Here is a 114645-nt window from a genome sequence, read left to right on the forward strand (position 1 = left end):
ATCGCGGCCGACAGCCCGGCCGGGCCGCCGCCGACGATCACGACGTCGTATTCCATCGATTCGCGCGGGCCGTATTGCGCGAGCAAGTCCTGTGTGGTCAAAATCCTGTCTCCTCCTGCGCCCCGACCGTTACGGTCAGAACTGGTCTTCCGTCAACGCGAGCACGCTCTCGTTGCCCTTCGCGCCGACGATCGACGCTTCGAGCCCGCCTGCCTGCACGAGGACGTGTTCCGCATAGCATTGTGCGATCGCGATCTTCGCGTCGAAGAACGCCGTGTCGCTCGCACGGTTCGCGTGCGCCGCCAGCAGCGCACGCGCCATCTGCCATCCGCACAGCACGACGCCCGCCAGCTTCAGGTACGGCACGCTGCCCGCGAACACCGCGTTCGGGTCCTGCTTCACGTTCGCGACCACGTAGTCCACCACCGTCGACAGCGCGCGCGCACCCTTCTCCAGCTGCGCCTTCATCGACGCGGCCGCCGCGCCGTCGACCTTGCCGAGCGCCGCGACGGTGTCGCCGATCTCCGCGATCAGCGCCTTCGCCACCGCGCCGCCGTCGCGCATCGTCTTGCGGCCGACCAGGTCGTTCGCCTGGATCGCGGTCGTGCCTTCGTAGATCGCCAGGATCCGCGCGTCGCGGTAGTACTGCGCGGCGCCGGTTTCCTCGATGAAGCCCATCCCGCCGTGCACCTGCACGCCGAGGCTCGCCACGTCGTTCACCATCTCCGTGCTCCAGCCCTTCACGACCGGCACCAGATATTCGTAGATTGCCTGATGACGCGTGCGCGTCGCCTCGTCCGAATGGCGGTGGGCAATGTCGCTGTGCGCGGCCGCGACATACGCGAGCGCCCGCGCGCCCTCGGTCAGCGCGCGCATCGTGCCGAGCATGCGGCGCACGTCCGGGTGATGGATGATCGTCACCGACTGCTTGGCCGACCCGTCGACCGGGCGGCTCTGCACGCGCTCCTTCGCGAATTCCGCGGCCTTCCGGTAGGCACGGTCGGCCACGCCGATCCCCTGCATCCCGACGCCGAAGCGCGCCGCGTTCATCATGATGAACATGTATTCGAGGCCGCGATTCTCTTCGCCGACCAGGTAGCCGATCGCGCCACCGTTATCGCCGTACTGCAGCACCGCGGTCGGGCTCGCCTTGATCCCGAGCTTGTGCTCGATCGACACGCAGTGCACGTCGTTGCGCGCGCCGAGCGAGCCGTCTTCGTTCACCAGGAACTTCGGCACGATGAACAGCGAAATGCCCTTCACGCCTTCCGGCGCGTTCGGCGTGCGCGCGAGCACCAGGTGGACGATGTTGTCCGCCATGTCGTGCTCGCCCCACGTGATGAAGATCTTCGTGCCGAACACCTTGTACGTGCCGTCGCCCTGCGGCTCGGCGCGCGAGCGCACCAGCGCCAGGTCCGAACCGGCCTGCGGCTCGGTCAGGTTCATCGTGCCGGTCCATTCGCCCGAGATCAGCTTCGGCACGTAGCGCTGCTTCTGTTCGTCGGTGCCGGCCGTCAGCAGCGCCTCGATCGCGCCGTCGGTGAGCAGCGGGCACAGCGCGAACGACAGGTTCGCCGCGTTCAGCATCTCGATGCACGGCGTCGCGATCAGCTTCGGCAGCCCCTGGCCGTCGTATTCGGCCGGATGCTGCAGACCTTGCCAGCCGCCTTCGACGAACTGGCGGAATGCGGCGCCGAAACCCGGCGTCGCGGTCACGACGCCATCCTTCCAGCTGCTCGGGTTGCGGTCGCCCTCGACGTTCAGCGGCGCCAGCACCTCGTCGCAGAATTTCGCGGATTCGTCGAGCACGGCCTGCGCCGTGTCATAGCCGGCGTCCTCGAAACCCGGCAACTGCGCAACGGTGTCGATGCCCGCGAGTTCCTTCAGCACGAACAGCATGTCCTTGACAGGGGCGTTATAGCTCATGGTCGATGTTCCAAATCAGGCGGTGAATGAGGCGCGCGGCCCGGGCGGCTGCGGCAAAACCGGCCAGCGCCAGGCGACGTCGTGGCCCATCGTAATGCCGCGCCGGCGGTTTTCCATTGTCATATCCGGCCCACATGGTGACAAAACCGGCCACGCGATGCGCAGGGCGATGGCGGAAACGGGCGTCCGGGCGGGGCGGTTCGGGTGCCGTTTCCAGCATAAACGATGCGCAATCGGCGTGCCGGCCGGACGGGCCGGGCGGCGGCTCGAACGGCCGGCGAAGCCGAAAACCGGGAGACGATCATGAACATCGCCGAAGGACGCCGGCCTGAGCGCGTGCGACGGCAACCGCGCCGAGCACATGGCGGCCGGCGCCAAATCGGCCGCCCTTTTTCGCTGCCCGGGCCGGCACGTTTCTGCATAGACTTTCGTCTCATCAAGCCAGCGAGCACCGGAGCACAGACCAGCATGAGTGAACGCCCGAAGCACATCGCGGATTTCGTCCGGATCGCCGGCGAACTGTTCCAGTCGGACCGGCTTCCCCCCGCCGCGCGCGCATTCGCGCCGAAAGTATTCGCGCGGCTGCAAACGCCGTCGGACAACGGAACGCGGCTCGCGGAGCGCTACCCCGCCTGCGCATGGCTCGCCCCGGCGCTCGAGTCGGTCGCGCACGTCAGCCCGACGTTCGCCACGGTTGCACGGCTGATCGGGTCGCTCGAACCCGTGGTCGGATGGTCGCGTCGCACGTCGGGCAAGGACGGCAGCCCCAACTACATCGACGGGCACGCGAACGCGATGATCTGCGGGCCCGGCGGCGCGGAGAGCCGCGACGACATTCAGCTCGGCTTCTCGCTGATGATGCCCGGCGTCAGATATCCGGATCATGGTCACGCGCCGGAGGAAGCGTACGTGCTGTTGACCGCCGGTGAATTCCGGCAGCAGAACGGCGAATGGTTCGATCCCGGTATCGGTGGCGGCATCCACAACCCGCCCGGCGCGCTGCATGCGATGCGCGCCGGCGATACGCCGTTCCTCGCGATATGGTGCCTGCTGAATTGATCCGACGATCGTCGCGATGCGCTGACGGGTCCGCCTGCGGTGAGCGCCCGGTCATTGACCTACCGGTCGGTCCGGATTGCTTCAAACCGCTGTTGAACGGTACCCAGGCGTTTCGCGATCGGCCCGATCATGCCGGCATGCGTGTAAGCGAAACGATTCGACGCCTGCCCGAATCTCCAGCTTCCGTGTACGCCGACGAAATCATCCGAAGGAAGGCGAGCCGACCGGGCAACGAGCGGCGAGGCCATCGACCGGAAGCCGGCCATGGGAACCGGCGAAGGACGCCGGTCATGGGAGGCCCGTGCAGCCCACAGCGCGGCGGTCGGCTCACGCAGCCGCGCCGCACGGCGGAAGCAGCGGTCCGACCGCATCGTCAACCTCCATTCGGTCGACGCGATATCGCCCGCGCGTGGATAAAACGCAACAGCACGGCAGCAGACGCGTTCGACGATTTTGTGTCCTCGATGGCGCCTTTGTTATCGGGCATACTCTATTCGCGCCCAGCGAACGGTCGTTCCATTTTTAATGCGAACCCTCGCGCGAGCCACTAAATACGCACATGATTCTGTTACCTTGACGCACCGGCCCGAGCGCTTCGCGATGGCCATCACCCATCTTTCACACTATGACATTACAGATTGGGGTTCCTCTGGAGACAGCCACCGGCGAACGGCGCGTTGCGACCGTTCCCGAGGTGGTCGAGAAACTGATCAAGCTGGGGTTTTCGGTGGCCGTCCAAAGCGGCGCCGGTGCCGGCGCGAACTTTGACGACGACACGTACCGCGCGGCCGGCGCGAGCATCGCCGCCACGGCGGCCGAGCTCTGGTCCGGCAGCGACATCGTGCTCAAGGTGCGCCCGCCGAGCGCCGACGAAGTCGCGCTGATGCGCGAAGGCGGCACGCTGATCGGCTTCGTGTGGCCCGCGCAGAACCCCGAGCTGATGCAGCAGCTGGCCGCGAAGCGCGCCACCGTGCTGGCGATCGACTCGCTGCCGCGCACGCTGTCGCGCGCGCAGAAGATGGACGCGCTCACGTCGATGGCCGGCATCAGCGGCTATCGCGCGGTGATCGAGGCCGCGCATGCGTTCGGCCGCTTCCTGAACGGCCAGGTCACGGCGGCCGGCAAGATCCCGCCGGCGAAGGTGTTCATCGCCGGCGCCGGGGTGGCCGGTCTGGCCGCGATCGGCACGGCCGCGAGCCTCGGTGCGATCGTGCGCGCGAACGACACGCGCGCCGAGGTGGCCGATCAGGTCAAGTCGCTGGGCGGCGAGTTCGTCAAGGTCGACTACGAAGAGGAAGGCTCGGGCGGCGGCGGCTACGCGAAGGTGATGAGCGAAGGCTTCCAGCAGGCGCAGCGCGCGATGTATGCGCAGCAGGCCAAGGACGCCGACATCATCATCACGACCGCGCTGATCCCCGGCAAGCCGGCGCCGAAGCTCATCACCGCCGAAATGGTGCAGTCGATGAAGCCCGGCAGCGTGATCGTCGACATGGCCGCCGAACAGGGCGGCAACTGCGAACTCACGGTGCCCGGCGAAGCCGTGGTGCGCCACGGCGTGACCATCGTCGGCTATACCGATCTCGCGTCGCGCCTGTCGCGGCAGTCGTCGACGCTCTATGCGACCAACCTGCTGCGCGTGATCGAAGAGCTGTGCAAGGCCAAGGACGGCACGATCAACGTCGACTTCGACGACGACGCGATCCGCGGCCTCACCGTCATCAAGGAAGGCAACGTCACGTGGCCGCCGCCGCCGATCAAGCAGGCGGCCGTCGCGCCCAAGCCACCGGCTGCCGCACCCGCGGCAGCCGCCGCGCCGGCGAAGTCCAAGGGCCACGGCCACAGCGGCGAGCCGATGTCGGCCAAGGCGCTCGCGATCGTGTTCGCGATCGGCGCGCTGGCGTTCCTGCTGGTCGGCCAGTTCGCGCCGGCGAGCTTCCTGTCGCACTTCACGGTGTTCGTGCTCGCGTGCTTCGTCGGCTACATGGTGATCTGGAACGTCACGCCGTCGCTGCACACGCCGCTGATGAGCGTGACCAACGCGATCTCGTCGATCATCGCGATCGGCGCGCTCGTGCAGGTCGCACCGCCCCTCGGTGAGCTGGCCAACGCCGGCGATCGCCCGTCCGGGCTGATCCTCGGTCTCGCGGTCGGCGCGCTCACGCTCACGGCCGTCAACATGTTCGGCGGCTTCGCGGTCACGCGCCGCATGCTGGCGATGTTCCGCAAATAAGGGGACGACAACAATGACTTCCAACCTGACCACCGTCTCCTATATCGGCGCCGCGATCCTGTTCATCCTGAGCCTCGGCGGCCTCGCGAACCCCGAAACCGCGCGCCGCGGCAACCTGCTCGGCATGATCGGCATGCTGATCGCCGTGCTGGCCACCGTGGCCGGGCCGCGCGTGTCGGCCGCGGGCATTCCGTACGTGATCGCCGCGCTCGTCGTCGGCGGCGCGGTCGGCCTGTACGCGGCGAAGAAGGTGCAGATGACGCAGATGCCGGAACTGGTCGCGCTGATGCACAGCCTGGTCGGTCTCGCGGCCTGCCTCGTCGGCTTCGCGAGCTACATCGACACGTCGCTGCAGTTCACCGGCGCCGAGAAGGCGATCCACGAAGTGGAAATTTATGTCGGCATCCTGATCGGTGCCGTCACCTTCGCGGGCTCGATCATCGCGTTCGGCAAGCTGTCGGGCAAGATCGGCGGCAAGCCGCTGCTGCTGCCGGCACGGCACTGGCTGAACCTGGCCGCGCTCCTGATCGTGATCTACTACGGCCGCGCGTTCCTGCATGCGGAAAGCATCCAGGACGGCATGCTGCCGCTCGTCGTGATGACCGTGATCTCGCTGCTGTTCGGCGTGCACATGGTGATGGCGATCGGCGGCGCGGACATGCCGGTCGTGGTGTCGATGCTCAACAGCTACTCGGGGTGGGCGGCAGCCGCCACCGGCTTCATGCTCGGCAACGACCTGCTGATCGTGATCGGCGCGCTGGTGGGCTCGTCGGGTGCGATCCTGTCGTACATCATGTGCCGCGCGATGAACCGCAACTTCATCAGCGTGATCGCGGGCGGCTTCGGCAGCGGCGCGGGCGCACCGGCGGCAGCCGGCGGCGGCGCCGCGCTGCCGGCCGGCGAAGCGGTCGCGGTGAGCGCGGCGGAGACGGCCGAACTCCTGCGCGAAGCGAAGCGCGTGATCATCGTGCCCGGCTACGGGATGGCCGTGGCGCAAGCCCAGCACACGGTGTTCGAGCTGACGAAGCTGCTGCGCGAGAAGGGCGTCGACGTGCGTTTCGCGATCCACCCGGTCGCGGGCCGCATGCCGGGGCACATGAACGTGCTGCTGGCCGAAGCGAAGGTGCCGTACGACATCGTGCTGGAGATGGACGAGATCAACGGCGACTTCCCCGAGGCCGACGTGTCGATGGTGATCGGCGCGAACGACATCGTGAACCCGGCCGCGCAGGACGACCCGTCGAGCCCGATCGCCGGCATGCCGGTGCTGGAAGTGTGGAAGGCGAAGACGTCGATCGTGATGAAGCGCAGCATGGCGTCCGGCTATGCGGGCGTCGACAATCCGCTGTTCTACAAGGACAACAACCGCATGTTGTTCGGCGATGCGAAGTCGATGCTCAATGAAATCTTCGGTGCACTGAAAGCCTGAGTACGGCCACGCGCGCGGAGCGGCAGCAAGCCGCTCCAGCGCCACGTGGCTTCGATACGCCGTCGCGGACGCCGAACCGGACGACGCGCAGCCTCCCCCGCCTGCCCTTTTCCCGTTGCGCCGGTTTGGTCAGCGCTTGTGGACGACGGAGTCGAGCACGAAACTGGTCGTCATGTTTTGCACGCCGTCCAGCGCGCTGATCGTTGCCCAGATGTCGCTGATGCGCTCGTGTGTGGCCGCCTCGATCTGCACCAGCAAATCGACCTCGCCGCTGAGGACCGCGCAATCGCGCACCTCGGCGATCCGCTCGAGTGCGGCGAGCACGTCCGCGCCGCGCATCCGGTCCCGGCGATACACGAGCATCACGGCACGCACCGGCACGACATCGTCGGGCAATGCGAGCCGCACCGTATAGCCCGCAATGATGTTCAGCGCTTCGAGCCGGTCGATCCGGTTGCGGACCGCCTGCCTGGACAGACCGATCCGGTCGGCCAATACCGCGAGCGGTATCCGCGCATCGGCACACAATGCGTCGATGATCTTCTGGTCCAGGCCGTCGATCTTCATTGGCCGAACCCGGTGTGCGCGGCGCCGCGTGCATCGACCGCGTCGCGCAATGCCGCGATGTGGCCGGGGCCGATTCCGCAACACCCGCCGACGATCCGCGCACCCAGGCCAAGCCACTGCTCCGCCCATCTTGCATAGCCGGGCGGATCGACGTCGCCGCGCAGGCCGTCGAGTTCCTCGTTCGCGCGCGCATCGGCGCGCTGAGGCGGAAACGCGTTCGCATAGGCGCCGATCGCGAGCGACGTTCCGGTGTTCGCGAGCGTGCGCTGCACCGTCTCGATCGCCACACCCATCACCTCCGGCTGGCTGCAGTTGAACAGCAGCGCGGTCGCGCGCGCGGACACGGCGGCGTCGATCGCTTCGTCGAGCGTCTGTCCCGATCGCAGTACCGGCGTGGTGCCTGCGTCGACGTCGACGTCGACGTCGTCACGCAGCGTGAACGAGACCCAGAGCGGCTTCGGATTCGCACCGAGCGCACGCCGGACCGCGCCGATCTCGTCGGTCAGGCTCTGCGTCTCGGCCAGCCACAGGTCGACGTAGGGATCGAGCCCGTCGACGAGCGTCGCCAGGATCGCATCCGCGCGCGCCGCGTCGAACAGGTCGGGTCGGTAGGAACCGCCGGTCGGCGGAAGCGATCCCGCGACGCGCACGGGCCGCGCTGCGCGGTCCGCCGCTTGCCGCGCGAGTTGTCCGGCAAGGGCCGCGAGCGCGACACCGTCGCGACGGAACCGCGCTTCGCCGATATGGAACGGCACGACCGCATAGCTGTTCGCGGTGATCACGTCGGCACCCGCCGCGATGAACGCGTCGTGCGCAAGGCTGACGTAATGCGGCGCTTCCATCAGCGCGAGTGCCGACCATTCCGGCTGCCTGAACGGCGCCCCCATCCGCGCCAGTTCGCGCCCCATGCCGCCGTCGAGTACCGTGATGTCTTGCATAGTCCGTGCTCCGTCGTTGCAATCCGCGCAGCTCGTGCCCGCATCGATTCAAAGGTCGGCGCGACGCGCGTGGGGCGTCGACCGAGCGTGCGCGCGGGTCCGTTTCAGATCTGCGCCAATGCTTGCGCGATATCGCTTTTCAGGTCGTCGATGTGCTCGATGCCGACCGAATAGCGGATGAAATTGAGCGGGATGTCGGCAGCGCGCATTTGCTCCGCCGACATCGTGCCCGCCCACATGGATGCCGTATGGATCGCGAGCGAATCGACGCCGCCGAGATTGCCTGCATTCAGCGGCAGGCGCAGCGCCTCGACGAAGCGCTGCGCTTCGCCGTAGCTTCCCCGCACGCCGAACGCGACCACGCCGCCGAAACCGCGCATCTGCCGGCACGCGAGCCCATGCTGCGGATGGCTGCGCAGGCCCGGATAGAACACGCGCTCGATCTTCGCGTGCGCTTCGAGGAATTCGGCGAGCGCCTGGGCGTTCGCATTGATCCGCTCGACGCGCATCGGCAGCGTGCGCAGCCCGCGCAGCAAGAGCCACGCGTCCATCGGCGACAGCACCGACCCGAGCGTGATGTGCGTATGCCAGATCTGCTCGGCGAGCACGCGGCTCGTGCAGATCACGCCGCCCGTCAGGTCGTGATGGCCGCCCAGATACTTGGTCGCGCTGTGCACGACGATGTCGACACCGAGCCGGTGCGGCTGCTGGTTGATCGGCGACGCGAACGTGTTGTCCGCGAGCGTGAGGATGCCACGGGCTCTGGCGATCTCGGTCACCGCGGCGATGTCGGTCACGAGCAGCAGCGGATTGACCGGCGACTCGAGCACGATCAGCCGTGTGTTCGGCCGGATCGCGCGATCGAACGCGACCACGTCGGTCTGGTCGACGAACGTCGCCTCGACGCCGAACCGGCGCAGCATGTCGTCGAGCAGCTTGGTGGTGCTCATGTAATGACGCGTCTGGCCGACGACGTGATCGCCGGCCTTCACGACACTGAGGATCGCGGTCGCGATCGCGCCCATGCCGGATGCCGTGACGAGCGCGGTCTCGGTGCCCTCGAGCTCCGCCATGACCGCCTTCACGCGCTCGTGAACCGGATTGCCGTAGCGCGTGTAGTTGCGCGGATGCTGCGGCACGCTCGACATCTCCGCGAATTCCTCGCTGCCGGCTGCCTTGAACACCGCCGAATAGTGGATCGCCGGCGCGACCGACTTCTCGTCGGTCACGTCGCGGTCCGCGGCGAGCGCCAGCGTTTCAAGCTTGTATCCCATGTCGTCCTCGGATCGTTCGTTGTGTCGCGTTCATGCGGCGCCCGTCAGGCACGCACGCCGCCCAGATGGCGATTCAGCAGACCTTCGACGCGCTTGAGCACGGTCGAAAGCACCGCCGTGATACCGACGTAGACGATGCCGGCCAGCATCAGTGCGTCGGTCGTATAGGTTTCGATGGAGATGCGTCGCGCGACACCGGTCAGGTCGAGCACGGTGATCGTGCTGGCAAGCGCGGTCGATTTCAGCTGCAGCACGATCTCGTTGCCGAGCGTCGGCGCGACGATGCCGATCGCGCGCGGCACGATCACGAACCAGGTGAGCATGAAGCGGCTCATCCCGAATGCCAGTGCGGCCTCCTTCTCGCCGGCGGGGACGCCTGCGATCCCGCCGCGGATGTCTTCGGCCATGTAGGCCGCGAGATTGAGCGTCAGCGCGCACAACGCACACGAGAACGATCCGCCGACCAGCAGCCACAGAGGCGATGCACGCACGAGCGAGAACTGCGCGAGCCCGTAATACAGCACGAAAATCTGCACCAGCAGCGGCGTGCCGCGAAACACCGACATGAACAGCCGGCTCGGCGTCGACAGCCAGCGGCACGCCGACGTGCGCGCGACCGCCAGCGGCACCGCGAGCGCGAACGCCAGGGTGCACGACAGCACCAGCAGCTCGAGCGTAATCCAGATGCCGCGCGCGACGTCCGGGCCGGACTGCGCGATGAGGGAAACAAAGTCGTTCATCAGATGGCCCTCCTCAGGTGCGTGCTGCGTAACCGCGGCCCGCGCTGCGCTCGAGCCACGCGAACACGGGGTTTGATGCGGCGAGAAAGCCGAAATAGACGACTCCGACCGCCACGTAGAAGACGAATGGCTGCTTGGTGAACTGCGCGGCGATGTTGGCCTTGCGCAACATGTCCTCGAGCCCGACGATCGACACCAGCGACGTGTCCTTCAGCAGGTTCTGCCACATGTTGTTCAGGCTCGGCAGGCAGATGCGCCACGCCTGCGGCAGCCGCACGTACCACAGTGTCTGCAGGCGTGTCATCCCGTACGCGCGCGCGGCCTCGATCTGGCCGGCCGGCACCGCGCTGAACGCGCCGCGGAACATCTCCGACGAGTACGCGCCGAACACCACGGCGAGCGCGATCACGCCGGCGGAGAACGGGCTGATGACAACGGCGCCATCGAATTGCGCGTTGAGAAAATGCGACAGCCCGAAGTAGCAGATCAACAGGATCAGGAACTCGGGAATGCCGCGCAGGAAATTGGTCAGCGCATAGGTCGCATGCCTGAGCCACCCCAGGCTCGACAGTTTTGCCGACGCACCGGCGATGCCGAGCAGCATGCCGACGCACAGCGCGGCGACCGCCAGCTCCAGCGTGACGAGCGCGCCAGCCGCGATCTGCGCGCCGTAGTTCACCAGGATATCCATCGTAATGTCGCTCCGTGTAAGACCGGAATCGCGCGGGCCGCCGTCCGGCGCCCGCGCGGTCCCGCTGCGCGGTTATTGCGGCGCGATGCTGAACGGGAAATAGCGCTTGTTGGCCGCGGCGAACGTGCCGTCCGCCTGCACCTGCGCGATGCCCTTGTCGAACAGCGCCTTCAGCGGCGCGTCGCCCTTGCGCACCGCGATCGCCGTACCGTCGCCGAAAATCTCCGCATCGGCGATCGGCTTGCCGACGAAGTCGAAGCCTGCCTTCCTGCCGGCCTTCGTCAGCCAGTCGTACGCGACCGTGTTGTCGGCGAATACCGCATCGACGCGCCCGGCCTCGAGATCGAGCCAGGCCTCGTCGAGCGTCTGATAGACCTTCACGTCGATCCCCGACTTGCTCGCCGGCAGGCGGCGGCGCAGATAGGATTCGTGCGTCGAGGCCGTCTGAACGCCGATCGTCTTGCCGCGCAGCGTGGCGGCGTTGTCCGTGATGCCGGAGCCCTGCTTCGCGACGAGCTGCACGGGCGCCGTCGTGACGATGCGCGTGAAGTCCACCGACTGCTCGCGCTCCGGCGTCTTCGACATTTGCGCGAGCACCGCATCGATCTGCTTCGCCTTGAGTGCCGGAATCAGCGCGTCGAAATCCATCGTCACCCACTGGCACTTGACCTTCATCGTGTCGCACATCTTCTTGCCGATGTCGATCTCCATGCCCTGCAGCTTGCCGGAGGCATCCTTGTATTCGAACGGCGCGTAATCGGCGAGCGTGCCGACCCGCACGACCTGCTCGGCCTGCGCGACCGATCCGAGCAATGCCGCGCCCACGCACAGCGACTGAAGCAGCTTTTTCATGGTTTCCTCTCCGGTTGGCATTGAATCCGCATCAAATGATGCTGGACAGAAACTTCTGGAACCGCGGCGATTTCTGGCTCGCGAACACTTCGTCAGGACTGCCGTCTTCCTCGATTCGTCCCTGGTGGACGAACACGACGCGGTTCGCGACCTCGCGCGCGAACCCCATCTCGTGCGTGACGACGAGCATCGTGCGTCCCTCGTCGGCCAGCGAGCGCATCACTTTCAACACTTCGCCGACGAGTTCCGGATCGAGCGCCGACGTCGGCTCGTCGAACAGCATCACGTCGGGGTCGGTCGCGAGCGCACGCGCAATCGCGACGCGCTGCTGCTGGCCGCCCGACAGCTGGTTCGGATAGTGTTCGCACTTGCCGGCGAGCCCGACCCGTTCGAGCATCGCGATCGCCTTGTCGCGGGCGTCGCGCTTCGGCACGCCGAGCACGCGCACCGGCACGAACATCACGTTCTGCAGCACGGTCATGTGCGCCCACAGATTGAACTGCTGGAACACCATCGCGAGCCTGCGGCGCACGCGCATCACCTGCCGCGCGTCGGCCGCGACGAGCGCGCCGTCGCGGCCCGCCTGTTTCAGCGCGAGCGTTTCGCCGTTCACGCAAATCCGGCCGCGGTCGGGCATTTCCAGCAGGTTGATGCACCTGAGGAACGTACTCTTGCCCGACCCGCTGCTGCCGAGGATCGACACGACCTCGTGATTCTTCGCGGTCAACGAGATGCCCTTGAGCACCTCGACACCGCCGAACGACTTGTGAATATCCTCGACCACCAGCGCGTCCGCCGCCGGTTTGCATGCAGGAATTGCTGCTGGCATCCTCGACTCCTTCCTCGATACGTTGCTCACACCGCTGCGGTTCGCGCCGCGCCGGCCAGTCAGGCGCCGGCGCTTGCGCATCAGCCCGACAGCCGCCGGTTGCGCCTGAAGCAGACCACCTTCGGCTGCGTCATGTCCGTCATCGCGAACCGAACGCCTTCGCGGCCCAGCGACCCATGCTTGAATCCGCCGAACGGCATGCCGTCGAAGCGGTAATCGGACGAGTCGTTGATCATCACGCCACCCGCCTGCAGACGCTCGGCCGCACCGAGCGCCACCTCCAGGCGGTTGGTGAACACGCCTGCGTGCAGGCAGCTCTCCGACGCGTTGGCCGCGTCGAGCGCCTGCTGCAGGTCGGTGAATTTCTCGATCGTCACGACCGGCGCGAATACCTCGTCGGTCCAGACACGCGCGTCGTGCGGCACATCCGCGAGCACCGTCGGTTCATACAGCGCCCCGCGTCGCCGATGGCCGGTCAGCACCGTCGCACCGCCCGACACGGCTTCGTCGACCCACTGCTCGATGCGGATCGCCTGTTCCTCGCCGATCATCGGCCCCATGTCGGTCGCATCGTCCAGCGGATCGCCGACGACCATCCTGCCGGTCAGTTCGACGAAATACCGCACGAACGGCTCGTACGCGGCCTCGGCGACGAAGATCCGCTGCGTGCCGATGCAGTTCTGTCCCGCCGCCCAGAACGCGCCCGACACGCACGATTCGGCGGCATCCTTCAGGTCGCAGTCGGCCATGACGATCACCGGCGCATTGCCGCCCAGGTCCATCGCGATCTTCTTGAGTCCCGCATCGCGCGTGATGGCCTCGCCGGTCTGCGGGCCACCGGTAAAGGTCACCATCCGGATCCGCCGGTCGCGCACCAGCGCGGACGCGAGATCCGCGCCGCCGTGCACGATCTGCAGCGCGGCGCGCGGCGCACCGGCTTCCCACAGGACCTCGACGAGCGCCTGTGCGGACAGCGGCGCGAGCAACGAGGGCTTCAGGATGACCGCATTGCCGGTCGCGAGCGCCGGCCCGAGCTTGTGTGCGACGAGGTTCAGCGGGTCGTTGAAGGGCGTGATCGCGAGAATCACGCCCAGCGGCTCCAGCGTGTAGTAGCCGCTGCGATCCTCCGAGCCGGGATACCCGTCGAACGGGATCGTCTCGCCGTTGAGGCGTTTTGCTTCCTCGCCCGACAGGCGCAGCGTGTTCACGCAGCGCGCGACTTCCTTGCGGGCCTGCCGCAGCGGCTTGCCGGCCTCGAGCGCGATCGTGCGTGCGAATGTCTCCGCTTGTGCCTCCACGCTCGAGGCTGCGCGAAACAGGAGGTCGGCCCGCTGGCTGCGCGACATGCTTGCGGCCGCGCGCGCGCCGTCGAGCGCGCGCTCGACGAGGAGCGGCGCCGCATCGGCTCGCGACAGACGAACCTGGCCGACGATCGAGCCGTCATACGGCGATCGCACATCGGCCACGCCGGCTCCCGTGCAGTCGCTCATCACCGCATCGCGCGCGCTCATGCGGCCACCTCGTGCGAGGCCGCGCCAATCCGGTCCGCCAGTTCGATCAGGTCGGAGAGGATCGCGAACGCCGTTTCCTCGCGCCCGGCCCCCGGCCCGCTGATCGTCACGTCACCGAGCACGTCGGTGTCGAACGTGATCGCGTTCGTCACGCCGCTCGCGGCCAGCAGCGGATGGCCGGCCGGCAGCTTGCGCGGTTCGACGCTCGCGGTAACGGTGCCGTCCGGATGGCGAGTGGCGGATCCGATCAACCGCCAGGACATGCGCTCCGCCGCCGCCGCGCGCACGTCGTGCTCGGTCAATTCCACGATGCCGCGGCACGTCACATCGGCGCGCTCGAGGCCGGCATTCCACAGTGCGTTCGCCAGAATGACGACCTTCAGCTGTACGTCCGAGCCGTTGACGTCGGCCGCCGGGTTCGCCTCCGCATAGCCGCGCTGCTGCGCATCCCGGATCGCCGCCTCGAAGCTCGCGCCGGCCTCGACCTCGCCGAGCACGTAGTTCGACGTGCCGTTCAGGATGCCGGCGAAGCCGCGGATGTCGCAGCCGCGCAGCGAGGTCGCGAGCTGCCGCAGCACCGGCGTGCCGCTCATCACCGTGCCCTCGTACATCACGCACGCACCCGATTGCGCGGCGATCCGCGCCAGTGCCGGCTGCGCGAGCGCGATCGGCCCCTTGTTGGTCGTGATCACGTGCTTGCCGCATTCGAGCGCGGTGCGGCAATGCGACAGCGCGGGCTCGCCGGTGGTCGGATCGGTGAAGGTCGCCTCGATGACGACGTCCACGTGCTCCGACGCGATGGCCTTCAGCACCGCACCGAGGCCGACGTCCGGCGACACCAGCGTGCCGGGATCGCGACGCAGCGCTTCGGCATCGACGCCCCGCCGGGCGGTTTCGTCGAGGACGTCCAGCGCGATACCGCGAGGATTCGTCGCGATCCCGAGCCGCAGGTCGGCGACCATCGTCACCGATACGTCGAGTCCCGCCGCGCCCAGCATCGCGCGCTTCTTCTTGAGCAGTTCGACCAGTCCCTGATTGACTCCGCCGAAACCGACCAGTGCCAGTTTGAGTTCCATCTCGATCATCTCCTGTTCATTGACCACACGACACAGGTTAGTTATGCGAATCGATTTTCAAATTATGCGTTTCGCCCGATTCAAGCCGTCACCCGTTGCGATTCGTCATGCGGGACGGACGGATCGCCCGTCCCGCGCGAAACCAGTCCGTCAGGCGGCCGGCGGTTCGTCGTCGCCGTCCTTGTCGACCGGCACGAACAGCCCGACCTTGACCGCGCTCAGCACGACATTCGTGTTGATCCGGCGGATCATCGGATTGCTCTGCATGATCCGTGCGGACAGCCGGTCGTACGCCTCGACGTCGCGTGCGGTGATGATCGCGATCAGGTCGGCGGAGCCGGTCACGTAGTAGATCTGCTGGATCTCGTCGTGCGCCTTCGACCACTCGCGGAACCTGGCGACCGTCTCGTAGTTTTCGCGTTCGATCTCGATTGCCGCGATGAACGTCATCGGCCGGCCGACCGCCGCACGATCGACCACCGCGATTTCCGCCGAAATGATCTTCTCGGTGCGCATGCGCTTCAGCCGCTTTTGCACGGCCGACGTGGACAGGCCGATCCGTTCGGCGATGGCGTCCGCGGTCGCGCTGCAATCGCGCTGGACGATATTCAGGATCTTGCGGTCGAAGGAGTCGAGTGCGTCGGTCATCGCGTGGTCTGCCGGAGAACGGGTGCTTGCGTCAAAGATAGAAAGGGCGGGCCGATCTGAGCCCGACCAGATGCCGGACACGGTCGAACGCGGTGACGAGCGTTTCGCGCCACTGCGCCGCCGGCCCGCAGATACATACGGGCGCGAAGTGGATCGTATCCACACCCGCGGGAATTCGGAACGGACGCTCGATGCCATCGTCCGATTCGGTCACGAGCGCGGTGCCGTCGACTTCGGTCAGGCTCATCAGCAGATGGGCGGGTGCAGTCGCACCCAGCAGGTCGCGCAGAGGCGACTCGTTCGCGGACAACTGTTCGAGCAGCGGCAACTCGTACGCGCCGGGCCACCAGGTGTCGTGCTCGTCGAGCCACGGGCCGACGCCCGGCATGCCGACCATCTCGAGGATCCGGTTCGCACCGAGATGCGCATACGCGCGACACCGGCCGGCTCCGTCGGTCGACGAGCGCGCCAGCCAGCCGCCGGCGCTCGGGACAGGGTCCGTCAACGCGACGTTCGCGGGCTTCAGTCGGCCGAGCGTTTCAGCCGTGCCTGCGGCGGATCGGTGCCCTTCGCAGGACCTCGGTGCATGATCCGGGACGATCCTGCACACCCATTTGGGACCACCCTGCAAGGCGGCGGGGACGTCGCCGGCCCGGACTTGAGCGGCTCGCCTGCGGGCGTGTTCGACGATGACGATTGGCGTGTCCGGCATACGACTCTCTTGTGCTTGCTGGGCCGCGTCGCAGCGATGCTGGCGCGCTTCATGGATCGGCCGACGGTGTTGGGGCTGGAGAAATCATATCGCCTCGATGCGACTGAAAAAATCTCAACCGCGCCGAACCTCGACGTAAAACGTCGAAAAACACTCCTTGCCGGACGTTTCGCATCCAATCGAGCGCCAGCCGGTCCGCCGGCCATCACGACCGCCGAACCCGCAAGTCAATGCGATGCACCGAACAGTTGAATCACGACGCCGCGCAGCCAGCGGTTGCCGGCCTCATGGTGATATCGCGCATGCCAATGCTGCCGTACCGCAAACCCGTCGACCGGGATCGGACATGCATGAACCGCCAGATCGCTCGCCTGGGCCAGTGTCTGGCCGATATGACGCGGTAGCGTCGTGATCAGGTCGGTCGTCTGGACGATCGCCCCCAAGCCCAGGAAACCCGGCAACTCCAGCACGACGTCCCGCTCGATGCGCGCCTGCCGCAGCGCCTGTTCGAGGAGTTGCGCCCCGGTTCCCGCGGTAATGGCGACATGTCCTTCGGAACGATACTGCTTCGCCCCGAGGCGGCCGCGAATCCGCGGATGATGCCGGTTGGCCAGGCATACCCAGTCCTGGTCGTACAGCTTCTGCTGATAAATGCCGCCACCCAGCCACGGTACATAGCCGATCACGAGATCGGCTTCGCCGGATTCGAGCGCGCGTTCCGTATTGCCGTCGATCCGCGCGGCTTCCAGCCGGACGCCGGGCGCCTGCGCCCGGACATGGGCCAGCAGCCTCGGAAGCAGCGTGATGTGGCTCGCGTCGGTCATGCAGATGCGAAAGCGTCGCTGGGCCGTCGCCGGATCGAACGCGATCTCCCAAGCGGTGAAGCGCCGCAGGGATTCGAGAATTTCCCGGCATGGCCCGATCAGCGCGTCGGCTTGCGGCGTCGGCGCCATGCCGCCGGGCGTCCGGATGAAGAGCGGATCGTGCAGGTGTTCCCTCAAGTGCCCGAGCCAGATGCTGACGGTCGGCTGGCTCTGGCCCAGTTGCTCGGCGACGCGCGTGACGCTGCGCACGTCGTACAGGAGATCGAAAAGCTGAAGCAGCTTCAGGTCGGGCAGGTCGGCAGGCATCGTGGCGTTATTGTCCATGGCAATGACGACATTGTATCCATTGCATTGTCGGCATGAGCGGCGACTCCTATCGTGATGCCATACGTCAGTTTTGCATGGGACCAGAGTAAGGCGCCAAAGCGCCAACTCTGGTCGACAAAGGAGAAGCCATTGAAAATAGCAATTCTGGGCGCCGGCGCACTGGGCTGCGCGATCGGCGCCACCCTCACCCAAGGCGGCCACGAGACCTGGCTGATCGACCGCTCGCCGGCACACGTCGATGCGATGCGCCGTGACGGCCTGCGCGTCGACGACGCGGCCGGTACCCGCCACGTACGCGTCCACGCGACGACCCAGGCTGCCGATGTCGGCGTGGCCGACCTGGTGGTGGTGCTGGTCAAGTCGTTCCACACCGACGCGGCCATCCGCGGCGCCCAATCGCTGGTGGGGCCGGATACCGCCGTGCTGTCGCTGCAGAACGGCCTCGGACACGAGGACATCCTGATCGACGTCGTCGGCCGCGAGCGCGTCCTCGCGGGCAAGACCTACGTCGGTGGCGTGCTGCGCGGCGCGGGCCACATCGAATCCGGCGTGATCGGCAAATACACCTATATCGGCGAACTCGACGGCCGCATCACGCCGCGCGTGCAGGCGATCGCCGCCGCGTTCGATGCCGCCGGCCTCGCCACGACGATCAGCGACAACATCGTCGGCACGATGTGGGACAAGCTGCTGGTGAACGTCGCGACGGGTGCGCTGACCGGCCTGACCGGCCTCACCTACGGGCAGCTTTACGACGAACCGCTGCTGAAGGCGACGTCGCTCGCGGCCGTGGCCGAGGCGATCGCGGCGGCGCAGGCGGCCGGCGTCAAGCTGTCGATGACCGATCCCGAGCAGGCCTGGACGCTCGCCGCGGAGGGGCTGCCCGCGTCCTTCAAGACGTCGATGCTGCAAAGCCTGGAGAAGGGCTCGATCACCGAAATCGACTTCATCAACGGTTCGGTCGTGCGCTGGGGGCAACGCTACGGCGTGCCGACCCCGGTCAACGCAACGCTCGTCGCCTGCATCAAGGGGCTGGAACGCGCGATGGCCGACCGCCAACGGCAGGAGGCCGCCGCATGAATGCCACGAAAGCCTATCTCGAACACGTCGCGATCTGGGTCAAGGACATCCGCTGGCACATCCGCTTCTTCGAGGACGTGCTCGGCATGACCCTGCGCGAAGTGGACGGCACGCTCGACGCGCCGCGGCAGTACTGGACGCTCGGCGGCCTGCAGTTCATCCACGCGCCGGAACACGATGGCCCGGAAGGCCGGCTCGCGCATCTTGGCGTGATGTGCGAAGACCTGGAGGCCGCGCTGGCCGCGGCGCAACGCTTCGGCGCGACGGAGATGCCGCAAGGGCGCAACTGGCTTCGCCTGCCCGACGGGCTCGCCGTCGAACTGATCCAGGCCAGGCCGGCTTCCTGCGTTGCGCAGGCGCTGGCGATCAACCCGCGCGCGGAGGCATGACCATGACGATCGTCGAAAAATACTGGGACGACGCCCGCGAGGGCGACACGTGCACGAGCCCGAGCTACACCGTGACCAAGGAGCGCATTCTCGCGTACGCCGACCTCACCGGCGACCATACGCCCGTCCACGTGGACGAGGAATACGCGAACGCGAGCCATTTCGGCTGCCTCGTCGCGCACGGGCTGTTCGGCCTGTCCATCGCCGACGGCCTGAAGACGCAGAGCGACTATCGCTTTCTGCCGGGCATGTCGCTCGGCTGGAGCTGGGATTTCCTGCTGCCGATCAAGGTCGGCGACGTGCTGCACGTGACGTTCCGCGTCGGCTCGATGCGGGCGAGCAAGAGTCGCCCGGACTGGGGCATCGTCGTGCTGCCGTCGGAGCTGATCAATCAGGACGGTCAGGTCGTTCAACGCGGCGAGCATCGCCTGATGGTGCCGCGCCGCCCGGAGGCACTGTGATGCAGGCTCGCCCACTCGAAGGCATTCGCGTCGTCGACTACAGCCACTTCCTTGCCGGGCCGTATGTCGGGCGCTGTCTCGCGGCGCTCGGCGCCGAAGTCATCAAGGTCGAGCGCCCCGGCTCGGGCGACGCGGGACGCCAGCACGCGACCGTGCTCGACGACCAGCAAAGCGGCTACTTCCTGCAGCTCAACATGGGCAAGCGCGGCGTGAGCGTCAACATGAAGGACGCGCGCGGCAAGGCGTTCATGCAGCGGCTGTGCGACTCGGCCGACGTGTTCATCGAGAACTATCGGCCGGGCGCGCTGGACAAGCTCGGGCTCGGCTATGCCGAACTGTCCGCGCGCAATCCGGGCCTCGTCTACTGTTCGATTTCGGCGTACGGGCACACCGGTCCCGATGCGCATCGCGCAGGCTTCGGGCTGATCGCGGAAGCCAAGAGCGGCATCATGCAGATGGTCGGCACGCCCGGCGAACGGCCGCCGCTGCTGCGCATCTCGCTCGGCGACATGTATACCGGCATTCATGCGGTCGCGGCCATCAACGCCGCGCTGCTGGGGCGCGTGAAGAGCGGCCGCGGGCAGCACATCGACATGGCGCTGTACGACACGCTGGTATCGATGCACGAATACGCGGTGCAGTGCTACACGCTGCAGGGCGTGCTGCCCGAGCAGACCGGGCATGACATGCCGACCTCGACGCTCTATGGCGTATTCCGCGCCGCGGACGGCGATCTCGTGATCGCCGCGCAAGTCGACGACGCGTGGAAACGCTTCGCCGAGCTGATCGCGACGCACGGCGGCCCGGCGGAATTCGGCGCCGACACGCGGTTTCACGACAGCACCGGGCGCAACGCGCACCGCGCGGAGATTCTGTCGGTGGTCGAGCCGTGGGTGGCCGCGCGTTCCGTCGCGTCGGTACTGGAACTGCTCGACGGCATCGACGTTCCGTGCGCGAAGGTGCAGCGCATCGACGAGGTATTGAACGATCCGCAGATCCAGGCGCGAGGCATGGTCGTCGAGCAACAGCATCCGCGCTACGGGACGCTGCGCCTGCCCAACCTGCCGTTCCGGTTTTCCGATTGCGATACGACGATACGCGACGTCGCGCCCGATCTCGGGCAGCACAACGCGGAAGTCGCGCGCGCCCTCGGGTTCGATGCGGCCGAAATCGACGCGATGCAGGCCGACGGCGTCCTCTATTCAAAAGCGAGCCAATGATGACCGACCAGTACGCGGTGATCGGCAATCCGATCGGGCACACGAAATCCCCGTTGATCCACGGCCTCTTCGCGCAGGAAACGCGGCAGGACCTCAGCTATACGGCGATCGAGGGGCCCGTCGAGCCGGCAGGCGCTTTCGCTGCCACGGTTCGCGCGTTTTTCGACGGCGGCGGCAAGGGCATCAACGTCACTGCGCCGTTCAAGCTCGACGCGTTCGCGATGTCGGACGAACGCAGCGAGCGGGCGCAGCTCGCGGGCGCGGCCAACGCGCTCAAGTTCGACGGCGGCCGCATCCTGGCCGACAACTTCGACGGCATCGGCCTGGTTCGCGATATCGAGGCGAACCTCAGGCTGCCGATGGCCGGCAAGCGTGTCCTGGTGCTCGGTGCGGGCGGCGCGGCACGCGGCGCGCTGTTGCCGTTCCTCGAAGCCGGACCGGCTGAACTGGTCATCGCGAATCGCGACGTCGACAAGGCGCGCGCATTGGTCGCGCAGGTTGCCGGACGCGGTCCGCTCGTTGCCGGCGGCTACGCGGACCTCGCACGCATGGGGCGTTTCGACCTGGTCGTCAATGCGACGTCGGCGAGCCTGACCGGCGACCTGCCGCCGGTCCCGCCGAGCGTGTTCAGTCCGGCCGGCACGGCCTACGAACTTGCCTACGGCAAGCGTCTGACGCCGTTTCTCCGGCTCGCGAAAAACGCCGGCGTACACGGCATTGCGGACGGCGTCGGCATGCTGGTCGAGCAGGCAGCCGAAGCATTTGCATGGTGGCGCGGCGTACGCCCCGAGACCAGCTCGGTGATCGATCGGCTGGCCGTGCCCTTTGATTGAACAGGCGATGGAGATTCGCATGAAGAAGATCCTGATGCTGCATGGCATCAATCACAACATGTTCGGCAAGCGCGACCCGGCACAGTACGGGACGATCACGCTCGCGCAGATCGATGCGCGGCTGCAAGGGCTGGCGACCGAACTGGGTGTACAGGTGGAATCGTTCCAGACGAACAGCGAAGGCGCGATGTGCGAGCGCATTCATCGCGCTTTCGAGGAACGCCAGGATGCGGTGCTGATCAACGCCGGGGCATGGACGCATTACAGCTACGGCATTCGCGATGCCCTCGCCATCCTCACGTGCCCGATCGTCGAACTGCACATGTCCAACATTCATGCGCGCGAGCCGTTCCGGCATCACTCCGTGCTGGCTGAAATCGTCAGCGGGCAGATTTGCGGTTTCGGAGTCCAGAGCTATCTGCTGGCGCTGCGGGCCGCGGTCTCGGCGCTCGGCGACGCATAGGCCGATTCCCGCATCGGCCGCCGATGCGGGACCGACGCCCATGCGCAACCGTTCCCGGGTACACGGCGTGGCGCACCGCGCTGGTTCGCCGTGCGTCGGATCGACGGGCCCCGGTCAGGTCACACACCGGAGTCGCCACATCGGGCAGTGACGACTCCCCGCATCACCCGCGTTGCCCGGCACACATATCAATATCTGGAGACGACGATGACCACGACCTTGCGAGACGAGCCTCGCGGCAGGCACCAATCGAGAAAAGCCGCCATCAGCGGCTGGATCGGCTCGGTGCTCGAATACTACGATTTCTTCATCTACGCCACGGCATCGGCGCTGATCTTCCCGCAGATCTTCTTTCCGCACGGCAGCCCCACGACCGCCATCATCGCGTCGCTGGCCACTTACGGTGTCGGCTACGTGTCGCGCCCGATCGGCGCGTTCGTGCTCGGCCATCTCGGCGACACGCGCGGACGCAAAACCGTCCTGCTGTTCTGCATGTTCCTGATGGGCATCTCGACCGTCGGCGTCGGCCTGCTGCCGACCTATCAGCAAGCCGGGCTGATCGCGCCGGCCTTGCTGGTGACGCTTCGCCTGCTGCAAGGTTTCGCCGTGGCCGGCGAGATCACCGGCGCGAGCTCGATGATCCTGGAACACGCGCCGTTCGGTCGGCGCGGATACTTCGTCAGCTTCACGCTGCAGGGCGTGCAGGCGGGCCAGGTGCTGGCCGCCGCCGTGTTCCTGCCGCTCGCCTACTACATGCCGTCCGCGCAATTCGACAGCTGGGGCTGGCGCATTCCGTTCCTGCTGAGCGCGCTGGTCATCGTTGCGGGTTTGATCATTCGGCGCCAGGTCGACGAGTCGCCGGCCTTCGATGAAGCGGTACGCAACCAGGCGCAAGCCGGCTCGCCCGTCGCCGACGCTTTCCGGCATCACTTTCCCGACATGGTGCGCGTGGCCTGCATGTCGATGATGAACGTGATTCCGGTCGTCGCCACGATCTTCGGCGCAGCCTATGCGGTCCAGCCCGCGTATGGCATCGGCTTCCAGAAAGACATCTATCTCTGGATCACGGTGATGGGCAATATCGTTGCGATGATCGTGATTCCGTTCGTCGGCAACCTGTCCGACAAGGTCGGACGCCGGCCGCCGATCATCGTCGGCGCGCTGGCGGCCGGCCTGCTCGCGTTCGCCTACCTGTATGCGATCAGCATCCGCAACGTGCCGCTCGCGTTCGCGATGTCGATGCTCATGTGGGGGGTCGTGTACCAGGGCTACAACGCGGTATTTCCGTGCTTTTACCCGGAACTCTTCCCCACCCGCACGCGCGTCTCCGCGATGGCGATCGCGCAGAACCTCGGCACCGCGGCCACGGCGATGCTGCCCGCGCTGTTCACGGCGGTCGCGCCGCCCGGCGCACACCACGTGTGGCTGATCGTCGGCGGGATCGCGTTCGGCATCACCGTGATTGCGTCGCTCGCGGCCGCGAGCGCACGCGAGACCCATCGTGTCCATATGAACGACCTGGGGCAAGCGAACGCTCGACCGGTCGACAAGGCAGAATACGACCGGCTGCGCGTCGCCGCGATGGCGCGCCATCGCGTCGTGCACGAACACGTGCCGGGATCGCTGGGCAGCTAGCCGGCGCTCGACGGGGCGTCGTGTCCGGCGCCCCGTCCGCCGGGCAGTTCCGGCTTGCTGCTGCACCCTCGCCGGCAGAGCGCACTTGCGTTGCCGCTGTCTTCACCCGATGCCTGATACCGTGCCGAAAACCGTCATGCCGGACACCACGCGCCCTGCCCGCCTGAACTTCGCGCTCATGTTGCCGCTTCTGCTGGCGGCCCAGCCGGTGGCGACCGACAGTTACCTGCCGGCGCTGCCTGAAATCGCCGCCACGCTGGGGTCCGCCAGTGTCAGCCTGACGGTTTTCGCATTGATATTCGGTATCGGGCAATTGCCGATGGGCAGTCTTGCCGACCGGTACGGCCGCCGCCCCGTGCTGCTGAGCGGCCTTGCGCTCTATACGCTGGCAGCGCTCGCGGCTGCGCTCGCGTCGAGCGCGGCGATGCTGGTCGCCGCTCGCGCGATGCAGGGCTTTGCGATGGCCGCGATCCTCGTATGCGCGCGCGCGACCGTGCGCGACCGGTATTCGGCAGCCGACGGCCCGTACGTGATGGCACGTGGTTTCATGGGAATGGGGATGATGGCGTTCCTCGCGCCGATTCTCGGCGCGTATGTCACGCAGCAGGCCGGATGGCGATGGGTGCTCGCGGGGATGAGCCTGTATGCGTGCGGGCTGCTCGTCATGTGCTGGTACGGCTTCGAGGAAAGCTTCACCCGAGTCGCTTCGGGCCGGGGCTCGATAGGCGGCTCGATCCGCGACGTGCGCGAGATATTCGGCAATGCCACGTTCAGGGTATGGGCGCTGCTGGCCGCCTCGACGTACACCGGCATGTTCTGCTTTCTCTTGCTCTCGCCCGCGATCTACATCCGGCATCTCGGCCTGTCGCCCCAGCGATATGGCTGGATACCGGCGAGCGGTACGTTCGTCTATGTGCTGAGTACGTATGGCTGCCGCCTGTTGCTGCGACGGCAGAGCATGCTGCGAACGGTGCGACAAGGCGCAACGTTGAGCCTCACCGGCGCGGTGATTCAGGCATTGGGGTGTGCGCTGCTTCCCGGAAGCATCTGGCCGCTGCTCCTCGGGCATGGCGTGTATTGCCTCGGCCACGGCATCCATCAGCCCTGCGGGCAGGCAGGGGCGGTCAGCAGCCTGCCTCATCTGGCGGGCCGCGCGGTATCGTGGTCCGGCTTCATCATGATGTTCTTCGCTTTCAGCGTGGGACAGACGGCAGCGGTCTTCACCGATCCGCGCTATCAACTGGGCGCGTGGCCGATGGTGGTGCCGATGCTCGTCGTCGGCGTGACGCTGGTCACGATCGCGTTTGCGTGGCTGCCGAGAATCATCCACACGATTTCGGTCGGCAGGCAATCCGGCGTATCGGCGAGTTCGAGCCGCTGACCGGGCCGCCGTGCTTGCGTGTGAAGCGCGCGGCCGATTCGCTCGACCTGTCCGTCGAATGCGTCGCGCGCGATGTGACGCCGCCAGCTCGTGACCTCGAACGACGCGATGTGGAGAATCTTCGCGATGCGCTATTGCCGATACGAAAAGCAAAACGACACACCGCACGCATGCTGAAGCCTGGCGACGGGGAGCCGTCCATGGGAGCGCGCGAAGGATGCCGGTTATGGGAGCGGGATCGAAACCGGGTTTAAACGACCCGCGCTACGCGCGCCGCCGGTAAGTCCCCGGCGTACTCCCCGTCCAGTGGCGGAACGCGCGATGGAACGCGCTCGGATCGTCGAAACCGATATCGGCGCCGATCGCCGCGATCGTGTCGAGCGTGTCGGTGAGCCGCTGGATCGCGATGTCGCGCCGCAGTTCGTCCTTGAGCGCCTGGAACGTCGTGCCTTCCGAGGCCAGATGGCGGCTCAGCGTGCGCACCGAACAATGCAGATCCTCGGCCGCCTGCTCGATCACCGGCAGGTCGGGCAGCGCCGCCGACAGGTATTGCCGCACGCGATGGCACACGAGCTGTTCGCTGAACGATTCGAAGATCCAGTCGCCGGGCGCGCGCGCGAGGAACTTGCGCAGGTTGCGCTTGCTCTGCCGGATCGGCGCGTCGAGGTAGTCGGCGCTGAAGCGCATCAGCGTGCGTTCGCAGTCGAACTGCACGGAGCCGGTGAAGAAGTACAGGTGCTCGACCGCATGGCGCGGCCGCGGGCACGCGAACTCGATCCGCAGCAGCGGGATCTTCTGCCCGATCAGCCAGGAACACACGCCGTGCACGAGCTTGAGCATCAGTTCCTGGCCGAGCGCGCCGATCGGGCCGACGGCCGGGTTCGGCCGCAGCAGCACCTGCGCGACGAGGCCATCGCGCTTCGATTCGACGAAGAAGTCGTCGAGCAGGATATGGAAGAACTGGCCGAAACGGTGCAGCGCCGTTTCGAGGTTGCGCGCATCGAGCAGGCTCAGGCACAGGTACTTCAGCGTGCCGCCGCGCAGCGGGCGCGAGAAGATGCCGGGCATCTCGTCGTCGAGGTCGATCGCGAGCGTGCGGTACAGCGTCGAGAACTGCTCTTCCGTCACGCGCGCGTGCGGCTCGCCGAGCAGCTCGAGCGGGATGCCGGCCCCGCGCAGGTAACGCTCGACCACGTCGCGCTGCGCGCCCGCGCTCGCCAGAAAGCCGTTGACGAGCGAAATCGGCACCGTCGCGCTCGGCGACGGCAGCGCCTGCCCGGGCCGGGCGGAAGGTGAGTCTGAACCGGTCATCGCGTCCCCGTCGGTCGAACCGCTCGCATTGTACTTGAGCGGCCCGGGCCGGGCTTTTGGGGCTTTTGGGGCTTTTGGGGCTTTTGGGGCTTTTGGGGCTTTCGGGGCTTTCTCGGCTTTCTCGGCTTTCTCGGCTTTCGGCGCGCCGGCCCGCGCGCCGCCGGGCGCGCGACGCGTCGGCGCCATCAGTCGGCGCGGCTGAGTTCCCGGCGCAGGATCTTGCCGACCGTCGACTTCGGCAGCCGCTCGACCAGGCGGATCAGCTTCGGCACCTTGTAGGCCGCGAGGTTCGCGCGGCAATGCGCGACGAGTTCCGCTTCGGTCACGGCCGCGTCCGGCGCGAGCACCACGAACAGCTTCACGGCCTCGCCGGTGCGCGCGTCCGGCACGCCGATGCACGCGCATTCGGCCACGCCCGGCAGCGCGGTGGCAACCGCTTCCACCTCGTTCGGGTACACGTTGAAGCCCGACACGATGATCATGTCCTTCTTGCGGTCGACGATCTTCAGGAAGCCGGCCGCGTCGAACACGCCGATGTCGCCGGTGCGGAAGTAGCCGTCCGCGGTGAACGCCGCCGCATTCGCGTCCGGCTTCTGCCAGTAGCCGCCCATCACCTGCGGCCCCTGCACGCAGATCTCGCCCGCTTCGCCGATCGCGACCTCGCGATCCTGGTCGTCGAGCAGCTTCACATCGGTCGACGGCAACGGCAGGCCGGTCGTGCCGGTGAACGCGTCGATCGACTGCGGGTTGAAGGTGACCACCGGCGACGTTTCCGACAGCCCGTACCCTTCGCGGATGAAGTTGCCCGTCACGGCCTTCCAGCGCGCGGAGATCACGTCGATCACCGCCGCGCCGCCGCCGGCCGACAGCTTCAGCCGCGACCAGTCGACCTCCTTCAGCCGCGGATGGCCGGCGAGCCCCGCGTACAGCGTGTTGACGCCGACGAACACCGTCGGCCGCGCGGCCTTCAGCACGTCGATGAAGCCGTCCATGTCGCGCGGATTCGCGACGAGCCAGTTCTCCGCGCCGATCGCGAAGTAGGACAGGAAGTTCACCGTCAGCGCGAAGATGTGATACAGCGGGATCGCCGTGACGACGACCTCCTCGCCCGGCTGCCGTGCGCCCGACACGATCGCCGCGAACTGCTCGATGTTCGCGACCAGGTTGCGGTGCGACAGCGCGGCGCCCTTCGACAGCCCGGTCGTGCCGCCCGTGTATTGCAGCAGCAGCAGATCGGCGCCGCCGAGCGCGACCGGCTCGAATGCGAGCGATGCGCCGGCGGCCAGTGCATCCGCGAGCGGGATCGAGCCCGGCGGCAACGCGTCGCACGCGCCGGCCGGCGCATCGACGACACCGAGATCGCCGCGGCCCACGCCCAGCACGGTCCGGATGCGCGTCTTGCCGACCACGTCGGCGAACGTGCCCATCGAGCCGCCGCACACCACGGCCACTTCGACGCCCGCGTCGTTGAGCTGGTGCTCGAGTTCGTGCGCGGTATAGAACGGGTTCACGTTGACCTGGATCGCGCCGAGCCGCGCGAGCGCGACGGTCGCCACCGGAAACGCGAGCACGTTCGGCAGCATCACGGCCACGCGGTCGCCCTTGCGCACGCCGACGACCTGCTGCAGGTACGCGGCGAGCGCGGCCGACAGGCGGTCGACGTCGGCGTAGGTCAGCGTGCGGCCGAGCGCGCGGAACGCGGGACGCTCGGCGAAGCGGCGCATCGCGTCGTCCAGCAGCGCGGTTATGGAAGGAAAGCGATCGGGGTCGATCTCGGTGGGGATCGAGCCGTACGAGCCGATCCAGTGTCTCTTCGTCATTGTCCTGCTCCTCGGGGGACGGCACCGGGCAGCGCCGTTCGCACGGCGGCCCGCGCACCGGATGCGCATGGGCCGTCGCCTGACCGGGAACTATCGCGCGCCAACAGCGCTTTGAAAATGATCGGGGCGGTCGAAAAGATGATCGAAACGGACACGTGGACGCGCGGCGAGCGACCGGCCGCGGCGTGCGCTCGCGCGACGGCTTGCCGTTGCCGGACCGTGCAAGCCCGTGCGCATCAGGGTCAACCCTATGGCGCGCCCGCGCGTTCCGGCGCAGAATCGCGAACCCGGAACGGTATCGAATCGGACGCAGAACCAGCCATGCCGCGCAGTGCGCTCTTGACCCCGACGGCCGCCGGCGCCGCCCCGCCGCCGGACGCGCCGCTCGCCCCCGCGTCGCGCGAGAAACGCTTCTCGCCGGCCAAGCTGGCCGTGCTCGTCGGCGTCGCGCAGGAACTCGGCCTCGACCCGGCCGCGGTGCTCGACGGCACCGGCCTGGCGCCGGACGCCGTCGCCGACCCGTTCACGCTCACGTCGCCGCTGCAGTTCCTGACCGCCGCGCGCAACGCGATCGGCCGCTATGACGGCACCGATCTCGGCGTGCAGGTCGGCCGCCGGCTGCATGCGTCGAGCTACGGGATGTACGGCTACGCGATGCTGTGCTCGGAATCGCTCGCGCATGTGTTCGATTCCGCCGTCAAATATCACCAGCTGGCCAACGGAATGCTCGCGATCCGCTGGGTCGAACAGGGCGACACCGCGTCGTGGCTGTTCCCGGATCCGCACGAAGCCGCGCTGCCCGGGCCGGACCTGCCGCTGTACCGCTTCCTGATCGACATGCAGTTCGCGCTGCACGTGACGATCATCAAGGACGTGATGGGCGCGTGGTGCGTGCCGGCCCGCGCGCAGTTCGCGCAGCCGGAGCCGGCGCACGCGGCGCAGCTCGCCGATGCGCTCGAATGCCCGATCGCGTTCGACCAGCCGCACCATGCGTTGAGCTACCCGGCCGCGTGGCTCGCGCGCGCGCCGCAGCTCGCGAACCCGATCACCGCCGCGCAGGTGTCGTCGCACTGCGCGCGCCTGCTCGACGAGTTGCGCAGCCAGGCCGGCGTCACGCGGCGCGTCTACCAGGAACTCACGCGCACGCCCGGGCAGTTTCCGGACATCGACGCGATCGCCGATACCCTGTGCATGACGTCGCGCACGCTGCGCCGCAAGCTCGACGCCGAAGGCTCGTCGTACAGCGAACTGCTGACCAGTGTGCGCAAGGCGCTCGCGATCGATTACCTGAGCACCACCACGCTCAGCACCGAGGACATCGCGCTGACGCTCGGCTTCAGCGACGCGGTGGGGTTCCGCCACGCGTTCAAGCGCTGGACCGGCACGACGCCGAGCGAGGTGCGGCGCAAGCGTGGCGGGTGACGGCGAGCACCGCCGGTGGCGTGGACCAGGATCGGTGAAGTCGTCACCGAGGCAGCGCAAACCGACCGTGTTCCTTTTTTCAGCCGAAAGAAGGCGCGCTTTCGCCAGCCGCCGTGCCGATCTTGCGCGTTGAACAGGGCGAATCATGAAACCGTTGCATAGCCGTTGCCTGGCACTTCTCGGTGGCGTCAAGTCTGTTGCCTGGCTGCTCGTCTGCGCATCCGCGCATGCGCAGACTTCCGGGCCGTTCGAACTGAAGTGGACCCATCCAGGCGAGAAGCTCGTCTACCAGTCGCGCGGCTGTGCCGATGAATGCTGGGAGGCTGCGGTGGTGAACAAGCGTACCGGCGTCTTGCTTGCACGCCTGCGCTGCGACGGCACCGACTTGCCGTTGACCCTGCGCGGCTACCGCCCCGCCGCGACGCCATCCCAAGTGGATCTCGGCGATTGCAGCCCCGATTCGTGGCCGCCAGACGGCGTGAACAAGTTTGAGGCCATACCGGCGGAATTCGAGCGATTGCTCAGGATGCCTTGACGCTGGCGACTCGCACGGCAGCGCTCGGCACCGAGCGCTTTCAGCGTGACATCCTGATGCTGAAATCGCGACATCGTCCGACCGAAACGCGTTGATCGCCCCATCGTCCGAAGCCACGGACGACCGACGAGCCGGGGGCAGCCCGCCGCGATTTCCGCGCATGCATTCGGGCGGAAATCGCACCAACGGCGCGGGTCGGCTTCAGTCGGTTTCAGTCGGCTTCAGCGCGCGTCACCCGCCGCCGGATTCGCCACCGCCAGCGCAAACTCGAACACCGCGCCGCGCCCGTCCCGATCGACGAGCCGGATGCCGCTGCCGTTGAGCGCCAGCATCCGGTGCACGATCAGCAGCCCGAGCCCGCCGCTCGTCGCCGCGCCGCCGCTGATCGGCCGCTGCGGCCGCCGGAACAGCCCTTCGCGCCGCGCCGGCGGAATCCCTTCGCCGGTATCCGACACGGTCACCACCACGCGATCGTCGAGCGGCGTCAGCGCGACCTCGACCTCGCCGTGCTGCGGCGTGTGCCGCAATGCGTTGTCGAGCAGGTTGGTCAGCACGCGCTCGATCATCCCGAGATCGGCCGACACGACCGGCACGCGCGGCGGGATCCGCGCATGCAGCGCGATGCCGCGCGACTGCGCGGCGAGTTCGAACTTCTGGAATACGTCCTGCACGAGATCGACGAGCGAGAACGGCTCGCGCTCGGCCTGCACGCCGCCCGACTCGAGCCGCGCGAGCTCGAACAGCGCCTGCGCGAGCCGGCCGACCTTCGAACTCTGCGCGAGCGCGATCGACAGGTAGCGGCGGCGCTCGGGTTCGGCGAGCGTGTCGGACTTCAGCGACAGCGTCTCCAGATAGCCGTGCAGCGACGTCAGCGGCGTGCGCAGGTCGTGCGAGATGTTCGTGATCAGTTCGCGCCGCTGCTGGTCCTGGCGCGTCAGCGCGCGCCACTGGTCGCCGATCCGGTCGGCCATCTGCGCGAACGCGGATTCGAGCACCGCGATGTCGTCGCCGCGTCGCCCCGGCGGCGAGCGCGGCACCGGCGGCTGCGCATCGGGCGCGGCGTTCGCGTCGAAGCGGCGCATCGCGTCGGTCAGCCGGCGCAGCGGGCGCGTGATGAAGCTGAACGCGATCAGGCCCGCGAGCAGGCCGAGCAACGCGACGACCGCCATCGACCACAGCGTCGTGCGCAGCACGTTGCCGGCGTCGACGCGCGCGGCCAGCCGGTCGTGCGCTTCGCCGAGCAGCACCACGTAGATATAGCCGGACGGCGGCTGCCCTGCGCGCTGCAGCGGCGCGGCGCTGAACACCTTGCGCGCGTCGGGGCTGCGCGGATCGTCGCCGAGGATCGGCAGCGGCTCGCCCGCGATGAAGCGCTGCACCGGCGCGAGATCGACGCGCTCGCGCTTCACGTGGCCGGGCGGCGCGTCGTCGCCCTTGATGCGCCCCGCGTTGTCGAGCAGGTACACCTCGACGCTCGGGTTCACGCCCATCAACTGGCCGAACAGCGTGCGCACGGCGTCCGGGCGCAGCCCATTCGCGTCCATCAGCGGCGTGCTGCCGGCGATGTGCGCGGCGAGATCGCGCGACAGGCCCTGCACGACTTCCTTCTCGCGCATGTCGTTCGCGCGGATCTGCAGCCACGCCGACGCACCCGAGCACGCGAGCAGCAGGATCGAGAACACGAGCGACAGCCGCTGGGTGAGGGTCAGCTTCATCACGTGTCCCGCTGGTCCGGCGCGGCGAGCTTGTAGCCGCGCCCCCACACGGTGAGGATCCGCACGGGCTCGGCCGGATCGGCCTCGATCTTCGCGCGCAGCCGGTTGATGTGGGTGTTCACCGTGTGTTCGTAGCCTTCGTGCCGATAGCCCCACACGGCATTGAGCAGGTCCATCCGCGAAAACACCTTGCCCGGATGCCGCGCGAAGAAATACAGCAGGTCGAACTCGCGCGGCGTGAGGTCGATGCGCGTGCCGTCGACGGCGGCCTCCCGCGCGATCGGGTCGATCGACAGCCCGGCGACGTCGAGCGTGCCGGCGTCGATCCGCGAATCGCGCGCGAGCGCGTCGACGCGCCGCAGCAGCGCCTTGACCCGCGCGACGAGTTCGAGCACCGAGAACGGCTTCGCCAGGTAATCGTCGGCGCCGAGTTCGAGGCCGAGGATCCGGTGCACCTCGCTCGAACGCGCGCTGGTGATGATGATCGGCGTGTAGCGCGTCATCGCGCGCGCGCGCCGGCAGATTTCCAGGCCGTCGACGCCGGGCAGCATCAGGTCGAGGATCAGCGCGTCCCAGTTGCCCTGTTCGAGCAGGCGCAGCCCTTCCGTGCCGTCCGCGCTGTGCACGACTTCGTAGCGCTCGTCGCGCAGGTGCAGGCTCAGCACGTCGGCGATGTCGGCGTCGTCTTCGACGATCAGGATGCGTTTGGGGTGGTCCATGGCGGTCGGCGGCGGCACGGCGGCGGCGGTCTTCGGTCTCGAACGGCGGTTCCGGCCGGCCAGGTCCGGCAAGCCGGCCCGCCCGGGGCGAATCGCGGCGCAATGCCGCGCTGCCGCCATTGTGCAAAATTTTGCGGCGGAAAGGGGTCACAAATCGTTTAAGTTTGGATCGTGCCCGTCCCGTGAGCCAATGCCCGCAAGGCTTGCCGCCCCGTCCTCCAACCCAGGATCTGCGGTGTCCCCCCCGAACACCCAATGGACGTTAAAAATCGGGCCAGATTTCTTGCTTCATGCTGAAGGCAAATCAGACAGCAGGAATGGCCCGCAGACGCATCGCCGCTCCCGCGCGTCAACCCTGCGTATGCCGCAATTCGCCGTCGATCTCCTGCGGCAGCCTCAGCAGGTTGAAGATCGGGCAGACCGCTTCGACCGCCTGATGCAACGCGCGGATGGCCTCGGACGGCTCGGGCGACACGATGTCGAGCGTATAGCGGATGTTGTGCGGGAATACCGGGACATGCTCGAACCCCGGCTGCTGTGCGAGCGGATGCTGGTCGCCGGTGACCTCGACCGCGATCGAATCGATCTTCAGGCCGCGCTCGGCCGCCTGGATCAACGTGATATGCGTGAGGCAACTGCCGAGCACGCCAAGCTGCAGCTCCGGCGACGCCGGCCCGAGGTTGTAGCCCGCGAAGTCGGACGGACTGTCGCTGATCACCTGGAAGTCGCGAATCCGGATCTCGCGCACGCCGCTGCGACCGAGCGCGCGCACGGTCGCCTTCAGCGGCGTCGCCTTGAAATCGGGATCGTTGCGGGCTGCCTGCTGCTTCGCGTGCCACGCATCGCGTTTTTGTGCGAGATAGTCGTTGAGTGTCGTCATGGTCGAGTCAGGGGTAGGCTGCACGCGGGCGACGGATCGATTCGCCGCGTGCCGAGGCCATCAGTCGGCCGCCGGAATCCATGCGGCGGTCGCCGCGTCGCTTGCGCGGAACGCAGGAAACTTCGCGCCGAGTTCGGCCACGGTGCGAATGTCGTTTTTCACGAGATCGTCGCGCGTGATCAGCGTCGGCTTGACCGCGATGCGCGCGCCCGGGTCCTGGCCGGCCACCAGCAGTGCCGCCGCGCGCACCGACACGGCGCCGACGACCGCGGGATTGGTCGCGGCCGTCGCGACCCACGCGCTGTTCGGCGCGCGGATCGCCTCGATGTCGGCCGTCGAGATGTCGGCACTGTAGATGCGGATCTTCGACGCCAGCTTCGCTTCGTCCGCGGCGAGCTTCGCGCCGCGCGCGAACTCGTCGTAAGGCGCAAAGACGACACGGATATCCGGATTCGCGCGATACGCGGCGGCCGCCTGATTCGCGACGGACTGCGCGATCGGATTGTCGACTGTGCCCCAGCGCGCCTTCTCCCGCACCTTCGGGTGCGCGCGCTTGAAGTCGCGCCACGCGGCATCGCGCCGGTCGAGCGGCGCAAAACCGGCGACGTAGACGTACCCGGCCGAGAACGCGTCGCCGTTGTCCTTGACGGCCTGCCCGAGCAGCAGGTTCGCGAGGTCGCGATCGTTCTGCTCGATCTGCGGCACCTTCGGGTTGCCGAGGTCGACGTCGAACGCGACGACCTTGATGCCTTTGTCCAGCGCACGCTGCACGACGTCCTTCAGCGATTCCGGCAGGCCGTGATTGACGATGATCGCGGACACGCCGACGCTGATCGCCTGCTGGATCTGCTCGCGCTGCTCGGCCGCATCCTGCCGGCCCTCGTAGATGCGCAGATCGACGCCGAGCGCACGCGCCTGCTTCTGCGCACCGGCCTCGTAGGCCTGGAAGAAGTCGCCGGTCGACAGATAGTTGACCAGCGCGATCTTCACGCCGCCCTTGTCGAACGGCGCGGGCGCGCCCTTGAGCGGACCGGCCTGCGCGGCGGGCACGCCCAGCGCGGTCGCGAACCACAGCATGCATGCACCGATCTTCAGATCGACGCGCGATTTCCGGCGAAGCAACGAGCGCATGGCGGGCCTGTCTCCAGATAGGACGATATCGGCCCAATCTATCAGCGCCGCACGCAAACTCAAACCGAGCGATTCGGAAATAGATATGACTTAGGACGACAAACCGTTCCGGCTCCGTGAGCCGGCCGATCAAAGCGAGCCGCTGCGGCGCATCGCGGCATGCGCATCACGCTCGCGCATCCGTGCGGCGCCCGATGCCGAACGTGAACGCCAGCGCGAGCACGAGCAGCGCGCCCTTGATGAAATCCTGCATGTAGTACGGCGCGTTCAGCATCGTCAGCCCGTTGAGCAGCACGCCGACGAATACCGCGCCGACGACCGTACCGAACACGTTGGGCCGCTTCGCGCCCCATACCGCATGACCGATCAGCGCGGCGGCCACCGCGTCGAGCAGCAGCGAGTGGCCCGCGCTCACGTCGCCGCGACCGACCCGCGCGGCGATCAATACGCCGCCCAGCGACGCGATCGCCCCCGATACGACGTACGCGGCGACCCGGTAGCGCGCGGCGGGCGCGCCGGCGAGCCGCGCGGCCGTTTCGTTGCCGCCGATCGCGTAGATCACGCGGCCCCATCGGGTGGCCTCCATCGCGACACAGGCCAGTGCCGTGACCGCTGCGAGCAGCAGCACCGGCAGCGGCACCACGTCGAACACGCGCAGCCGGCCGAGCGCGAGAAAGGCGTCGGGGAACACGCCGGTCGCGTCCGTGCCGTCGGGCAGCACCGAGCCGGTCGCGAGCGAACGGCCGCCGGTCGGAATCAATTGCAGGCCGGCCATCAGGAACAAGGCGCCGAGCGTCGCGAGCTGGTCGGGCACGCGCAGGCGCGTAATCAGCACGCCGTTGAACCACCCGGCGGCCACGCCGAGCGTCACGCAGGCGAACACCGCCGCCAGCGTGCCGCCGTGCCACACGACCAGCACATAGCTGGCGGCCATCTGCGCGGTCGCGGCCACGCTGCCGACCGACAGGTCGAAACCGCCGGCCGCGAGCGTGATCGTCACGCCGATGCCGAGCAACGCGACGATCGACACCGACTGCAGGATGCTGAACAGATTGTCGACGTTCAGGAACGCAGGCTCCCTGAGCGCAAACCCGATCACCAGCAGGATCAGCACGAGCAGGATGCCCGTGCGCTCGAGTGCGTCGCGGACGCGGGCCGCCGCGGCGCGCGATCGTTCGACGGGCGCGGCATCGTGCCCGGCGGAAGAAGTCACGGTTTTCATGAGCAGTCACGCAAGGTGGAGGACGTCGGAGGCGGGTCATCGAGCGTCGCGCGATCGAACCGCACGATACGATCCGCGATCTCGGCAGCTTCCTCGAGATCGCTGACGAACACGATCGTCGCGCGCGCCTGCGCATGACGCCGCAACATATCGACGATATCGGCCCGCGCGCCGGCATCGATGCCCTGAAACGGTTCGTCGAGCAGCAACAGCCGCGCCGGTTCGGCATGCCAGCGTGCGAGCACGACTTTCTGCTGGTTGCCGCCGGACAGGTGAGCCACGCGATCGTCCGGGCCGGTGCAGCGGATGCCGAACCGCGCGATCGCCGCCGCGGCGGCCGCGCGTTCGCGCGCCCTGCCCACCGGGCCGCGCGCGAACCAGCGCGCCAGAAACGGAAAGCCGATCGTGCCCGCGATCGATGCGAACGGCACGCTGTCGGGAAACAGCGACGTGCGCCAGCGGTCCTCGCCGGCCAGGAAGACGCCGGCGCGAATCGCATCCGCCGGCGAACGCGGCCGCCACGGCCGCCCGTCGAGCGTCATGTCGCCGGCCACCGCGCGCGCGGCGCCGAAGATCGTATTGGCGAGGCGCGACTTGCCGCCGCCCACCGGCCCCGCGATCGCGACGATCTCGCCGCGCCGCACGTCGAGGTCGAACGGCGTACTGGCCGGCGTCAGCCGGATGCGCCGCATGCTGAATGCCGCGTCCGGTTCGCGCGGCGCGGCGCGGGCCGGCACCGGCTCACGCGTGTTCGGCAACGGCCGCCCGATCATCGTCTGCACCGCCGCATCCAGATCGACGGGCGCGGGCAGATCCGCGACGATGCGGCCGTCGCGGACGATCGCCACGCGATCGGCCATGCGCCGCAAATCGCCGAGCCGATGCGACACCAGCAGGATTGCCACGCCATCGCGGCGCAGCGCGTCCAGCAGCGCGAAGAGCCGCTCGGCCTCCGGTGTGGACAGGCTGGCGGTCGGCTCGTCGAGTATCAGCAGCGACGGCTGAGCGCCGAGCGCGCGCGCCAGCGTCACGCGTTGCTGGTCCGCCAGCGACAGCGACGCGAGCGGTGCGGCCAGGTCGACGTCGAGCCCGACCCGCGCGGCGAGCGGTCGCGCCGCGACACGCCGCGCGGCCGGCGTCGCGCGCCACGGCGACGCCCGATCGCACAGCCGGTCGAGCAGCAGGTTGTCGGCGATCGACAGCGTCGGCACGACCGCGTCGGCGACCGACTGGTGCACGGTCGCGACACCGAGCCGCTTGGCCGCGTGCGGCGACGCCGGCCGGTACGGTCGGCCGCGCAGTGTCAGCGTGCCGCCGTCCGGCCGCAGCACGCCGCTCAGGATCTTGACGAAGGTCGACTTGCCCGCGCCGTTCGCGCCCATCAGCGCGACCACTTCGCCCGCGTCGATCGTCAGGTTCAACGCCGACAGCGCGACGGTCGCGTCGAAACGCTTCGCGATGCCGGCGACGCTCAGGACGGGCGACGACGCCGATCGACTTGTTCGGCCTTCGCGCACCGAACCGGCATTCTCGTTCGCCGTCGAATTCATGCCGGAAGCCCCTGTCGGGCACGGCGCGGTTGCAGCCGGAACAGCACGTCGTGGTTCACGTCACGCCCCTCCCCTGATAGTCGTTCCGTATCGACCGGCGCGTCACCGTCCGTCAGATGCGGATGGCGGCTTGCCGGAACGACGCGCCGTGCGCGGTGTCCGGCAGGCGGTCGCGGCCGCTCAGCCGCGAGCGGAAGGTGCCGGCCGGCGCCGTCGTGCGGTACAGGCCGCGCTTTTTCAGTTCCGGCACGATCAGCTCGGCGAAATCGTCGAGCGTGCCCGGACTGATCAGCGGATTGAGCATGTAGCCGCTCGTCGTCGACTGGCGCGCATGCTCGGCGAGCTGATCGGCGACCTCGTCGGGCGAGCCGACGAGGATCAGGTCGGTGCCGCGCGTGACGCTCGCGAACTTGCGCCGCACGTCGCCGGCGGTGAGCGACTTGCCGCTGCCGTCGGGCCGCACCACGTAGGACGTGAGCCCTTCCGTGTGCGTCGTCAGCGGTTCGTCGTCCGCATAGCGGTCGATGTCGATGCCGGTGTCGCCCGCATAGCTGACGAGTTGCGCGTGCTGGTGATAGTGCTGCTGCAGCGTGTGGTATTTCTCCTTCGCGTCGCTCGACGAGCGCGCGGTCACGATCCGCAGCACGGTCAGCGACTTCACGTCGTCCGCCGCGCGGCCGCGCTCCGTCGCGAGCCGGCGAATCTCGTCGAGGCCCGCACGAATCTCGTGCGGATTCGACTTCGCGACGAACACCACCTCCGCGTGCTTCGCCGCGAACTCGCGCCCGCGCCCGGACCAGCCGGCCTGGATCAGCACGGGCGAGCGCTGCGGCGACGGCGCGCAGACGTGCGGCCCCTGCACGCGGTAGTGCGTGCCTTCGTGCGCGATCGGCCGCACGCGGTCGCCGCGCGCATAGCGCGGCGCTTGCTTGTCGGCGACCACCGCATCGTCCGCCCAGCTCCCTTCCCACAGCTTGTACACGACGTCGAGGAACTCCTCCGCGCGCGCGTAGCGTTCGTCGTGGCCGATCATCCGGTCGAGCCCGAAGTTGCGCGCCGCGCTCGTCAGGTAGGACGTCACGATGTTCCAGCCGATCCGGCCGTTGCTCAGGTGATCGAGCGTGCTGAAGCGGCGCGCTAGCGCGAACGGGTGCTCGTACGTCGTGCTCGCCGTCACGCCGAACGCGAGCCGCTCGGTCTGCGCGACGAGCGCCGGAATCAGCATCATCGGATCGTTCGCGGGCGCCTCGACCGCCCACTGGACCGCTGCGTCGGCCGACCCGCCATAGACGTCGTACAGGCCGAGCACGTCCGCGAAGAACAGCATGTCGAGATCGGCCTGCTCGGCCGTGCGCGCGAGGTTCGACCAGAACGGGAGCGTATTCGCGCGCAGCCGTTCGTCGGCGGGATGGGTCCACAGGCTCGGCGCGCCGCCGCAGCCGACGCTGGCTTGTTCATACAGGGAAAACAGCAAGGGGCGAGGATCGGACATCGTCGGGTTCGTTACCAGGAATCAGTTGGGGGCCGCCCACGCGTCCGGCGACGCGCGGCGGCGGCGTACGGGGACGCGAGCGTCGGGAGTGCGCGTCAGGTGGCGATTGACATGCCTCTCGAGACGAGCGGCCGGAATGGTGAGCAGCGCGACCAGCACGACATAGACGACAGCCGCGCCGACCAGCGGCTCGTACACGCGCAACGTCTCGAAGCGCAGCGTATTGGCCGTTCCCATCACGTCGAACACCGTCACGGTCGACGCGAGGACGGTCGATTTCAGCAGCAGGATCGCCTCGCCGGTGAGCGCGGGCAGCGCGAGCCGCCACGCGCGCGGGCCGACGATGCGGCGCAGCACCTGCACGCGCGTCATGCCGTACGCGTGCCCGGCTTCGATCTCGCCGGCCGGCACGCCGGCGATCGCGCCGCGCAGGATCGTCGCGACATACGCGCTCTCGTTCACGCTCAACGCGACGATCGCGTACCAGAACGCGTCGCGCAGCAGCGGCGACGCCCAGCTGTCGCGCATCCATTCGCGCGGCACGATCTGCCCGAATCCGTAGTAAAGCAAATAGAGCTGGACGAGCAGCGGCGTGCCGCGAATCAGCATGAGCCAGCCGCGCGCGGACCAGCGCAGCGGCGCATGGCGCGCGCCGGCGGCGAGCGCGAGCGGCACGCCCAGCAGCACGCTGGCCGCGCCCGACACGAGCGTCAGCGCGAGCGTCGTCGGCACCGCGGCGAGCAGCTTCGGCATCACCGTGTCGAGCAGGAATGGCAGCGAGAAGATCATGCGGTTGCGCGCCTCGTGCCACGGTTCGCGTGGCGCTCGAGCGCCGCGAAGAGTCCCGTCGACGCGATGCTCAGCAACAGGAACAGCGCGGCCGTGACGAGATAGAAGAATACGTAGTGGCGCGTCGCGCCGGCCGCGAGCTGGCTCGCCTTCAGCAGATCCGTGAACGAGCCGAGCACGCTGATGAACGACGCATCCTTGGTCGCGTTGAGCCACACGTTACCCGTGCCCGGCAACGCGAGCCGCGCGGCGGCCGGAAGCCGGATGCGCGCGAACGTCTGCCACGGCGTCATCCCGTACGCGTGCGCGGCTTCGATCTGCCCGGCCGGCACGTTGACGAGCGCCGCGCGGAAGATGTCGGTCAGATACGCACCCTGGATGAACCCGAGCGACAGCGCCGCGACGAGGAACGGCGGGAACGCGAAGCCGTCGGGCGCGAGGCCGCCGCGGTGCAGCGCGGCCTCGACGGCAGGCGCGAGCGCATAGAACGCGAGCAGCAGGCACAACAGCTCGGGCAGCGCGCGCACCAGCGTCGTGTAGAGCCGCGCGAGCCACGCGAGCGGCGCGTGGCGCGACAGCTTGCCGAGCGCGCCGGCGATGCCGAGCAGCACGCCGGTGCCGAACGACGCTGCCGCGACGCCGAACGTCAGCGCGAACGCGCCCGCGAACACGCGGCCATAGCCGCCGTCGCCGAATGCGAGCAACGCGAGCAGCGAATCGTCCGCGGCCATCGGGTCAGCGGCCCTTCTCGATCGTGCCCTTCAGGTTCGGATAGCGGGCGGTGATCGCATCCCACGTGCCGTCCTGCTGCAGTTGCGCGATCGCGGTCGACAGCTTGCCGCGCAGCGCATCGCCCTGGCGCACGCCCGCGCCGATGCCGAGGCCCAGCACCGGATTGTCCGCGCAGGTCGCCTTGATCTCGAAGTCCTTGCCGTCGCGCGACGCGAGGAATGCCGTAAACAGCCCCTTGCCTTCCTGCACGTAGTCGACCCGGCCGGACACCAGATCCGCGAGCGCGTTGTCGAACTTGTCGAAGGCCTTGATCTGCGCGTCCGGCTTGAAGCGGGAGTCGAGGAACGCCGAGAAGTTCGTGCCGGCCTCGACGCCGATCACGCGGCCCTTGAAGCTCGCGGGCACCGCGCAATCGACGCGGCGCCGGTCGCTTTTCGCGCCGACGAACACCGTCGGCGACTCGTAATAGGCACGGCTGAAATCGACCGCCTTCTGCCGTTCGCCGGTAATCGTCATCGACGACCAGATCACGTCGATCTTGCGGTTCTGCAACGCCGGAATCAGGCCGTCCCACGCAATGTCGGTGAGCTCGCAGCGCACGTTCAGTTTGCCGCACGCGGCATCGAGCAGGTCGATTTCCCAGCCCTTCCACTTGCCGGCCGCGTCCTTCGAGAAGAATGGCGGATACGACTCGGCGTCGATGCCGACGCGCAACGTCGGCTGGGCTGCATGGGAAGCCGGCACGAGGCCGAGTACGAACAGCGCGGCCGCGGCACGGCGGACCCTGGAACGCATCAAACGATTCATGTGGCGCATTTCTGAAATAACGTCGAAACGACCGGCGTCGCAGCCGGCAGGAGGCCAGACTGTAAAGCGCGCGCAAGCGTGTACCAAATGGTTATTTTTTCGATGGATATCTGATCGCGCGATATACCGATCGACGCTGTGCCAGGAATTTCAGATCGTGTGCGCTGCCGTCGCCATTGCGGGCTCAGCCGACGAATTTCGCCTCCACGCCACTGCGCACGACGAGGTCGAACCGTTCCGGACGGATATGAAACACCGTGGATTCGCACGTGCGGCCGTCCGCGAGGCGCGACGTGCGCCGCAGCACGAGCAGCGGCGCGTGCTTGTCGGCGTTGAGCCGGGCCGCGATATCGTCCGGCGCGGCCATGGCCGTGACCGACATGTCGGCATCCGTGATGCGCCAGCCGAGCAGGCTCTCCAGCACCTCGTAGGTCGACATGCGCTCGGCCTGCTCGAACGTGACGGCGCCGGCGTCGGGCAGCAGGCAGGTCTGCGCGAGCGCGACGGGTTCGTCGTCGACCCAGTGCAGGCGTTCGAGATAGATGCAGCGCGTGACGTCGGCGGCAAATGCGTGCCGCAAGCCCGGCGGCACGTCGCACGCTTCCATGCGCAGCAATTCCATCCGCGCCCGCGCACCCTGCGCGGCGATCGAATCGTGCAGCCCGCGCAGCACATCGAGTCGATGCCGCAGCCGCTGCTTCGCGGCGAACGTCCCTTTGCCCTGCTTGCGCTCGACGATGCGCGCGTCGCTCAGCCGATCGAGCGCTAGCCTGACGGTCACGCGGCTCACCTGAAAACGCTCGCTCAACTGCGCCTCGGACGGCAGCTTGCCGGTCGGCTCGTACACACCGCGCTCGATCTCGTCGCGCAGCGTCGTCGCAAGCTGCTCGTAAAGCGATGTCGTGTCGTCACGCACCAGCGTCATCGATCCTTCCTCGTCGTGCTGGGTTCGCGCTATGCGCGTTTCCCGATATCGATATGAAAAGCAATTGGAATACCCAACTTGTATTAATACGTATTATTACATCTCGACAGACGGTCGGGGCCGCGATTCGGGGTCCCGATGCCCCGGGGAGCATACCAGTGACTGAAAACGCAATCGGCACGCCGCCGCTCGATGGCGTGCAGGGCAGCCGGCCGACACGGGCCGAACCAGCCACGGCGCCACGCACCGATCCGCACGCGGCGGGACGATCGCGCGGCGCGCAGCGGCGTGCCGCGATCGGTTTTGCCGCCGCGTGGCTGGCATTCTTCGCGATCGCCTGGTGGTTGCCCGCGCCCGCGCATCTTTCCGCCGAGGGCCGGGCGACGCTCGCGGTCGTCGCGTGGGTCGCGATCGTCTGGATCACCGAGGCGATTCCCGTCGGCGTGAGCGGCATCCTGCTGCCGATGCTGCTCGTGCTGTCGCATGCGAGCCCGTCGTTTCCGAAGGCGGCCAGCGGCTTCGCCGCGCCCGTCGTGTTCCTGTGCCTCGCCGCGTTCCTGTTCTCCGCGATCATGCAGGCGAGCGGGCTCGACCGGCGCATCGCCCTGCTGCTGCTCGATCGCCTGAAGGTGCGCACGGCCAACGGCGTGATCTGGGCGATGTTCGCCGTGAACTGCGTGATGGCGCTCGTCGTGCCGGCCGCGAACGCGCGTGCCGCCACGCTGCTGCCGGTCACGAACGGCATCGTCCGGCTGTTCGGCGAATCGCCGCGTGAACGCGCCGCGCGCAAGGCGATCGTGATCCAGACGCTCGTGTACGGCGCGATGATCAGCGGCATGTGCATCCTCACCGCGCATCTGCCGAACATGGTCGTGTCCGGCCTGCTCGAGAAGCAGCTCGGCATCCGGATCTCCTACCTGACGTGGCTGAAGCTGCAGTGGCCGTATCTCGGGATGTTCGCGATCACGCAGGGCTGGGTGCAGTTCCATTTCCGCTCGCGCGCCGTCGCGCTTCCCGGCGGCCCCGGCGCGATCGCGGCGATGCGCCGTACGCAACCGCCCGCCGCCCGCAACGACTGGGCCGTGCTCGCGCTGTTCGCGGCCGTCGCCGTGCTGTGGGCGACCGAGCCGCTCCATCACCTGCCGTCGGAAATCGTCGCGCTGATCGCGCTGGCGCTGTTGTTCGCACCCGGCGTGCTGCGCTTCGGCTGGGCCGAGGTCGAGCAGCGGACGATCTGGGGCACGCTGTTCCTGCTGGCCGGTGCGCTGTCGCTGTCGTCGGCGATCAGTGCGTCCGGGCTCGCGAACTGGGCCGCCGATCACATCTACGTCGCCGCGCGCGGGCACGGCTGGTGGCTCGCGATCGCGATCGTGATGCTCGGCACGCACGTGATCCGCATCGGCATGCTGTCCAACGTCGCGGCCGTCACGATGATCGCGCCGATCGCGCTCGCGCTGGCGCCGCGCCTCGGGCTGCATCCGGTCGCGTTCACGATGCTCGTCAGCGATACCGACAGCTTCGCCTATCTGCTGCCCACGCAGATCACCGCCGGCGTCATCGCGTACAGCAGCGGCGCGTTCTCGACGGCCGACTACGCGAAGGTCGGCGCGGTATCGGTGCTGATCGCGATCGTCTATGGCCTCTGCGTGATCGCGCCGTGGTACGCGTACATGGGCATCCCCGTCTGGGACGCGAGCGCGCCCTGGCCGTTCGCGCATTGAAGCGCGCCGCGTTCCAACGACATCATTTTGCATCCCTCATGAACGAATCCACGGACGTCCCCGATTCCGTCGCAGCCCGCGCCGCCGCGCTGCGCGACCGCCTGGGCCCGCACGTCGCACCCGCGGGCCTGTACGAACGCCACAAGCGCCTGCCGTTCGCCGGGCGCGTGCATTGCAACGTCACGCGCCTCGAAGCCGGCGAGTGGAGCGAGATCGTGCTCGACTACGAGGTCGGCTCGTCCGGCATCGCCGACGGCGGCTGGCTGAAGGCCACCTTCAAGTTCTATTCCGACTGGGCGCTGTTCCAGACGAGCGACCCGGGCGCGGCGAACTACATCAGCGCCGAGTACCATGCGGCGCCGCTCGTGCCGGGGCAGAGCCCGGCCACCGTGCAGGCGCTGAACGTGCGCTTCGACCAGAAGGGGCACGAGCGGCCGTTCCAGAAGGCGGTGATCGTCGACGTCGTCGACGGCTACGTGAACGCCGGCGACCGGATCGTGATCCGTCTCGGTGATCGCCGTCGCGGCCCCGGCACGCGCGTGCAGACCTTCGCCGAGGACAACTTCCGGTTCCGGCTCTACGTCGATCCGTTGGGCACGTCGCGTTTCGTCGCGGTGCCCGGCGACGTCTCGATCGACATCCGCGCCGGCGCGCCGTCCGACGTGCTGCTGAACGGCCCGCGCTTCGTGCGGCCGGGCACCCGCGCGCCATTCCGGCTGTCGCTGCAGGATCGCTGGGGCAATGCGTGCCGCGACGTCGGCGGCACCGCGCGCGTCGTTGCATATGACGCGCAAGGCGAAGCCGTCTACCGGCGCGAACATGCGCTGCCCGAGGCGGGATTCGCGAGTTGCGCGGTCGACGACCTGCCGGTCGACGCCGGCACGCTGCGCATCGTGGCCGACGTGCCCGCGCGGCCGGACGTGCGTGCGGCCGAAGCGTGGCTAACGCTCGACGCGTCGTTGCCGGTATCGCGCGCGCTGTATGCGGATCTCCATGTGCATGCGCACGACACGGTAGGCACCAACAGCCCCGAGTACAACGCACGCTACGCACGCGACATCGGCGGCATCGACGTGCTCGGCTATACCGCGAACGATTTCCAGATCACCGACGAGAACTGGCAGCTCGGCGTCGACGCGGTCGAACGCTTCAACGAGCCGGGCCGCTTCGTCGTGTACCCGGTGCAGGAATGGTGCGGCAGCTCGACCGCGGGCGGCGACCATAACGTGGTGTTCCTCGGCGATGCGCGGCCGGATTTTCCGTACAACGCGCGCGGCGAACACAACCGTACGCTGGTCTGGAACGAGGACATGAAAGGTCATGCGGTCGAGCTCGGCCGCTGGCCCGTCGAGGAACTGTGGGATGCGTATGCCGACGCTGCCGCGCAGCATCTGGTGATGCCGCACGTGGGCGGCCGCCGCTACATTCCCGACTGGCACCATCCCGAGCTCGAACGGCTGGTCGAGATCGCGTCGTCGTGGGGGCACTTCGGCTGGCTGTACCAGGACGTGATCGCACGCGGCTACCGGCTCGGCGTCGCGGCCAGCGGCGACGAACATCGCGGCCGGCCGGGTGGCGGCGCGCCCGGCGTGCAGGTGTTCGGTGTGCACGGCGGGCTGACGGGGGTGCTCGCCGACGTGCTCGATCGCAAGCACGTCGGCGAGGCGCTGCGCGCGCGCCGCACATGGGCGACCACCGGCGAGCACAGTGCGCTGCTCGTGCGTTGCGGCGATCACTGGCAAGGCGATGCGTTCGCGCATCGCGGGCCGGCGCGGCTCGACTACCGGCTGCTCGGCCAGTCCGGGTGGGAATACGTGGCCGCGTACGATCACGAAGGACGGGTGTGGGAACGCAACCTGCATGCGGAACTCGGCTACGCGGATCGCCTGATCCGCGTGCGCTGGGGCGGCGCCCGCATCCGGGACCGCTATCGCTGGGCCGCGTGGCGCGGCCGGATCCGCGTCGTCAACGGCACGATCCACCGTTTCGGATCGAACGGCTTCGAGCATGTCGAGGAGTCGGCATGGCGTACCGGCGCGACCGACGTCGAGTTCCGCAGCGACACCTATGGCGATGCGGACAGCATCGAGCTCGACATCGGCAATCTTGCCGACGCGACGATCGTGGTCGAAGGCACGATCGACAGCTTCGCGAAGGTCGGCGATCCGCTGCAGCGCAATCCGTTCGTGCATGCGCCGACGTTCCGCTTCGAGATCAGCGGCGCGGACCTGCTCGCGCAAGGAACGGCCACGCATGCGCTCGGCGGCACCGAGTTGTTCGTCGCGGTCGAACGGTTGACGGACCAAGTGCTGCCCGTCGATCTCGCAGGCAGCATCGAAGTCGCGGCGGAAAATGCGTCGTTCGGATTCCGCCCCGTCTATTTCTTCGGGCGGCAGCGCAACGACAGCAAGGTGTGGTCGTCTGCCCAGTTCGTCACGTTCGAGTGACGCGCATGCGCGATCCGGGCGCCGTGCCGGCGGCGTTGCCGACGGGTCGGCCCCCGGCCGCGCATGGCCGGGCGCAAGGTACGCTACCCTGAAGCCGGCCCGCCCGGCTTGTGGAGGGAATGCCTCCCCCCGCCGAGCGGGCCGCGGTGCTTTGAAACGATCAACCGAGCCACGTCCTGATATTCGCCCGCATCGCGCCGGCCGAGATCCCGTAACGATCGTGCAGCGTCGGCAACGCGCCCGCGGCGAGGTACGCATCCGGCAGCGCGATCTGCCGGAACGGCGCCGCGACGCCGGCCGCAAGCAAGGCAGTCGCCACCGCTTCGCCGAGTCCGCCGATCACCGTATGGTTCTCGGCGACGATCACCATGCGCCCCTTGCGCGACGCCTCCCGAACGATGGTCGCCGTATCGAGCGGCTTGATCGTCGGGACGTGCAGCACGGCTGCATCGATGCGGTCGGCTTCAAGCGCCTTCGCGACCTCGAGCGAACGCATCGTCATGATCCCGGACGAGATCAGCAGCACGTCGTTGCCGTCGCGCAGCAGCTTCGCCTTGCCGAGTTCGAAACGGTAATCGTATTCGTCGAGCACGGCCGGCACGTTACCGCGCAGCAGGCGCGCGTATACCGGCCCCTTGTGCGCGGCAATCGCCGGCACCATCTGCTCGATGTCCAGCGCGTCGCACGGATCGATCACGGTCATGTTCGGCATCGCGCGCATCAGCGCCAGATCCTCGGCCGCCTGATGGCTCGGCCCGTAACCGGTCGTGAGGCCCGGCAATGCACACACCAGCTTCACGTCGAGATTGTCCTCGGCGATCGCCTGATGGATGAAGTCGTACGCGCGGCGCGTCGCGAATACCGCATAGGTCGTGACGAACGGCTGCGCGCCTTCGTGCGCGAAGCCGGCGGCGGCGCCCATCAGCAGTTGCTCGGCCATGCCCATCTGGTAGTAACGCTCGGGAAATTCCTTCGCGAAAATGTGCAGGTCGGTGTACTTGCCGAGATCGGCCGTCATGCCGATCACGTTGCCGTTCGTGCGCGCGAGCTTCGCGAGCGCATGGCCGAACGGCGCGGCGCGGGTCGCCTGCCCCTCGGCCGCGATGGACGCGATCATCGCGGAAGTCTTCAGGCGCGGCTTGTTGTCGACGGTGCTCATGCGTGTCTCCCTGCTTCGAGTGCGTCGAGCGCGAGCTTCCACTCGTGCGCATCGACGCGGATGAAATGGCTCTTCTCGCGTGCTTCGAGGAACGGCACGCCGCACCCCATCTTCGTGTCGCAGACGATGATCCGCGGCTGCGGCCTGTCATGTCGGCGCGCGTTGTCGAACGCGCGCTTTACCGCGTCGATATCGTTGCCGTCGACTCGCTGCGTATACCAGCCGAATGCTTCGAGCTTGTCGACCAGAGGCTCGAACGCCATGACTTGCGTCGACGGGCCATCGGCCTGCTGGTTGTTCACGTCGACGATCGCGATCAGGTTGTCGAGCTTCCAGTGCGCGGCCGACATCAGCCCTTCCCAGATCGCGCCTTCGTCGAGCTCGCCGTCCGAAAAGAGCGTATAGACGAACGCGTCCGAGCCGTTGCGCTTGAGCCCGAGACAACGGCCGACCGCGATCGTCAGGCCCTGGCCGAGCGAACCGCCGGACATCTCCATGCCGGGCGTGTAGCTCGCCATCCCGGACATCGGCAAACGGCTGTCGTCGCTGCCGTAGGTTTCGAGTTCCTCGGCCGGCAGGATGCCGGCTTCGAACAGCGCCGCGTACAGCGCGATCGCATAGTGGCCGTTCGACAGCAGGAAGCGGTCGCGCCCTTCCCACTCGGGATCGTCGGGGCGATAGCGCATCGCGCCGAAATACGCGACGGCCAGCACGTCGGCGATGTCGAGCGCCTGGCCGACATAACCCTGCCCCTGGACTTCGCCCATCAGCACGGCGTTTCTGCGGATGCGGTACGCGCGCTCGGCGAGCGTGACCGCTTCATGAATGGTTTCGGTATCCATCGTTGGCTCCAGTATTGGATCGGAAGGCATGCAGGTCGAATCGGCGGTGATCAGCGATTGACGGAGCGCGGCACGAGGAACACCAGCAGCGCGCCGAACGTAATCGCGACGGAGATGAAGAGGAGTCCGGCGGTGGACTTGCCGGTCAGGTCGTTCAGCCAGCCGACGATCGCCGGCGAGAAGAAGCCCGCGAGGTTCGCAAAGCAGTTGACCGCGGCGATGCCCGCCGCCGCCGACATCCCGCCGAGCAGCGCCGTGGGCAGCGACCAGAATTGCGACGACGACGCGAGAATGCCGGCGGACGCAATGCTCAGGCACACGATCGACGCGCCGACACTGCCGAGCATCGGCAACGTCGCGAAGCCCGCCGCCGCGATCAGCATCGGCACCGCGAGATGGAAGCGACGCTCGCGGCGGCGATCCGCGCTCATGCCGATCAGCGGCAGCGCGACGATCGCGCACGCATACGGAATCGCGGTGAACAGGCCGACCCACAGCGGATCGGCGACGCCGGCCTTGCGAATGATCGTGGGCAGCCAGAACGTGAGGCCGTACTGGCCGAGCACGACGCAGAAGTAGATCGCGGCCATCAACCACAGGCGGCGGTCGGCGACGAACGCACGAATCGACAGGTGGGCGGTCGTGTGCTCGGCGTCGGCCGACACGTTGCGCGCCAGCAAGGCTTTTTCGGCATCGGTCAGCCATTTCGCGCCGGCAATGCCGTCATCGAGATACAGCAGGATCGCAAAGCCCAGCACGAACGAAGGCAACGCTTCGAGCAGGAACAACCACTTCCAGCCCGCCATCGACATCGCGCCGTGCAGCGAATGCATGATCGCGCCCGACAGCGGGCCGCCGATGATCCCCGCCAGCGGAATCGCCATGAAGAACAGCGACAGTGCCTTGGCACGACGTGCCGACGGGAACCAGTACGTGAGGTACAGGATCACGCCCGGCGCGAAGCCCGCTTCGGCGACGCCGAGCAGGAACCGCAGCACGTAGAACGCGGCGGGCGACTTCACGAACACGAAGCTCGCGGAAATCACGGCCCACGTCAGCATGATGCGCGCGAGCCAGCGGCGCGCGCCGACGCGATGCAGGATCAGGTTGCTCGGTACTTCGAACAGAAAGTAGCCGAGAAAGAAAATGCCTGCGCCCATCCCGTACACGGTCTCGCTGAAACGCAGGTCGTTGAGCATCTGCAGTTTCGCGAAGCCGACGTTGACGCGGTCGAGATACGCACCGAGATAGCACAACATCAGGAACGGGATCAGCCGTCGCGCGACCTTCGCATAGGTCGCCGCTTCGAACGTCTGCGCGTCGTCCCGTTGCAGCAGCTCGCCCTGAACCGGCGAGGCGGGGTACTTTGCTCTCATCTTTGTCTCCTGCCATGGCCCCGGGTTGTCCCGGGTGCATGATGGTCGGCGCCGCGCGTGTCGCGGCGCCGTTCTCAGTGAATCAGCATCCCGCCGTTGACGTCCAGCGTGATGCCCGTCAGGTAGCTCGACAGGTCGCTCAGCAGGAACAGGCACGCATTGGCGACATCGGCGGCATCGCCGAGGCGGCCGAGCGGAATGCCCTTGACGATCTCCTCGCGCATGTCGGGCGTCAGCTTGTCGCCGGTGATGTCGGTCTGGATCAGGCCCGGCGTGATCGAACTGATGCGGATACGGTCGGCGCCGAATTCGCGCGCCATCGCCTTCGCGAGGCCGAGCACGCCGGCCTTCGCGGCGCTGTAGTGCGGGCCGCCGAAGATGCCGCCGCCGCGCTGCGCGGACACCGACGACATGCACACGATGCTGCCGCCGCGCTGCTCCTTCATCGCCGGCAGCACCGCCTGCGACATGTACAGCGTGCCCCGCAGGTTCACGTCGACGATCGCATCGAAGTCGCGCCCGGAAATGTCCAGCGTGCGCACCGGCTGCGTGATGCCGGCGTTGTTCACGAGGCCGTCGATACGGCCATAACGCGCCAGCGTCGCGCGGGCCGCGGCCACGCACGCGTCGCGATCGGTCACGTCGCAGGCCAGGCCGAGGTGGTCGGGCCCGAGCTCGGCGGCGGCCGCTTCGGCGTCCTCGCGACGCAGGTCGAGAATCGCCACGCGCGCGCCCTGGGCGGCCAGCGTGCGGGCCGTGGCCTTGCCGATACCGCGCGGCGATGCCGCGCCGGTCACGATGATGGTCCTGTTGTCGAGCAACATCGTTCGTCTCCTGTGTTGATGTGTGTGCAGAGTGTCGGCTCGCCGGACACCCGCATCAACGCGGAAACGCTCAGGCATGGTTGAGAAAATTTCAGATGACGCCGCGCGGGCCGTCACGGCGTGCTGCAACGCAATATTGCACGCGGCCCGGACGCGCGACGCTCAGTTCGCGCGGCGCTGCGCCGCGACTTCCCGCTCGATCCACGCAAGGAAGCGTTTCACGCGAGGCAGTTCCGCGTTCTGCCGCGGGTAAACGAGATGATGCGCACCGACTTCCACCGCATGCGTCTCGTCGAACACGGGCACCAGCGCGCCTTCGCGAATCTTCACCGACGCGAGCATCAGGCTTTCGAGCGCGATGCCGAGGCCGAGCGCGGCGGTTTCGAGCGACATGTACGACCGGTCGAACGAAAAGTCGAAGGTCTTGCGGGCCGCGAGCGATACGCCGGCCCGGCCGAACCACTGCTTCCACTGCACGAGCGGCGTTTCGGAATAGATCAGCCGATGCGCGAGGAGGTCTTCCGGTGCGTTCACCGGATGCCGTTCGAGGTATTGCGGCGACGCGAGCGGCGCGATGAACTCGCCGCGCATCGTCTTCACCTCGAGGTTGTCCCAGTTGCCGTAGCCGTGGCGGACGTCGATATCGTAGAAGCCGTTCGAGAACGATACGTTTTCGTAAGAACACGCCAGGTTCAGCTGGATATCGCCGTTCGCTTCCTGAAACGACGACAGCCGCGGCAACAGCCACATCAGCCCGAAGCTCGGGCTCGAATGCACGCGCAGGATATCGACCTCGGCGCGGCTCGACGCGCGCTCGGTGGCGCGGCTCAGGTCGGCCAGCGAGCCGGTGACGTCCGCCAGATAGCGCTCGCCGGTCGGCGTGAGGACGAGCCCGCGCCCTGATCGCTGGAACAGCGGCTGGCCGATCTGCGATTCGAGGTTGCTGAGCTGGTGACTCACGGCGGACGCGGTCAGGCCCAGTTCTTCCGCGGCACGATTGACGCTTTTGGTCCGGGCGACACTTTCGAACGCGATGATTGCCTTGAGCGGCGGGATGCGCATGTTGGTATCCGTTGGAATGAGCAGATCGCCTGGCAAAGCGATATCGAAACGACACCTGGACAATCGTCCGGGCCAGGCCACTGCAATACGTTACATGCCAATTCTAGAGTGCCCGAGGGCCGCCGTTCGCTGCAACGTGGTCCCGACCGGCGGGCGCGCACCGGTTCCCTTGGCGCGCGACGCACGCGCGGCGGCCCTGTCGGGTCAGGTTGCCCTGGCGCCCGGGCACCGCTTCGATCGATCATCGCGTCGGCGCAACGGTTCGTCATTCCGATGCAGGAACCGGCAACCCCAGCCGCCAGCTCAGGTTCCTGCGCGCCTGCCTCTCGCAGCGCGCGTAGAAGAATTCCGTCAGATAGATGCGCGGACGCACGAGCAGCCCGCGCAGAATGGTCCGCTCATGAAAATCGTAGGCCCGGTCGTCGAGATCGGGACGCTCTGCCCGCAAACGCCGGCCGTCTTCGCGAAACCGGCTGCGGGAAGCGCCGAGCGCGGCCAGGTCGATGTCGCACGTGAAGCGGGTATCCGGTTGCGCGGCAATGCCCGCGTGGGTCGTCGCGAGGATCATCGCGCAGACGGGGTCGCAGGCGCGGATTCGCCCCCCGGCCTGGTGCCGGAACCAGTCCGCGCTACGCTGCTCGTTGTCCTTCGCGCCGGGCACGAAAATCACGTCATGGAACCAGAGCGCGAGTTCGACGGCGTCCGGCGCGGGAATCGCGTCGCGCGCCAGGTCGAGATGACGCAGGCATCGCCGTACATGCACGAGCGTATGGTAATGGCGCACCGGCTCCGCGTAGCATTGCGCGAGCCTGCGATAGACCTCCTCGGCATGGGTCCCGCCGCTGCACGACCACAACGCGACGAACCGCGCCTGCATCCGGTTCACGTTCGCTCCTTGGACCGGGGCGTCCGCGCGGAATCGCCCCATGCCGACATGACTGCGATGCGCTCAGAGAAATTCCCTGCGGATGTCGATGCTTGAGCGCTGCCCGATGTTTCCGTAGTGATGCGCGAGCCACGCATCCGCTTCGCGTCGCCCGTGGTCATGCAGTTCGCTCAGAAATGTCCAATCCGCGTTGTACTTGCTCGATACGCTCAGCGCGGACAGCGCATCGTCGGCGCGAATGGAATGAATCAGCATTTCCTTCATCTCGCCGCGTTGTATCGTGCCTTGCTGGATCAGGTCGGTGACGAACGCGATCGCCCGCATCTCGCGCATCAGCGACGAATTGAAACTGATCTCGCTGATCCGGTTGAGGATTTCCGCGGCGGTGATCGGCACGCCGCGACGCACGAGCGGATTGATGTGCACGATCACGACGTCGCGCGTCGCGCAGTTGTAGATGAGCGGATAGATGGCCGGATTGCCCATGTACCCGCCATCCCAGTAGTACTCGCCGTCGATCGAGACCGCCTGGAACAGGGTCGGCACGCATGCCGATGCCAGCACCGCGTCGGCACTGAGGTCCGCTCCGGTGAACAGGCGGATCTTCCCCGTCTCGACGTTGGTCGCGCACACGTACAGCCGGATCGGACAGTGCTTGCGCAGCGCGTCGAAATCGACCTGGCTTTCGAGCACCTCGCGCAGCGGATTCAGGTTGTTCGGATTGAACTGATAGGGTGAAAAGACCCGCAGCATCATGTCGGCGAACGCATACAGCGGCGAATGATCGAGCCCGAAGCTGTGGGTGCCCTTCAGCCAGGGCATCCAGCGCAGCGGGTTGTAGCGCTCCGCCGATTGCGCGACCGCGTGCCAGAAGTCGTGGAGTGCCTGACGCGCGCCGTCTTCGCCGCCCTTGTGCAGCCCGTATGCGAGTACCGCGGCGTTCATCGCGCCGGCGCTGGTTGCACTGACGCCTTCGATGTCGAGCCGGCCGTCTTCGAGCATGCGGTCGAGCACGCCCCAGGTGAAGGCGCCGTGCATTCCGCCGCCCTGCAACGCGAGCGCAATCGGTTTGCGCGGGCCATCGTTGCCGCGTCTTGCGTGCGTGGTTGCCATGCCCGTCTCCTCGGCGCTCCGCGCAGGCGGAGCAGCGGCAGGTCATCGAGCGCACGTCGTCACGCGATCCGTCGCCGTGCGCCGTTGTTCCATTCATCCTGCGCGCGCGTCCAATGCATCCAGCAGCGCTTTCGCGTCGCGCAGGTCGCTTGTATCGAAACCTTCCGTGAAGCAGGCGAGCACCTCGGACAGCGCTCGCCTCGCCTCCACGGTTTTCCCCTGCCGCTGCAACAGCCGCGCAAGGTCCGACGCCGCCCGCAATTCCAGCGCTCGGGCACCCTGGCGGCGCGCGCGCTCGATCGCCCGGTGAAAGCAGCCGGCGGCCTTGTCGTCGCGCGCCGCGACCGCCCCTTCGTCGCACGCCGCGACGGCCCCCTCTTCGCTCGCCGCGACGGCCCCCTGCTCGCTCGCCCCGCCGGCCAGATAGACGCCCGTGAGCCGGTACAGCTCGGCCTCGAAGCAGTGCTCACCGGTTTGCTCGACGAGCGTCGTCGCCTCTTCCAGCAGGTCCAGCGCTGCCCGCCGGTCGCCCGCGCGCCAGTAACTGTCGGCGAGCAGCGCGAGGGAATAGGGCCGCTGGTCTTCGCCGCCGGCGGCCCGCTGCGCATCGAGGCCCAGCCGCATCTGCGCGATGCCGTCCCGGATGTTGCCTTGCGCGCTCATCGCCCAGCCCCGCAGGAGCGTCCCCCATGCGAGCCAGTACGGCAAGCCGTGCTCGGTCGATACGGCAATGACCGCTTCCGCGCGCTCGGCGGCAAGCGTCGGCTCGCGCCGCAGCTGATGCAGGTGTGCCGTGTAGGTCAGGCTGAACGCCAGGGACGGCCCATAGGAAAGGTGCCGTGCGAGCGCCAGTGCTTCGACGCTGCGCCTGAGCGCCTGGTCGGGATACCCCTGGATCCACAGGGTCAACACCAGGAAACTGAGCGCGCGGATGCCCGGATCGACCCCGTGCGCGAACACGTGGGCCTGATGCTGCTCCGGATCGTAGATCGCGATCGCCTGTTCCAGGTGGGTGCGGGCGGCCGTGAAATCGCCCTGCAGGAAGAAACACGAACCCAGCGCGCTATGGGCCTCGATGAGAAAGCCGGGGTCGTTCGCATCGCGGGCCGTACCGAGCATCTGCCGGCCCAGGTCGGTCGCGAGCGCATACTCGCCGCGCACCACGTGGTGCATCCGCAATCCCAGCTGCGTCGCGAAGCGTTGCGATACCTCGCCCGTGCGCTCGCACAACTCGAGCGCGCGCGTATAGGTGGCGCCCACCTCCGTCGCGCCATACCCGCGCACATCCATCAGGACCGGCCCGAGGGACAGCAGCAGCGTCAGTTCCCAATGCGCGCGCATCGGTGTGTCCGGCAAGCCCTTCAGCAACGCAAGCGCCGCGCCGAGGTGATTCATCGCATCGTGATGAGCCGCATGGCGCAGCGCCTGCTGGGCCGCACGATGCAGGTATTCGACCGCCTTCGGAATGTTGCCGCTCTGACCGTAGTGATGCGCGAGTTCGCTGCAGTAATCGGCGATGCGCGTCGGGAACAGCACCTCGATCGCCTGCGCGGTGCGCTCGTGCAGCGCGGTGCGCCGCTCCGTGAGCAACGAGCGCCCGGCCACTTCCTGGGTCAGCGCGTGCTTGAACGAATAATTGACCTCGGGAAAGGCGGGCCGTTCGTAGATGAACTCCGCGGCTTCCAGATGCGCGAGCAGGCGACGCAGTTCGTCGTCCCGCACCGCCACCTCGCCGCAGATGCGCCGGATCAGGCTGAACGGAAACTCGTGGCCGATCACGGCAAGCGCCTGCAGCAGTTCCTTTTCCTCGACGGGAAGCCGATCGATCCGGGCAGCCAGCACGCCCTGCACGGTGGTTGGGATATGCAGCGTCGCCGGCGTCTCCACGATGCGATAACGCCCGGCCTCGCCGAGCAGCGACTTCTCTTCGACGAGCGTCTGCACCACTTCCTCCATGAAGAACGGATTGCCCTCCGTCTTCTCCAGAATGAGCTGCTTCAGCGGCACGAGCGTGCGATCCTCGCCGAGCAGCGCCGTGAGCAGCCCCTGCGCATCGGACGGGCCGAGCGGCTCGAGCCGGATCCTGCTGCAATGAACCGCGCCGGCCCACGCCGGCCGATACTCGGGCCGGTAGTTCACCAACAGCAGGATGCGTGCCTCCGGCACATGGTCGATCAGATAACTCAGGAATGCTTCCGTTTCACGATCCAGCCATTGCAGATCCTCGAACAGCAAATGAACCGGCTGATTCTGGCTCTCGCGCACGAGCAGCTGCCTGATCGCGTCGAAGGTGCGCTCGCGCCGGATCTGCGGGTCCATCTCGACCAGCACCGAGCCGCCCTCGCCGATGCCGAGCAGATAGAGGACGTACGGCACGAGGTCCTCGAAACCGCGCTCCAGCGCGAGCGCCTTGCCGATGACCTTTTCCCGGCAGCGCCGCTCGTCGTCCTGCGGCGTGATCTGGAAATAGTTCTTCAGGAGTTCGATCAGCGGCAAATTGGAAAACGCCTTGCCGTGCGATACCGAAAACGTCTCCAGCACCAGCGCGCCGCGCCGTGAACGCTCCTTGAACTCGTGGAACAGGCGAGACTTGCCGACGCCGGCCTCGCCCACCACGCCGACCACGCGCCCGTGCCCGGCCCGCATGGTCTCCAGGGCCCGGTTCAGGTGTTCCAGTTCCGTTTCGCGCCCGACGAACCGCGCGAGACCACGGTGCGCCGCCAGCTGCAGGCGCGTGCGCAACGCACCGAGCCCCAGCACTTCGTAGACGCATAGCGGCGCGGGAATGCCCTTGAGTTGCGTGGCCCCGAGCGCCTTGAACTCGAAATAGCCTTCGGCCAGCTTGTGGGTGGATTCGCTGACGAGAATCGACGTGGGCGCGGCGATGCCCTCGATCCGCGACGCGATGTGGATCGTATGCCCGAGCGGGTCGTATTCGGTGTGCAAGTCGTCGGTGCGGATCGAACGGACGACGACCTCGCCGGTATGCACGCCGACGCGAATCTGCAGAGGAATGCCCTCCTGCAGCCGAATCCGGTCGCCGTGCTGGCGCATCGCCTGCTGCATGCGCAATGCGGCGAAGAGCGCGCGCTGCGCATGGTCCTCGTGGGCGATCGGCGCGCCGAACAGCGCGAGGATGCCGTCGCCGAGCGATTTGGCGACGTACCCTTCGTAGTAGTGGACCGCCTCCATCATCAGCTCGACCACCGGCACGATCAGGCGATGCGCCACTTCGGGATCGAGATCGTGGATCAGCGCGGTCGACCCGGCCATGTCGGCAAACAGCGCGGTAACGGTCTTGCGCTCGCCGGCGGGCTCGCCGCGCGCTTCCATCGCCGCGTGTTCGGCACGGATGCGCTCGGCCAGATGATCGGGCGTGTAATGAATCGGGGTGGGCGACGGCGCTTGAGCCGGCGGTCGGGACGATGGCGCCGCGGCGGCAGGTGTCGCCAGCGGCGCACCGCAATGGCTGCAGAAGCGGGCTGCCGGCCCTGCGTCATGCCCGCACTGCGGGCAGGTGCGGGACAGCACGGCGCCACATTCCTGGCAGAACCCCGCACCGGGAGGATTCTCCGATCCGCAAATTGTGCAGCGCATAAAACCCTCTTCCAGCCAAGGGTCGACCTCGAAACATTATGCGCCACTCTCTGCCGGTATTCAGGTCGGTGAATGCGCGTACGCATGCCGACGAGCGAAGGTACGAACGGTTCGACGGGCGCGCCCGGTGCCCGCACGACGCGTTCTTCGCGATTGTCACTCGCCGGGTCGAGTCAGCGGCCGCATCATTCGCCGACGCGCAGGACATCCATGCCGATTGCCTCGGCTCGATCCGCGCCGCTCGCCGCGTCCCTACATTTTCCCCGCCAGGTGAAACCGCGACGCCGGATGCCACAGCCTCACCGACGTCGCGACGTGCTCGCCGACCCAGGTGCGGCGCTTCAACACCAGGCACGGCTCGCCGATTTCCATCACGAGATGCCGGCGCACCTGCGCATTGGGCTTCTCCGCATAGATCCGGAACTCGGCGCGCTGGATCGGCGCGAGCCGCACCATGTAGTGGTTCGGCGTCTCGATCGTGAAATCCTGCTCCAGGTAGTCGGGAAACAACGCCGGATTGACGTAGCGATCCTCGAACTGGATCGGCTCGTCTTCCTCGAAATGCACGATGCGCGAATGAAACACCGGCCCCGAGCGAAGCCCGAGCGCATCGATCGCATCCGGGTCGACGCTGCGCTCGATCAGCACGACGCGCGCGCTGTGCCGATGCCCGCGTTCCGCAATCTCGTCCGCGATGTTGCGGATCTCCAGGACCGTCGATTCGTAATGCCGGCGCTCGACGAACGTGCCGGCACCCTGGATGCGGGTCAGCACGCGTTCGTTCGTCAGTTCGCGCAGCGCGCGCGACACCGTCATCCGGGCCACGCCGAATTCCTTGACCAGCTCGGCCTCGGTCGGGATCGCGCCGCCGGGTTTCCAGTCGCCCTTCGCGATCCGCTCGACGACGTAGCGCTTGATCTGTTGATAGGCCGGCAGTGCGCGCGCCGGCACGGCCTCGCCCGATGCCCTCGCCGGTCGTGCGGAAAGTTGTCGCTCCGTCTCGTTCATGCACCCTCGACCGAATGAATAATGATGATCCGCCCGTCGTCGCCGGTCGTCACTGCAACGGCGGCGGCGCCCCCGCGACGATGCCGGCCGCGATCGCGATGTCGTCCGCGAGCGGCCGGTCGTCGCGATACGCCGGTACGCGTTCGCGCACGTGCCGCCACAGCGCGTCGGTCGACGCGGCCCGCCCGGTTTCGTTCGCTTGCAAGTCGTATGCCTGCGCGGCGGCGAGCAGCTCGATCGCGAGCACGCGCGTCGCGTTCTCGATGATGTCGAGCGCCTTCAGCGCGGCCGGCGTCGCATGACACAGGTGATCTTCCTGCAGCCCCGACGTAATGCCGCCATCGAGGCTCGCCGGCGCCGCGAGCCGCTGATTCTGCGCGACCAGCGCGACCGCCGTGTACTGCGCGATCATGAAGCCCGAACACGTGCCGCCCGGCGCCGCGAGAAACGCCGGCAGGCCGCTCACGAGCGGATTGACGAGACGGTCCAGCCGCCGCTCGGCGATGGCCGCCACCTGCGCCATCGCGGCCGCGAGGCTGTCCATCGCCAGTGCGATGCCCGCGCCGACCGCATGCGCCTGCGAATGAACGGCCGGCGCATCGCGCGTACCGGCGACGATCGGATTGTCGGTGACGGACGCGAGCTCGCGATCGACGACGTCCGCCGTGACCGCGAACACGTCGCGCGCCGCGCCGTGCACGTGCGGAATCGTGCGCAGGCTCAACGGATCCTGCGTATGCCGCCCGCTCGCCGCGGCGAGCATCGGGCTGTCGGCCAGCATCGTCCGCAAGCGCGCGCCGACGTGCCCGATGCCGGGCGAGATCCGCAACGCGAGCGAGGCCGGGTCGAACGCGGCGAGCTGCCCGCCGAGATTCTCGAAGCTCGCCGCCGCGATCCAGTCGGCCCAATCGAGCAGCCGTTCCGCGCGGGCCAGCGCGAGCGCGGCGAGCCCCGTGACGCACGGCGTGCCGTTGACCAGGCTCAACCCTTCCTTCGCACCGAGCACGAGCGGTTCGCGGCCGATGCGGCGCAGCGCCTCGGCGCCGCCGATGCGTTCGCCGCGATGGCGCGCATGGCCGTGCCCGATGCAGACGAGCGCGACGTGCGCCATGTGGGTCAGATAGCCGACCGAGCCGTGCGCCGGCACCTCCGGCAGGCAATCGTGCTCGAGCAGCGCGACGAGCTGGTCGACGACGTCGGCATGGACGCCCGAATGCCCGTGCGCGAAATTGTTGATCGCGGCCGCGACGATCGCGCGCGTTTCGGCCGCGCCGAGCGGCATGCCGACGCCGACCGCGTGACTCATCAGGATGTTGCGCGACAGCGTGCTCTGCTGTGCCGGCGACACGATCACGTCGCACAGCGCGCCCACGCCGGTATTGACGCCGTAAGCGCGAATCCCGCGCGCGACGATCTCGTCGACGAGTTCGCGCGCGGCAACGACACGCGCGCGTGCCTCGTCGGCCAGCGCCAGCGGCTCGCCGGCCGCCACCGCCGCAACCTGTCGCCAGTCGAGCGGCCGGGCCGCACGGAATACGGTCATGGCAGCCTCAGTTGGTGGTGCGGTCGTGGTGGCTCGACACGAATTGCCGGAAGCGCTCCGAGCACTGGCCGCCGAACAGCGCGTCGGGCGGCCCGTCCGAGTCGACCTCGCCCTGATGCAGGAACAGCACGCGATTCGACACGTGCCGCGCGAAGCCCATTTCATGCGTGACGACCAGCATCGTGCGCCCCTCTTCCGCCAGCGAGCGCATCACGCGCAGCACTTCGCCGACCAGCTCCGGATCGAGCGCCGACGTCGGTTCGTCGAACAGCATCACTTTCGGATGCATCGCGAGCGCGCGGGCGATCGCGACGCGCTGCTGCTGGCCGCCCGACAGGTGCGCCGGATAGTAGCCGCGCTTGTCGGCGAGACCGACGCGCGCCAGCAGCGCCTCGGCCTCCTCGACCGCTTCGGCGCGGCTGCGCTTTTGCACGCGCAGCGGCCCCTCGACGAGGTTGTCGAGCACCGTCATGTGGGACCACAGGTTGAAGTTCTGAAAGACCATGCCGAGCTGGGAGCGGATCCGGTCGACCTGGCGCCGGTCGCTCGGATGCAGCTTGCCGTCGCGCGCGCGCTTCATCGCGAGCGTTTCCCCGGCGAGCGCGACGGAGCCGTCGTCGGGTGTCTCGAGCAGGTTCAGGCAGCGCAGGAACGTGCTCTTGCCCGAGCCGCTCGCGCCGAGGATCGAGATGACGTCGCCCTCATGCGCGTCGAGCGAAATGCCCTTCAGCACATGATGGTCGCCGAACGACTTGTGGATGTTCTTGACCGACAGCGCAACGGGAGCAGCGGTGTTCATCGGATTCTCCTGGAAAGGACGGGGACGCTCAGGGCGCGACGCGTTGAGGATTGCGCGTCGCCGCGGCGGGCGCACCGGTGGGCTTCGGCGCACGCAGGTGCCCGGAAAGCCGCCATTCGAGCGCGCCGAGCAGGCGCACGACGATGAAGTTCAGGCCCAGATAGATCACGGCGGCGCAGACGAACACCTCGGTCGTCCGATAGGTTTGCTGGATGATCTGCTGCGCGACGCCCGTCACTTCCCATACCGTGACGAGGCTCGCCAGCGCGGTCGACTTGACGAGCAGCACCGCTTCGGTCGAATACGCGGGCAGGCACTGGCGCAACGCGATCGGGCCGATCACGCGCCGCAGCAGCGCGAAGCCCGACAGCCCGATCGAATAGCCGGCCTCGATCTGCCCGACCGGCACGGCCATCAGCCCGCCGCGCAGGATCTCGGCCGTGTAGCCCGCCGTGCACAGCGCGAGCGACAGCACCGCGCAGACGTACGGCTCGCGCAGCAGCGGCCACATGAAGCTTTCGCGGATCACGCCGAACTGGCCGAGCCCGTAATACACGAGGAACATCTGGATCAGCAGCGGCGAGCCGCGAAACACGAGGATATAGGCCCGCGCGAAGCGGTTCGGCAGCCAGCGCGGCGACACGCGCATCGTGACGATCACGAGCGACAGCAGGCCGCCGAGCACGAGCGAGGCGAAGAACAGGCCGAGCGTGGTCGGTACGGCCGCGAGCAGCTGGCGCAGCGTATCGAAGAGAAAAGCGAAATCGAGGGACATGCACGTTCTCCGTCAGTTGCGCGCGAAATTGCGGCGGAACGACCGGCCGACGATCGCTTCCGCCCGGTTGAACACGCGGTTCGACACGCCCGTCATCAGCAGATACAACGCCCCGCCCGCGACGAAGAACACGAAGTACTGGTGGGTCGAATTGGCGGCGATCTGGCTCGTGCGCAACAGCTCGGCGAGCCCGGTGACCGAGATCAGTGCCGAGTCCTTGAGGCTCAGCTGCCACACGTTGCCGATCCCGGGCAGCGCGAAGCGCAGCACCTGCGGAACCAGGATGCGCCGCAGCACCATGCTGCGCGGCATGCCGATCGCGCGCGCCGCTTCGAGCTCGCCCTTCGACACCGCGAGCACCGCCGCGCGATACACCTCCGCCTGGTAGGCGCCCGAGATCATGCCGACCGCGAGCGCGCCGATCACGAACGGCGGCACGCCGATGAAGCCTTCCGCGCCGAACCACTGGCCGACGGCCGTGACGAGCGTCGAGCCGCCGAAGTAGAACAGATAGATGACGAGCAGTTCGGGCACGCCGCGAAATACCGTCGTGTACAGGTCGCCGAGCAGGCGGGCGCTGCGGTAGCGCGACAGCTTCGCCGCCGCGATCGCCGCGCCGATCACCGCGCCGACCGCGAGCGCGGCGAGCGTCAGCGCGACCGTCATCAGTGCGGCGAGCAGCAGCACACCGCCCCAGCCTTCGGTTCCGAAGCCGAGCATTTCGAGAATCGCCATGCGTGCCTCCCGGCAAGCGTTGAGTGAATCGGCAGGATGCCTGCCGCCGCGCGTCGTTCGGGTCGCTCGCGCGGCGGCGGCGTGCTTACGGCGTGACGTCGGTCTTGAACCACTTGTCGGCCAGCTTCTTCACCGTGCCGTCCGCGAGTGCCGCGCCGATCGCCGTATCGAACTTCGTCTTCAGGTCGGCATCCTGCTTGCGGAACGCGAGCCCTTCGCCCGGCCCCCAGATCGGCCCGCCGAGCTTCGGCCCCGCGAGCACGATCGACGCGGTGTCCTTCTTCGTGTTGTTCGCCGCGTAGTACGTGACGTCGTCGAACGACGCATCGATGCGCCCGGCGACGAGGTCGAGGTCACGTTCGGGCGAGGTCTTGTACACGCGAATCGACGCGATGTCCTTGAAGCTGTCGTTGATGAATTTCGTATAGACGGTGCCCGACTGGATGCCGATCGTCTTGCCCTTCAGTTGCTTGCGCAGCGCATCGACGGTGGGCTTGTCCGCGTTCGCGTCACCCGTCAGCTTGACCATCGGCGCGCCGGGCGCGGCCTTCGGCAGGATCTTGGTATCGGTGACGGCGAACGTCGCGGGCGTCGCCGCATACGGACGCGAGAACAGCAGGATCTTTTCGCGCTCCGGCGTGATGGAGATCGCATCCATCAGGATATCGAACTTGCCGGCCTGCAGGCCGGGAATCATCCCGTCCCAGTCCTGCGCGACCATGTTGCACTGCACCTTGATCCGCTCGCACACGTTGGCGAGCAGCTCCGGTTCGAAACCGCCCAGCTTGCCGCCCGGCAGCGTGAGGTTCCACGGTGCGTAGCCGCCTTCGAGCGCGACCGTCACCGTCTTCCATTCCTTCGCCTGCGCCGGCGCCGCGAGCGTTGCCGCCGCGGCCGCGATGACACCGATCGTCCTGATTGCCCACTTGATCCGCTTGCCGTTCACGAGATTTCTCCTTGCGTTGAGGTTCGTCATCCCTTCGGTGCTGCAGCAAGCCGCCTCAGGAATTTGTCTATACAAGCATGCAAGAAGAAAAACAGCGCGACAAGCAGCGATCAAAAAAAACCGGGGAAACGAGGGAAATCCCCTAATTTCGGGGCTCTGACGTGCCTCGTCGTGGGGAATTCAGGCACGCGTTTGGTGCATCTCGTACGATCCAATCGCAAGGATGACTAGACAAATTCCGGATTGGATCAGAGGGCGGCAATGCGGGGAGCCCGGCGCGCGACGGACGCGGCGCGCTCGGGTGGTCACGCCTCGCAACGACGCTGGCTCGAACGGGAACGAAACTGATTCGGGCGGGCCGTGGGTCCATGAAACACAAGCGGCCCGTGAGCCAAACGGTTCGGCATCCTGCCTGAAATCGGCATTCGCGCAGAAGATCGCCCGAAGCCGGTATCGGACGCAAGGTCGACGTTGCCGTCGCGGTCCGGCGACGGCTTGCAATCGGGCTGCTACGAATCCGCGCGGCCGCCGGCGATCTCGATCGACGTCTCCCAGCGGAAGTAGCCGGACACCGCACCGCCACGGTCGAGCACGGCGAAATCGGCCGTGCACGTGGTGGCGCCCGCAGCCAGCACGTCGCTGCGCCAGTAATGGTCCGGCATCGGCCGGCACTGCGGATGGAGCAGGTCGTCGTCGGACGGCACCGGCGTCGCGGCGTCGCGCACCTGCGCTTCGATCGGCGCGACGATGCCGGCGTCCCGCAAGGCGAACCGGATGAACAGGACGCTCACTTCGGCACGCAGCGCCAGCGCCGTTTCGCGCAGGCGGAGCTGGTCGCCCGGCGACAGGCCGGCAAAGAGCCGGCTGTCGTTGCGGCCGAGCGGCCCGGTGTCGCCGGGGCTCACCACATAGATGTGCCGGCCGTCGATCACGGTCGGCGCATCCGCGTTCCGGCTCGCATCGGGATAGGCCGACAGCAGCGTGACGGCATCGACGATCGCAAGCACGTCGCAACGAAGACCAGGCATGGCGCTTCCTCCGGAACGGGACAATGACGCGGGCGACCGTCGCATGGCCGCCCGCCTGCCGACATCAGTTATGGATCGAGATGAACGGGTCCCACTGATAGCAACCCAGCGACTGGCAATTGCGGTCGATGATCTGGAAGTAGAAGTGGTAGGTGACGCGGCCTTCCGACAGCGTTTCCGACGACCAGTAGTAGTTGTCCACCTTCTGGCAGGTCGGCGTCGACGGCGAGCTCGGATTCGGAATCGGGATCGATGCGGTGGCCTTGCGCGGCGTCGGCGTCGAAATCAGGTCGCGGCCCTGGTTGGCGATGAAGCCGTAGAACACGACCTGCTTCTCGAAGCCCAGCGACAGGCTCGTTTCACGCCATCGGATCAGGTCGCCCACCTGGGCTTTCAGGTCGAGTTCGCCGCCCGCCTGCCCGGACACGACGTTGTCCTGGTTCGTGACCATGTAGACGTGCTTCCAGTCGATCAGCGTCGGGTTTTTCGGATCCCGGCTGGGATTCGGATATTTCTGGAGAATGGTTTCGGTATCGATCGAGACGAGCACATCGGTAACGCGTGACATAGAAGCTCCCGTTCAGGTAGATGGGTTGCCGGTGCGTGGACACCGTTCCATGCGACCTTCGATCACCGATCGGGTGATCGATTCGCACGAAACCTTGAAAACATCAATTTGTCCCGCGACTCGAATTTACATCGAGCGGTTAATCCAATGAACCTGTAAATGCTGACAGTTCTCGATTATTTTTTATAAGGACGTCAATTTGCGAAAACAATATTCCGGATTGAATCGATATTTCACATGATTTTCAATACTGCAAAATCGGCGCATCCGGGGCGAAGCCTTCGCCGGATACGCGGGAGCGCGGTTCAAATGCGGCAAGCACGCGTCAGGCGGGGTGCAGATCGAACAAGGAGTATTTCAGCGTTTCAATAATATTTTTATTAACGCCGCCATTTTCCGGGACGAACGCGCGACCTTGATGCGCATATATTTGAATTGAATCTCGCATTTCACGCAAAAACAGAAACAAAAAGACTTGCACGAATCGCGCCCAACTTCGCCATTACCGAGCCACACGTGTAACGGCATTATTTCATCTCGCATTCCACCGCGAGAGATCAAGAAAAAATCCGCAGCAAAACAACCGACGACAAATGTTCGCACTCGTGCGTGGCCGGGATCCCGTCATGCAGTCGCACCAATCACGCCCGGTACGAGATCCCGGGCGCGCACGCGCGCCCGGCTCCCCCGCTACTCGACATTGTCCGCGACGTCCGTCATCCGGATCATGTGCGGCTTGACGCCTTCGTCGTCCGCGGCCACCGCTTCCTTCGGATGAATCAGCGCTTCGAGCCGCGCCTTCGTTGCAATGAACTCGGGCGTATTGACCTGTGCATAATCGCGCGGCCGCGGCACCGGCACCTCGATCAGTTCCTGCACGCCGCCCGGGTTCGCCTTCAGCACGAGAATCCGGTCCGCCAGGAAGATCGCCTCGTCGAGGTCGTGCGTGATGAACAGGATCGTCACGTCGATATTGCGCCAGATGTCGAGCAGGTGGGTCTGCATCCGCGCACGCGTCTGCGCGTCGAGCGCGCCGAACGGCTCGTCCATCAGCAGGATCCGCGGTCGGTTCGCGAGCGCGCGGGCAATCGCCACGCGCTGCTTCATCCCGCCCGACAACTGGTGCGGATACACGTCGGCGAAATGCGTCAGCCCGACGAGATCGAGCCACTGCAGCGCCTCGCGCTCGGCCTCGCCGCTGCTGCTGCCGTTCATGCGCAGGCCGAACATCACGTTCCTCTTCACGGTGAGCCACGGAAACAGCGTATAGCCCTGGAACACCATCCCGCGGTCGGCGCCCGGCCCCTGCACGGGCTTGCCGTCCAGCAGCACCTCGCCGCTCGTCTGCGCGTCGAGCCCGGCCAGGATGCGGATCAACGTCGACTTGCCGCAGCCGGACGGGCCGATCACGCACACGAACTCGCGCCGGTGCGTACGGAAGCTGATGTCGTCGAGCGCGACGCACTCGCCCTGCGGCGTCGCGAAACGCTTGCCGACATGGCGCACGTCGAGAATCACGTCGCGGGTTTTCAGCCGCGCGAAGCGCTCGCGCACCGCGTCGGATTGAATCAGGTAATCGGGAACGGTCTGCGGATTCTGCATGATGCCCTCTGCGAAAATCGGTCGGTGGATGCGCGTCGACGGGTGTCACGCCTTCAGCGTGCGATCCCACGGAAACAGCTTGCGGCCGAGCAGCCCGAGCACGATGTCGGTGCCGAGGCCGATGATCCCGATCATCAGGATCGCCGCGTATACGTTGTCGAAATGCTGGTAGCGGGCCTGCTGGCTGATGTACCACGTGATGCCCGAACTCGTGCCGACGAGTTCGGCGACGATCAGGTAGGTCCACGCCCAGCCGAGCAGGATCCGCTGGTCGCGATACAGGTCCGGCAGCACGCCCGGAATCACGACGTGCGTGAGCAGCTTCAGCTTCTTCGTGCCGAGCGTCATCGCGGCCTCGAACAACCCGTATTCGAGCTTGCGCGTCGTGTTCGCGACGATCAGCACCTGCTGGAACAGCGTGCCGATCACGATGATCGCGATCTTCGGCGCGTCGTAGATGCCGAGAATCGCGACCATCAGCGCGCCGAACGCCGGCGCCGGCAGGTAGCGGAAGAACTCGAGGAACGGCTCCTGCAGCCGCGCGAGCGCACTGAAGGTGCCGCAGACGATGCCGAGCGGCACGCCGATCGCGGACGAGATCACGAAGCCCCAGAAGATGATCCGGATGCTGTGCCACAGGCTCTCGTGCAGCCACACGCCGTCGCGCGATGCGGGCGGTGTCGTGAACGCCGTGTAGAACGCGCGCAGCACCTGATGCGGCGCGGGCAGGTAGACCGGGTTCGCGCGCACGCCTTCGGGCACGGCCGCGTGCGTCGCACGCGCATGCGCGAGCTCGTCGTCGAACACGTCGCGGTCGATCTGCATGCCGGCCTGGAAATAGTCGACGCTCCCGGGATTCGTGATGCGCATCTGCGGATGCCAGACGAACGGCACATAGCTGATCAGGCACCAGACGGCGCACGGCAGCAGGAACGACGCGAGGCCGAGCGTCCATTTGCCGCGCGTCGTCAGTTCGCGGCGCACGGCCAGCCAGCCGGTCGTGTTGCGGGTCATTGACATGGGAATCTCCGTATCGTTGCGGGTGCCGGTCGCGAGACGCCGTGGGGCCACGCGCGACCGGGCGTTCATTGCAATGCGCCGCCGGCGGCCTGGGCGCGGTAAGCCCGCCAGCCGCCGAAGCGCGTGATGTCCTGCGCATCGTCGAGCGCCGCGCTTTCGCACAGGAAACCCTGCACCCGCGAGCCGTCCGCGAGCGTCAGCGTGCCGATGCCGAGCGGCGCCGCAATCCCGGCGACGAAGCTGCCGTAGGCATCGACCGGCATCTCCCAGATCTCGACCGCGATCGGCGCGCCACCGTCCGGCACGCGCACGAGGCCCGGCTTGGCGACGCCGCCGCTGGCCGCCGCGGACAGCGCGTAGAGGCGATAGGCGGCGGCCGTCGTCGTCGCCGCGACGAAACGCGCGCCCCGATCCGTGAGCTGCCCGTTCAGCGGCTCGCCACGCAGATGCGCGCCGACGACGGCCACGCGCACGACACCGGACGACGCGTTGGACGACGCGTTGGACGACACGCCGGACGACACATCGGACGACACACCGGACGGCACGCCGGACGACACACCGGACGACGCGCCAGACGATGCACCAAACGACACATCGGACGATGCGCCGGACGGAGGCGCCGCCGGCGCTGACGCCCCGGCATCGCCGACAACCGCATCGCCGACGCCCGCATCGCCGCCCGCGACGGCGCCACCGACCCACGCCTGCGCGAGATCCAGCAGCCGCGCATCGTCGTGCGCGCGGCCGACGAACGTGATCCCGAACGGCAAACCCGCATGCCGTCCGCTTTCGCACGTGCCGGCCGGCACCGCGATCGCCGACAGGTCGAGCAGGTTGACGAAATTCGTGTAGTAGCCGAAGCGCGAGTTGACGCCGATCGGGTCGGCTTCGAGCGCGTCGACGGTCGCGGTCGTCGCCGAGGTCGGCATCACGATCGCATCGAGCCCGCCCCATGCGCGATCGGCCTCGACGCGCAGCGTCGCGAGCCGGTCGAATGCCGCGAACGCATCGGCCGCGCTGAAACGCGACGCACCGCCGACGATCTCGCGGATCACCGGATGCAGCGCATCGGGTTCCCGCGCGGCGAATGCGCCGATCGCGGCGAGCCGCTCGGCCACCCACGGGCCTTCGTACAGCAGCCGCGCGGCGGCCAGGAACGGGCCGAAGTCGATCTCGACGACCCGCGCGCCGGTCGCGCGCAGGCGTTCGAGCGCAGTACCCCACGCCGCGCGATACGATTCGTCGCCGAAGAACTCGAGCTGATCGGCACGCGGCACGCCGAAGCGCAGTTGCGCGAGCGGCCGCCCCGGATGCGCGCGCAGTCCGTTGGCGCCCGGCAGCGGCTGCCACGCGCGCCCGTACGGATCGCCTTCGGTCACGCCATGCGCGACGTCGAACACGGCCCGCGCATCCGCCGGCGAGTGCGCGAACACCGACACGCAATCGAGCGAGCGACAGGCCGGCACGACACCGAGCGTGCTCACCACGCCGCGGGTCGGCTTGAGCCCGACGAGGCCGTGGAACGCGGCCGGCACGCGCCCGGAGCCGGCCGTGTCGGTGCCGAGCGAGAAGGTCGCGACGCCGAGCGCGACCGCCACCGCCGACCCGGAACTCGACCCGCCCGACGCATAGCGCGGATCGAGCGCATTGCGGCATGCGCCGTAAGGCGAGCGCTGCCCCGAGAGCCCGGTCGCGAACTGGTCGAGATTGGTCTTGCCGACGGGGATCGCGCCGGCCGCGATCAGCCGCTCGACGACGGGCGCGCTGCGTGCGGGCGTGTACGCATAAGCCGGACAGGCCGCCGTCGTCGGGATGCCCGCGAGGTCGATGTTGTCCTTGATCGCGAACGGCACGCCGTACAGCGGCAGCGTCGCGATGTCGCGCCCGGCGAGCGCGTCGGCATACCGCGTCATCTCCGCGCGCGACAGCGGCCGGATCCACGCGTGATGCGGGTCGCCCGCGTCCAAATGCGCGGCGATCGCGTCGACGAGCGCATGCGGCGTCAGGTCGCCCGCTTCATAGCGCGCGCGCAGCGCGGCAATCGAGCGCAGCCCGGGCAGGAGGGAGCGTTCCGTCGTGTTCATGCGACCTCCTCGGCAGCACCCGCGCGCATCACCATCAACCGCTGGCCGGCCACCACCGCCGCGCCCGGCGCGCAATCGATCGTCTCGATCGTGCCGTCTTCCGTTGCCGTCACCGCCACCTCCATCTTCATCGACTCGACGATCGCGACGACCTGTCCTTCGGTCACGCGCTCGCCGGCTTCGACCAGCACCTTCCACACGCTGCCCGACACGTCCGCGGCAATCGCCCGCTGCGTGTCGTCGAGCACGCCCGCCGCGCGCGCCGCCTGCCCGTCGCCCGGCTCCGCTTCGCCGACGTATTCCGCCTGCCCGGCCGCCCGCCATCGCTCGCGCTCGGCTTCGAACGCGGTTTGCTGCGCGGCCTTGAACGTCGCGATCGAATCCGCCTCGTCGCGCAGGAAGCGGTTGTATGCGCCCAGATCGAACACGGATTCCTCGATCTCGAGCGCCGCACGGCCCGCGATGAAATCCGCGCGCAGTGCGGTCAGCTCGGCTTCGCTGACTTCGTAAAAGCGGATCTCGTCGAAGAAGCGCAGCAGCCAGGGCTTGCCGGTTTCGAATTCGCGCGTGGTGCGGTGGCGGTTCCACATCTGCACGGTCCGGCCGACGAACTGGTAGCCGCCGGGCCCTTCCATCCCGTACACGCACAGATACGCGCCGCCGATGCCGACCGCGTTCTCCGGCGTCCAGGTGCGCGCGGGGTTGTACTTCGTGGTCACCAGCCGGTGCCGCGGATCGATCGGCGTCGCGACCGGCGCGCCGAGATAGACGTCGCCGAGCCCCATCACCAGATAGCGCGCGTCGAACACGATGCGCTTGACGTCGTCGATGCTCGCCAGCCCGTTGATGCGCCGGATGAACTCGATATTGCTCGGGCACCACGGCGCATCGGGCCGCACCGACTGCATGTAGCGCTCGATCGCGATGCGCGTCGACGGGTCGTCCCACGACAGCGGCAGATGCACGATGCGGTTCGGCACGCGCATGTCGGCCACGTCGGGCAGTTCGCGCTCGGCTGCCTGCAGATGCGCGAGCAGCGTGGCGAGCGGCAGCGTCCGCGCGTCGAACTGCACCTGCAGCGAACGAATCCCCGGCGTCAGGTCGAGCATGCCGGGCAGCCGGTGCGCGTCGAGCCAGCACATCAGCGCATGCACGCGAAAGCGCAGGTTCAGGTCGAGCACGAGCGGCCCGTATTCGACCAGCACGTTGCGATCGCCGGAGCGCCGGTACACCACGCCGATGCCGCCGCCGGCCGCCGGATCGCGATGCAGCACGCAATCGTCCGGCGCGCCGGCGCAAGCCGCAGGCACGACCGCGGCGGCGGCAGGCGCGGGCGACACGCGGGCGCGCACGAACTGAACGGTGTCGCCCGGGCGCAACTGCCCGAGCTTCCACAACTCGTCGCGCACGACCGTCACCGGGCACACGAAGCCGCCCAGGCTCGGGCCGTCGGGGCCGAGGATCACCGGCATGTCGCCGGTGAAATCGACCGCACCGATCGCATACGCGTTGTCGTGGATGTTCGACGGATGCAGGCCCGCCTCGCCGCCGTCCACCCGCGCCCATTGCGGCTTCGGGCCGATCAGCCGCACGCCGGTGCGGCTGGAGTTGTAATGGACCGTCCACTGCGTGCCGTAGAGCATCGCGATGTCGTCGGGCGTGAAGAAGTCCGGCGCGCCGTGCGGACCGTCGAGCACGCCGAGCGTCCATGCGTGCGTCAGCGCGGGAACCTCGGCCGCGGCCAGCGTCGCGCCCGCGCCGCCGCGCCCCGCGTCCGCGTGCAGATGCAGCACGTCGCCCTTGCGCAGCGCGCGCCCCGCGTGGCCGCCGAACTGGCCGAGCGTGAAGGTCGCCTTGCTGCCGAGATAGTCGGGCACCTGCAGCCCGCCCTTCACGGCCAGGCAGGCGCGCACGCCGGCGCCGGTCACGCCGCCGAGCTTGAGCACCGCACCGGGCCGCGCGCGCAGCACCTGCCAGAACGGCGCGGGCTCGCCGTCGAGCGTGGCCGCGAGCGGCGCGCCGCCGAGCACGAACAGCGTCGCCGTGTTGAAGCGCAGCGTCGCGCCGACCATCGTGAATTCCAGCCCGGCCGCGTCGCGCGCGTTGCCGAGCAGCGCGTTCGCGAGGTCGAACGCGCGATCGTCCATCGGCCCGGACGGCGGCACGCCGACGCTCCAGTAGCCGACGCGCCCCGGGGCCTGCTGCACGGTGGTCTGCACGCCGCCGTCGAGCACGTCGATCGTGTGCGGCGCGAACGCGAAGCGCGACAGGAATGCCGTCGTCGGCGCGCCGCGCGCGAACGTGTCCGAGCCGGCGATCGCGCGCAGGTAGTCGAGGTTGGTCTCGATCCCGTACAGCTCGGTACGCGCGAGCGCGGCCTGCAATGCGGCCAGCGCGTCGCGCCGCGTATCGCCGCGCACGATCAGCTTCGCGAGCAGCGGATCGTAATGCGCGCTGATCTCGGTGCCCGCCTCGATCCAGCCGTCGACGCGCACGTCGTCCGGAAACGCGACGTGCGTGAGCAGGCCGGCGCTCGGCAGGAACTGCTTGTGCGGATCCTCCGCATACAGCCGCACCTGGATGCTCGCGCCGCGCGGCGCGACGGCGAGCGTGTCGAGCGGCGGCAGGTCGCCTTCGGCCTGCAGGATCATCCACTCCACGAGATCGACGCCCGTCACCGCTTCGGTCACGCAATGCTCGACCTGCAGGCGCGTATTCACCTCGAGGAAATAGAACTGGCGCGCGTTCGCGTCGAACACGAATTCGACGGTGCCGGCCGATGCGTAGCCGACCGCGCGGGCGAGCCGCACCGCGCCCGCGTGCAGCGCGTCGCGCTCGGCATCGGTCAGGTCCGGCGCGGGCGTTTCCTCGATCACCTTCTGGTTGCGGCGCTGCACCGAGCAATCGCGTTCGCCGAGCGCGATCGCGCCGCCCCGGCCGTCGCCGAAGATCTGCACTTCGATGTGCCGCGCGTGTTCGACGAACTTCTCGAGATAGACGCCCGCATGCGCGAAGTTCGCGTTGCCGAGCCGCACGACGGATTCGAACGCTGCCTCGAGCTGCGCGGCATCGCGGCAGAGCGACATGCCGATCCCGCCGCCGCCCGCGGTGCTTTTCAGCATCACCGGATAGCCGATCGTGCCGGCTTCGGCGAGCGCCGTCGCCACGTCGTCGAGCAGGCCCGTGCCCGGCAACAGCGCGACGCCCTGTGCGGCGGCGAGCGCGCGCGCGGTGTGCTTGAGGCCGAACGCGCGCATGTGATCGCCGCGCGGGCCGATGAAGCGCAGGCCCGCCGCTTCGCATGCATCGGCGAAGCCCGCATGCTCGGACAGGAAGCCGTAGCCGGGATGCACGGCCTGCGCGCCGGTCTCGCGCGCGGCGGCGAGGATCGCCGCGACGTTCAGGTAGCTGTCGGCGGCCGGCGCCGGCCCGACCCGCACGGCTTCGTCGGCGAGCGCCACGTGACGCGCGTCGCGATCGGCGTCCGAATAGATCGCGACCGACGCGATGCCGAGCCGCTTCAGCGTGCGGATCACGCGGCATGCGATTTCGCCGCGGTTCGCGACGAGGACTTTGGCGAATCTCATGCGGCCTCCCGCGAACGATGGCGAGCGTGGGCGAGGTTCATTCGGCCTCCCAGATCGTGAGGCGCACGGGCGTCGGGTTGTAGCCGTTGCACGGGTTGTTGAGCTGCGGGCAGTTCGAGATCAGCACCGTGACGTCCATCTCCGCGCGCATCTCGACGTACTTGCCGGGCGCGGAAATGCCATCCTCGAACGTGAGCCCGCCGAGCGGCGTGACGGGCACGTTCATGAAGAAGTTGACGTTGCCGACGAGGTCGCGCTTGCCGAGCCGCGCACCCGCGCCGCACGTGCAGTGCGCGATCGCGTTGAGGAAGCTGTCGCGGCAGTTGTGCATGTAGCGCTTGTCGAGCGCATAGCGCACGGTGTTGCTCTCGGCCGCGCACGCGCCACCGAGCGTGTCGTGGCGCCCGCACGTATCGGCGACGATCGTCACCATCGGGTTGCCCCGGCTGGACAGCAGCACGCTGCCCGCGCTCAGGTACAGGTTGCGCTGCGCGCGAATCGTGTCCTGCGCGCTGTAGCGCTCCTCGGTGTCGTCGGTGCGGTAGAACAGCGTGTCGACCGCCTGGTTGCCTTCCAGGTCGAGGATGCGGAAGACCTGGCCGCGTTTCAGGTCGTGCAGCCACGGTTCGCCCGCGTTCAGCGTGGTGTCGTGGATCGCGTCGCGCGGGTCGAGACGGCTTTCGATGATCGGCATGGTCCGGCTCCTTACGCGAACAGGCGGTCGGTGTTGGTGAAGCCGCGCATGTTCTCGGCGCACGCGTGCCGGCACGGGTCGTCCTCGGGCGCGGCGCCGTCCGCCGGATACGCGCGGTACGCGATCAGCTTCACGGGCTTCGGCGCATAGTCGGTACGCGGATCGAGCGGATGCGGCGCGGTCGAGAACGCCGCGAGCGTGTTCATCTCGAAGCGCAGGTCGAGCGCGCTGCCGGCCGGCGAATGTCCGGCGACGAAATCGAGCGTGCCGTCGTCGCGCGTGTCGAGCCGGCTGAAGAAGTTGACGTTCGCGGCGAGATCGCGCGCCGACAGTCCGTATTTCGCGAGCTCGAGCACGAGGCTGTCGCGGCCGTTGCGGATCATCGCGTTGCGATCGGCCTGGTACGAGCTCGTGCCGTACTTGTGCGCGAACAACCGTGCATCGCCGACGCCGCCGAGCGGGTCGTGCCAGCCGAGCGTGTCGGCCGTGATCGACGCGATCACGCGCCCCATGTCCGTGTACAGCGCATGGCCGCGCGTGAGATGCGCGGTGTGCTGCGCCTTCAGCGTATCGGCCATGTTGTAGCGTTCGAGCGGGTCTTCCTGGCGATGAAACACGGCGGACAGATTCGCACCGCCGTCGACGTCGACGAGGCGCAGCGCGAGGCCGCGGCGCAGGATGCCGGACCAGTGGGTGCCAGCGGGAATCAGCGTTTCCCACACGACGTGCGGCGGCGGGGCAAGGAGGGCTTGGGGGCTCGGCGACATGGCGGCTCCGTGGAGGGTTGGACAAAAGGCGTGAGAGGGCGACCGAACGACATCGCGACCTCCCGGGCTTTTATCCCTCCGTGGAGCCTCGCCGTTTCCTCGAATCGAGGCGAAGGCAAGACCGGATTGCTCTCGGACCAGTCATCGCGCGGCGCGAACGCCGCACGACCGGAACCCTAGCGATCCTGAAGATGATGCAAATTGCTTCGCACCTCTCGAGCGTCAATCTAGCGAGTTGCGTGCCAGCCGCCGTGCAACGACCACACGACGACCGCGCAACGACCGCACGACGCGGCACGACGGCGCGACGACCCGCGGCATGCACGAATCGGCGGCGACGACGGCTTGCCCTCGCAGCGGGCGTGCGGCGCACCATGCGCATGCTATCGCGCACCGGCGCAGTGCGGATCGTGCGCACCCGCGCCGCGCGTTCGGCAATGGCATGGGCATTGCTGAACGGATGCATCGTCACTCGATATCTCACGCGTCATGAACAAGCTCGACCTGCTCCGGCGCGCATTGAGCGCGCTGTTCTCCGCCCGCTTCATCGAACTTCAGCGCGCCGCGCGGCGCCGTTGAATCGCGTGACCGCGTGCCATTGGCACGCTTCTCGCTCGGCATGACGCCGAGAGGTGCGGCAGCGTCGCATCTTAGGGGTGCTAGGGTTCCGGTTCATCGAACGTCTGGTCCGAGAGCAGCCCGGCGCGGGTGCGTCCGATCGCGAGACCGGACGCACCCGCGCTACACGGCGGGACAAAAGCCCGGGAGATTGGCGATGGCAACGGCCGTCGCGCCTCTCCGTGGCCGCTTCGTTCGTTCCGCATCCGCAGGAACCGGCCACGCGGCCGGACCGCGCACAGGCACGGTCCGAATCGACGATCCCGATCCCGGTCTCCTGGAGAACAACGATGACCCGTCCCGCCCCGGCGTTCCGCCGCCTGCCGTCCCTCCGTTTCGTCCGTCATGCATTGGGGGCCGCCGTCACGGCCGCCGCGCTGTTGACGGCGCCCGCCGTGCACGCGGCCGCGCCGCTGAAGATCGGCTACAGCGACTGGCCCGGCTGGGTCGCGTTCCAGGTCGCGCTCGACAAGGGCTGGTTCAAGGAAGCCGGCGTCGACGTCGACTTCGAATGGTTCGATTATTCGGCGTCGCTCGACGCGTTTTCCGCGGGCAAGCTCGACGCGGTCGCGGCGACCAACGGCGATGCGCTCGTCACCGGCGCGGCCGGTGCGAAGAACGTGATGATCCTGCTGACCGACTATTCGGCCGGCAACGACATGATCGTCGCGAAGCCGCCGCTGCGCACCGTCGAAGGCCTGAAGGGCAAGAAGGTCGGCGTCGAGCTCGGCCTGGTCGATCACCTGCTGCTCGAAACCGCGCTGCAGAAGCACGGGCTCAAGGACGGCGACGTCACGCTCGTGAACGCGAAAACCAACGAACTGCCGCAGGTGCTCGGCTCGTCGTCCGACATCGCCGCGGTGGCCGCCTGGCAGCCGAACGCGGGCGAGGCGCTGAAGCGCGCACCGGGCGCACGGGCGATCTTCACGTCGGCCGATGCGCCGGGGCTGATCTACGATGCGATCACGGTTGCGCCCGCGAGCCTCGCCGCGCGCCGGGCCGACTGGGCGAAGGTGGTCAAGGTCTGGTACCGCTGCGTCGCGTACATCAACGACCCGAAGACGCAGGCCGACGCGGTCAGGATCATGTCCGCGCGTGTCGGGCTCGCGCCGGAACAATACCTTCCGCTGCTGAAGGGCACGCACCTGCTCGACGAGGCTGCCGCGAAGCGTGCGTTCCGCAAGGGCGACGGGCTCGACTCGATCTATGGCTCGACGCGCAACGCGAATGCGTTCAACGTGCGTAACGCCGTGTACAAACAGTCGCAGGACGTCGACGCGTATATCGATCCGCGCTTCACCGCGCCGCACTGACCGTCGCGGGTTCGCTTGCAGGCCGAGCCGGGCATGCCGGTGACGGGTCCGGCCCACTCAACACGGACATCCGGGCACGCGCGTGCCCGATGGAAATCGAAGCAGCAGGACGCGGGAATCGTGCGCGGGCCGAACGGTTCCCGCGCATGCCGACCGCTCGCCGCGGCAAGCGTCGGGCCGTCGGCAAGCCTCGACGCCGCCATGCACGGCGCTCATGCGCTGCATGAAAACTAATCGATTGTTGGCAGCGCCGATCGACCCCGACAATCCGCTTCATGCCCGTTGCTTGCGGTACGGGCCACTCCCCCTCCCAATCGGCACGTCACGATCCATGAACCATCCCGCCCCTGTCTCCTGCATTGCCGAGGCCTGCGCGGCCACGGCCGCTCCGTTCCAAGCGCGCCCCCGCACCTGCGGCGAAGCGCTCGTCGATCTTCTCGAACGCCAGGGTGTCGAATGCGTGTTCGGCATTCCCGGCGTGCATACCGTCGAGCTCTATCGCGGCCTCGCCGCATCGTCGATCCGTCATGTGACGCCGCGCCACGAACAGGGGGCCGGATTCATGGCCGACGGCTATGCCCGCGTCACCGGCCGGCCGGGCGTCTGCTTCATCATCACCGGGCCGGGGATGACCAATATCGCGACCGCGATGGCACAGGCCTACGCGGACTCGATTCCGATGCTGGTGATCTCGAGCGTCAACGCGCGGCGCGAGCTCGGCAGCGGCGACGGCCGCCTGCACGAGCTGCCGTCGCAGCGCGACGTGTTCGCGGGGCTCACCGCGTTCTCGCACACGCTGCTCGACGCGGCCGACCTGCCGCAGGTCCTCGCGCGCGCCTTCGCGGTGTTCGAAAGCGCGCGTCCGCGGCCCGTGCATATCGAGATCCCGCTCGACGTGATCGTGATGCCGGCGCCCGCGCTGCCCGCCGCGCCGCTCGCGCTGCCCGCGCGCCCCGCGCCGGACGCGAACGCGCTCGCGGCAGCCGCCGACCTGCTCGCGCAGGCCCGGCGGCCGCTGATCCTGGCCGGCGGCGGCGCGATCCACGCCGCGACGGAACTGCGCGAACTCGCCGAACGCCTGCACGCGCCCGTCGCGCTGACGATCAACGCGAAGGGCCTGCTGCCGGCCGGCCACCCGTTGCTGATCGGCTCCACCCAGTCGCTGCCGGCCACGCGCGCGGCGATCCGCGAGGCCGACGTGGTGCTCGCGGTCGGCACCGAACTCGGCGAAACCGATTACGACGTCACGTTCGACGGCGGCTTCGCGATCGACGGCCGGCTGATCCGCATCGACATCGACGCGCAACAGCTGATGCGCAACGCGCGCGCCGAAATCGCCATCGCCGGCGATGCGCGGCTGGCGCTCGGCGCGCTGTCGACCCGCCTGCACGAACGGCCGGCGCCGGCACCCGAGCCCGGCTGGGGCGCGTCGCGGGTGGCCGCCGTGCGCGCCGCAATCGCGGCCGGCCACGACGGCGCCGCGCGTGCCCAGGCACGGCTGATCGACACCATCGTCACCGCGCTGCCCGGCGCGATCATCGCCGGCGATTCGACGAGCCCCGTCTACGTCGGCAATTTCACGCACGATGCGCCGGCACCGCGCAGCTGGTTCAACTCGTCGACCGGCTACGGCACGCTCGGCTACGGGCTGCCCGCCTCGATCGGCGCAAAGCTCGCCGCGCCTGCGCGGCCCGTGGTGTGCCTGATCGGCGACGGCGGCCTGCAGTTCACGCTGCCGGAGCTCGCGAGCGCGGTCGAGGCTCGCGTGCCGGTGATCGTGATCGTCTGGAACAACCGCGGTTACGGCGAGATCCGCAAATACATGGTCGAGCGCGACATCACGCCGGTCGGCGTCGATCCGTATACGCCCGATTTCCAGACGCTCGCACGCGGCTTCGGCTGCGCGGCGCAGGCGGCCGCGACGCCCGACGCGCTGGCCGACGCGCTGCGCGATGCGACGGCACGTCCGATGCCGACCGTGATCGAAATCGACGAGGCAACCTGGTTCGAACAGGTGCGGCGATGAGCACGACACCGGATCTCGCGTTCGATCCGCCGCTGCATACGCGCCACTTCATCGACGGCACGTGGCGCGCGAGCGTCGGCGGCGCGACGCTGCCCGTCGTCGACCCGTCGACGGAAATGGTCATCGCCGACGTCAGCGCAGGCGGCGACGCCGACGTCGAGCATGCCGTGCAAGCCGCCTCGCGCGCGTTGCGCGACTGGAAACGCACGACCGGCGCCACACGCGCGGCGCTGCTGCGTGCCATCGCGCGCGGCGTCGACGCACGGCGCACGCGGCTCGCGACACTGCAGTCGCTCAACAACGGCAAGCCGTTCGCCGAAGCCGAGATCGACGTCGCCGACGTGATCGCCACCTTCGACTACTACGCGGGCCTCGCGGATGCCCTCGACACCGACGGCGAAACCGAGATCGCGCTGCCCGGCGGCGACCATCGCGCGTGGATCCGGCGCGAACCGGCCGGCGTCGCCGCGCTGATCGTGCCGTGGAATTTCCCGATGGTCACGACCGCGTGGAAGCTCGCGCCCGCGCTCGCCGCCGGCTGCACCGTCGTGCTGAAGCCGTCCGAGATCACGCCGCTGCCCGAGCTCGAACTCGCCGCGATCGTCGCCGAAGCGGGCCTGCCGCCCGGCGTGCTGAATGTCGTGACGGGCACCGGCCACGAGGTCGGTGCCCGGCTGTGCGCGCATCCGCTCGTCGCGAAGGTGTCGTTTACCGGCAGCACGGCAGTCGGCGCGCAGGTCATGAAGACGGCCGCGGACACGATCAAGGGCGTCGGTCTCGAACTCGGCGGCAAATCGTCGATCGTCGTGTTCGACGACGCCGACCTCGATCACGCGGTCGAACTGATCGCGGGCGGCGGCCTGTTCAACGCCGGGCAGATGTGTTCGGCGACCTCGCGCGTGCTCGTGGCCGCCCCGCTCGCCGACGACCTGATCGCGCGCCTCGCGCAACGGATCGAGACGACCGTCGTCGGCCCGCCGTTCGCACCCGGCGTGCAGATGGGCCCGTTGACGAACCGCGCGCAATACGAACGCGTGAAGCGCCACATCGCACAGGGCCGCGCCGACGGCGCGCGGCTCGTGACGGGCGGCGACGCGCTCGCCGGCCCCGGCTACTTCATCCGCCCCGCGCTGTTCGCCGACGTGCCGGCCGGCTGCGCGCTATGGCGCGACGAAATTTTCGGGCCGGTGCTGTGCGTGCGCGCGTTCGACGCCGAGGACGACGCGATCGCGGCCGCCAACGATACCGAATACGGGCTCGTCGCAACCGTCGTCACGCGCGACGCGGCGCGCGGCAGGCGGGTCGCCAATGCGCTCGAGGCGGGCGTCGTGTGGATCAACACGCCGCAACTGATCTATCCGCAAACCTCATGGGGCGGCTACAAGCGCAGCAGCGTCGGGCGCGAGCTCGGCCCGTTCGGACTGGCCGCCTTCCAGGAGATCAAGCAGGTCATGACGGCGGCCCGCTGAGGCCGGCGACCCATGCGTTTATGTCATGGCGCGCATGCGGATATTTCGTTTGTTGCGGAAATTTGACCTCCCTACAGTTCATCCACACCCGCGCCGCCCTTCGGCGACCGGCATCGAACCACACGGCATCGTTCATCAGGAGACGGCCATGCAACACTTCAAGGCGGGCAGAAGGCAGGTGATAAAAACCCTCGGCACGGCACTCGCCGCATCCGCCATTCCGATGCCGTTCATCAGGACTGCGAAGGCTCAGTCGGGCAGCTTCGCGGGCAAGACGCTGCGCCTGCTCACCTGGTCCGACGATACCGGCGCGGCCGCGCTGCGCAACATCGCGGAAACCTTCAGCAAGCAGACCGGCGCGCGCGTGATCGCCGATCGCGCAGACGGCACGTCGGGGATGGTCGCGAAGGTCAAGGCCGCGGGCGAGCGGCCGACCTACGACGTCATCACGCTCGCGGGCGTCGGCGCGGCCGGCCTCGCCGACGCCGGCCTGCTCGCGAAGCCCGACCTGAACCGGCTGCCGAACCTGAAGGACGTCGCGCCGCAATACCGCACGGGCGCGAACGGCTTCGGCATCGGCTACCTGCTGTGGTCGGACGGGCTGATCTACAACACGGCGACCGTGAAGAGCGCGCCGTCGAGCTACGAGGCACTGTGGGATCCGAAGTATGCGGGGCGGCTGTTCCTGCCGCCGCCGGAGTGGGCCGAAGCGGTCGACCTCGCGATCATCGCCGCGAAGCTGGCCGGCGGCTCGCAGCAGAACATCGATCCGGGGTTCCGGAAGCTCGCGCAGCTCAAGGATCGCGTGATGACCCTCGGCGAGAACCCGAACCAGGTCGCCGACCTGTTCCGCACCGGCTCGCTCGACATCGGCGGCATCTATTCGCCGGCGTTCTTCCCGGACCAGATCCGCAAGCCCGACTACAAGATGGGCGTGACGTACGGAATGAAGGAAGGCTTCGCGACGCAACTGATGTTCACGGTGATCCCGAAGGCGCATCCGGGCGACCTCGACCTGATCCACGCGTTCATCAACCATTCGCTCGACGCGGGCGTGCAGGGCCGGATGGCGGCCGACGTGCTGAACGGGCCCGTGAACGGGAAGGCCGTGATTCCCGCGGAAAGCCGCGCGTTCGTGCCGTCGCCGCAGCAGATCGCGGAGAAGGCCGTGCTGCACGACGACAAGGCGCTCGCCGTCGTCCAGCCGGCGTGGATCAAGCGCTACACGGGCCTCTTCGCGGCGTAACGACATGGCCTCCCTGTCCTCCCCCCGCGACGCGGCGCCGGCCGCCGGCACACCGGCCGGCGCCGGCTCGGACGCCGGGCCCGCGCTGGCCGGCGTGCCGCCGTGGCTGCTGCTCGCGCCGATCCTCGCGTTCCTCGCGGTGCTCGCCGCCGCGACGCTCACCGTGTTGCGCATGAGCGTCGGCGTATCCGGCGACGAATGGCGGACCTTCACGCTGCAGAACTACGCCGATCTCGCGGACCCGTACTTCACGAAATCGCTGTGGCTCACGCTGCGCCTCGCGTTCCAGAGCATGGTGTGCGCGGTGCTGCTCGCGATCCCGGTCGCGCTCGCGATGGCGCGCACCGAATCGCGGCTCGCGCGCCGGCTGATGCTCGCCGGCGTGTTGCTGCCGCTGCTCGTGAACCTGCTGCTGCAAGGTTATGGCTGGCTCGTGATGCTCGGCCCGGCGGGATTGCTCAATCGCGCGCTGCTGGCCTCGGGCGTCGTCGACCGGCCGCTGCAACTGCTGTACCGCGAGCACGGCGTGCTGCTCGGGCTGATCCAGACCGCGTTCCCGCTCGCCGTGCTGCCACTGTCGAGCGCGCTGCGTGCGGTGTCCCGCGCCTACGACGAAGCCGCCGCGACGCTCGGCGCGAGCCGCTGGCAGACGCTGCGGCACGTGACACTGCCGCTCGCGATGCCCGGCCTCGTCGCCGGCGCGCTGCTCGTGTTCGCATACAACGCCAGCGCATTCGCGGTGCCGCTGCTGCTCGGCGGCCGACGCGTGCCGATGCTCGCGGTGCTCGTGCACGACCAGGTCGCGCCGCTGCTCAACTGGCCCGCCGCGTCGGCATCGGGCGTCGTGCTGATGGCCGCGACGCTCGTCGTGATGGCGGTGTCCCAGCGCCTCGTGCGCACCCTGCAACGTGCCGGCGAGGTGAGCCGATGAATACCCTGCTCTTGCGTACGCCCCTGCCCGGCCGCCTCGGTCGCGCGACGGGCACCCTCGCGACGCTCGTGCTGTTGCTCGCCGCACTGCCGATCCTGACGATGATCACGATGTCGTTCGGCGCATCGGGCACGCTCGAATTCCCGCCGCGCGAGTTCAGCCTGCACTGGTATCGCGCCGCCTGGCAGACGTTCGTGTCGTCCGATGCGGGCAGCGCGCAGTCGATGGGCGCCGCGTTGACGACCAGCCTCGTCGTCGCGGTCGCGACGATGCTGATCGCGACCGCCGTGTCGGTGCCCGCGGCCTACGCGCTGTCGCGCTGCCGCTTCCGCGGCAAGGCGCTCGTCGAGCAGCTCGTCGCGTTGCCGATCGTCTATCCGCTCGTGATGCTCGGCCTCGCGCTGCTGATCGTGTTCAACGCGCTGCCGGTCGAGCTCGGCATCGTGCGGCTCGTGGTCGCGCACGTGATCCTGACGCTGCCGTTCACCGTGAAGAACTGCGCGGCCTCGGTTGCGTCGATCGGCCCGGACTTCGAGGAAGCCGCGTGCGTGATGGGCGCGAGCCCGCGGCGCGCGCTCGTCGACGTCGTGCTGCCGCTGATGCGGCCCGGGATTCTCGCCGGGATGCTGTTCGCGTTCATCGTGTCGTTCAACGAATTCACGGTGACGTTCTTCCTGTACAGCATCGACACGATGACCCTGCCGGTCTGGCTCTACAGCCGCACCGTGTCGTCGCTCGACCCGACCGTGTTCTGCTTCGCCGTGTTCACGGTCGCGATCGACTTCGCGCTGATCTGGATGCTCGAAAAACTCGTCGGCGACAAGGGCGTCGCGCTCTGATGCGCGTACGGCCTCGCCCTCGCCCGTGCAAGGAACCTTCATGACCCAGCTCATCCTCCAGAACGTGACCAAGCGCTTCCATCAGGCGTATGCGGTCGACCACGTCGACCTGTCGGTGCCGGACGGCAAGCTCGTCTGCTTTCTCGGCCCGTCCGGCTGCGGCAAGACCACGCTGATGCGGATCATCGCCGGCCTCGACACGCCGACCTCCGGCACGGTGACGTTCGCCGGCCGCGACCTCACGCACGTGCCCGCCAACCGGCGCGACTTCGGCATGGTGTTCCAGTCGCTCGCGCTGTTTCCGCACATGACGGTCGCGCAGAACATCGCGTACCCGCTGCGGCTGCGCAAGACGGACCGGGCCGCGCAGGCGCGGCGCATCGCCGAGCTGCTGGAGCTGATCCAGCTGCCGCACATGGCCGACCGGCTCGTCACGCAGCTGTCGGGCGGGCAGCGCCAGCGCGTCGCGATCGCGCGCGCGATCGCGTCGTCGCCGCGCCTGCTGCTGCTCGACGAGCCGCTGTCGGCGCTCGACGCGAAGCTGCGCGAGGCGATGCAGGTCGAGATCCGGCTGCTCCAGCAACGGCTCGGCATCACGACCATCATGGTCACGCACGACCAGCGCGAAGCGATGACGATGGCCGACGAGATCGTCGTGATGGAGAAAGGCCGCATCCAGCAGGTCGGCCGGCCGCTCGACATCTATCGCGACCCGGTCAACGAATTCGTCGCCGACTTCATCGGCCTCGGCAACATCCTGCCGGTCGCGCGCGACGGCGACGACGCGATCGTCCTGCCGGGCGGACAGCGCCTCTCGATCGAGCGCGCGCCCGACACGCCACGCGCGCCCGACGCCGTGCGCCTGCTGATTCGTCCCGAGGACGTATGCGTGCGGCCGGGCGCGACGGCGTCGGGCGCGCCGAACACGCTCGCCGGCACGATCACGTTCGTGCGCGACGTCGGCGCGTCGATCGAGGCGACCATCGATTGCCGCGGCTTCACGCTGACGGCCGCGACCACGCCGCGCGAGACACCCGACCTGCACGTCGGCATGCCGGTTGCCGCCGAACTGCCGGCACACGCATGCAAGCTGATCGCCGCACGCGGCGTCTGATTTTCCTTTCGTTCCCCAACGCAGCAACAAGGATCCCGCCATGAACGCATCGACCCAAGCCAACCGCCTCGTGCGACGCCTGCTCGCCCGCACCGCCCTCCTCTGCGCCTGCGCCGCCGGCGTGGCCGCCGTCGCGCCGCTCGCGCACGCCGACGCGCTCGACACGATCGCCAAATCGGGCGTCGTGCGCATCGGCGTGTTCGAGGACTACCCGCCGTTCGGTTCGATCGGCCCCGACATGAAGCCGCAGGGCTACGACATCGACATGGCGAACCTGATCGGCAAGGCGCTCAACGCGAAGGTCGAACTCGTGCAGGTCACCGGCGACAACCGGATGGCGTATCTCGCCGACCGCAAGACCGACATGCTGCTGTCGGTCGGACAGACGCCGGAGCGCGCGAAGGTGATCGACTTCTCGAACGCATATGCGCCGTACTACCTCGCGGTGTTCGGCCCGAAGTCGCTCGCCGTGAAGGGCAACGCCGATCTCGCCGGCAAATCGGTCGCGGTCGCGCGCGGCACGCTCGAGGACCTGAGCATCAGCAAGGTCGCGCCGCCGAGCGCGACGATCAAGCGCTTCGACGACCCGAACGGCGCGATCGCGGCGTTCCTGTCGGGACAGGCGCAACTGCTGGTGGTGGGCAACGACGTGGGCGCCACGATCATCGCGCGTCATCCGTCGATCGATCCGGAACAGAAGTTCTCGCTGTTCAGCTCGCCCGACCACGTCGGCCTGAACAAGAACGAGCCGCGCCTGATGCAGAAGGTCAACGACGCGATCGCCGGCGCAAAGAAGAACGGCACGCTGAACACCCTGTCGCAGAAGTGGCTGCACGCTGCCCTGCCGGCCGATCTGTGATGCGCAGCGCCTTCGCCCCGCACGCTCGACCCAAGGCATCGCGATGAGCTACGTGTTCGACTTCAGCGATTTCGGTCTCTACGCCGGCATGCTCGCGCGCGGCGCCGGCGTGACGCTCGCCCTGACCGCGGCCGCGACCGTGCTCGGCGGCCTGCTCGGCACCGGCGGCGCGTGGATCGCGCTCGCCGGCCCGCGCTGGGCGCGCGCGCTCGTCGCGTCCTACGTCGAGCTGATCCGCAATACGCCGTTCCTGGTCCAGTTGTTCTTCATCTTCTTCGGGCTGCCCGCGCTCGGCGTACACCTCGACGAAGCGCAGGCGGCCGTGCTCGCGATGACGGTCAACCTGGGTGCCTATGCGGTCGAGATCCTGCGCGCCGGGATCGAATCGGTGCCGCACGGGCAAGTGCAGGCCGCGCGGGCGCTCGGGCTGCACGGCCGGCAGGTGTTCGGCCACGTCGTGCTGCCGCAGGCGCTCGCGAACGTGTACCCCGCGCTGCTCGGGCAAGTCCTGATCGTGATGCTCGGCTCGGCGGTCGTGTCGCAGATCTCGGTGCCCGACCTGACCTACGCGGCCAACTTCATCCAGTCGCGCAACTTCCGCGCGTTCGAGATCTACATCGTCGTGACCGCGATCTACCTGCTGCTGTCGATCGCGCTGCGCATGCTGCTCAATCGCGTCGGCCGGCGGCTGTTCGCCGGTCGCACGCGCCACGGCGCGGCTGCCGCACCGCGGCGCACGCGGGTTGCCCGCTTCACGTGGCGCGCCCGCTCCCCTGCAACCCACCTGCCGACGGAACGTGCGCGATGATCGAATTCACCTTCCAGAACATTGCATGGAACCTGCTGCTCGCCGCACGCTGGACCGTGCTGCTGTCGCTGATCACGTTCGCCGGCGGCGGCCTCGCCGGGTTCGCGCTGCTGGCAATGCGCATCTCGCCCGTGCCGGCGCTGCGCCGCTTCGTGATCCTGTACATCGAACTGTTCCAGGGCACGCCGTTGCTGATGCAACTGTTCCTCGGCTTCTTCGGATTGCCGCTCGTCGGCATCGACGTGACACCGTGGGTCGCGGCGTCGGTCGTGCTGACGCTGAACGCCAGCGCCTGTCTGGCCGACATCTGGCGCGGCTGCGTCGACGCGGTCCCGCACGGCCAGTGGCACGCGGCGGCCAGCCTCGGCATGACGTGGACCCAGCGGCTGCGCTACGTGGTGTGGCCGCAGGCGTGGAAGATCGCGCTCGCGCCGACCGTCGGTTTCCTCGTGCAGGCGGTGAAGAGCACCGCGCTCACGTCGATCATCGGGCTGACCGAACTGACCAAGACCGGCAACATCATCACCAACGCGGTATTCAAGCCGTTTCCGATCTACGCGATGGTCGCGCTGCTGTACTTCGCGATGTGCTTCCCGCTGACGTGGTATGCGCGCACGCTCGAGCGCCGCTATCGCGTCGCGAAGGCGCGCTGAACCGGCGCCGCGCGCGCCTCATTACGATGCAGGGACTTTCATGATTTCCATCAGCAACGTTTCCAAGTGGTACGGCCAGTTTCAGGTCCTCGCCGAGTGCACGACCGAGGTGAAGAAAGGCGAGGTGGTGGTCGTCTGCGGCCCGTCCGGCTCGGGCAAGTCGACGCTGATCAAGACCGTGAACGGCCTCGAGCCGTTCCAGCAGGGCGAGATCCTCGTGAACGGCCAGTCGGTCGGCGACAGGAAGACGAACCTGTCGACGCTGCGCTCGAAGGTCGGGATGGTGTTCCAGCATTTCGAGCTGTTCCCGCACCTGTCGATCGCCGGGAACCTGACGCTCGCGCAGGTCAAGGTGCTCGGCCGCGGCAAGGACGAAGCGGCCGAGAAAGGCATGAAGCTGCTCGATCGCGTCGGCCTGAAGGCGCATGCGCACAAGTTTCCGGGCCAGCTGTCGGGCGGCCAGCAGCAGCGGGTCGCGATCGCGCGCGCGCTGTCGATGGACCCGATCGCGATGCTGTTCGACGAGCCGACGTCCGCGCTCGATCCCGAGATGATCAACGAAGTGCTCGACGTGATGGTCGAACTCGCGCAGGAAGGCATGACGATGATGGTCGTCACGCACGAGATGGGCTTCGCGAAGAAGGTCGCCCATCGCGTGATCTTCATGGACCAAGGCGCGATCGTCGAGGACGACCGCAAGGATGATTTCTTCTCGAATCCGACGTCGGATCGCGCGAAGGACTTCCTCGCGAAAATCCTGCACTGAGCGATCCCGCGCCGCCGCCCGTTCCACGCCGATGCTCCCGATGAAACGACTGCCTTCCCTCAATGCGCTGCAGGTCTTCGACGTCGTCGCGCGACACGGCAGCTTCACGCGCGCTGCCGGGCACCTGTGCCTGACGCAGGGCGCCGTGAGCCGGCAAATCCTCGCGCTCGAAAGCTTCTATCAGTTTCCGCTGTTCAAGCGCACGCCCAAGGGGCTGACGCTGACGGCCGAGGGCGAGCTCCTGTTGCCGACCGTGCGCGAAAGCTTCGCGCGCATCGAGGAAGTGTCGATGCGCCTGTCGCGCAGGCGCACCGAACTCGCGCTGAAGGTGCCGACCTGCATGATGCAGTGGATGCTGCCGCGCATCATGCGGTTCCAGGCCGAGCATCCCGAACTCCAGGTGCAGATCACCACCACCTGGGAGCATCACGTCGATTTCCGCATGGAGCCGTTCGACGCCGCGGTGATCTACGCGCCCGGCGCCGGCCCCGACATGCATGCGATCCCGTTGTTCGAGGAACGGCTCACGCCTGTCTGTGCGCCGAGCCTGCTGGAGCGGCAACCGCTCGCGAGTCTCGACGACCTGCTCCGTCACACGCTGCTGCATCCGACACGCGATCACCGCGACTGGAAGCGGTGGCTCGACCATGCGGGCGCGCCGCACGTCGACTCGACGCGCGGGTTGAGCTTCGAGACGCTGGATCTCGCCACACACGCGGCGATCGACGGTTACGGCATCGCGATCGGCGACAGGACGCTGGTTGACGAGAGCGTGGCCGCGCACCGGCTCGTGATGCCGTTCAACGTATCGTTGCCAACGGGGATGGGCTATTACTTCGTGTATCCGCGCGGGTCCGAACAGCAGCAGAAGATCCAGTTGTTCGGCGACTGGATCGCGGACGAACGCGCGTGGCGCTGCGGCGACACGCCGGCCGTGCCGCCGTCTCCGCCATCGCCATCGCCGGAACTTCCGGACTGAACCGCGTCATGCGAGCGCCGCTCGCGTACGCGGACCTGCCCGGTCATGCGGTCGACGAATCCCGCAGTGAGGAAAACGGTTGTCGTTCCTTTCTCCGCCGTCGTCGGCGACGTAGCGCTCCCACCTGAAACCTGTCGACCAGACGGCCGGCCTCGTCGCGCGAAGCCGCGCGCGCGATCAGCCGATGCTCCGCGCCGTGGATTTCCGGCGTCTCGGACAGGAGCGCCGTGCCGCCGATGCGTTTCAGCAGATCGACGGCCGCGCCGAGCGCGGAATTCCGCGGTCGTCCCCGACTAGCCGTCGGACCGCCCCATCGCAGGCCGGCCGTCAGCCGCGAGGCCGGCACGGTGCTGCGCCGCGCGCCGATCCGCCAGTCATGCCGATGGGCGTCCCAGCGCGATTCAACCCGGACACAACAACCGCAAACTTACGATTGAAAATAACTCTCATTTGCATTAAATTCCGGCGCGCAAATGTACCGTTTGGAACACGGATGCCGGCGCAACGCGGCTCGTGGTGCCCGAACGCGAACCAATTTCTCAGGGACGGGTATGAGCAGAAAGAACTGGGCGGCCGCACCGATGGCCATCGCCGTCGGCACGGTCGGGCTGAACGTCGCCAATGCGCAGGAGCTGGTGCTTCCGGCCGTCGAGATCTCGGCGCAGCGCACGAAGGCACCGTTTCGCGCGCCCGACTCGACGAGCGCGACGCGCACCGAGGCGGACGTGATGGAGATCCCGTTCGCGGTCAGCAGCGTCGATACGAAACTGATCCAGACCGTGGCCGCCACCCGCGGCGAAGACCTGTACGACTGGGTCGCCGGCGTCGCGCGGCAGAACAACTTCGGCGGGCTGTGGGACAACTACGCGGTGCGCGGCTTTGCCGGCGACGGCAACACGTCCGGCACCGACTACCTCGTCAACGGCTTCTCGTGGAATCGCGGCATCAGCGTGCCGCGCGACACCGCGACGCTCGAGCGCATGGAAGTCCTCAAAGGCCCCGCGTCCGCGCTGTACGGCCGCGGCGACCCCGGCGGGCTCATCAGCTACACGACGAAGCAGCCGCAGTTCAAGCGCTCGAACACGATCGGCGTGTCGGCCGGCAGCTACGGCGCGCTGCGCGAGACGCTCGATTCGACCGGCCCCGTCACGCAGTCGCTCGCGTACCGCTTCATCGCGATGAACGAGGACAACGGCAGCTTCCGCGACACGGTATCGAGCAAGCGCTACCTGTTCGCGCCGTCGTTCACCTGGGATATCGGCGCGGACACGACACTCCACTACGAATTCGAGACCGCGCGCCAGCGCGCGCCGCTCGATCGCGGCGTGGTCGCGGTCGGCGGGCAGCTCGGTGCGGTGCCGGCGTCGCGGTTCATGGGCGAGCCGCGCGACGGCGACTACGACGTGCGCAACTCGGGGCACCAGTTCACGCTCGAACATCGCTTCGATGCCGACTGGTCGGTCAACGCCGGCTTCGCGCAGCGCGACACCGACCTGTCCGGCCGCTCGTCCGAAGCGTTCGCGCTGCAGCCGGACGGCCGCACGCTGTGGCGCCGCTACCGGCAGGTCGCGTTTCACTCGAACGACGTGCAGGGGCGCGTCGAAGTGGCCGGCAAGGCCCGCACGGGCGCCATCGACCATGCGTTCGTGATGGGCGTCGATGCGTATCGCTTCAACTACGACCAGTTCGTCGCGCGCTCGACGCCGACGGCCGCGGCGCCGTATGCGATCGACATCTTCGATCCGGTGTACGGCCAGCCGGCGCCCGTGCCGCGCACCGCGACGAACCTGCTCGAGCGCGACGACGGCCAGGGCCTGTACGCGCAGGACACGCTCGCGTTCGGGCCGCACTGGAAAGTGCTCGCCGGGCTGCGCTGGGACCGCTTTCACCAGTCGGTCGAGAATCGCCTGAAGGGCGTGACGACGAGCCAGCTGCAAACGGCGCTGAGCCCGCGGCTCGGCATCGTGTACGAGGCCAGCGCCGCGCTGTCGCTGTATGCGAACACCGCGTACTCGTTCCGGCCGAACAACGGCGCCGACGCGAACGGCCGCGCGTTCGATCCCGAGAAGGGGCACGGCTACGAAGCCGGCGTGAAGTGGGCCGGCACGCGCTGGCTCGCGACCGTCGCCGCGTTCTACGTGAACAAGCGCAACGTGCTGACCGCCGATCCGGCGAATGCCGGGTTCTCGCGTGCGGCCGGCGAAGTGCGCAGCCGCGGCGTCGAATTCGAATGGAACGGCGAACTGGGCCACGGCTTGCGCGGCATCGTCAACCTCGCATACGTCGACGCGCAGGTCACGCGCGACACCGTCCTGACGCCGGGCGCGCGCCTCGTCGACATTCCGCGCCTGAGCGGCAGCGCGCTGCTGATGTACGAAACCGCGCTGCCGCTCGTCGATAAGGCCGGCGCGGGCGCGGGCGTGGTCTACGTCGGGCGCCGCGCGGGCAACACCGCGAACACGCAGGACGGCTTCGACCTGCCCGCCTACGCGACCGTGCAGCTCAACGGCTACGTGCAGGTCAACAAGCACCTGCGCGCGTCGGTCGTGCTGAACAACCTGTTCAACCGCACGTACTACGTCAGCTCGTACAACAGCCTGTGGGTCACGCCTGGCGCGCCGCGCAGCCTGTTCGTGTCATTGGCGTATTCGTTCTAGGCCGGCGCGGCGGGTCGACGGGCAGGCGCGGGGCGCGATTCGGCGATGCGTCGATTCGGCGATGCGTCGACCTGCCGGGGCGCGCATCCGGCCATCTCGAATCGTCAGGCAGCCAGCCACTGCGCCGCATCCGCCGCATCCACCGGAATCTCCGGATTGAACCGCGTCATGCAGTTCAGGTCGAGCGCGCGGATCTGCTCGGTCATGAAGTCGACGAAGATCCGGATGCGCGTCGGCAGGTGTTGCCGGCTCAGATAGCAGATGTAGTGGCCGCGATCCTCCGGCACATGCTGCGCCAGCGCGACGACGAGTTCGTTCGACGCGAGATGGTCGCGGATCTGGTAGCCGGCCATCTGCGCGATGCCCGATCCGTTCAGCACCGCGCGCAACACGAGATCGGCGTCGTTGAACGTGCGGCGCGCCGTCGGCAGGTACTTCTGCACGCGGCCGTCCACGTTGAATTCCCATTCGAACAGGCGCCCGCTCGCGAACCGGAAATTGATGCACTCATGGCGGTCGAGGTCCTCGATGCGTTGCGGGAGCCCGTGCGCCGCCACATACGACGGCGCCGCGCAGAGCGCCATCTGCATCGGAATCAGTTGCCGGGCGATGATGCTGGAGTCCTCGATGCGCCCGTTGCGGAACGACACGTCGATCCGCTCGGACACCAGGTCGACGGGCCGGTCGTCGAGCAGCAGATCGACGATGATGTCCGGATAGGCGTCCGCGAACTTTTCCAGCAGCGGCGCCACGATCTTCCTGCCGAACCCCGCGGCCGAGCTGATACGGATGAGGCCGCGCGGGGGCCCCTGCCGCAACTCGAGCATGTCGTTCATCGCTTCGACGATCTGCGCCACGCCCTGATGGCAGTTCTCGAAGAAGCGCCGGCCCTCGCACGTCAGCTCGGTCGTGCGCGTGGTCCGCTGGAACAGCCGCGTACTCAGTTGCGCCTCCAGCTTCTGCACGTTGCGGCTCACGGCCGGCCGCCCGACGCCGAGCAGTTCGGCGGCCTTCGTGAAGCTCCCCTCGCTCGCCACCGCAACGAACGCGAGGATGCCCGCATAGCTCGCACCGAAGCTCGCCGACAGCGCATCGGCGCGACCGGCCAGGTCGCGACGAACGCCGTGCTCCGATGTTTCCGAATGATTCATTTCCGCTGCCCCCAAGCATGCTGCTCATACGGATCGGCGCGTCGCCGGCATGCGCCGGCCGACCGCCTGCGTGCGAACGCGATTCAGCGCCCTGCCAGCCACGCGTCGAGGCCGATGCGCCCGAGCCGTGCCGCGCCGAGCGGCACCAGCGACGTTGCCTCGACGCGGCCGCCGTAATAGCGGGCGTCGCGATCGGTCACCACCGCGCGTGTGTCGCCGACCGACTTCAGATAGCGCGCGACGATTTCCGCGAACGGCGCGCGATCCGGGCCCGCGATCTCGATCGTGCCGTTCTGCGGCCCGGCGAGCGCGGCCTGCGCGACGAGGGCCGACACGTCCTCCGCGGCGATCGGCTGGAACAGTCCATCACCGATGCGCACGGTGCCGTCTTCCGTGCCGGCATCCGCGATGCCGCCGATGAATTCCATGAACTGCGTCGCGCGCACGATCGTGTACGGCACGCCCGCCGCCTCGATCGCCTGCTCCTGCGCGACCTTGGCCAGGAAATAGCCGTTCTCCGGCATGCGGTCGCAGCCGACGATCGACAGCGCGACGTGATGGCGCACGCCCGCGGCCACTTCGGCCTTGCCGAGATTGCGCGCCGACGTGCGGAAGAAATCGAGCACCGCCTGCGGCTCCCATGACGGCGCATTCGCGACGTCCACGACGACGTCCGCGTCCGTCAATGCGTCGGTCAGGCCTTCTCCGGTGATGGTATTGACGCCGGTGCGCGGCGATGCGGCGAGCGCCTGGTGGCCGGCTTCCTCGAGCAGCGTGACGACACGCGAGCCGATCAGGCCCGAACCGCCGATGACGACGATCTTCATCGCAAAATCTCCTGACGAATGAACTGCAGTGGAATGTGACGGGGCGTGACGGCTGCCGGATCGGGTGAACGCGGCGATGACCGTCCATCGCTTGGCGCAATTGTGGAAGAATCATGTCCTATCCAGCAGTGCCAAGAATCGTCGATCGGACTGATCCATGCCGTGCCTGTCCCCGTCATCCGCGAGACCGTCATGTCTGAGCAACCCTCCACCCTGACCATCGAAATCGACCGGCAGCATCGGTTGCCGATCTATCTGCAGATCTGCGAGCGGTTCAGAACCGCGATCGCCGCGGGCCACCTGCGTCCCGGCGATCGCGTGCCCGCGCTGCGCGGCCTCGCGACGCAGCTGAACACCGCGCGCGGCACCGTCGAACAGGCGTACACGATCCTGGTCGACGAGGGTTATCTGCAGATGCGCGGCGCGGCCGGCACGTTCGTCTCGCCGTCACTGCCGAAATCGGTGACGCGGGCGGCGTCCTCGCGTGCCGACGATCCGGCCCGGCACGCCGAGGACGCCGGCCGGCCCCAGCCGCCGGGCATGTCACGCGACAGCCCGCCGCCGCCGCGCGCGCAACCGATCGCCGTCGCGCTGAGCGGCGAGCCGCGCCCGCTGCAGCCCGGGCTGCCCGCGCTCGACGCGTTTCCGCGCAAGGTATGGCACCGGCTCGTGTCGCTGCGCGCGCGCAGCGCCGACCGCGCGCTGCTGGGCTACCCGAATCCGGCCGGCTACCGGCCGCTGCGCGAGCACATCGCCACCTATCTCGGGCTGTCGCGCGGCGTCACCTGCGTGCCCGAACAGGTGTTCGTCACCGGCGGCTACCGCGCGACGCTGGAACTCGTGCTGCGCAGCCTCGCGCGCCCGAACGACCGTGTGTGGTTCGAGGATCCCGGCTATCTGCTCGCACGCAGCTTCCTGTCCGAGACCGGCGTGGAACTCATCCCGGTGCCGGTAGACGCCGACGGAATCGACGTCGAGCGCGGCCTGCAGCTGGACGCGCACGCGCGCTTCGCGCTCGTGACGCCGTCGCAGCAGAGCCCGCTCGGCCATACGCTGTCGCTGTCGCGGCGCATCGCGCTGCTGGACTGGGCCGAAAAGACGTCGGGCTGGATCGTCGAGGACGACTACGACAGCGAGTTTCGCTACCTCGGCCGCCCGCTGCCGGCGCTGAAGAGTCTCGACCGGCGCGATCACGTGATTTATTGCAGCACCTTCAGCAAGGCGATGTATCCCGGCTTGCGGCTCGCGTATGCGGTCGTGCCGGAACGCGCGGTGGAACGCGTCGAACGCGTGGCCTGCAGCATGAACGCCGGCTCGCCGACGCTCCTGCAGGCGGCCCTTGCGGATTTCATCGAACAGGGGCACTTCGCCCGGCACCTGAAGCGCATGCGCACGCTGTACGGCGAGCGCCGCACGCTGATCGTGAGCGCGTTGCGACAGGTGTTCGGCAAGCGGATGATCGTCGAACTGCCGGTGGGCGGCATCCAGTTCGCGGTGCGGTTCACCGACGGCCCCGACGGGCCGGTCGACGACGTCGCCGTCGCCGCACGCGCGCGCGACGCGGGGCTCGCGGTCGTGCCGCTGTCGATCTGGTACACGAACAGCCATGCGCAGCAAACGCCGCGCGGCCTCGTCATCGGGTTCGCGAACGTCGCCGACGCGGACGAAGCGCACCGTCACGCACGGACGCTCCTCGCGTGCCTCGGCGGCTGACGCGCGGCGTGCGGCTTGCGGCGATGGCGTGCGCCGCGTCGACAGGCGCGGCCGATCCCGGATGGGGGGCCGATTGGTGTCGAACGGGAAACAGACAATCGCACGGAACGGCCATACCGCCCGCCTGGGCGCGCCGCTAGCATGGCAGCGTCTTTCTCGCGCAGACGAGCCCGGAGCCGGGCTGCACCGGACGCTTGCCGCATTCCTCATGCCATCGACCGCGCCCGTCATTCGTTGAAGACGCTTTTTTGCCCGGGCAGTCCTGCCCCTTCGCGGCACGTTTCGACGATCGAATGACCGACGGTCGGCGCGCGTTGCCGAATTCGAGCAAGCATCATGGATGACAACACGCTGCAGGCCCCGCCGCTTTCGCTCCTCGACCGGTATCGCGGCCAGGATTTCCAAGCGCTTTACACCACGACCGTCACCGTGTCCGGCGGCGAGACGGGCCACGGCCGGGCCTCCGGCGTGGTCCGCTCGGACGACGGCAATCTCGCCGTCGATCTGCGCCTGCCCACCGAGTGCGGCGGGCCCGGCACCGGGACCAATCCGGAGCAGCTGTTCGCGGCGGGCTTCGCCGCCTGCTTCCACGGCGCGCTCAACCTGCTCGGGACGCGCGCCGGAGTGGAGACGCCGGATACCGCCGTGGAGGTGCAGGTTTCGTTCGGCCGCGATCCGATGGACGGCGGCTACGCGTTGCTCGTCGACGTCCGGGTACGGATGCCCGGCGTCGATCGAAACGTCGCGGAAGAACTGGTGCGTACCGCGGAACGCTTGTGCCCGTACGCGAAGATGGCGCGGCAAGGCACCGTCAACATCGTGACCGTCGTCGACTGATTCGACGACGAGGCCAATCATGCATCTCGGGAAATCGTACAAGCTCTCGGAATTCCTGATCTGGACGCGCTGGAAAATCTACGAGCTGCTCGTCTTCGGATCCGTGCCGGTCGTGCTGTATCAGTTCTTCTCCGTGAGATGGCTGTCGATACCGCTGACGATCGTGGCGCTGCTCGGCACCGCGACGTCGTTCATCGTCGGCTTCAAGAACGTGCAGACCTACAACCGCGCCATGGATGCGCTGGAAATCTGGACCGAGATCCTGAGCAAGAGCCGCCGCTGGGGCCAGCTCGCGCGCGACTTCGTCAGCGACGACGAGAGCGCCCGAAAGCTGGTCTATCGGCACCTTGCCTGGCTGACCGCACTGCGCTACGACCTGCGCCGCCCGCTGATCTGGGAAAGCACGAGCAAACGCTACAACGCGGAGTACCGCCGGTTCTATCGTGTGCCGGAGTGGGAAAAGGACATCCGGGAATTGCTGCCGGAATACCTGTCCCCGGCCGAAACGGAACAGGCGCTGGCCTCCGCTTCCGTCGCCACGTTCGTGCTGAGCCTGCAGGGCACGTCGCTCAGGACGCTTCACATGGCCGGCCATCTGAATTCGAATTTTTATATGGAGCTTCAAAGGACGATCGGCGACTTCATCGATCTCCAGGCCCGCTCGGAACGGTTCAAGAACTTCCCGTATCCGCGCCAGTACGCAACCGTCAGCTCGCTGTTCGTCCGGTTCTTTTGCCTGTCGCTTCCGTTCGGTCTTCTGAACGAATTCAACCGGCTGAACGACGGCGTGAGCGGCTTCATGCACGGCAACATGGTCTGGCTCGTCGTGCCGTGCAGCGTCGCCATTTCGTGGATGTATACCTCGCTCGAGCAGGTGGGCGAAAGCACCGAGAACCCGTTCGAGGGCGGCGCGAACGACGTGCCCATTTCCACGCTGTGCAGCACGATCGAGCGCGACCTGAAAGCGATGCTCGGCGAACGCGCCGGCGATCCGTCGAGCCGCACGGTCATTGCGCTGTAGCGCGTCGGCGGCTCGCGTCTGCCCCATCGGCGGCACCGCCGCAGCCGGTGGGAAGGCCGACGCAACCGATACGCGGCGTTCTCGCCGCATTGGTGCGAAGCAGGCAATACCATGCATCCCGGGACGATCTGGCCCGGCGACGCGTCTTTGCCTAGCATGCAAGTGCGCGACGACCATCCTTCGGATGGCGGTCATGGGGAACGACCTGCGGGCAAGCGCCGCGCCGATACGTACGGCCCGGAACCCGCGCGTCGGTCAATACAGGTACCCGGGAGGGATATGGAGAACGAGAGGTTGCAGCCTCCGTCACCGACACTGCTCGACAAATACCGCGGACACGAATTCGTCGCGCTCTACACGACCACGGTCACCGTGTCCGGCGGCAAGACGGCACACGGCCGCGCATCGGGCGTCGCACGATCCGACGACGGCTGTCTCGCCCTCGATCTGCGCCTGCCGCGCGAACTCGGCGGCCCGGGCGGTGGCACCAATCCCGAGCAACTGCTAGCAGCCGGCTACGCCGCGTGCTTCCACGGCGCGCTGAGCCTGCTCGCGCAACGCGAGCGGATCGACATCCGCGACACGACCGTCGCAGTCGAAGTATCGTTCGGCCGCGATCCGGTCGACGGCGGATATGCGCTCGCCGCCAACGTCACCATCCGCATGCCGGGTGTGGACCGGCAGGTTGCGGAACGCCTGGTCCGCGATACGGAGCGCCTGTGTCCCTATACGAAGATGGCACGGCAGGGCATCCGCGGGGTTGTCGCGGTGTCGGACTGACGAACGTCGGCGGCGCGCCGCCACACCCGGCGCGCGATTGGTTCCGAAGCGGCAATAGAGTGCGCACCTTCCCGGCACTACTGGCCCGTGGGACCTGCAATTACGATGGTTGCCAGGCCGCTCGCGCAATGAATGGTCATGCGCAGCGCCGATAGCCCTGCCTCAGCAATCAGGAGAACGTATCATGACGCAACGTATCAACTACTTTCAGCAATCGCCGGAGCTGACGAAGAAGCTCGTCGAACTCGACGGGCTGCTTCAGAAGACGACGATCGAAGTGCAGGTTCGCGAGCTCGTCGAGATTCGCGCGTCGCAGCTCAACGGCTGCGCGTTCTGCGTCGACATGCACATCAAGATGGCCAGGATCCACGGCGAGCGCGAACTGCGCGCGCATCACGTCGCGATCTGGCGCGAGTCGCCGCTGTTCTCGCCGCGCGAGCGTGCCGCGCTCGAATGGACCGAAGCGCTGACGCAGCTTTCGCCGCACGGCGTGCCGGACGATCTCTACGATCGCGTGCGCGCCCACTTTGCCGAGAAGGAACTGTCGGATCTCACCGTCCTCGTCGGTGCAATCAACTGCTGGAACCGGCTGAACGTCGCGTTCCGGATGGTGCCCGGCTCGTTCGACAAGATGTTCGGTCTCGACAAGGCCAACCTGGAGTAACGACATGAAACGCATCGTGCTCGCGCTTGCACCGCTTGCGCTGTCGCTGCTGATGCCCGTTCCGCCGGCTGCCGCCGCGCCGCAGGCCAAGGTGACGCAACTGACCACGGAGCCGCTGCCCGAGTATCCGGGCAAGGAAGTGGAGATGATCGTCGTCGATTATCCGCCCGGCAGCGTCGACCCCGTTCATCGCCACGACGCGCACGCGTTCGTCTATGTGCTCGACGGCAGCATCGTGATGGGCCTGAACGGCGGCAAGACGGTCACGCTCCATGCAGGCGACACGTTCCACGAAGGTCCCGACGACGTGCACACGGTCGGACGAAACGCCAGCGGTACGAAGCCGGCGAAATTCGTCGTGTTCCTGATCAAGAACAAGGGCGCGCCGGTTCTCACGCCGGTGAAGTAGCGGGATCGTCGTCGAGGCGCCAGGTCGGCCGGAAACGGCAGCTCGGCGCCGCGAACGCACGCGTTCTGCATCGCGACGGCTTGCCTGGGCTGGCCGGCCGACGCCGTCCCGGCCGGCGGACAGCCGGCAACCGGTCATGCAAACCGCATGCCCCGCCTTTGAAGGCCCTTCGCTGAAAAGCCGGGATCGACTGCGTACAGCCGGATGCCCGATGCGGGCGACACATGGACATGAGCGCGACGGACGGGAAGCCTCAATCTTGCGACGATCCCATCGACACGTCGCCGACGAGCACCCCTCTCAACTGCTCTCGCCACGCCGTGACATTCTCCGCACCGTTCAGTCGCTCGAACTCCCGTTGCGCTGCCTGCCAGAGTGGCGATGCTCTTTCGTGCAGGCGCCGGCCCTCCTCGGTGAGTTCGACGAGGCGGCTTCGGCCGTCGGTGGGCGAGGGCTTGATCGTGACGAAGCCGTCGCGCTCCAGGAAGCCGACCATTTTCCCCATCGCCGTTCGTTCGATATCGAGCCGTTCGGCAAGGGCGTTGACGGGGGTACTTCCCACTTCGTGCAGGGCGGCCAGGGTGAGGAATTGCGTGATGCGCAGACCCGACGGCTCGAGATGGCTATCGTAGAGTCGGGAGATCTGCCTGCTCGCCTTCCTGACGGCGAAGCAGTTGCATTGATCGATGCCGAGCGGCTGGTTCACGGGCAACATCGGTTGCACTCCTGATTTCGGTTGATTGCGCGAACGCTACGCGCGCGTCGCGCGAAGCTACGGTGGCAGCTATCGATGATAGCCGGGAGCGACGGCGCTGGCCTGCGATCTGCGCACCTCGCGGCTCGCCGCCGAATCCGGCCCGTGTCGACTGCGGTGTTCAAAACCCTGCCGGCGGCGTGATGTAGCCGGGTATCTCGGCCGCGAGCGTGCTCTTCAGCACCGCTGTTCCCTCGTCGGCCATGACCTCGCTCTTGCCGGCGGCGAGCGCGTCGTAGGTCCGTCGCACGACGTCCTCGGGACTGGCTTTGGGCACGTCGATGCCGTTGGTCAGATCGGTGTCCACGAACCCGACGTGCAGGCCGAGAACCTGGATGCCACGCTCGCGCAGGTGAAAACGAAGCTGGTTCGTGTAGCTCCAGGCGGCGGCTTTCGACGCCGCATACGGTGTCAGATAGGGCCGCGGGAGCCACACGATGTCGGAAAGCACGTTGATGATCGCGGTATGCGGCCGGGCCGCCAGGATCTGTTCGAAGGCCCGTGTGACGCGCACCACGCCGTGGTAGTTGGTATCGAACAGGCGGGCCGACTGCGCTTCCACGTCGGCCGACAAAGGCCCGTCGATCAGCGCGGCAATGCCCGCGTTGTTGATCAGTAGCGTCGTGTCGGCCGCTTGTTTCGCCGCCTCGGCGATCGACGCCGGATCCGTGACATCGATCCTGAGCGGCACGATGCCCGGCTCGTCGAAACCGCTCGTGTTGCGCATACCCGCGTACACCTTCGCCGCCCCGCGCCGAAGCGCCTCGCGCGCAAAAGCAAGGCCCAGGCCGCGATTGGCACCGGTGATGAAGACGGTAGCGTTCTTGATATCCATGACAAGCTCCTGTTTCAAAAGCCGCGTGCCGGGAAAGTGTCGACTCCATCCACGAGCGCGCGGGCGCCTGGTTCAAAGGAAGACGTGTTCCGGCAACTGCTTCGAAAGCGACTCCCGCAGACGGGTCGCGAGAGTCAGTACGGCGCCAAGCGGGCTCATCCGCACGCTGACTCGCGGCACCGAGCCGTCGGCGTTGCGATCGGCGACCACGACCGCGCTCAACGTCTCGCCGCTCGTCAGAACGGCGTCGTATTCGAGAAAAAGCCGCGAGCCGACGACTTGAACGAACGTTGGCGCCTGCGACACGTAAAAGGTCCCGACGGCGTCGACGGCGAGCCGGATTTCGTCGCGCCCGATCACGGGAGCGCGCAACACCGAGCTGACCAGCTCGGCGTCGGCCGTCAGATCATCGAGAAACGGATGACGATCAGGTTGGACGGGTGACATGTTCAAACCTCCCGATTCGTTTCAAGCACGTGTTCACACGAATGCGGCCCGATACTTCTCGACGAACTGCTGAACCGACAGCGGCGGCGTTCCGGTGACCTTCTCGACGACATCGTTGGTGCCCGAGAAGATGCCGTCGTGGTAGTTCTGCGCGACTTCGACCAGATGCTGCGTGAGGAACGGCGGAAACTTGTAGAGGGTTTCCATCTTGTTCCGGAATGCCTCGATGGAAGTCGGCGCGTATTCGATCCGGGCGCCGAGAACCTCGCTCATCGCGGCTGCGATCTCGACGTGGTTCATCTCGACGGGGCCGTGGAGCGTGTAGGTCTTGCCCTCGTGGCCTTCGGGGCTGGCGAGGATGTGGGCGATCACGCGGCCCTGATCGTCGCTGGCAATCGGCGCGTGACGGCCGTCGCCAAACGGAAATTCGATCTTCTTCGTGGCCCATATCTCCCGCGCAAAATGCGGATAGACGAGCCAATCGGCGAAGAAGGTCGGGCGCAAATGCGTCGTCGCGACACCCGACCAATCGAAGACCTGCTCGGAGACCCAGTGATCCTGTGCCGCGTGGCTCAGCGACTCCCGGCGCGCGGAAATCTGCGACATGTTGACGATCGCCGTGACGCCCGCTTCCTTTGCTGCCTGCGCGAAATACGCCGCGGCCCCGATGATTCCCGGCGCGATCGGATGAAGGAAATACGCCGAGCGGATGCCTTCCATCGCTGCCCGAATCGCGTCGATGTCGGTGAAGTCGCCGACCGCGACATCGACGCCGCGCTGCCTCAGGACTGCCGCCCGATCATCATCCGTGCGCACATAGGCCCGCACGCGTTTGTGCATCTTGAGCAGCTCGTCAATGGCCATACCGCCGGTGCGTCCGGTTGCACCGCTTACAAGGATCTCAGGCTCGTTCATCGCTTCGCTCCGTTCGAAAGTGAGAGCATATGCTCCCTTGAGACGAAGATTAGGAGCATATGCTCTCATCGTCAAGTTTTTTTGTTGTGGCCCCGGATAACATCATGCTCGGGTCGGCAGACGGCGTTGCTAGCGAGCATCGACAGGAGGCCGGGCAGGTGTCCCGCGATTGAAAGCGCCAGAGGCGTCGATATCGTCCTGGCTTACCTGGATGGCGGAATGTTCAGTGTCTGCTCGCCTTGAGAAGAGAGGGGCCCGTGCGATTCGACGATGTGATTTCCCGTGGCGCGGCGAGGGCGCTGGAGATCATCAGTAAGGGCCCCGAGTATTCGATCTGCCCGTGGATTCGTACCGGCTGCAAACCGCAAATTGCCGTTCGCGCCGGTCATCGCCAGCAATTCACTGACCGACGATGCACATGAGACGCGTCGCGCCACCCCCCCGGCGCGACACACTAGCGCTTTGAAGCACGCCTGCGCGTCGTCGCCTTTGCTGCCGCGACCGGCGCCACTTCCGCCGGGGCAGCCGCCGTGCCCGTCCGCTTGAACCACGGCGAACCCAGCGTGGCCGCGCTCATGTCCGACGCAGCCGCGAGCAATAGCGGCGCGAGTTCCTTCAGGCGCGATTCCGGCAGGCGGCTCGTCGGCCCGGCGAGGCTCACGATACCGACCACTTCGTTCGTGACCGGATTGCGCACGGCCGCCGCGATCGACGTCATGCCGACCTCGTACGTCTCGATCGCCATCCCGTAGCCACGCTCGCGCGCGCCGTTCAGATCCTTCAGGAACTGCTGGATCGTCTTCGGTGCGCGCGGTACATTCTGCGCCTTCGCGCCGAGGCCGCCCTGCCTCGACACCAGTTCGATCGCGCGCTCGTCGGGCAGCGTCGCGAGCCACGCCTCGCCGCTCGCGGTGCAATGCAGCGGCGGCTGGCTGCCCATGTCCGGGTCGTAACGCAGCCCGGACTTCGCACCCTGCGCCTTGCCGACGAACGTGATGTGATCGTCCTCGACCACGCCCAGCCGTGCCAGTTCGCCCGACGACTCGGCCAGGCGATCGAGCACCGGTTGGGAAATGTCGAATACCCCGCTCGTCGACAAATAGATCAGCGCGAGCGACACCAGCTTCAGCGCCAGCATGTATTCGCCGTGCTCCTCGTCCTGACGGACGAACCCCTCGTCGATCAGCATCGACAGCAGGCGATGCGTGCCGCTGCGGGGAATGTTCAGCGTATCGGCAATGGTAGCCAGCGGCATGCGGCCGCCGTTCTTTGCCAGCAATTCCAGCACTGCGAGCGCACGCTCGAGATTTCCTGCCATGGCGCCTTCTCGTCCGTATGGTGAATGTCAAATAAGAACACAATTCCATACTGGAATTCAAGAGAATTTGCGCGACGCCGCCCCCCACCGTGGCGCCGCGCTCGCCGTCAGTGGCCGGCAGCCCCGCTCACGGCCACGAACCTCCCGCGATGGCGCGCGCCCTTGAGCAGCACCGCCGCGCCGCCCACGGCGGCAGGCACCGCAAGCGCCGCGAAGACCTGGCCGAAACTCCAGTTCGCATGGAGCATGGCCGCGCCCAGCATCGCGCCCGCGATGCCGCCGAAACGGCCGACCCCGAGCATCCAGCTCGTCCCGGTGGCCCGCATTTCGGTCGGATAGGAGCCGGCCGCCAGCGCGCAGAAGCCCGTATTCGAACCGTTCATGCAGTACCCGATGCCGAACGCGAGCACGCAGATGACGCCGAACGGATGAGCCGACACACCCATGTACCAGGCCAGCGCGCCGCCGGCGAGCACGGTCGCGCCGAGCGCGGCGTGCGGATTGAACCGGTCCATCTGCCAGCCGATCAGCAACGAGCCGACCGTTCCGCCCGCCTGGAACAGCGCGCCGACGATCGCCGCCTCGGCCAGCGAAAAACCCAGACCGCGAATCAGCGTCGGCAGCCAGTTGCCGAGCAGATAGACGGTCAGCAATCCCGCGAAGTAGCAGATCCACAGCATCACCGTGCCGAACGCATGTTCGCGCGACAGAATCGCGCGAACGGGACTGCGCACGTCGCGCGCCGGTTCGGCGGACACGAACCGCGTCCGTGCGTCGGCGACCGCCGGCTGTATGCGATTCAGCACGCCGATGAGCCGTGCGCGGCGCCGCTCCGACAGCGCGAGATACCGTGCCGATTCCGGCAGCCATTTGACGAGGATGGGCACGTACGCGATCGGCAGCACGCCGCCGAGCAGCAGGACCGAATGCCAGCCCCACGTTTCGATCATCCACGCGCTCACGAAACCGCCGCCCGCCGCGCCGAAGGTGAAGCCGCAGAACACGGCCGTCACCATCAGCGCGCGCCGCCGCGGCGGCGCATATTCAGCCATCAGCGTGGCCGCATTCGGCATCGACGCGCCCAGGCCGATGCCGGTCAGGAAGCGCAGCACCGTCAGCGACACCACGCCGGTCGCAAACGCCGATGCAATGCTCCACAGGCCGAAGAACATCACCGCGCTGACCATCACCGTCTTGCGGCCGAAGCGGTCGGACATCGGGCCGGCCGTGAGCGCGCCGAACGCGAGGCCGAGCAGGCCACCGCTCATCACCGGGCCCAGCGCGTCACGCGGAATCGACCACGCGCCGGAAATCGACGGCGCGATGAAGCCGATCATTACCGTGTCGAGCCCGTCGAGCATCACGATCAGCATGCACAACACCAGCACGAGCCACTGGAACCGGCCCACCGGCCGCGTATCGAGAAATTGCTGAACGTCGAGCGAGCGCGCGTCGTTCGATTCGCTTTCCTGAATGAAATGTTTCGGCCGTCGGGCCGTCTGCGAGGAAGTCATGCTGATGTCTCCGGAGATGCTGTTCTTGTTGTCGTATCGAATGCCCGATCCGCGCGCCGGCGCGATGCCTGGCGCCGATCGGGCCCGTCGCGTCGAGAAGGCGGCCGCCGCGCGATCAGGCCGGCACGGCCGCCGCATCGATCACGGCAACGGTCGCTTCACGCAGGCGGCGCGCGCGCTCGACGGCATGCGTCGTCTTCGCCCACGCTTCGTTCGGCACCTCGACGCTCACCGGCAGGTGAGCGGGCAGCGCGCGCAGGATGCCCGCAAGGTCGAGACCGCCCTCGCCCGGCACCATCCGCGCGCAGCGTGCCTGGAACAGCAGCGTGTCGACGTCGGTCGGCCGTTCGGCCGGCGCATCGCAGAACTGGACGTAGCCGAAGTACGCGTGCGGCAACGCGCGCAACGCGTCGAGCGACGAGCCGGTACGATCGAAGTGGATCGGATCGACGATCAATCCGGTGTTGCGCCGGCCGCACGCGTCGACGATGCGCGCGCCGGCGCCGATGTCCTTCACGTCGGTCCACGGCATCGGCTCCAGCGACGGCGACAGGCCGAGCGGCGCGGCCAGGTCGCACAGCCGGCCGAGCCGGTCGACGGTGCGCGCCTCGTCGGGATCGTTGCCGGCCACGAGGACGTAGCGCGCGCCGAGCTCCGCCGCCGTTTCGAGCATCGGCAGGTAGTGCGTCACGTCGGTATCGGGCTTCAGGCGCGCGATCTCGACGTCGAGCACACGCATGCCCGTATCGCGCAGGACCGCCAGCGTTTCGCGCTTGAGCGGCGTATCGCCGACGATCTCGTGGCGAACCTCGGTGTCGGTGGCCGGCAGCAGTCGCAGGCCGACGTAGTCGTAGCCGGCGTCGACGGCGCATCGCACCATCTGCGGCGGGCTCAGTTCGAGCACGGTCAGCGCCGACAGCGACAGCGCGCGGAATTGAGGCTGGGTCATATCGTCTCCTTGAGCGTCATGGCGCAATACGCGGCACGTTCAGCGCAACGGCGAAAACGGCGCGGGCACGCAGATCGTCGATTCCATGGTCGTGAGGTGGGCCGGGCCGCCCTTCGGCGGCCAGATGCCGTCCCTGACCGCTTCGGCGCGAATGCGCGAACGCTCGTCCACGCTCGCATACGGCCAGATGTTCAGGAACCGCGGCGTGTCGCCGTCGAGCGCATACATCGCGCCGACCAGCGGCGAGCGGCGGGTGCGCTCCGGCACCGCCTGCTCCCACACGTCGATCGTGTGCTGCAGGCTGCCGAGCTTCGTGCCATATACGCGCATCTCGTAGATGCCGCCGTGCACGGCCGGTTCGATCGGCGGCAGGAACGGGAACAGCGCATAGCTGGCCGTCTTCACGTCGACGATCGATTCGCCGCAGCCGAACGGGTTGCCTTCGAGCAGCATCCGCTTGCGCTCGGCGACGAGCGCGGCCTCCGATTCATAACCGCGCAGCACCAGCACCTGACCGAGCGTGCCGATGTCCGAGTACCACGCGCCGAGCAGCCTGCCGCCGTGCGGATCGCCGCTGGCCTGAATCCCTTCGAAGACCTGCGCGTTCGCGCCGATCTTCACCGTGAGCGTCACTACGTCATACAGTCTCATTGCGTTGTCCTCGAGGATGAATCGATGCCGGCACGCGCGGATTCGGGCGCGGCGTCGGCGAGAGAAAGGCCGGCGAGATAACCGAACGTCATCGCCGGGCCGAGTGTGATGCCGCCGCTGGGATAGCAGCCGCCCATCATGCTGGCGGAATCGTTGCCGACCGCGTAGAGGCCGGCGATCGCACGGCCGGCGTGGTCGAGCACGCGCGCGTCGCGGTCGGTGGCCAGGCCCGCGAACGTGCCGAGGCTGCCCGGCAGCAGCTTCACCGCATAGAACGGCCCCGCGTCGATCGGCGCGAGACATGGGTTCGGCTGCCGGTCGGCATCGCCCTGCACGCGGTTGTACGGCGTCGAGCCCTTGTGAAACGCCGGATCGCAACCCTGCTTCGCGTACTGGTTGTAGGTCGATACCGTGTCCACCAGCGAAGCGGCGTCGATTCCGCATTCGCGCGCGAGCGCGTCGAGCGTCGCGCCGCGCTTCAGATAGCCCGAGCGCCGGTACGGGCCGGTCGGGAACGGAAACGGCTTCGAGAAACCGAGCCCATAGCGCCGCTGAAAGCGATGGTCGCAGACGAGCCACGCGCATACTTCCTCGCCGGCCGGCGTCGTGTCGAGCAGCGCGGCAATGAAGTCGTGATACGACGATGCCTCGTTCACGAAGCGCTTGCCCGCGCGTGTCACCGCGATCACGCCCGGCTTCGCGCGTTCGATCAAATGCGGAAACGCAACGGCGTCGCCGCCCGGTTGCGGCACCAGCGAAACGGGCGCCCACGCGGCCGGCGCATCGAGCGACCGGTCGAAATGCGCACCGATCGATTCGCCGAGCCGGATCCCGTCGCCGGTATTGCAGAGCGGCGCCGCCGACCAGTGTTCGCGGCCCGACGGCGTATACGCGAACGTCTGCGCACGCCGCGCCTGATCGTGAGGGAAGCCTCCGCAAGCCAGCACGACGCCGCGCGCCGCGCGCACCTCGTGCACGATGCCGTCGATCGCCACGCGGGCGCCGATCACGCGCACGTCGTCGCGCAGCAGGCCGATCGCCTTCGCATGGGTGCGCAGGTCGACCCCGCGATCGGCGGCCGACTTCAACAGGCGCGCGACGAGCGCATTGCCGTTGACGAGATGCATCGAGCGCCCGTAACGCAGCTTGTGCCACGCGAACGCGGCCAGCCGGCGGCCGACATGCAGCGCGGAGCTCAGCGAGCGCGTCGCGCGATAGAAATGCGCGAGATCCTGGCCGGACGCGAGTGCCATCCCCTTGAGCGTCGTCACCGACAGCGGTGTGCGCAGCTTGTCGATCAGCGGGCCCAGTTCACGGCCGTCGTACGGCATCGCGCAGACCGAGCGCCCGCCCGTGCCGGCGCCCGGCGTGGTGTGGAAATCGGGAATGCGGTTGCCGTCGACGAAGCGCAGCGCCGTGTTCCGCTCGAAGAATTCGATCATCTCCGGGCCGCGTTCGAGCAGCGCATCGGCCTTCGCCGCATCGAACTGCGCGCCCAGCTCGTTCTTCAGGTACGTGCGCGGCGCATCGATGTCCTCGCGAATGCCGGCACGCGTCGCGAGCGGATTGCGCGGAATCCACATCCATCCGCCCGACCACGCGGTGGTGCCGCCGAACGCGGCCTCCTTCTCGGCGACGATCACGCCCAGGCCCCGCGCCGCCGCCGTGACGGCCGCCGCGAGGCCGCCCGCGCCGGAGCCCAGTACCAGCACGTCGCAATCGAGTATCGGTTCACGCTTCATGTTCAGTCCTGCCCGTTCAGTATCTCCAACGCCGGATACGACACGATCGCGACGTCCATGGAATATCATTGCGAAGTGGAATACTATTCCACTCAATCGGATTTCGCAAAGACTTTGTGACGACAGGGAGGCAACGCAATGCGAGTACTGGTAACGGGCGGCAGCGGTTTTCTCGGCGCATGGATCATCAGGAGGCTGCTGGCGCGCGGCATGGAATGCGTGAGCTTCGACGTGCGCACGAACCCGCGCCTCGTCGAGGCGCTCGCGCCCGAACGGGCTGCGGCCGTACGCTGGCGCACCGGCGACATCGCCGACGCGGCCGCCACGGCGCACGCCTTCGACGGCTGCGACGCGGCGATCCATCTCGCAGGCATCCTCACGCCCGACTGCGCGGCCGATCCCGTGCGCGGCGCGCGGGTCAACCTGATCGGCACGCTGAACGTATTCGAGGCCGCACGCTCGGCCGGGCTGCGACGCGTGCTCTATGCGAGCAGCGCCGGCGTATTCGGCCCCGACGACGGCGCCGTGCCGTTGCCGCAAACCCACTACGGCGCGTTCAAGCTGGCGTGCGAAGGATCGGCACGCGCGTACTGGCACGACCACGGGATCGCGAGCGTGGGCTTCCGTCCGCTCGTGGTCTATGGGGCCGGACGCGAGACCGGATCGAGCGCGGGGCCGAGCCTGGCCTGTCGGGCGGCCGCGCGCGGCGAGCGCTACACGATTCCGTTTACCGGCGCGACGGGCCTCGTGTTCGCCGACGACGTCGCCGCCGCTTACGAGGCCGCGCTGCTGGCCGACATCGAAGGCGCACACGCCTTCACGCTGGCGGGCGAGATCACCCCGGTGAACACGCTGATCGAACGGATCGCGGCCCTCGTGCCGCGTGCGCACATCGATGCCGGCGGCCCGCCGCTGCCGATCGCGACGGCGTTCCCGGACGACCCCGCGCTCGACCGCCTGCTGCCCGGCCTGCCGCGGACCGCGCTCGACGACGGACTGCGGCAGACGGTGGCGTTCTACCGGCGCCAGCGCTAGGCCGGCGCCCGCTACCCGCGGCTACGCGACGACGTCCGCGGGTGCAACGCCCGTGCGCGTCGCAGCCGCGCGATGCACGGCGAGCGTCGCCGCGAGCGTGCGCGCGGCGTCGTCGGCCGGACACAGCGGCGCCTCGGCGCCCGCGATCACCGCCGCGAAGTGGCGCAACTGCTCGTGATACGGATCGGCGCCATGCGGCGTGCAGCGCTCGACCGTCAATGGATCGTGCCAGCCCTTCCCGCTGCGGTATTCCCACAGATCGAGCTGCGGCAGCGTGAGCGAGGCATCGGTGCCGATCAGGAAATGCGTGTTCACCTGCTGGCGCGGATAGTGCGCGGCCTCGCCCGCCGCGAGATCCCAGTTCCACGGCGAGGTCGCGCAGTCGGACACGGCCAGCGTGCCGAGCGCGCCGCTGTCGAAGCGCAGCAGCACGGCGGCCGTGTCTTCCACGTCGAAACCGCGCACGCGATTGGACGCCTGGGCCTGCACCTCGACGATCTCGCCGAGCAGGAACCGCATGATGTCGATGTCGTGAATCAGGTTGATCAACACCGGGCCGCCGCCCGCGCGACGACGCCATTCGATGTCGAAATACGCGTCGGGCTTGTAGAACGTCGCGAGCGCATTGGCCGCGACGGGTTTGCCGAGCCGCCCCGACTGCACGATCTCTCGCGCGCGCCGCAAGACCGGATTGTGGCGGCGATGATGGCCGACCAGCAGCGGCACACCGGCCTCGCGTGCGGCGCGACCGAGGCCCGCCGCCGCCGCGACGCTGTCCGACACCGGCTTCTCGATCAGCGCCGGCACGCCGCGCGCGATGCAGGCAAGGCCGACCTCGACATGCGTCGCATTCGGCGTCGCGACGATCGCGCCGTCCGGGCGCATCGCGTCGAGCATCGTCGCGTAGTCGGCGAACCAGCGCAGCCCCTCGGCACGCGCGAACTGCTCGGCCGCCGGCGACGGATCGGCGATCGCCGCGACTTCCACCTGCGCATGCGTGCGCGCGCGCTCCACGTGCATCCGCCCGATTGCGCCTGCACCGATCACTGCCAGCCGTCTTCTTGCCATCGCTTCATCTCCGTTGTGCGGGGCGTACGTGTCGCGTCGAGCCGTTCGTCTTCCGGATCGACCGGGTGAATACCCCGATTTATTGAAACCATCTTTGATTGTTGAATGCTATTCCACTTCCAACCAGAATTCACGAAAATTCGACACGTGTCGCGCGGCCCGCCCACGGACCGCACGGAATCGAACCTTGACCAGGAAACAGGAGGCCAGACACATGACTGATCAGCACGAGCAGAACGACACCCTTTCCGGCGCCCCGGCAGACGTGCCTGACCACCCGGCGGCGTCGCGCCGCGCGTGGCTCGTCACCGCGGGCAAGGCGCTCGCGGGCGGGGCCGCGGCGCTCGCCGCGCCGGCGATCGTGCGCGCGCAGGGCGAGCAACCGCTGAAGCTGGGCCTGCTGATGGCCAAGCAGGGCGTGTGGACCGAACAAGGCGAAGTGATCGCGAACGGCGTCAAGCTCGCGCTCGAGGAGGCGGGCAACCAGGCGCGCGGCCGGCGCGTCGATCTCGTCTGGTACGACGAACCGAACCCGCAGTCGGCGCAGCAGAACATGCAGAAGCTCGTCGAGCAGGACCACGCGATCGCGGTGATCGGCGGCACGAACAGCGGCACGTCGCTCGCGATGTCGTCGGTCGCATGGCGCACCAGGACGCCTTACATCGCGCCGAACGCCGCCGCGCGCGAGCTGACCGGCAGCAGTTGCAACCCGTACACGTTCCGCGTGCTGAGCCCGACGCCCGTCGCATGCCGCGCACTCGCGCCGTCGATGCTCGCGATCGGCAAGAAATGGCACTTCCTCGTCGCGAACTATGCGTACGGGCAGGACATTCAGCGCGCGATGTCCGACTTGTTGAAACAGGCCGGCGGCGTCATCACCGGCGCCGACGTCACGCCGCTCAACACCACCGACTTCAGCTCGTTCATCCTGAAGATCCGCCAGTCGAAACCCGATGTCGTGCTGCTCGGGCTGCCGGGCGGCGACCTGTCGACGTTCCTGAAGCAATACGCGGAAATGGGCATGAAAGGCCGCATCCCGGTGGCGTGCCCGATCATCGGCGACTCGGATCTCTGGTCGATCAACGCCGACGCCGCCACCGGCTACTACGGCAAGCCGTGGCATTTCAGCTCGCCGGGCCATGCGCCGGAAGAAGTTGCGTTCATCAGGAAGTACACGGCGAAGTACGGCAAGCCGCCGGCCGACAAGGCCTGGATCGGCTGGTTCACGGCGCGCGCACTGCTGCAGGCGATCAACCACGCGAAGAGCACGTCCGGCGCGGACATCGTGCAGAGCCTGGAGACCATTCAGGTCGCCGACGGCAGCGGCGCCGCCTACTTCCGCCCGTGGGACCACCAGTTGTTGCGGCGCTGGAGCGTGTTCAAGGTGAAGGACCGGATCGGCGACAAATGGGACTGGCTCGACCCGATCTCCGTCGCGCCGCAGAACCCCGGCGACCTCGACCGTCTCTTCGGCACACGCGAGGAGATCGGCTGCAAGATGGCCGCGCGCTGAGCCCGCGCGCCGCCGCCCCAAGCGTATCCCGCGCGCGTCGCGGCCCGCCGCTCGCCCGTCACGACGGGCCGCGGCGCGGCGCGGCGAGCCGCACTCTGGAGTAAGGGCATGGCTGAAATGTTGTTGTCCCAGGTCGCCAACGGACTGGTGCTGGGGTTCCTCTATGTATTGCTCGCGATCGGACTGTCGATCATCTGCGGGCTGCTGGGCATCGTGAATTTCGCGCATGGCGCGCTCTTCGCGCTCGGCGCGTATTTCGCGATCGCACTGTCGACGCAGTTCGGATGGGCCGCCGTCGCGCTCGCACCGGTGCTCGTCGCGGCGGTGGGCGTGCTGATCGAAGTGGTGTTCATCCGGCGCCTGTACGGCAAGGAGCCGCTCCTCGGCCTGATCGTCACGTTCGCGCTGTCGCTGCTGCTCACCGCACTGGTTCGCCTCGTGTGGGGCGCGGGCGGGCTGCCGTTCAGTCCGCCCGGGATGCTCAACGGGTTTCTCGTATACGGGCCGCTGCTGATCACGAAGTATCGGCTGTTCGTGCTCGCCGCGACGATCGCGATCCTCGTCGTGCTGTGGTGGTTCATGAACTACACGCCATACGGGCGGATCCTGCGCGCCGGCAGCCGCGATCCTGAAATGGTCGGCCTGCTCGGCATCAACCTGCCGCGCGTGCTGACCGGCGCGTTCGCGCTCGGCGCGCTGCTCGCGGGTGCCGCGGGCGTGCTCGCGGCACCGCTCGTCACGGTCACGCCGGGGATGGCGACGACCGCCGTGATGCCCGCGTTCGTGATCGTCACGATCGGCGGGCTCGGCTCGTTCGCCGGCGCGGTGGTCGCCGGCCTGCTGGTCGGCATCGCAACCGCGCTGGCCGTCCAGTTCTTTCCGGCGGGCTCGTCGGTCGCGATGTACGCGCTGATGGCACTCGTCCTTCTCGTGCGCCCTCGCGGGCTGTTTGGTGAACGCTGGGAGCGCTTCGAATGAAATTCGATTATCTGACCCGCCATCCGGTTGCAGTGCTGACCACCGCGCTCGTCCTCGTGTCGCTTGCCCTCACCGCGACCGGCACGCCGCTCGAGCGCGCAACCCAGATCGCGATCTACACGCTCTACGGGATGGGCGTGAACCTGCTGGTCGCGTATACGGGGCTCGTCCCGTTCGGCGCATCGGTGTTCTTCGGCACGGCCACGTACCTGGTCGCCGTGTCGCTGCTGCGCGTGCTGGGCAACGAGTTGCTCGCGCTGGCGGCCACCGTGATCGTGACGACCGTGCTCGCCGCGCTGATCGGCGCGGTTGTGTTGCGCCGGCGTGGGCTCTACTTCTCGCTGCTCACCCTCGCCTGTTCGCAGATCGCGTTCGAGATCGCGTTCAAGTGGACCGACGTGACCGGCGGTGAAAACGGCCTGCAGAACGTGCCGCGCCCGACCTTCCCGACGACCGTCGGCTTCCACGTATTCGCATGCGTGACGGTGATCGCCATCGCCTGTCTGCTATGGCGCCTCGTGCACGCGCCGTTCGGACGGGCGCTGCAGGCACTGCGCGACAACGAGCAGCGCGCGGCGAGCCTCGGCTACGACACGTATCGGCTCAAGCTGCGCGCGTTCGTGATCTCGGCTGCGGTGATCGGCTACGCGGGCGGCCTGCTGTGCCTGATGCTGCAGGGCGCGTACGCGAACAACCTGAGCTGGGAGCACGCGGGCGACAGCCTGCTGATGACCGTGCTCGGCGGTGTCCACCAGTTTCTCGGGCCGCTGTGGGGCGCGATCGCGTTCATCCTGCTCGAAGACAAGCTCAGCAGCCTGACCGAGCACTGGTGGCTGATCTTCGCGCCGATCGTCATCGCGTTCGCGTTCTTCTCGCCCGAGGGCATCCACGGCATCGCGCAGCGGCTGTTGCGACGTCCGCGCTGGACCCTCGTGCGCGACACGATTCCCGTGCGCCCCGCCACGATCGCGCCGTATCGCGCGGGCGGCGTCGAGACCGATCCCGCCACGCCCGTGCTGAGCGTGCGCGGATTGTCGAAGCGTTTCGGCTCGCTCGTGACCGCCGAACGGATCGACCTCGACGTCCATCCGTGCCGGCTGCACAGCTTCATCGGCCCGAACGGCGCGGGCAAGACCACGTTCTTCAACATGCTGACGGGCGTGCTGTCGCCGACGGCCGGCACGATCACGTTCGACGGCAAGGACGTGACGAAGCTCGCCATGTTCCGCCGCGTGCGGCTCGGCATGAGTCGCTCGTTCCAGATCCTCAGCGTATTTCGCAATCTCACCGTGTTCGAGAACGTGCGGGTCGCGGTGCAGGCCGCGCAGCACGATCGCCTCGGCCTCTGGCGCGACGCGCACACGCTCGGCGAACAGAACGAGATGACCTGGTCGCTGCTCGCGGCGGTCGGGCTGGCAGAGCGCGCGGCGCATGGTTGCGAAAGCCTGTCGCACGGCGAGCAGCGCCTGCTCGAAATCGCGCTGTCGCTCGCGACTCGCGCACGCCTGCTGCTGCTCGACGAGCCGCTCGCGGGGCTTGCCGAAGCCGACCGCGTGCGCGTGGCGGCGATCATCCGCGAACTGGCGAACCATCACGCGGTGCTGCTGATCGAGCACGACATCGATCGCGTGCTGACGATTTCCGATCGCGTCAGCGTGCTCCATCGCGGCCGGCTGATCGCCGACGGCTCGCCGGCCGAAGTCGCGCGCCATCCCGAGGTGATCGAAGCCTACCTGGGCCACGCGAAGGGCGAGCGGCCGGTCGATGCGAGGCTGGCCGCCCGACGCGGCGTGCAGCACGAAGATGCCGCACCGGCGCGACGCCCGCTGCTGCGCCTCGAAGGCGTGAAGGCCGGTTATACCGGCAACACGATCCTCGACGGCATCGACCTCACGCTCCACGAAGGCGAAGTGATCGCGATCCTCGGACGCAACGGCGTCGGCAAGACGACGACGTTGCGCGCCGCGACCGGCGTCGCCGACGTGACGGCCGGGCGCATCGTGTTCGACGGCCACGACATCACCGGGCGCCCCGCGCACGAGATCAATCGTCTCGGCCTCGCGATGGTGCCCGAGGGCCGCCGCCTGTTCCCGAACCTCACGGTCGCCGAGAACCTGCGGCTCGCCGCACGCAAGGGCGGCGCGAGCGTCGACGAGATGTTCGCGCTGTTCCCGCGACTCGCGACGCGCAAGGATGCGCGCGCCGAACATCTGTCCGGCGGCGAACGACAGATGGTGGCGATCGCGCGCGCGCTGATGGCGCCGGCGAAGGCGATCCTGCTCGACGAACCGTTCGAGGGGCTCGCGCCCGCCGTCGTACAGGAAGTGCTCGACGCGGTAGTCAAGCTGCGCGAGCGCGCGAGCGTCGTGATCGTCGAGCACCAGGCCGACATGGTGCTGCCGATCGCGGATCGCGCGTACGTGCTCGTCAACGGTCGCGTCGCGCACGAAAGCAGCGCGGTCGCGCTCGAACAGGACACCGCCACCCAGGCGAAATTGCTCGGCATCGTACACGACGAGGCCGGTTCAACCCAGGAGATGAAAACAGCATGACAGCCCCCTTGACCCCGACCGCCCCGGTTTCGCTCGACGAAGGCCTGAGCGGTGCGACCCGCATTCATTTCATCGTCGGCGATCCGATCGCGCAGGTCCGTTCGCCGAAAGGCGTGACGGCCGCGCTGCGCGAGGCCGGACTCGACGCGCTGGTCGTTCCCGCTCATGTCGCACCGGCCGATCTTGCGGCGTTCTTCGCGGGCATCACACCGATGCGCAACGTCGACGGCGTGATCATCACCGTGCCGCACAAATTCAGCGCCGCCGGGTTCTGCTCGCGCCTGTCCGATGAAGCGGCATTCCTCGGCGCGGCGAATACGCTACGACGCACCGCCGAAGGCGGCTGGCACGGCGGCATGTTCG

The 114645-nt window shown here is 67.9% G+C and carries 101 protein-coding genes and 2 riboswitches (1 of these 103 only partly in view); of the genes, 40 read left to right on the forward strand and 61 right to left on the reverse strand.

The genetic code is table 11. The features are described 5' to 3' along the window. Positions 1-135: 135 nt before the first annotated feature. A complete protein-coding gene (locus DIE17_RS27250; RefSeq protein ID WP_124523945.1) occupies positions 136-1926 on the reverse strand; it encodes an acyl-CoA dehydrogenase in 1791 nt (596 codons plus the stop codon). Between the two features lie 468 nt (positions 1927-2394). On the opposite strand from DIE17_RS27250, the gene DIE17_RS27255 reads away from it, so the two are divergent. The 3 genes from DIE17_RS27255 to pntB all read left to right on the forward strand — a co-directional run bounded on the left by DIE17_RS27255 (position 2395) and on the right by pntB (position 6644). Next, complete coding sequence (locus DIE17_RS27255) at positions 2395-2985, forward strand: dimethylsulfonioproprionate lyase family protein (protein WP_124489170.1); 591 nt, start codon at positions 2395-2397, stop codon at positions 2983-2985. Positions 2986-3610: 625 nt separating this feature from the next. After that, a complete protein-coding gene (locus DIE17_RS27260) occupies positions 3611-5215 on the forward strand; it encodes a Re/Si-specific NAD(P)(+) transhydrogenase subunit alpha (protein ID WP_124523943.1) in 1605 nt (534 codons plus the stop codon). A gap of 13 nt (positions 5216-5228) precedes the next feature. Next, entirely contained in the window at positions 5229-6644 is a 1416-nt protein-coding gene (gene pntB, locus DIE17_RS27265; RefSeq protein WP_124523942.1) for a Re/Si-specific NAD(P)(+) transhydrogenase subunit beta, read from the forward strand. 129 nt (positions 6645-6773) lie between these two features. Here pntB and DIE17_RS27270 read toward each other — a convergent pair whose 3' ends face one another. From DIE17_RS27270 to DIE17_RS27320, 11 genes are all read right to left on the reverse strand, one after another. Beyond that, a complete protein-coding gene (locus DIE17_RS27270) occupies positions 6774-7211 on the reverse strand; it encodes an Lrp/AsnC family transcriptional regulator (protein ID WP_044848460.1) in 438 nt (145 codons plus the stop codon). After that, positions 7208-8149 carry a homocysteine S-methyltransferase family protein gene (locus DIE17_RS27275; protein WP_124523940.1) on the reverse strand — a complete coding sequence of 314 codons (942 nt, stop codon included), beginning with the start codon at positions 8147-8149 and terminating at the stop codon, positions 7208-7210. The genes DIE17_RS27270 and DIE17_RS27275 overlap by 4 nt, the downstream gene beginning before the upstream one ends. Positions 8150-8253: 104 nt before the next feature. Beyond that, the gene (locus DIE17_RS27280; protein ID WP_124921396.1) at positions 8254-9423 is read right to left on the reverse strand and encodes a PLP-dependent aspartate aminotransferase family protein; all 1170 of its coding nucleotides are present in this window, start codon (positions 9421-9423) and stop codon (positions 8254-8256) included. A 44-nt stretch (positions 9424-9467) separates the two neighbouring features. Continuing rightward, positions 9468-10163: an ABC transporter permease gene (locus DIE17_RS27285; RefSeq protein ID WP_124523937.1), complete on the reverse strand. Its 696-nt coding sequence runs from the start codon at positions 10161-10163 to the stop codon at positions 9468-9470. Positions 10164-10176: 13 nt separating this feature from the next. Then, complete coding sequence (locus tag DIE17_RS27290; protein ID WP_044848456.1) at positions 10177-10854, reverse strand: ABC transporter permease; 678 nt, start codon at positions 10852-10854, stop codon at positions 10177-10179. Positions 10855-10926: 72 nt separating this feature from the next. Further along, positions 10927-11706, reverse strand: a complete 780-nt coding sequence (locus DIE17_RS27295; protein ID WP_124489178.1) for a transporter substrate-binding domain-containing protein — start codon at positions 11704-11706, stop codon at positions 10927-10929. Positions 11707-11737: 31 nt separating this feature from the next. Next, positions 11738-12535 (reverse strand): ABC transporter ATP-binding protein, encoded by a 798-nt coding sequence (locus DIE17_RS27300; RefSeq protein WP_044848454.1) that lies wholly within the window; start codon positions 12533-12535, stop codon positions 11738-11740. 80 nt (positions 12536-12615) lie between these two features. After that, positions 12616-14046 (reverse strand): aldehyde dehydrogenase family protein, encoded by a 1431-nt coding sequence (locus DIE17_RS27305; protein WP_124523936.1) that lies wholly within the window; start codon positions 14044-14046, stop codon positions 12616-12618. Further along, entirely contained in the window at positions 14043-15122 is a 1080-nt protein-coding gene (locus tag DIE17_RS27310; protein ID WP_124523934.1) for a homoserine dehydrogenase, read from the reverse strand. The genes DIE17_RS27305 and DIE17_RS27310 overlap by 4 nt, the downstream gene beginning before the upstream one ends. A 150-nt stretch (positions 15123-15272) precedes the next feature. Next, positions 15273-15770 carry an Lrp/AsnC family transcriptional regulator gene (locus DIE17_RS27315; RefSeq protein ID WP_044848452.1) on the reverse strand — a complete coding sequence of 166 codons (498 nt, stop codon included), beginning with the start codon at positions 15768-15770 and terminating at the stop codon, positions 15273-15275. A 31-nt stretch (positions 15771-15801) separates the two neighbouring features. Continuing rightward, positions 15802-16275, reverse strand: a complete 474-nt coding sequence (locus DIE17_RS27320) for a hypothetical protein (protein WP_257774851.1) — start codon at positions 16273-16275, stop codon at positions 15802-15804. Positions 16276-16356: 81 nt separating this feature from the next. Here DIE17_RS27320 and DIE17_RS38070 point away from each other — a divergent pair, with 81 nt between their 5' ends. Continuing rightward, positions 16357-16734 (forward strand): hypothetical protein, encoded by a 378-nt coding sequence (locus DIE17_RS38070; RefSeq protein ID WP_260426333.1) that lies wholly within the window; start codon positions 16357-16359, stop codon positions 16732-16734. On the opposite strand, the gene DIE17_RS27325 is transcribed toward DIE17_RS38070, so the two are convergent. Then, the gene (locus DIE17_RS27325; RefSeq protein WP_124523948.1) at positions 16710-17630 is read right to left on the reverse strand and encodes a LysR family transcriptional regulator; all 921 of its coding nucleotides are present in this window, start codon (positions 17628-17630) and stop codon (positions 16710-16712) included. The two genes, DIE17_RS38070 and DIE17_RS27325, sit on opposite strands and share 25 nt — an antisense overlap. A gap of 132 nt (positions 17631-17762) precedes the next feature. Between DIE17_RS27325 and DIE17_RS27330 the strand changes: the two genes are divergently transcribed. The 8 genes from DIE17_RS27330 (at position 17763) to DIE17_RS27365 (ending at position 25095) form a co-directional block, all read left to right on the forward strand. After that, positions 17763-18713, forward strand: a complete 951-nt coding sequence (locus DIE17_RS27330; RefSeq protein ID WP_124523931.1) for a ketopantoate reductase family protein — start codon at positions 17763-17765, stop codon at positions 18711-18713. Continuing rightward, on the forward strand, positions 18710-19102 hold the full coding sequence (locus DIE17_RS27335) for a VOC family protein (RefSeq protein WP_124523929.1): 393 nt from the start codon (positions 18710-18712) through the stop codon (positions 19100-19102). Before DIE17_RS27330 ends, DIE17_RS27335 begins: the two co-directional genes overlap by 4 nt. 2 nt (positions 19103-19104) lie before the next feature. Next, complete coding sequence (locus DIE17_RS27340; RefSeq protein WP_044848448.1) at positions 19105-19563, forward strand: MaoC family dehydratase; 459 nt, start codon at positions 19105-19107, stop codon at positions 19561-19563. Continuing rightward, entirely contained in the window at positions 19563-20783 is a 1221-nt protein-coding gene (locus DIE17_RS27345; protein WP_124523928.1) for a CaiB/BaiF CoA transferase family protein, read from the forward strand. The genes DIE17_RS27340 and DIE17_RS27345 overlap by 1 nt, the downstream gene beginning before the upstream one ends. Then, the gene (gene aroE, locus DIE17_RS27350) at positions 20783-21616 is read left to right on the forward strand and encodes a shikimate dehydrogenase (protein ID WP_124523946.1); all 834 of its coding nucleotides are present in this window, start codon (positions 20783-20785) and stop codon (positions 21614-21616) included. The genes DIE17_RS27345 and aroE overlap by 1 nt, the downstream gene beginning before the upstream one ends. A gap of 19 nt (positions 21617-21635) precedes the next feature. Continuing rightward, positions 21636-22079: a type II 3-dehydroquinate dehydratase gene (gene aroQ, locus DIE17_RS27355; protein WP_124523927.1), complete on the forward strand. Its 444-nt coding sequence runs from the start codon at positions 21636-21638 to the stop codon at positions 22077-22079. 207 nt (positions 22080-22286) lie between these two features. Then, positions 22287-23714: an MFS transporter gene (locus DIE17_RS27360; RefSeq protein ID WP_124489188.1), complete on the forward strand. Its 1428-nt coding sequence runs from the start codon at positions 22287-22289 to the stop codon at positions 23712-23714. Positions 23715-23850: 136 nt separating this feature from the next. Continuing rightward, complete coding sequence (locus tag DIE17_RS27365; RefSeq protein ID WP_124646729.1) at positions 23851-25095, forward strand: MFS transporter; 1245 nt, start codon at positions 23851-23853, stop codon at positions 25093-25095. 264 nt (positions 25096-25359) lie between these two features. Here the strand turns inward: DIE17_RS27365 and DIE17_RS27370 are convergent, their stop codons facing one another. Both DIE17_RS27370 and DIE17_RS27375 read right to left on the reverse strand, forming a co-directional pair. After that, a complete protein-coding gene (locus DIE17_RS27370; protein WP_260439268.1) occupies positions 25360-26592 on the reverse strand; it encodes an AraC family transcriptional regulator in 1233 nt (410 codons plus the stop codon). Next, positions 26592-28226, reverse strand: coding sequence for an AMP-binding protein (locus tag DIE17_RS27375; protein ID WP_124522778.1), 1635 nt, complete (start codon positions 28224-28226; stop codon positions 26592-26594). Before DIE17_RS27375 ends, DIE17_RS27370 begins: the two co-directional genes overlap by 1 nt. Positions 28227-28547: 321 nt before the next feature. On the opposite strand from DIE17_RS27375, the gene DIE17_RS27380 reads away from it, so the two are divergent. Beyond that, positions 28548-29648, forward strand: coding sequence for an AraC family transcriptional regulator (locus tag DIE17_RS27380; RefSeq protein ID WP_124489190.1), 1101 nt, complete (start codon positions 28548-28550; stop codon positions 29646-29648). 145 nt (positions 29649-29793) lie between these two features. Beyond that, positions 29794-30183: a hypothetical protein gene (locus DIE17_RS27385; RefSeq protein ID WP_124522777.1), complete on the forward strand. Its 390-nt coding sequence runs from the start codon at positions 29794-29796 to the stop codon at positions 30181-30183. A 221-nt stretch (positions 30184-30404) separates the two neighbouring features. Here the strand turns inward: DIE17_RS27385 and DIE17_RS27390 are convergent, their stop codons facing one another. The 11 genes from DIE17_RS27390 to DIE17_RS27445 form a co-directional block, all read right to left on the reverse strand. Continuing rightward, positions 30405-31898 (reverse strand): HAMP domain-containing sensor histidine kinase, encoded by a 1494-nt coding sequence (locus DIE17_RS27390; RefSeq protein WP_124522776.1) that lies wholly within the window; start codon positions 31896-31898, stop codon positions 30405-30407. Next, positions 31898-32617, reverse strand: a complete 720-nt coding sequence (locus DIE17_RS27395) for a response regulator transcription factor (RefSeq protein WP_124489193.1) — start codon at positions 32615-32617, stop codon at positions 31898-31900. Before DIE17_RS27395 ends, DIE17_RS27390 begins: the two co-directional genes overlap by 1 nt. A 349-nt stretch (positions 32618-32966) precedes the next feature. Beyond that, positions 32967-33497, reverse strand: a complete 531-nt coding sequence (locus DIE17_RS27400) for an OsmC family protein (RefSeq protein ID WP_124522773.1) — start codon at positions 33495-33497, stop codon at positions 32967-32969. A gap of 60 nt (positions 33498-33557) precedes the next feature. Continuing rightward, on the reverse strand, positions 33558-34628 hold the full coding sequence (locus tag DIE17_RS27405) for a substrate-binding domain-containing protein (protein WP_044848611.1): 1071 nt from the start codon (positions 34626-34628) through the stop codon (positions 33558-33560). Positions 34629-34794: 166 nt separating this feature from the next. Next, positions 34795-35850: an ABC transporter permease gene (locus DIE17_RS27410; RefSeq protein WP_124921398.1), complete on the reverse strand. Its 1056-nt coding sequence runs from the start codon at positions 35848-35850 to the stop codon at positions 34795-34797. Beyond that, positions 35847-37400 carry a sugar ABC transporter ATP-binding protein gene (locus tag DIE17_RS27415; RefSeq protein ID WP_124921399.1) on the reverse strand — a complete coding sequence of 518 codons (1554 nt, stop codon included), beginning with the start codon at positions 37398-37400 and terminating at the stop codon, positions 35847-35849. Before DIE17_RS27415 ends, DIE17_RS27410 begins: the two co-directional genes overlap by 4 nt. 112 nt (positions 37401-37512) lie before the next feature. After that, positions 37513-38892 (reverse strand): LLM class flavin-dependent oxidoreductase, encoded by a 1380-nt coding sequence (locus tag DIE17_RS27420; RefSeq protein WP_124646508.1) that lies wholly within the window; start codon positions 38890-38892, stop codon positions 37513-37515. 21 nt (positions 38893-38913) lie between these two features. Further along, complete coding sequence (locus DIE17_RS27425) at positions 38914-39681, reverse strand: ABC transporter permease subunit (protein WP_044848614.1); 768 nt, start codon at positions 39679-39681, stop codon at positions 38914-38916. After that, on the reverse strand, positions 39678-40412 hold the full coding sequence (locus tag DIE17_RS27430; RefSeq protein WP_044848615.1) for an ABC transporter permease: 735 nt from the start codon (positions 40410-40412) through the stop codon (positions 39678-39680). Before DIE17_RS27430 ends, DIE17_RS27425 begins: the two co-directional genes overlap by 4 nt. 4 nt (positions 40413-40416) lie before the next feature. After that, positions 40417-41220: a transporter substrate-binding domain-containing protein gene (locus DIE17_RS27435; protein WP_124646507.1), complete on the reverse strand. Its 804-nt coding sequence runs from the start codon at positions 41218-41220 to the stop codon at positions 40417-40419. Positions 41221-41404: 184 nt separating this feature from the next. Beyond that, complete coding sequence (locus tag DIE17_RS27445) at positions 41405-42145, reverse strand: GntR family transcriptional regulator (protein ID WP_124522766.1); 741 nt, start codon at positions 42143-42145, stop codon at positions 41405-41407. A gap of 158 nt (positions 42146-42303) precedes the next feature. On the opposite strand from DIE17_RS27445, the gene DIE17_RS27450 reads away from it, so the two are divergent. Both DIE17_RS27450 and DIE17_RS27455 read left to right on the forward strand, forming a co-directional pair. Next, positions 42304-43866, forward strand: a complete 1563-nt coding sequence (locus tag DIE17_RS27450) for an SLC13 family permease (protein WP_260426295.1) — start codon at positions 42304-42306, stop codon at positions 43864-43866. A 38-nt stretch (positions 43867-43904) separates the two neighbouring features. Further along, a complete protein-coding gene (locus DIE17_RS27455) occupies positions 43905-46313 on the forward strand; it encodes a hypothetical protein (protein WP_124646506.1) in 2409 nt (802 codons plus the stop codon). Between the two features lie 160 nt (positions 46314-46473). Here DIE17_RS27455 and DIE17_RS27460 read toward each other — a convergent pair whose 3' ends face one another. The 22 genes from DIE17_RS27460 to DIE17_RS27565 form a co-directional block, all read right to left on the reverse strand. Continuing rightward, positions 46474-47472 carry a transketolase family protein gene (locus DIE17_RS27460; protein ID WP_124646505.1) on the reverse strand — a complete coding sequence of 333 codons (999 nt, stop codon included), beginning with the start codon at positions 47470-47472 and terminating at the stop codon, positions 46474-46476. Continuing rightward, positions 47469-48314 carry a transketolase gene (locus tag DIE17_RS27465; protein WP_124646504.1) on the reverse strand — a complete coding sequence of 282 codons (846 nt, stop codon included), beginning with the start codon at positions 48312-48314 and terminating at the stop codon, positions 47469-47471. Before DIE17_RS27465 ends, DIE17_RS27460 begins: the two co-directional genes overlap by 4 nt. Before the next feature lie 50 nt (positions 48315-48364). Then, positions 48365-49690 carry an MFS transporter gene (locus DIE17_RS27470; RefSeq protein WP_124522759.1) on the reverse strand — a complete coding sequence of 442 codons (1326 nt, stop codon included), beginning with the start codon at positions 49688-49690 and terminating at the stop codon, positions 48365-48367. A gap of 74 nt (positions 49691-49764) precedes the next feature. After that, a complete protein-coding gene (locus tag DIE17_RS27475) occupies positions 49765-50514 on the reverse strand; it encodes an SDR family NAD(P)-dependent oxidoreductase (protein WP_124646503.1) in 750 nt (249 codons plus the stop codon). 162 nt (positions 50515-50676) lie between these two features. Further along, entirely contained in the window at positions 50677-51576 is a 900-nt protein-coding gene (locus DIE17_RS27480; RefSeq protein WP_044845498.1) for a LysR substrate-binding domain-containing protein, read from the reverse strand. Between the two features lie 265 nt (positions 51577-51841). Beyond that, a complete protein-coding gene (locus tag DIE17_RS27485) occupies positions 51842-52504 on the reverse strand; it encodes a hypothetical protein (protein ID WP_260426294.1) in 663 nt (220 codons plus the stop codon). Positions 52505-52525: 21 nt separating this feature from the next. After that, a complete protein-coding gene (locus DIE17_RS27490) occupies positions 52526-53575 on the reverse strand; it encodes a patatin-like phospholipase family protein (RefSeq protein WP_124646502.1) in 1050 nt (349 codons plus the stop codon). Positions 53576-53668: 93 nt separating this feature from the next. After that, positions 53669-57172 (reverse strand): adenylate/guanylate cyclase domain-containing protein, encoded by a 3504-nt coding sequence (locus DIE17_RS27495; RefSeq protein ID WP_124646501.1) that lies wholly within the window; start codon positions 57170-57172, stop codon positions 53669-53671. 252 nt (positions 57173-57424) lie between these two features. After that, positions 57425-58180 carry a histidine utilization repressor gene (gene hutC, locus DIE17_RS27500; protein ID WP_124489578.1) on the reverse strand — a complete coding sequence of 252 codons (756 nt, stop codon included), beginning with the start codon at positions 58178-58180 and terminating at the stop codon, positions 57425-57427. Between the two features lie 49 nt (positions 58181-58229). Next, entirely contained in the window at positions 58230-59723 is a 1494-nt protein-coding gene (gene hutH / locus DIE17_RS27505; protein ID WP_124646500.1) for a histidine ammonia-lyase, read from the reverse strand. 7 nt (positions 59724-59730) lie between these two features. Beyond that, the gene (locus tag DIE17_RS27510; RefSeq protein WP_124489576.1) at positions 59731-60522 is read right to left on the reverse strand and encodes an ABC transporter ATP-binding protein; all 792 of its coding nucleotides are present in this window, start codon (positions 60520-60522) and stop codon (positions 59731-59733) included. Between the two features lie 28 nt (positions 60523-60550). After that, the gene (locus tag DIE17_RS27515; protein ID WP_124489575.1) at positions 60551-61297 is read right to left on the reverse strand and encodes an ABC transporter permease; all 747 of its coding nucleotides are present in this window, start codon (positions 61295-61297) and stop codon (positions 60551-60553) included. Between the two features lie 12 nt (positions 61298-61309). Then, positions 61310-62032 carry an ABC transporter permease gene (locus DIE17_RS27520; protein WP_044845491.1) on the reverse strand — a complete coding sequence of 241 codons (723 nt, stop codon included), beginning with the start codon at positions 62030-62032 and terminating at the stop codon, positions 61310-61312. A gap of 85 nt (positions 62033-62117) precedes the next feature. Continuing rightward, positions 62118-62978 (reverse strand): transporter substrate-binding domain-containing protein, encoded by an 861-nt coding sequence (locus DIE17_RS27525; protein WP_044845555.1) that lies wholly within the window; start codon positions 62976-62978, stop codon positions 62118-62120. A 509-nt stretch (positions 62979-63487) separates the two neighbouring features. Continuing rightward, on the reverse strand, positions 63488-64006 hold the full coding sequence (locus DIE17_RS27530) for an AidA/PixA family protein (RefSeq protein WP_124646499.1): 519 nt from the start codon (positions 64004-64006) through the stop codon (positions 63488-63490). A gap of 64 nt (positions 64007-64070) precedes the next feature. Beyond that, positions 64071-64574: an inclusion body family protein gene (locus DIE17_RS27535; protein WP_124489572.1), complete on the reverse strand. Its 504-nt coding sequence runs from the start codon at positions 64572-64574 to the stop codon at positions 64071-64073. A 690-nt stretch (positions 64575-65264) separates the two neighbouring features. Continuing rightward, complete coding sequence (locus DIE17_RS27540; RefSeq protein ID WP_124646498.1) at positions 65265-66176, reverse strand: ABC transporter ATP-binding protein; 912 nt, start codon at positions 66174-66176, stop codon at positions 65265-65267. A gap of 45 nt (positions 66177-66221) precedes the next feature. Continuing rightward, complete coding sequence (locus tag DIE17_RS27545) at positions 66222-67196, reverse strand: ABC transporter permease (protein WP_124646497.1); 975 nt, start codon at positions 67194-67196, stop codon at positions 66222-66224. Positions 67197-67261: 65 nt separating this feature from the next. After that, positions 67262-69283, reverse strand: a complete 2022-nt coding sequence (atzF, locus tag DIE17_RS27550; protein WP_124646496.1) for an allophanate hydrolase — start codon at positions 69281-69283, stop codon at positions 67262-67264. Beyond that, positions 69280-72870 carry an urea carboxylase gene (gene uca / locus DIE17_RS27555; RefSeq protein WP_124646495.1) on the reverse strand — a complete coding sequence of 1197 codons (3591 nt, stop codon included), beginning with the start codon at positions 72868-72870 and terminating at the stop codon, positions 69280-69282. The genes atzF and uca overlap by 4 nt, the downstream gene beginning before the upstream one ends. A gap of 37 nt (positions 72871-72907) precedes the next feature. Then, a complete protein-coding gene (locus DIE17_RS27560; protein WP_044848699.1) occupies positions 72908-73564 on the reverse strand; it encodes an urea amidolyase associated protein UAAP2 in 657 nt (218 codons plus the stop codon). Positions 73565-73575: 11 nt separating this feature from the next. After that, the gene (locus DIE17_RS27565; RefSeq protein ID WP_124646494.1) at positions 73576-74331 is read right to left on the reverse strand and encodes an urea amidolyase associated protein UAAP1; all 756 of its coding nucleotides are present in this window, start codon (positions 74329-74331) and stop codon (positions 73576-73578) included. A gap of 57 nt (positions 74332-74388) precedes the next feature. Beyond that, positions 74389-74522, reverse strand: a riboswitch (guanidine-I (ykkC/yxkD leader). Between the two features lie 457 nt (positions 74523-74979). Further along, a riboswitch (guanidine-I (ykkC/yxkD leader) is annotated at positions 74980-75101 on the forward strand. A gap of 138 nt (positions 75102-75239) precedes the next feature. Between DIE17_RS27565 and DIE17_RS27575 the strand changes: the two genes are divergently transcribed. The 12 genes from DIE17_RS27575 to DIE17_RS27630 all read left to right on the forward strand — a co-directional run bounded on the left by DIE17_RS27575 (position 75240) and on the right by DIE17_RS27630 (position 87952). Continuing rightward, positions 75240-76262: an ABC transporter substrate-binding protein gene (locus DIE17_RS27575; protein ID WP_124572071.1), complete on the forward strand. Its 1023-nt coding sequence runs from the start codon at positions 75240-75242 to the stop codon at positions 76260-76262. A 331-nt stretch (positions 76263-76593) separates the two neighbouring features. After that, entirely contained in the window at positions 76594-78288 is a 1695-nt protein-coding gene (locus DIE17_RS27580; protein WP_221622630.1) for a 5-guanidino-2-oxopentanoate decarboxylase, read from the forward strand. Next, entirely contained in the window at positions 78285-79757 is a 1473-nt protein-coding gene (locus tag DIE17_RS27585) for an aldehyde dehydrogenase family protein (RefSeq protein WP_124646493.1), read from the forward strand. The genes DIE17_RS27580 and DIE17_RS27585 overlap by 4 nt, the downstream gene beginning before the upstream one ends. A gap of 148 nt (positions 79758-79905) precedes the next feature. Further along, positions 79906-81003 carry a PotD/PotF family extracellular solute-binding protein gene (locus tag DIE17_RS27590; protein WP_124523434.1) on the forward strand — a complete coding sequence of 366 codons (1098 nt, stop codon included), beginning with the start codon at positions 79906-79908 and terminating at the stop codon, positions 81001-81003. Between the two features lie 4 nt (positions 81004-81007). After that, the gene (locus DIE17_RS27595; RefSeq protein WP_044848705.1) at positions 81008-81934 is read left to right on the forward strand and encodes an ABC transporter permease; all 927 of its coding nucleotides are present in this window, start codon (positions 81008-81010) and stop codon (positions 81932-81934) included. Then, positions 81931-82773: an ABC transporter permease gene (locus tag DIE17_RS27600; protein ID WP_124489563.1), complete on the forward strand. Its 843-nt coding sequence runs from the start codon at positions 81931-81933 to the stop codon at positions 82771-82773. The genes DIE17_RS27595 and DIE17_RS27600 overlap by 4 nt, the downstream gene beginning before the upstream one ends. 40 nt (positions 82774-82813) lie before the next feature. Next, positions 82814-83887 carry an ABC transporter ATP-binding protein gene (locus DIE17_RS27605; RefSeq protein ID WP_124646492.1) on the forward strand — a complete coding sequence of 358 codons (1074 nt, stop codon included), beginning with the start codon at positions 82814-82816 and terminating at the stop codon, positions 83885-83887. 40 nt (positions 83888-83927) lie between these two features. Further along, positions 83928-84746 carry a transporter substrate-binding domain-containing protein gene (locus DIE17_RS27610; protein ID WP_124522734.1) on the forward strand — a complete coding sequence of 273 codons (819 nt, stop codon included), beginning with the start codon at positions 83928-83930 and terminating at the stop codon, positions 84744-84746. Positions 84747-84789: 43 nt separating this feature from the next. Further along, positions 84790-85554 carry an amino acid ABC transporter permease gene (locus DIE17_RS27615; protein ID WP_124921400.1) on the forward strand — a complete coding sequence of 255 codons (765 nt, stop codon included), beginning with the start codon at positions 84790-84792 and terminating at the stop codon, positions 85552-85554. Beyond that, positions 85551-86207, forward strand: coding sequence for an amino acid ABC transporter permease (locus DIE17_RS27620; protein ID WP_124921401.1), 657 nt, complete (start codon positions 85551-85553; stop codon positions 86205-86207). Before DIE17_RS27615 ends, DIE17_RS27620 begins: the two co-directional genes overlap by 4 nt. Before the next feature lie 40 nt (positions 86208-86247). After that, the gene (locus DIE17_RS27625) at positions 86248-86973 is read left to right on the forward strand and encodes an amino acid ABC transporter ATP-binding protein (RefSeq protein WP_124921402.1); all 726 of its coding nucleotides are present in this window, start codon (positions 86248-86250) and stop codon (positions 86971-86973) included. Positions 86974-87013: 40 nt separating this feature from the next. Continuing rightward, complete coding sequence (locus DIE17_RS27630; protein ID WP_260429074.1) at positions 87014-87952, forward strand: LysR substrate-binding domain-containing protein; 939 nt, start codon at positions 87014-87016, stop codon at positions 87950-87952. Between the two features lie 43 nt (positions 87953-87995). Here the strand turns inward: DIE17_RS27630 and DIE17_RS27635 are convergent, their stop codons facing one another. Continuing rightward, the gene (locus DIE17_RS27635; RefSeq protein WP_260426292.1) at positions 87996-88298 is read right to left on the reverse strand and encodes a UxaA family hydrolase; all 303 of its coding nucleotides are present in this window, start codon (positions 88296-88298) and stop codon (positions 87996-87998) included. Between the two features lie 205 nt (positions 88299-88503). Here DIE17_RS27635 and DIE17_RS27640 point away from each other — a divergent pair, with 205 nt between their 5' ends. After that, on the forward strand, positions 88504-90609 hold the full coding sequence (locus tag DIE17_RS27640; protein WP_124522726.1) for a TonB-dependent siderophore receptor: 2106 nt from the start codon (positions 88504-88506) through the stop codon (positions 90607-90609). Positions 90610-90713: 104 nt separating this feature from the next. On the opposite strand, the gene DIE17_RS27645 is transcribed toward DIE17_RS27640, so the two are convergent. Together DIE17_RS27645 and DIE17_RS27650 are read right to left on the reverse strand one after the other, a co-directional pair. Continuing rightward, the gene (locus tag DIE17_RS27645) at positions 90714-91760 is read right to left on the reverse strand and encodes a LysR family transcriptional regulator (RefSeq protein WP_124646491.1); all 1047 of its coding nucleotides are present in this window, start codon (positions 91758-91760) and stop codon (positions 90714-90716) included. An 83-nt stretch (positions 91761-91843) separates the two neighbouring features. After that, entirely contained in the window at positions 91844-92587 is a 744-nt protein-coding gene (locus DIE17_RS27650; protein ID WP_044848713.1) for an SDR family oxidoreductase, read from the reverse strand. A gap of 192 nt (positions 92588-92779) precedes the next feature. Between DIE17_RS27650 and DIE17_RS27655 the strand changes: the two genes are divergently transcribed. From DIE17_RS27655 to DIE17_RS27680, 6 genes are all read left to right on the forward strand, one after another. Next, complete coding sequence (locus DIE17_RS27655) at positions 92780-94300, forward strand: PLP-dependent aminotransferase family protein (RefSeq protein ID WP_124522722.1); 1521 nt, start codon at positions 92780-92782, stop codon at positions 94298-94300. Between the two features lie 336 nt (positions 94301-94636). After that, positions 94637-95137, forward strand: a complete 501-nt coding sequence (locus DIE17_RS27660) for an Ohr family peroxiredoxin (protein WP_124522721.1) — start codon at positions 94637-94639, stop codon at positions 95135-95137. 19 nt (positions 95138-95156) lie between these two features. Beyond that, positions 95157-96158, forward strand: coding sequence for a bestrophin family protein (locus DIE17_RS27665; RefSeq protein ID WP_124522720.1), 1002 nt, complete (start codon positions 95157-95159; stop codon positions 96156-96158). 279 nt (positions 96159-96437) lie between these two features. Next, on the forward strand, positions 96438-96938 hold the full coding sequence (locus tag DIE17_RS27670; protein ID WP_124522780.1) for an Ohr family peroxiredoxin: 501 nt from the start codon (positions 96438-96440) through the stop codon (positions 96936-96938). A 184-nt stretch (positions 96939-97122) separates the two neighbouring features. Beyond that, the gene (locus DIE17_RS27675) at positions 97123-97602 is read left to right on the forward strand and encodes a carboxymuconolactone decarboxylase family protein (protein ID WP_124522719.1); all 480 of its coding nucleotides are present in this window, start codon (positions 97123-97125) and stop codon (positions 97600-97602) included. Positions 97603-97606: 4 nt separating this feature from the next. Continuing rightward, positions 97607-98011, forward strand: a complete 405-nt coding sequence (locus DIE17_RS27680) for a cupin domain-containing protein (protein ID WP_124522718.1) — start codon at positions 97607-97609, stop codon at positions 98009-98011. Positions 98012-98264: 253 nt separating this feature from the next. Here DIE17_RS27680 and DIE17_RS27685 read toward each other — a convergent pair whose 3' ends face one another. The 9 genes from DIE17_RS27685 to DIE17_RS27725 all read right to left on the reverse strand — a co-directional run bounded on the left by DIE17_RS27685 (position 98265) and on the right by DIE17_RS27725 (position 107136). Next, positions 98265-98726, reverse strand: coding sequence for a MarR family winged helix-turn-helix transcriptional regulator (locus tag DIE17_RS27685; RefSeq protein WP_124522716.1), 462 nt, complete (start codon positions 98724-98726; stop codon positions 98265-98267). A 160-nt stretch (positions 98727-98886) separates the two neighbouring features. After that, positions 98887-99600 carry an SDR family oxidoreductase gene (locus DIE17_RS27690; RefSeq protein WP_124522714.1) on the reverse strand — a complete coding sequence of 238 codons (714 nt, stop codon included), beginning with the start codon at positions 99598-99600 and terminating at the stop codon, positions 98887-98889. 72 nt (positions 99601-99672) lie between these two features. Continuing rightward, the gene (locus DIE17_RS27695; protein WP_124522712.1) at positions 99673-100047 is read right to left on the reverse strand and encodes a hypothetical protein; all 375 of its coding nucleotides are present in this window, start codon (positions 100045-100047) and stop codon (positions 99673-99675) included. Positions 100048-100080: 33 nt separating this feature from the next. Then, the gene (locus tag DIE17_RS27700) at positions 100081-100962 is read right to left on the reverse strand and encodes an NmrA family NAD(P)-binding protein (RefSeq protein WP_124522710.1); all 882 of its coding nucleotides are present in this window, start codon (positions 100960-100962) and stop codon (positions 100081-100083) included. 454 nt (positions 100963-101416) lie between these two features. Continuing rightward, entirely contained in the window at positions 101417-102280 is an 864-nt protein-coding gene (locus tag DIE17_RS27705; protein ID WP_124522708.1) for an IclR family transcriptional regulator, read from the reverse strand. Positions 102281-102387: 107 nt separating this feature from the next. Continuing rightward, the gene (locus DIE17_RS27710) at positions 102388-103755 is read right to left on the reverse strand and encodes an MFS transporter (RefSeq protein ID WP_409364350.1); all 1368 of its coding nucleotides are present in this window, start codon (positions 103753-103755) and stop codon (positions 102388-102390) included. 154 nt (positions 103756-103909) lie between these two features. Further along, entirely contained in the window at positions 103910-104743 is an 834-nt protein-coding gene (locus tag DIE17_RS27715; RefSeq protein ID WP_124522705.1) for a sugar phosphate isomerase/epimerase, read from the reverse strand. A 39-nt stretch (positions 104744-104782) separates the two neighbouring features. Beyond that, positions 104783-105394: an NIPSNAP family protein gene (locus tag DIE17_RS27720; protein ID WP_124522703.1), complete on the reverse strand. Its 612-nt coding sequence runs from the start codon at positions 105392-105394 to the stop codon at positions 104783-104785. Then, complete coding sequence (locus DIE17_RS27725) at positions 105391-107136, reverse strand: FAD-dependent oxidoreductase (protein WP_124522701.1); 1746 nt, start codon at positions 107134-107136, stop codon at positions 105391-105393. Before DIE17_RS27725 ends, DIE17_RS27720 begins: the two co-directional genes overlap by 4 nt. Positions 107137-107274: 138 nt before the next feature. Here DIE17_RS27725 and DIE17_RS27730 point away from each other — a divergent pair, with 138 nt between their 5' ends. Further along, on the forward strand, positions 107275-108171 hold the full coding sequence (locus tag DIE17_RS27730) for an NAD(P)-dependent oxidoreductase (protein ID WP_124921403.1): 897 nt from the start codon (positions 107275-107277) through the stop codon (positions 108169-108171). A gap of 21 nt (positions 108172-108192) precedes the next feature. Here the strand turns inward: DIE17_RS27730 and DIE17_RS27735 are convergent, their stop codons facing one another. Next, positions 108193-109239: a Gfo/Idh/MocA family protein gene (locus DIE17_RS27735; protein ID WP_124530267.1), complete on the reverse strand. Its 1047-nt coding sequence runs from the start codon at positions 109237-109239 to the stop codon at positions 108193-108195. 214 nt (positions 109240-109453) lie between these two features. Between DIE17_RS27735 and DIE17_RS27745 the strand changes: the two genes are divergently transcribed. The 4 genes from DIE17_RS27745 to DIE17_RS27760 all read left to right on the forward strand — a co-directional run. Further along, on the forward strand, positions 109454-110752 hold the full coding sequence (locus tag DIE17_RS27745; RefSeq protein ID WP_124921404.1) for an ABC transporter substrate-binding protein: 1299 nt from the start codon (positions 109454-109456) through the stop codon (positions 110750-110752). A 108-nt stretch (positions 110753-110860) separates the two neighbouring features. Continuing rightward, the gene (locus tag DIE17_RS27750; protein WP_124522696.1) at positions 110861-111730 is read left to right on the forward strand and encodes a branched-chain amino acid ABC transporter permease; all 870 of its coding nucleotides are present in this window, start codon (positions 110861-110863) and stop codon (positions 111728-111730) included. Next, entirely contained in the window at positions 111727-114282 is a 2556-nt protein-coding gene (locus tag DIE17_RS27755) for a branched-chain amino acid ABC transporter ATP-binding protein/permease (RefSeq protein ID WP_124921405.1), read from the forward strand. Before DIE17_RS27750 ends, DIE17_RS27755 begins: the two co-directional genes overlap by 4 nt. After that, positions 114279-114645, forward strand: partial view of a shikimate dehydrogenase gene (locus DIE17_RS27760; RefSeq protein ID WP_124921406.1) — the 5' end (the start) only. It continues 476 nt past the right edge of the window; only the first 367 of its 843 coding nucleotides appear in the window; it begins with the start codon at positions 114279-114281; its stop codon lies off the right edge, out of view. Before DIE17_RS27755 ends, DIE17_RS27760 begins: the two co-directional genes overlap by 4 nt.

Origin of the sequence: Burkholderia sp. Bp9099, from assembly GCF_003857805.1 — a bacterium.
In the GTDB taxonomy this organism is placed as follows: Bacteria; Pseudomonadota; Gammaproteobacteria; order Burkholderiales; family Burkholderiaceae; genus Burkholderia.

Excerpts from the sequence above, each read along its gene's own strand:
- DIE17_RS27250 (WP_124523945.1), bottom strand. The coding sequence starts at position 1,926 with ATGAGCTATAACGCCCCTGTCAAGGACATGCTGTTCGTGCTGAAGGAA.
- DIE17_RS27255 (WP_124489170.1), top strand. The coding sequence starts at position 2,395 with ATGAGTGAACGCCCGAAGCACATCGCGGATTTCGTCCGGATCGCCGGC.
- DIE17_RS27260 (WP_124523943.1), top strand. The coding sequence starts at position 3,611 with ATGACATTACAGATTGGGGTTCCTCTGGAGACAGCCACCGGCGAACGG.
- pntB (WP_124523942.1), top strand. The coding sequence starts at position 5,229 with ATGACTTCCAACCTGACCACCGTCTCCTATATCGGCGCCGCGATCCTG.
- DIE17_RS27270 (WP_044848460.1), bottom strand. The coding sequence starts at position 7,211 with ATGAAGATCGACGGCCTGGACCAGAAGATCATCGACGCATTGTGTGCC.
- DIE17_RS27275 (WP_124523940.1), bottom strand. The coding sequence starts at position 8,149 with ATGCAAGACATCACGGTACTCGACGGCGGCATGGGGCGCGAACTGGCG.
- DIE17_RS27280 (WP_124921396.1), bottom strand. The coding sequence starts at position 9,423 with ATGGGATACAAGCTTGAAACGCTGGCGCTCGCCGCGGACCGCGACGTG.
- DIE17_RS27285 (WP_124523937.1), bottom strand. The coding sequence starts at position 10,163 with ATGAACGACTTTGTTTCCCTCATCGCGCAGTCCGGCCCGGACGTCGCG.
- DIE17_RS27290 (WP_044848456.1), bottom strand. The coding sequence starts at position 10,854 with ATGGATATCCTGGTGAACTACGGCGCGCAGATCGCGGCTGGCGCGCTC.
- DIE17_RS27295 (WP_124489178.1), bottom strand. The coding sequence starts at position 11,706 with ATGAAAAAGCTGCTTCAGTCGCTGTGCGTGGGCGCGGCATTGCTCGGA.
- DIE17_RS27300 (WP_044848454.1), bottom strand. The coding sequence starts at position 12,535 with ATGCCAGCAGCAATTCCTGCATGCAAACCGGCGGCGGACGCGCTGGTG.
- DIE17_RS27305 (WP_124523936.1), bottom strand. The coding sequence starts at position 14,046 with ATGAGCGCGCGCGATGCGGTGATGAGCGACTGCACGGGAGCCGGCGTG.
- DIE17_RS27310 (WP_124523934.1), bottom strand. The coding sequence starts at position 15,122 with ATGGAACTCAAACTGGCACTGGTCGGTTTCGGCGGAGTCAATCAGGGA.
- DIE17_RS27315 (WP_044848452.1), bottom strand. The coding sequence starts at position 15,770 with ATGACCGACGCACTCGACTCCTTCGACCGCAAGATCCTGAATATCGTC.
- DIE17_RS38070 (WP_260426333.1), top strand. The coding sequence starts at position 16,357 with ATGATCCGGGACGATCCTGCACACCCATTTGGGACCACCCTGCAAGGC.
- DIE17_RS27325 (WP_124523948.1), bottom strand. The coding sequence starts at position 17,630 with ATGGACAATAACGCCACGATGCCTGCCGACCTGCCCGACCTGAAGCTG.
- DIE17_RS27335 (WP_124523929.1), top strand. The coding sequence starts at position 18,710 with ATGAATGCCACGAAAGCCTATCTCGAACACGTCGCGATCTGGGTCAAG.
- DIE17_RS27340 (WP_044848448.1), top strand. The coding sequence starts at position 19,105 with ATGACGATCGTCGAAAAATACTGGGACGACGCCCGCGAGGGCGACACG.
- DIE17_RS27345 (WP_124523928.1), top strand. The coding sequence starts at position 19,563 with ATGCAGGCTCGCCCACTCGAAGGCATTCGCGTCGTCGACTACAGCCAC.
- aroE (WP_124523946.1), top strand. The coding sequence starts at position 20,783 with ATGACCGACCAGTACGCGGTGATCGGCAATCCGATCGGGCACACGAAA.
- aroQ (WP_124523927.1), top strand. The coding sequence starts at position 21,636 with ATGAAGAAGATCCTGATGCTGCATGGCATCAATCACAACATGTTCGGC.
- DIE17_RS27360 (WP_124489188.1), top strand. The coding sequence starts at position 22,287 with ATGACCACGACCTTGCGAGACGAGCCTCGCGGCAGGCACCAATCGAGA.
- DIE17_RS27365 (WP_124646729.1), top strand. The coding sequence starts at position 23,851 with ATGCCGGACACCACGCGCCCTGCCCGCCTGAACTTCGCGCTCATGTTG.
- DIE17_RS27370 (WP_260439268.1), bottom strand. The coding sequence starts at position 26,592 with ATGGCGCCGACGCGTCGCGCGCCCGGCGGCGCGCGGGCCGGCGCGCCG.
- DIE17_RS27375 (WP_124522778.1), bottom strand. The coding sequence starts at position 28,226 with ATGACGAAGAGACACTGGATCGGCTCGTACGGCTCGATCCCCACCGAG.
- DIE17_RS27380 (WP_124489190.1), top strand. The coding sequence starts at position 28,548 with ATGCCGCGCAGTGCGCTCTTGACCCCGACGGCCGCCGGCGCCGCCCCG.
- DIE17_RS27385 (WP_124522777.1), top strand. The coding sequence starts at position 29,794 with ATGAAACCGTTGCATAGCCGTTGCCTGGCACTTCTCGGTGGCGTCAAG.
- DIE17_RS27390 (WP_124522776.1), bottom strand. The coding sequence starts at position 31,898 with ATGAAGCTGACCCTCACCCAGCGGCTGTCGCTCGTGTTCTCGATCCTG.
- DIE17_RS27395 (WP_124489193.1), bottom strand. The coding sequence starts at position 32,617 with ATGGACCACCCCAAACGCATCCTGATCGTCGAAGACGACGCCGACATC.
- DIE17_RS27400 (WP_124522773.1), bottom strand. The coding sequence starts at position 33,497 with ATGACGACACTCAACGACTATCTCGCACAAAAACGCGATGCGTGGCAC.
- DIE17_RS27405 (WP_044848611.1), bottom strand. The coding sequence starts at position 34,628 with ATGCGCTCGTTGCTTCGCCGGAAATCGCGCGTCGATCTGAAGATCGGT.
- DIE17_RS27410 (WP_124921398.1), bottom strand. The coding sequence starts at position 35,850 with ATGAAAACCGTGACTTCTTCCGCCGGGCACGATGCCGCGCCCGTCGAA.
- DIE17_RS27415 (WP_124921399.1), bottom strand. The coding sequence starts at position 37,400 with ATGAATTCGACGGCGAACGAGAATGCCGGTTCGGTGCGCGAAGGCCGA.
- DIE17_RS27420 (WP_124646508.1), bottom strand. The coding sequence starts at position 38,892 with ATGTCCGATCCTCGCCCCTTGCTGTTTTCCCTGTATGAACAAGCCAGC.
- DIE17_RS27425 (WP_044848614.1), bottom strand. The coding sequence starts at position 39,681 with ATGATCTTCTCGCTGCCATTCCTGCTCGACACGGTGATGCCGAAGCTG.
- DIE17_RS27430 (WP_044848615.1), bottom strand. The coding sequence starts at position 40,412 with ATGGCCGCGGACGATTCGCTGCTCGCGTTGCTCGCATTCGGCGACGGC.
- DIE17_RS27435 (WP_124646507.1), bottom strand. The coding sequence starts at position 41,220 with ATGAATCGTTTGATGCGTTCCAGGGTCCGCCGTGCCGCGGCCGCGCTG.
- DIE17_RS27445 (WP_124522766.1), bottom strand. The coding sequence starts at position 42,145 with ATGACGCTGGTGCGTGACGACACGACATCGCTTTACGAGCAGCTTGCG.
- DIE17_RS27455 (WP_124646506.1), top strand. The coding sequence starts at position 43,905 with ATGAACGAATCCACGGACGTCCCCGATTCCGTCGCAGCCCGCGCCGCC.
- DIE17_RS27460 (WP_124646505.1), bottom strand. The coding sequence starts at position 47,472 with ATGAGCACCGTCGACAACAAGCCGCGCCTGAAGACTTCCGCGATGATC.
- DIE17_RS27465 (WP_124646504.1), bottom strand. The coding sequence starts at position 48,314 with ATGGATACCGAAACCATTCATGAAGCGGTCACGCTCGCCGAGCGCGCG.
- DIE17_RS27470 (WP_124522759.1), bottom strand. The coding sequence starts at position 49,690 with ATGAGAGCAAAGTACCCCGCCTCGCCGGTTCAGGGCGAGCTGCTGCAA.
- DIE17_RS27475 (WP_124646503.1), bottom strand. The coding sequence starts at position 50,514 with ATGTTGCTCGACAACAGGACCATCATCGTGACCGGCGCGGCATCGCCG.
- DIE17_RS27480 (WP_044845498.1), bottom strand. The coding sequence starts at position 51,576 with ATGCGCATCCCGCCGCTCAAGGCAATCATCGCGTTCGAAAGTGTCGCC.
- DIE17_RS27485 (WP_260426294.1), bottom strand. The coding sequence starts at position 52,504 with ATGGGGCGATTCCGCGCGGACGCCCCGGTCCAAGGAGCGAACGTGAAC.
- DIE17_RS27490 (WP_124646502.1), bottom strand. The coding sequence starts at position 53,575 with ATGGCAACCACGCACGCAAGACGCGGCAACGATGGCCCGCGCAAACCG.
- DIE17_RS27495 (WP_124646501.1), bottom strand. The coding sequence starts at position 57,172 with ATGCGCTGCACAATTTGCGGATCGGAGAATCCTCCCGGTGCGGGGTTC.
- hutC (WP_124489578.1), bottom strand. The coding sequence starts at position 58,180 with ATGAACGAGACGGAGCGACAACTTTCCGCACGACCGGCGAGGGCATCG.
- hutH (WP_124646500.1), bottom strand. The coding sequence starts at position 59,723 with ATGACCGTATTCCGTGCGGCCCGGCCGCTCGACTGGCGACAGGTTGCG.
- DIE17_RS27510 (WP_124489576.1), bottom strand. The coding sequence starts at position 60,522 with ATGAACACCGCTGCTCCCGTTGCGCTGTCGGTCAAGAACATCCACAAG.
- DIE17_RS27515 (WP_124489575.1), bottom strand. The coding sequence starts at position 61,297 with ATGTCCCTCGATTTCGCTTTTCTCTTCGATACGCTGCGCCAGCTGCTC.
- DIE17_RS27520 (WP_044845491.1), bottom strand. The coding sequence starts at position 62,032 with ATGGCGATTCTCGAAATGCTCGGCTTCGGAACCGAAGGCTGGGGCGGT.
- DIE17_RS27530 (WP_124646499.1), bottom strand. The coding sequence starts at position 64,006 with ATGCCTGGTCTTCGTTGCGACGTGCTTGCGATCGTCGATGCCGTCACG.
- DIE17_RS27535 (WP_124489572.1), bottom strand. The coding sequence starts at position 64,574 with ATGTCACGCGTTACCGATGTGCTCGTCTCGATCGATACCGAAACCATT.
- DIE17_RS27540 (WP_124646498.1), bottom strand. The coding sequence starts at position 66,176 with ATGCAGAATCCGCAGACCGTTCCCGATTACCTGATTCAATCCGACGCG.
- DIE17_RS27545 (WP_124646497.1), bottom strand. The coding sequence starts at position 67,196 with ATGTCAATGACCCGCAACACGACCGGCTGGCTGGCCGTGCGCCGCGAA.
- atzF (WP_124646496.1), bottom strand. The coding sequence starts at position 69,283 with ATGAACACGACGGAACGCTCCCTCCTGCCCGGGCTGCGCTCGATTGCC.
- uca (WP_124646495.1), bottom strand. The coding sequence starts at position 72,870 with ATGAGATTCGCCAAAGTCCTCGTCGCGAACCGCGGCGAAATCGCATGC.
- DIE17_RS27560 (WP_044848699.1), bottom strand. The coding sequence starts at position 73,564 with ATGCCGATCATCGAAAGCCGTCTCGACCCGCGCGACGCGATCCACGAC.
- DIE17_RS27565 (WP_124646494.1), bottom strand. The coding sequence starts at position 74,331 with ATGTCGCCGAGCCCCCAAGCCCTCCTTGCCCCGCCGCCGCACGTCGTG.
- DIE17_RS27575 (WP_124572071.1), top strand. The coding sequence starts at position 75,240 with ATGACCCGTCCCGCCCCGGCGTTCCGCCGCCTGCCGTCCCTCCGTTTC.
- DIE17_RS27580 (WP_221622630.1), top strand. The coding sequence starts at position 76,594 with ATGAACCATCCCGCCCCTGTCTCCTGCATTGCCGAGGCCTGCGCGGCC.
- DIE17_RS27585 (WP_124646493.1), top strand. The coding sequence starts at position 78,285 with ATGAGCACGACACCGGATCTCGCGTTCGATCCGCCGCTGCATACGCGC.
- DIE17_RS27590 (WP_124523434.1), top strand. The coding sequence starts at position 79,906 with ATGCAACACTTCAAGGCGGGCAGAAGGCAGGTGATAAAAACCCTCGGC.
- DIE17_RS27595 (WP_044848705.1), top strand. The coding sequence starts at position 81,008 with ATGGCCTCCCTGTCCTCCCCCCGCGACGCGGCGCCGGCCGCCGGCACA.
- DIE17_RS27600 (WP_124489563.1), top strand. The coding sequence starts at position 81,931 with ATGAATACCCTGCTCTTGCGTACGCCCCTGCCCGGCCGCCTCGGTCGC.
- DIE17_RS27605 (WP_124646492.1), top strand. The coding sequence starts at position 82,814 with ATGACCCAGCTCATCCTCCAGAACGTGACCAAGCGCTTCCATCAGGCG.
- DIE17_RS27610 (WP_124522734.1), top strand. The coding sequence starts at position 83,928 with ATGAACGCATCGACCCAAGCCAACCGCCTCGTGCGACGCCTGCTCGCC.
- DIE17_RS27615 (WP_124921400.1), top strand. The coding sequence starts at position 84,790 with ATGAGCTACGTGTTCGACTTCAGCGATTTCGGTCTCTACGCCGGCATG.
- DIE17_RS27620 (WP_124921401.1), top strand. The coding sequence starts at position 85,551 with ATGATCGAATTCACCTTCCAGAACATTGCATGGAACCTGCTGCTCGCC.
- DIE17_RS27625 (WP_124921402.1), top strand. The coding sequence starts at position 86,248 with ATGATTTCCATCAGCAACGTTTCCAAGTGGTACGGCCAGTTTCAGGTC.
- DIE17_RS27630 (WP_260429074.1), top strand. The coding sequence starts at position 87,014 with ATGAAACGACTGCCTTCCCTCAATGCGCTGCAGGTCTTCGACGTCGTC.
- DIE17_RS27640 (WP_124522726.1), top strand. The coding sequence starts at position 88,504 with ATGAGCAGAAAGAACTGGGCGGCCGCACCGATGGCCATCGCCGTCGGC.
- DIE17_RS27645 (WP_124646491.1), bottom strand. The coding sequence starts at position 91,760 with ATGAATCATTCGGAAACATCGGAGCACGGCGTTCGTCGCGACCTGGCC.
- DIE17_RS27650 (WP_044848713.1), bottom strand. The coding sequence starts at position 92,587 with ATGAAGATCGTCGTCATCGGCGGTTCGGGCCTGATCGGCTCGCGTGTC.
- DIE17_RS27655 (WP_124522722.1), top strand. The coding sequence starts at position 92,780 with ATGTCTGAGCAACCCTCCACCCTGACCATCGAAATCGACCGGCAGCAT.
- DIE17_RS27660 (WP_124522721.1), top strand. The coding sequence starts at position 94,637 with ATGGATGACAACACGCTGCAGGCCCCGCCGCTTTCGCTCCTCGACCGG.
- DIE17_RS27665 (WP_124522720.1), top strand. The coding sequence starts at position 95,157 with ATGCATCTCGGGAAATCGTACAAGCTCTCGGAATTCCTGATCTGGACG.
- DIE17_RS27670 (WP_124522780.1), top strand. The coding sequence starts at position 96,438 with ATGGAGAACGAGAGGTTGCAGCCTCCGTCACCGACACTGCTCGACAAA.
- DIE17_RS27675 (WP_124522719.1), top strand. The coding sequence starts at position 97,123 with ATGACGCAACGTATCAACTACTTTCAGCAATCGCCGGAGCTGACGAAG.
- DIE17_RS27680 (WP_124522718.1), top strand. The coding sequence starts at position 97,607 with ATGAAACGCATCGTGCTCGCGCTTGCACCGCTTGCGCTGTCGCTGCTG.
- DIE17_RS27685 (WP_124522716.1), bottom strand. The coding sequence starts at position 98,726 with ATGTTGCCCGTGAACCAGCCGCTCGGCATCGATCAATGCAACTGCTTC.
- DIE17_RS27690 (WP_124522714.1), bottom strand. The coding sequence starts at position 99,600 with ATGGATATCAAGAACGCTACCGTCTTCATCACCGGTGCCAATCGCGGC.
- DIE17_RS27695 (WP_124522712.1), bottom strand. The coding sequence starts at position 100,047 with ATGTCACCCGTCCAACCTGATCGTCATCCGTTTCTCGATGATCTGACG.
- DIE17_RS27700 (WP_124522710.1), bottom strand. The coding sequence starts at position 100,962 with ATGAACGAGCCTGAGATCCTTGTAAGCGGTGCAACCGGACGCACCGGC.
- DIE17_RS27705 (WP_124522708.1), bottom strand. The coding sequence starts at position 102,280 with ATGGCAGGAAATCTCGAGCGTGCGCTCGCAGTGCTGGAATTGCTGGCA.
- DIE17_RS27715 (WP_124522705.1), bottom strand. The coding sequence starts at position 104,743 with ATGACCCAGCCTCAATTCCGCGCGCTGTCGCTGTCGGCGCTGACCGTG.
- DIE17_RS27720 (WP_124522703.1), bottom strand. The coding sequence starts at position 105,394 with ATGAGACTGTATGACGTAGTGACGCTCACGGTGAAGATCGGCGCGAAC.
- DIE17_RS27725 (WP_124522701.1), bottom strand. The coding sequence starts at position 107,136 with ATGAAGCGTGAACCGATACTCGATTGCGACGTGCTGGTACTGGGCTCC.
- DIE17_RS27730 (WP_124921403.1), top strand. The coding sequence starts at position 107,275 with ATGCGAGTACTGGTAACGGGCGGCAGCGGTTTTCTCGGCGCATGGATC.
- DIE17_RS27735 (WP_124530267.1), bottom strand. The coding sequence starts at position 109,239 with ATGGCAAGAAGACGGCTGGCAGTGATCGGTGCAGGCGCAATCGGGCGG.
- DIE17_RS27745 (WP_124921404.1), top strand. The coding sequence starts at position 109,454 with ATGACTGATCAGCACGAGCAGAACGACACCCTTTCCGGCGCCCCGGCA.
- DIE17_RS27750 (WP_124522696.1), top strand. The coding sequence starts at position 110,861 with ATGGCTGAAATGTTGTTGTCCCAGGTCGCCAACGGACTGGTGCTGGGG.
- DIE17_RS27755 (WP_124921405.1), top strand. The coding sequence starts at position 111,727 with ATGAAATTCGATTATCTGACCCGCCATCCGGTTGCAGTGCTGACCACC.